The organism is Sinorhizobium alkalisoli (assembly GCF_008932245.1).
GTDB classification, from domain to species: Bacteria; Pseudomonadota; Alphaproteobacteria; order Rhizobiales; family Rhizobiaceae; genus Sinorhizobium; species Sinorhizobium alkalisoli.
Genome location: NZ_CP034909.1, coordinates 2,435,356 through 2,548,038 on the forward strand (window position 1 = coordinate 2,435,356; position 112,683 = coordinate 2,548,038).

112 protein-coding genes, 1 tRNA gene and 2 pseudogenes (2 of these 115 cut by a window edge) are annotated in these 112,683 nt (G+C 62.6%); 49 read left to right on the forward strand and 66 right to left on the reverse strand.

Features of this window, described 5'->3' with window-relative positions:
• From mmsB to chvE, 3 genes are all read right to left on the reverse strand, one after another.
• Positions 1–735: the 5' portion of a multiple monosaccharide ABC transporter permease gene (gene mmsB / locus EKH55_RS11840; RefSeq protein WP_069458095.1), read on the reverse strand. 480 nt of this gene lie to the left of the window's left edge; 735 of the gene's 1,215 nt are visible here — the first part of the coding sequence; its start codon is at positions 733–735; the stop codon falls past the left edge of the window.
• Entirely contained in the window at positions 735–2,270 is a 1,536-nt protein-coding gene (gene mmsA, locus EKH55_RS11845) for a multiple monosaccharide ABC transporter ATP-binding protein (RefSeq protein ID WP_069458096.1), read from the reverse strand. Before mmsA ends, mmsB begins: the two co-directional genes overlap by 1 nt.
• A 187-nt stretch (positions 2,271–2,457) precedes the next feature.
• Positions 2,458–3,525: a multiple monosaccharide ABC transporter substrate-binding protein gene (chvE, locus tag EKH55_RS11850; RefSeq protein ID WP_069458097.1), complete on the reverse strand. Its 1,068-nt coding sequence runs from the start codon at positions 3,523–3,525 to the stop codon at positions 2,458–2,460.
• Between the two features lie 273 nt (positions 3,526–3,798).
• Here chvE and EKH55_RS11855 point away from each other — a divergent pair, with 273 nt between their 5' ends.
• Together EKH55_RS11855 and EKH55_RS11860 are read left to right on the forward strand one after the other, a co-directional pair.
• The gene (locus EKH55_RS11855) at positions 3,799–4,773 is read left to right on the forward strand and encodes a LysR family transcriptional regulator (protein ID WP_069458098.1); all 975 of its coding nucleotides are present in this window, start codon (positions 3,799–3,801) and stop codon (positions 4,771–4,773) included.
• 66 nt (positions 4,774–4,839) lie between these two features.
• Positions 4,840–5,286: a hypothetical protein gene (locus tag EKH55_RS11860; RefSeq protein WP_151611563.1), complete on the forward strand. Its 447-nt coding sequence runs from the start codon at positions 4,840–4,842 to the stop codon at positions 5,284–5,286.
• Between the two features lie 28 nt (positions 5,287–5,314).
• On the opposite strand, the gene EKH55_RS11865 is transcribed toward EKH55_RS11860, so the two are convergent.
• Entirely contained in the window at positions 5,315–5,545 is a 231-nt protein-coding gene (locus tag EKH55_RS11865) for a hypothetical protein (protein ID WP_069458211.1), read from the reverse strand.
• Between the two features lie 347 nt (positions 5,546–5,892).
• On the opposite strand from EKH55_RS11865, the gene iolG reads away from it, so the two are divergent.
• Positions 5,893–6,885, forward strand: coding sequence for an inositol 2-dehydrogenase (iolG, locus tag EKH55_RS11870; protein WP_069458100.1), 993 nt, complete (start codon positions 5,893–5,895; stop codon positions 6,883–6,885).
• 66 nt (positions 6,886–6,951) lie between these two features.
• On the opposite strand, the gene EKH55_RS11875 is transcribed toward iolG, so the two are convergent.
• On the reverse strand, positions 6,952–8,169 hold the full coding sequence (locus EKH55_RS11875; protein WP_069458101.1) for an ROK family transcriptional regulator: 1,218 nt from the start codon (positions 8,167–8,169) through the stop codon (positions 6,952–6,954).
• 277 nt (positions 8,170–8,446) lie between these two features.
• Here EKH55_RS11875 and xylF point away from each other — a divergent pair, with 277 nt between their 5' ends.
• The 4 genes from xylF (at position 8,447) to EKH55_RS11900 (ending at position 12,133) form a co-directional block, all read left to right on the forward strand.
• Entirely contained in the window at positions 8,447–9,487 is a 1,041-nt protein-coding gene (gene xylF, locus EKH55_RS11880; protein ID WP_069458102.1) for a D-xylose ABC transporter substrate-binding protein, read from the forward strand.
• A gap of 250 nt (positions 9,488–9,737) precedes the next feature.
• Positions 9,738–11,051, forward strand: coding sequence for a sugar ABC transporter permease (locus tag EKH55_RS11890; RefSeq protein WP_069458103.1), 1,314 nt, complete (start codon positions 9,738–9,740; stop codon positions 11,049–11,051).
• A gap of 11 nt (positions 11,052–11,062) precedes the next feature.
• Positions 11,063–11,848, forward strand: coding sequence for an ATP-binding cassette domain-containing protein (locus tag EKH55_RS11895; protein WP_034856632.1), 786 nt, complete (start codon positions 11,063–11,065; stop codon positions 11,846–11,848).
• Between the two features lie 208 nt (positions 11,849–12,056).
• Positions 12,057–12,133: transfer RNA gene (locus EKH55_RS11900), tRNA-Arg, on the forward strand.
• 343 nt (positions 12,134–12,476) lie between these two features.
• On the opposite strand, the gene EKH55_RS11905 is transcribed toward EKH55_RS11900, so the two are convergent.
• Positions 12,477–13,178 carry a hypothetical protein gene (locus tag EKH55_RS11905; RefSeq protein WP_151611564.1) on the reverse strand — a complete coding sequence of 234 codons (702 nt, stop codon included), beginning with the start codon at positions 13,176–13,178 and terminating at the stop codon, positions 12,477–12,479.
• A gap of 628 nt (positions 13,179–13,806) precedes the next feature.
• Between EKH55_RS11905 and EKH55_RS11910 the strand changes: the two genes are divergently transcribed.
• Both EKH55_RS11910 and EKH55_RS11915 read left to right on the forward strand, forming a co-directional pair.
• A complete protein-coding gene (locus tag EKH55_RS11910; RefSeq protein WP_069458106.1) occupies positions 13,807–14,907 on the forward strand; it encodes a carboxynorspermidine decarboxylase in 1,101 nt (366 codons plus the stop codon).
• Between the two features lie 34 nt (positions 14,908–14,941).
• Positions 14,942–16,195 (forward strand): saccharopine dehydrogenase family protein, encoded by a 1,254-nt coding sequence (locus tag EKH55_RS11915; RefSeq protein WP_069458107.1) that lies wholly within the window; start codon positions 14,942–14,944, stop codon positions 16,193–16,195.
• Positions 16,196–16,308: 113 nt separating this feature from the next.
• On the opposite strand, the gene EKH55_RS11920 is transcribed toward EKH55_RS11915, so the two are convergent.
• Complete coding sequence (locus tag EKH55_RS11920; RefSeq protein WP_106407811.1) at positions 16,309–16,884, reverse strand: OsmC family protein; 576 nt, start codon at positions 16,882–16,884, stop codon at positions 16,309–16,311.
• Positions 16,885–17,041: 157 nt separating this feature from the next.
• Between EKH55_RS11920 and EKH55_RS11925 the strand changes: the two genes are divergently transcribed.
• The gene (locus tag EKH55_RS11925) at positions 17,042–18,106 is read left to right on the forward strand and encodes a GlxA family transcriptional regulator (protein WP_069458108.1); all 1,065 of its coding nucleotides are present in this window, start codon (positions 17,042–17,044) and stop codon (positions 18,104–18,106) included.
• 5 nt (positions 18,107–18,111) lie between these two features.
• Here EKH55_RS11925 and EKH55_RS11930 read toward each other — a convergent pair whose 3' ends face one another.
• From EKH55_RS11930 to EKH55_RS11970, 9 genes are all read right to left on the reverse strand, one after another.
• On the reverse strand, positions 18,112–18,489 hold the full coding sequence (locus EKH55_RS11930) for a DUF488 domain-containing protein (protein WP_069458109.1): 378 nt from the start codon (positions 18,487–18,489) through the stop codon (positions 18,112–18,114).
• Between the two features lie 87 nt (positions 18,490–18,576).
• Complete coding sequence (locus EKH55_RS11935; RefSeq protein ID WP_069458110.1) at positions 18,577–18,978, reverse strand: EF-hand domain-containing protein; 402 nt, start codon at positions 18,976–18,978, stop codon at positions 18,577–18,579.
• Positions 18,979–19,074: 96 nt separating this feature from the next.
• Positions 19,075–20,514 (reverse strand): FAD-binding oxidoreductase, encoded by a 1,440-nt coding sequence (locus EKH55_RS11940; RefSeq protein ID WP_069458111.1) that lies wholly within the window; start codon positions 20,512–20,514, stop codon positions 19,075–19,077.
• A 163-nt stretch (positions 20,515–20,677) separates the two neighbouring features.
• On the reverse strand, positions 20,678–21,442 hold the full coding sequence (locus EKH55_RS11945; RefSeq protein ID WP_069458112.1) for an ABC transporter ATP-binding protein: 765 nt from the start codon (positions 21,440–21,442) through the stop codon (positions 20,678–20,680).
• Positions 21,439–22,272: an ABC transporter ATP-binding protein gene (locus EKH55_RS11950; RefSeq protein ID WP_069458113.1), complete on the reverse strand. Its 834-nt coding sequence runs from the start codon at positions 22,270–22,272 to the stop codon at positions 21,439–21,441. Before EKH55_RS11950 ends, EKH55_RS11945 begins: the two co-directional genes overlap by 4 nt.
• Complete coding sequence (locus tag EKH55_RS11955) at positions 22,269–23,201, reverse strand: ABC transporter permease (protein WP_151611565.1); 933 nt, start codon at positions 23,199–23,201, stop codon at positions 22,269–22,271. Before EKH55_RS11955 ends, EKH55_RS11950 begins: the two co-directional genes overlap by 4 nt.
• A complete protein-coding gene (locus EKH55_RS11960; protein WP_106407812.1) occupies positions 23,198–24,259 on the reverse strand; it encodes an ABC transporter permease in 1,062 nt (353 codons plus the stop codon). Before EKH55_RS11960 ends, EKH55_RS11955 begins: the two co-directional genes overlap by 4 nt.
• Before the next feature lie 23 nt (positions 24,260–24,282).
• Positions 24,283–25,923, reverse strand: a complete 1,641-nt coding sequence (locus tag EKH55_RS11965; protein ID WP_069458116.1) for an ABC transporter substrate-binding protein — start codon at positions 25,921–25,923, stop codon at positions 24,283–24,285.
• 48 nt (positions 25,924–25,971) lie between these two features.
• Complete coding sequence (locus EKH55_RS11970; RefSeq protein WP_069458117.1) at positions 25,972–27,027, reverse strand: dipeptidase; 1,056 nt, start codon at positions 27,025–27,027, stop codon at positions 25,972–25,974.
• A gap of 367 nt (positions 27,028–27,394) precedes the next feature.
• Here EKH55_RS11970 and EKH55_RS11975 point away from each other — a divergent pair, with 367 nt between their 5' ends.
• Positions 27,395–28,624: an alpha/beta hydrolase gene (locus EKH55_RS11975; protein ID WP_069458213.1), complete on the forward strand. Its 1,230-nt coding sequence runs from the start codon at positions 27,395–27,397 to the stop codon at positions 28,622–28,624.
• A gap of 12 nt (positions 28,625–28,636) precedes the next feature.
• Here the strand turns inward: EKH55_RS11975 and EKH55_RS11980 are convergent, their stop codons facing one another.
• A complete protein-coding gene (locus tag EKH55_RS11980) occupies positions 28,637–28,978 on the reverse strand; it encodes a DMT family transporter (RefSeq protein ID WP_069458118.1) in 342 nt (113 codons plus the stop codon).
• Between the two features lie 94 nt (positions 28,979–29,072).
• Entirely contained in the window at positions 29,073–29,633 is a 561-nt protein-coding gene (locus tag EKH55_RS11985) for a TetR/AcrR family transcriptional regulator (protein WP_069458119.1), read from the reverse strand.
• A gap of 143 nt (positions 29,634–29,776) precedes the next feature.
• On the opposite strand from EKH55_RS11985, the gene EKH55_RS11990 reads away from it, so the two are divergent.
• A complete protein-coding gene (locus EKH55_RS11990) occupies positions 29,777–30,163 on the forward strand; it encodes a globin domain-containing protein (protein ID WP_069458120.1) in 387 nt (128 codons plus the stop codon).
• A gap of 6 nt (positions 30,164–30,169) precedes the next feature.
• Positions 30,170–30,532 carry a DUF423 domain-containing protein gene (locus EKH55_RS11995; RefSeq protein ID WP_069458121.1) on the forward strand — a complete coding sequence of 121 codons (363 nt, stop codon included), beginning with the start codon at positions 30,170–30,172 and terminating at the stop codon, positions 30,530–30,532.
• A 237-nt stretch (positions 30,533–30,769) separates the two neighbouring features.
• Here the strand turns inward: EKH55_RS11995 and hmuQ are convergent, their stop codons facing one another.
• The 5 genes from hmuQ to EKH55_RS12020 all read right to left on the reverse strand — a co-directional run bounded on the left by hmuQ (position 30,770) and on the right by EKH55_RS12020 (position 33,414).
• Positions 30,770–31,084 (reverse strand): heme-degrading protein HmuQ, encoded by a 315-nt coding sequence (gene hmuQ, locus EKH55_RS12000; protein ID WP_069458122.1) that lies wholly within the window; start codon positions 31,082–31,084, stop codon positions 30,770–30,772.
• 3 nt (positions 31,085–31,087) lie between these two features.
• On the reverse strand, positions 31,088–31,354 hold the full coding sequence (locus EKH55_RS12005; protein WP_069458123.1) for a hypothetical protein: 267 nt from the start codon (positions 31,352–31,354) through the stop codon (positions 31,088–31,090).
• Positions 31,355–31,404: 50 nt separating this feature from the next.
• Complete coding sequence (locus tag EKH55_RS12010; RefSeq protein ID WP_069458124.1) at positions 31,405–31,812, reverse strand: DUF2325 domain-containing protein; 408 nt, start codon at positions 31,810–31,812, stop codon at positions 31,405–31,407.
• Between the two features lie 212 nt (positions 31,813–32,024).
• Entirely contained in the window at positions 32,025–32,939 is a 915-nt protein-coding gene (locus EKH55_RS12015) for a TonB family protein (protein WP_151611566.1), read from the reverse strand.
• A 40-nt stretch (positions 32,940–32,979) separates the two neighbouring features.
• Positions 32,980–33,414, reverse strand: a complete 435-nt coding sequence (locus EKH55_RS12020; protein WP_069458126.1) for a hypothetical protein — start codon at positions 33,412–33,414, stop codon at positions 32,980–32,982.
• Positions 33,415–33,818: 404 nt separating this feature from the next.
• Between EKH55_RS12020 and EKH55_RS12025 the strand changes: the two are divergent.
• From EKH55_RS12025 to EKH55_RS12035, 3 genes and pseudogenes are all read left to right on the forward strand, one after another.
• A pseudogene (locus tag EKH55_RS12025) lies at positions 33,819–34,022 on the forward strand (heme ABC transporter ATP-binding protein); the annotation flags it as partial.
• Positions 34,023–34,185: 163 nt separating this feature from the next.
• Positions 34,186–34,548, forward strand: coding sequence for a hypothetical protein (locus EKH55_RS12030; RefSeq protein ID WP_151611567.1), 363 nt, complete (start codon positions 34,186–34,188; stop codon positions 34,546–34,548).
• A gap of 103 nt (positions 34,549–34,651) precedes the next feature.
• The gene (locus tag EKH55_RS12035) at positions 34,652–35,086 is read left to right on the forward strand and encodes a hypothetical protein (protein ID WP_069458129.1); all 435 of its coding nucleotides are present in this window, start codon (positions 34,652–34,654) and stop codon (positions 35,084–35,086) included.
• Positions 35,087–35,210: 124 nt separating this feature from the next.
• Here EKH55_RS12035 and EKH55_RS12040 read toward each other — a convergent pair whose 3' ends face one another.
• The 3 genes from EKH55_RS12040 to EKH55_RS12050 form a co-directional block, all read right to left on the reverse strand.
• Positions 35,211–36,713, reverse strand: a complete 1,503-nt coding sequence (locus tag EKH55_RS12040) for a sensor histidine kinase (protein ID WP_069458130.1) — start codon at positions 36,711–36,713, stop codon at positions 35,211–35,213.
• Positions 36,714–37,009: 296 nt separating this feature from the next.
• Complete coding sequence (locus tag EKH55_RS12045) at positions 37,010–37,564, reverse strand: RNA polymerase sigma factor (protein WP_069458131.1); 555 nt, start codon at positions 37,562–37,564, stop codon at positions 37,010–37,012.
• Positions 37,565–37,571: 7 nt separating this feature from the next.
• Positions 37,572–37,766 carry a NepR family anti-sigma factor gene (locus EKH55_RS12050; protein ID WP_069458214.1) on the reverse strand — a complete coding sequence of 65 codons (195 nt, stop codon included), beginning with the start codon at positions 37,764–37,766 and terminating at the stop codon, positions 37,572–37,574.
• 183 nt (positions 37,767–37,949) lie between these two features.
• Here EKH55_RS12050 and EKH55_RS12055 point away from each other — a divergent pair, with 183 nt between their 5' ends.
• Positions 37,950–38,744: a response regulator gene (locus EKH55_RS12055; RefSeq protein ID WP_069458132.1), complete on the forward strand. Its 795-nt coding sequence runs from the start codon at positions 37,950–37,952 to the stop codon at positions 38,742–38,744.
• A gap of 299 nt (positions 38,745–39,043) precedes the next feature.
• Here the strand turns inward: EKH55_RS12055 and EKH55_RS12060 are convergent, their stop codons facing one another.
• From EKH55_RS12060 to EKH55_RS12100, 9 genes are all read right to left on the reverse strand, one after another.
• Positions 39,044–40,627 carry an FGGY-family carbohydrate kinase gene (locus EKH55_RS12060; RefSeq protein ID WP_151611568.1) on the reverse strand — a complete coding sequence of 528 codons (1,584 nt, stop codon included), beginning with the start codon at positions 40,625–40,627 and terminating at the stop codon, positions 39,044–39,046.
• 167 nt (positions 40,628–40,794) lie between these two features.
• Positions 40,795–41,463, reverse strand: coding sequence for an HAD family hydrolase (locus EKH55_RS12065; protein WP_151611569.1), 669 nt, complete (start codon positions 41,461–41,463; stop codon positions 40,795–40,797).
• 3 nt (positions 41,464–41,466) lie between these two features.
• On the reverse strand, positions 41,467–42,951 hold the full coding sequence (locus EKH55_RS12070) for a mannitol dehydrogenase family protein (RefSeq protein WP_069458135.1): 1,485 nt from the start codon (positions 42,949–42,951) through the stop codon (positions 41,467–41,469).
• 27 nt (positions 42,952–42,978) lie between these two features.
• Entirely contained in the window at positions 42,979–43,752 is a 774-nt protein-coding gene (locus tag EKH55_RS12075; protein ID WP_069458136.1) for an L-iditol 2-dehydrogenase, read from the reverse strand.
• Complete coding sequence (locus tag EKH55_RS12080; RefSeq protein WP_151611570.1) at positions 43,749–44,750, reverse strand: ABC transporter ATP-binding protein; 1,002 nt, start codon at positions 44,748–44,750, stop codon at positions 43,749–43,751. The genes EKH55_RS12075 and EKH55_RS12080 overlap by 4 nt, the downstream gene beginning before the upstream one ends.
• 10 nt (positions 44,751–44,760) lie before the next feature.
• Positions 44,761–45,591, reverse strand: coding sequence for a carbohydrate ABC transporter permease (locus tag EKH55_RS12085; protein WP_069458138.1), 831 nt, complete (start codon positions 45,589–45,591; stop codon positions 44,761–44,763).
• A 4-nt stretch (positions 45,592–45,595) separates the two neighbouring features.
• A complete protein-coding gene (locus EKH55_RS12090) occupies positions 45,596–46,468 on the reverse strand; it encodes a carbohydrate ABC transporter permease (RefSeq protein ID WP_069458139.1) in 873 nt (290 codons plus the stop codon).
• Positions 46,469–46,650: 182 nt separating this feature from the next.
• The gene (locus tag EKH55_RS12095) at positions 46,651–47,961 is read right to left on the reverse strand and encodes an ABC transporter substrate-binding protein (RefSeq protein ID WP_151611571.1); all 1,311 of its coding nucleotides are present in this window, start codon (positions 47,959–47,961) and stop codon (positions 46,651–46,653) included.
• Between the two features lie 207 nt (positions 47,962–48,168).
• On the reverse strand, positions 48,169–49,122 hold the full coding sequence (locus EKH55_RS12100; protein ID WP_069458141.1) for a sugar-binding transcriptional regulator: 954 nt from the start codon (positions 49,120–49,122) through the stop codon (positions 48,169–48,171).
• A gap of 197 nt (positions 49,123–49,319) precedes the next feature.
• Between EKH55_RS12100 and EKH55_RS12105 the strand changes: the two genes are divergently transcribed.
• Positions 49,320–50,681 carry an NAD(P)-dependent oxidoreductase gene (locus EKH55_RS12105; protein ID WP_151611572.1) on the forward strand — a complete coding sequence of 454 codons (1,362 nt, stop codon included), beginning with the start codon at positions 49,320–49,322 and terminating at the stop codon, positions 50,679–50,681.
• Between the two features lie 31 nt (positions 50,682–50,712).
• A complete protein-coding gene (preA, locus tag EKH55_RS12110; RefSeq protein WP_151611573.1) occupies positions 50,713–52,026 on the forward strand; it encodes an NAD-dependent dihydropyrimidine dehydrogenase subunit PreA in 1,314 nt (437 codons plus the stop codon).
• A 58-nt stretch (positions 52,027–52,084) separates the two neighbouring features.
• Here the strand turns inward: preA and EKH55_RS12115 are convergent, their stop codons facing one another.
• Positions 52,085–53,107 carry a zinc-dependent alcohol dehydrogenase family protein gene (locus tag EKH55_RS12115; RefSeq protein ID WP_192803716.1) on the reverse strand — a complete coding sequence of 341 codons (1,023 nt, stop codon included), beginning with the start codon at positions 53,105–53,107 and terminating at the stop codon, positions 52,085–52,087.
• 105 nt (positions 53,108–53,212) lie between these two features.
• On the opposite strand from EKH55_RS12115, the gene EKH55_RS12120 reads away from it, so the two are divergent.
• Both EKH55_RS12120 and EKH55_RS12125 read left to right on the forward strand, forming a co-directional pair.
• The gene (locus EKH55_RS12120; protein ID WP_069458145.1) at positions 53,213–54,112 is read left to right on the forward strand and encodes a LysR family transcriptional regulator; all 900 of its coding nucleotides are present in this window, start codon (positions 53,213–53,215) and stop codon (positions 54,110–54,112) included.
• A gap of 178 nt (positions 54,113–54,290) precedes the next feature.
• Positions 54,291–55,964, forward strand: coding sequence for an adenylate/guanylate cyclase domain-containing protein (locus tag EKH55_RS12125; RefSeq protein ID WP_151611575.1), 1,674 nt, complete (start codon positions 54,291–54,293; stop codon positions 55,962–55,964).
• 76 nt (positions 55,965–56,040) lie between these two features.
• On the opposite strand, the gene rutR is transcribed toward EKH55_RS12125, so the two are convergent.
• Complete coding sequence (rutR, locus tag EKH55_RS12130; protein ID WP_069458215.1) at positions 56,041–56,682, reverse strand: HTH-type transcriptional regulator RutR; 642 nt, start codon at positions 56,680–56,682, stop codon at positions 56,041–56,043.
• Between the two features lie 277 nt (positions 56,683–56,959).
• Between rutR and EKH55_RS12135 the strand changes: the two genes are divergently transcribed.
• On the forward strand, positions 56,960–58,210 hold the full coding sequence (locus EKH55_RS12135) for a Zn-dependent hydrolase (RefSeq protein WP_069458147.1): 1,251 nt from the start codon (positions 56,960–56,962) through the stop codon (positions 58,208–58,210).
• A gap of 82 nt (positions 58,211–58,292) precedes the next feature.
• Positions 58,293–59,747 (forward strand): dihydropyrimidinase, encoded by a 1,455-nt coding sequence (hydA, locus tag EKH55_RS12140; RefSeq protein ID WP_069458148.1) that lies wholly within the window; start codon positions 58,293–58,295, stop codon positions 59,745–59,747.
• Positions 59,748–59,763: 16 nt separating this feature from the next.
• Here the strand turns inward: hydA and EKH55_RS12145 are convergent, their stop codons facing one another.
• Positions 59,764–60,198, reverse strand: a complete 435-nt coding sequence (locus EKH55_RS12145; protein ID WP_069458149.1) for a cupin domain-containing protein — start codon at positions 60,196–60,198, stop codon at positions 59,764–59,766.
• Between the two features lie 121 nt (positions 60,199–60,319).
• Between EKH55_RS12145 and EKH55_RS12150 the strand changes: the two genes are divergently transcribed.
• The 8 genes from EKH55_RS12150 to EKH55_RS12185 all read left to right on the forward strand — a co-directional run bounded on the left by EKH55_RS12150 (position 60,320) and on the right by EKH55_RS12185 (position 70,328).
• A complete protein-coding gene (locus EKH55_RS12150; protein ID WP_151611576.1) occupies positions 60,320–61,111 on the forward strand; it encodes an ABC transporter ATP-binding protein in 792 nt (263 codons plus the stop codon).
• 94 nt (positions 61,112–61,205) lie between these two features.
• Positions 61,206–61,595, forward strand: a complete 390-nt coding sequence (locus EKH55_RS12155) for a GNAT family N-acetyltransferase (protein ID WP_225192753.1) — start codon at positions 61,206–61,208, stop codon at positions 61,593–61,595.
• Positions 61,588–62,472, forward strand: coding sequence for an ABC transporter permease (locus EKH55_RS12160; RefSeq protein WP_069458151.1), 885 nt, complete (start codon positions 61,588–61,590; stop codon positions 62,470–62,472). Before EKH55_RS12155 ends, EKH55_RS12160 begins: the two co-directional genes overlap by 8 nt.
• Positions 62,469–63,338 carry an ABC transporter permease gene (locus EKH55_RS12165; protein ID WP_069458152.1) on the forward strand — a complete coding sequence of 290 codons (870 nt, stop codon included), beginning with the start codon at positions 62,469–62,471 and terminating at the stop codon, positions 63,336–63,338. The genes EKH55_RS12160 and EKH55_RS12165 overlap by 4 nt, the downstream gene beginning before the upstream one ends.
• Before the next feature lie 139 nt (positions 63,339–63,477).
• Entirely contained in the window at positions 63,478–64,470 is a 993-nt protein-coding gene (locus EKH55_RS12170) for an ABC transporter substrate-binding protein (protein WP_069458153.1), read from the forward strand.
• A gap of 522 nt (positions 64,471–64,992) precedes the next feature.
• Positions 64,993–66,174: an efflux RND transporter periplasmic adaptor subunit gene (locus EKH55_RS12175; RefSeq protein ID WP_069458154.1), complete on the forward strand. Its 1,182-nt coding sequence runs from the start codon at positions 64,993–64,995 to the stop codon at positions 66,172–66,174.
• Positions 66,175–66,189: 15 nt separating this feature from the next.
• Positions 66,190–69,501: an efflux RND transporter permease subunit gene (locus EKH55_RS12180; RefSeq protein ID WP_151611577.1), complete on the forward strand. Its 3,312-nt coding sequence runs from the start codon at positions 66,190–66,192 to the stop codon at positions 69,499–69,501.
• A 146-nt stretch (positions 69,502–69,647) separates the two neighbouring features.
• Positions 69,648–70,328: a Crp/Fnr family transcriptional regulator gene (locus tag EKH55_RS12185; RefSeq protein WP_069458156.1), complete on the forward strand. Its 681-nt coding sequence runs from the start codon at positions 69,648–69,650 to the stop codon at positions 70,326–70,328.
• Between the two features lie 12 nt (positions 70,329–70,340).
• Here the strand turns inward: EKH55_RS12185 and ureG are convergent, their stop codons facing one another.
• The 11 genes and pseudogenes from ureG to EKH55_RS12240 all read right to left on the reverse strand — a co-directional run bounded on the left by ureG (position 70,341) and on the right by EKH55_RS12240 (position 78,864).
• A complete protein-coding gene (ureG, locus tag EKH55_RS12190; RefSeq protein ID WP_069458157.1) occupies positions 70,341–70,952 on the reverse strand; it encodes an urease accessory protein UreG in 612 nt (203 codons plus the stop codon).
• Between the two features lie 48 nt (positions 70,953–71,000).
• Complete coding sequence (locus EKH55_RS12195) at positions 71,001–71,672, reverse strand: urease accessory protein UreF (protein WP_069458217.1); 672 nt, start codon at positions 71,670–71,672, stop codon at positions 71,001–71,003.
• The gene (gene ureE / locus EKH55_RS12200; protein ID WP_069458158.1) at positions 71,665–72,153 is read right to left on the reverse strand and encodes an urease accessory protein UreE; all 489 of its coding nucleotides are present in this window, start codon (positions 72,151–72,153) and stop codon (positions 71,665–71,667) included. Before ureE ends, EKH55_RS12195 begins: the two co-directional genes overlap by 8 nt.
• A gap of 334 nt (positions 72,154–72,487) precedes the next feature.
• Entirely contained in the window at positions 72,488–73,027 is a 540-nt protein-coding gene (locus EKH55_RS12205) for a peroxiredoxin (protein ID WP_069458159.1), read from the reverse strand.
• Positions 73,028–73,253: 226 nt separating this feature from the next.
• Positions 73,254–74,966 (reverse strand): urease subunit alpha, encoded by a 1,713-nt coding sequence (gene ureC / locus EKH55_RS12210; protein ID WP_069458160.1) that lies wholly within the window; start codon positions 74,964–74,966, stop codon positions 73,254–73,256.
• A gap of 3 nt (positions 74,967–74,969) precedes the next feature.
• Positions 74,970–75,620, reverse strand: coding sequence for a Urease operon accessory protein (locus EKH55_RS12215; RefSeq protein WP_151611578.1), 651 nt, complete (start codon positions 75,618–75,620; stop codon positions 74,970–74,972).
• Between the two features lie 2 nt (positions 75,621–75,622).
• Positions 75,623–76,048, reverse strand: a complete 426-nt coding sequence (locus EKH55_RS12220; protein ID WP_069458162.1) for a lysozyme inhibitor LprI family protein — start codon at positions 76,046–76,048, stop codon at positions 75,623–75,625.
• Positions 76,045–76,350 carry an urease subunit beta gene (locus tag EKH55_RS12225; protein WP_069458163.1) on the reverse strand — a complete coding sequence of 102 codons (306 nt, stop codon included), beginning with the start codon at positions 76,348–76,350 and terminating at the stop codon, positions 76,045–76,047. Before EKH55_RS12225 ends, EKH55_RS12220 begins: the two co-directional genes overlap by 4 nt.
• Before the next feature lie 125 nt (positions 76,351–76,475).
• Complete coding sequence (locus EKH55_RS12230; protein WP_069458164.1) at positions 76,476–76,778, reverse strand: urease subunit gamma; 303 nt, start codon at positions 76,776–76,778, stop codon at positions 76,476–76,478.
• Between the two features lie 26 nt (positions 76,779–76,804).
• Positions 76,805–77,638 (reverse strand): urease accessory protein UreD, encoded by an 834-nt coding sequence (locus tag EKH55_RS12235; protein ID WP_151611579.1) that lies wholly within the window; start codon positions 77,636–77,638, stop codon positions 76,805–76,807.
• A gap of 231 nt (positions 77,639–77,869) precedes the next feature.
• Positions 77,870–78,864: pseudogene (locus EKH55_RS12240) on the reverse strand (alpha/beta fold hydrolase).
• 178 nt (positions 78,865–79,042) lie between these two features.
• Between EKH55_RS12240 and EKH55_RS12245 the strand changes: the two are divergent.
• Positions 79,043–79,495 (forward strand): MarR family winged helix-turn-helix transcriptional regulator, encoded by a 453-nt coding sequence (locus EKH55_RS12245; protein WP_069458167.1) that lies wholly within the window; start codon positions 79,043–79,045, stop codon positions 79,493–79,495.
• 299 nt (positions 79,496–79,794) lie between these two features.
• Here EKH55_RS12245 and EKH55_RS12250 read toward each other — a convergent pair whose 3' ends face one another.
• From EKH55_RS12250 to EKH55_RS12275, 6 genes are all read right to left on the reverse strand, one after another.
• On the reverse strand, positions 79,795–80,913 hold the full coding sequence (locus EKH55_RS12250; RefSeq protein ID WP_069458168.1) for a branched-chain amino acid ABC transporter substrate-binding protein: 1,119 nt from the start codon (positions 80,911–80,913) through the stop codon (positions 79,795–79,797).
• 114 nt (positions 80,914–81,027) lie between these two features.
• A complete protein-coding gene (locus tag EKH55_RS12255; RefSeq protein ID WP_069458169.1) occupies positions 81,028–81,372 on the reverse strand; it encodes a DUF6867 family protein in 345 nt (114 codons plus the stop codon).
• Positions 81,373–81,396: 24 nt separating this feature from the next.
• Positions 81,397–82,122, reverse strand: coding sequence for an ABC transporter ATP-binding protein (locus tag EKH55_RS12260; protein WP_069458170.1), 726 nt, complete (start codon positions 82,120–82,122; stop codon positions 81,397–81,399).
• On the reverse strand, positions 82,119–83,006 hold the full coding sequence (locus tag EKH55_RS12265; RefSeq protein ID WP_069458171.1) for an ABC transporter ATP-binding protein: 888 nt from the start codon (positions 83,004–83,006) through the stop codon (positions 82,119–82,121). The genes EKH55_RS12260 and EKH55_RS12265 overlap by 4 nt, the downstream gene beginning before the upstream one ends.
• Complete coding sequence (gene livM / locus EKH55_RS12270; protein WP_069458172.1) at positions 83,006–84,391, reverse strand: high-affinity branched-chain amino acid ABC transporter permease LivM; 1,386 nt, start codon at positions 84,389–84,391, stop codon at positions 83,006–83,008. Before livM ends, EKH55_RS12265 begins: the two co-directional genes overlap by 1 nt.
• Positions 84,392–84,395: 4 nt before the next feature.
• Positions 84,396–85,298, reverse strand: a complete 903-nt coding sequence (locus tag EKH55_RS12275) for a branched-chain amino acid ABC transporter permease (protein WP_069458173.1) — start codon at positions 85,296–85,298, stop codon at positions 84,396–84,398.
• Between the two features lie 57 nt (positions 85,299–85,355).
• On the opposite strand from EKH55_RS12275, the gene EKH55_RS12280 reads away from it, so the two are divergent.
• Both EKH55_RS12280 and cysQ read left to right on the forward strand, forming a co-directional pair.
• A complete protein-coding gene (locus EKH55_RS12280) occupies positions 85,356–85,646 on the forward strand; it encodes a hypothetical protein (protein WP_069458174.1) in 291 nt (96 codons plus the stop codon).
• 30 nt (positions 85,647–85,676) lie between these two features.
• Complete coding sequence (gene cysQ / locus EKH55_RS12285; protein ID WP_069458175.1) at positions 85,677–86,456, forward strand: 3'(2'),5'-bisphosphate nucleotidase CysQ; 780 nt, start codon at positions 85,677–85,679, stop codon at positions 86,454–86,456.
• Positions 86,457–86,599: 143 nt separating this feature from the next.
• Here cysQ and EKH55_RS12290 read toward each other — a convergent pair whose 3' ends face one another.
• Together EKH55_RS12290 and EKH55_RS12295 are read right to left on the reverse strand one after the other, a co-directional pair.
• Positions 86,600–86,986, reverse strand: coding sequence for a response regulator (locus EKH55_RS12290; RefSeq protein ID WP_069458176.1), 387 nt, complete (start codon positions 86,984–86,986; stop codon positions 86,600–86,602).
• A gap of 101 nt (positions 86,987–87,087) precedes the next feature.
• Positions 87,088–87,840 (reverse strand): Crp/Fnr family transcriptional regulator, encoded by a 753-nt coding sequence (locus EKH55_RS12295; protein ID WP_069458177.1) that lies wholly within the window; start codon positions 87,838–87,840, stop codon positions 87,088–87,090.
• 140 nt (positions 87,841–87,980) lie between these two features.
• On the opposite strand from EKH55_RS12295, the gene EKH55_RS12300 reads away from it, so the two are divergent.
• Together EKH55_RS12300 and EKH55_RS12305 are read left to right on the forward strand one after the other, a co-directional pair.
• The gene (locus tag EKH55_RS12300) at positions 87,981–88,841 is read left to right on the forward strand and encodes an SDR family NAD(P)-dependent oxidoreductase (protein ID WP_069458178.1); all 861 of its coding nucleotides are present in this window, start codon (positions 87,981–87,983) and stop codon (positions 88,839–88,841) included.
• A gap of 127 nt (positions 88,842–88,968) precedes the next feature.
• Positions 88,969–90,528 carry a VOC family protein gene (locus EKH55_RS12305; RefSeq protein WP_069458218.1) on the forward strand — a complete coding sequence of 520 codons (1,560 nt, stop codon included), beginning with the start codon at positions 88,969–88,971 and terminating at the stop codon, positions 90,526–90,528.
• A 160-nt stretch (positions 90,529–90,688) separates the two neighbouring features.
• Here EKH55_RS12305 and EKH55_RS12310 read toward each other — a convergent pair whose 3' ends face one another.
• The 7 genes from EKH55_RS12310 to speB all read right to left on the reverse strand — a co-directional run bounded on the left by EKH55_RS12310 (position 90,689) and on the right by speB (position 97,294).
• Positions 90,689–91,249 (reverse strand): NADPH-dependent FMN reductase, encoded by a 561-nt coding sequence (locus EKH55_RS12310; RefSeq protein ID WP_069458179.1) that lies wholly within the window; start codon positions 91,247–91,249, stop codon positions 90,689–90,691.
• A 141-nt stretch (positions 91,250–91,390) separates the two neighbouring features.
• Positions 91,391–92,170, reverse strand: coding sequence for a carbon-nitrogen hydrolase family protein (locus tag EKH55_RS12315; RefSeq protein ID WP_069458180.1), 780 nt, complete (start codon positions 92,168–92,170; stop codon positions 91,391–91,393).
• Positions 92,167–92,967, reverse strand: a complete 801-nt coding sequence (locus EKH55_RS12320; protein WP_069458181.1) for an ABC transporter permease — start codon at positions 92,965–92,967, stop codon at positions 92,167–92,169. The genes EKH55_RS12315 and EKH55_RS12320 overlap by 4 nt, the downstream gene beginning before the upstream one ends.
• A complete protein-coding gene (locus EKH55_RS12325; RefSeq protein WP_069458182.1) occupies positions 92,964–93,818 on the reverse strand; it encodes an ABC transporter permease in 855 nt (284 codons plus the stop codon). The genes EKH55_RS12320 and EKH55_RS12325 overlap by 4 nt, the downstream gene beginning before the upstream one ends.
• Positions 93,815–94,852: an ABC transporter ATP-binding protein gene (locus EKH55_RS12330; RefSeq protein WP_069458183.1), complete on the reverse strand. Its 1,038-nt coding sequence runs from the start codon at positions 94,850–94,852 to the stop codon at positions 93,815–93,817. The genes EKH55_RS12325 and EKH55_RS12330 overlap by 4 nt, the downstream gene beginning before the upstream one ends.
• A 162-nt stretch (positions 94,853–95,014) precedes the next feature.
• Complete coding sequence (locus EKH55_RS12335; RefSeq protein WP_069458184.1) at positions 95,015–96,094, reverse strand: ABC transporter substrate-binding protein; 1,080 nt, start codon at positions 96,092–96,094, stop codon at positions 95,015–95,017.
• A gap of 141 nt (positions 96,095–96,235) precedes the next feature.
• On the reverse strand, positions 96,236–97,294 hold the full coding sequence (gene speB, locus EKH55_RS12340; protein WP_069458219.1) for an agmatinase: 1,059 nt from the start codon (positions 97,292–97,294) through the stop codon (positions 96,236–96,238).
• Between the two features lie 204 nt (positions 97,295–97,498).
• On the opposite strand from speB, the gene EKH55_RS12345 reads away from it, so the two are divergent.
• Both EKH55_RS12345 and EKH55_RS12350 read left to right on the forward strand, forming a co-directional pair.
• Positions 97,499–98,530 (forward strand): LysR substrate-binding domain-containing protein, encoded by a 1,032-nt coding sequence (locus EKH55_RS12345; protein WP_069458185.1) that lies wholly within the window; start codon positions 97,499–97,501, stop codon positions 98,528–98,530.
• Between the two features lie 48 nt (positions 98,531–98,578).
• On the forward strand, positions 98,579–99,757 hold the full coding sequence (locus EKH55_RS12350) for an aminotransferase (RefSeq protein ID WP_069458186.1): 1,179 nt from the start codon (positions 98,579–98,581) through the stop codon (positions 99,755–99,757).
• A gap of 110 nt (positions 99,758–99,867) precedes the next feature.
• Here the strand turns inward: EKH55_RS12350 and EKH55_RS29440 are convergent, their stop codons facing one another.
• On the reverse strand, positions 99,868–100,011 hold the full coding sequence (locus EKH55_RS29440) for a hypothetical protein (RefSeq protein WP_165614710.1): 144 nt from the start codon (positions 100,009–100,011) through the stop codon (positions 99,868–99,870).
• Between the two features lie 280 nt (positions 100,012–100,291).
• A complete protein-coding gene (locus tag EKH55_RS12355) occupies positions 100,292–101,602 on the reverse strand; it encodes an NAD(P)/FAD-dependent oxidoreductase (protein ID WP_069458187.1) in 1,311 nt (436 codons plus the stop codon).
• 141 nt (positions 101,603–101,743) lie between these two features.
• Here EKH55_RS12355 and EKH55_RS12360 point away from each other — a divergent pair, with 141 nt between their 5' ends.
• The 11 genes from EKH55_RS12360 to EKH55_RS12410 form a co-directional block, all read left to right on the forward strand.
• The gene (locus tag EKH55_RS12360) at positions 101,744–102,460 is read left to right on the forward strand and encodes a FadR/GntR family transcriptional regulator (RefSeq protein WP_069458188.1); all 717 of its coding nucleotides are present in this window, start codon (positions 101,744–101,746) and stop codon (positions 102,458–102,460) included.
• The gene (locus EKH55_RS12365; RefSeq protein WP_069458189.1) at positions 102,457–103,626 is read left to right on the forward strand and encodes a PLP-dependent transferase; all 1,170 of its coding nucleotides are present in this window, start codon (positions 102,457–102,459) and stop codon (positions 103,624–103,626) included. The genes EKH55_RS12360 and EKH55_RS12365 overlap by 4 nt, the downstream gene beginning before the upstream one ends.
• A gap of 92 nt (positions 103,627–103,718) precedes the next feature.
• The gene (locus EKH55_RS12370; protein ID WP_069458190.1) at positions 103,719–104,981 is read left to right on the forward strand and encodes an ABC transporter substrate-binding protein; all 1,263 of its coding nucleotides are present in this window, start codon (positions 103,719–103,721) and stop codon (positions 104,979–104,981) included.
• Positions 104,982–105,171: 190 nt separating this feature from the next.
• Complete coding sequence (locus tag EKH55_RS12375; RefSeq protein WP_069458191.1) at positions 105,172–106,107, forward strand: carbohydrate ABC transporter permease; 936 nt, start codon at positions 105,172–105,174, stop codon at positions 106,105–106,107.
• A gap of 4 nt (positions 106,108–106,111) precedes the next feature.
• Positions 106,112–106,945 carry a carbohydrate ABC transporter permease gene (locus tag EKH55_RS12380; RefSeq protein WP_069458192.1) on the forward strand — a complete coding sequence of 278 codons (834 nt, stop codon included), beginning with the start codon at positions 106,112–106,114 and terminating at the stop codon, positions 106,943–106,945.
• A 13-nt stretch (positions 106,946–106,958) separates the two neighbouring features.
• Positions 106,959–108,026 carry an ABC transporter ATP-binding protein gene (locus tag EKH55_RS12385; protein WP_069458193.1) on the forward strand — a complete coding sequence of 356 codons (1,068 nt, stop codon included), beginning with the start codon at positions 106,959–106,961 and terminating at the stop codon, positions 108,024–108,026.
• Positions 108,027–108,278: 252 nt separating this feature from the next.
• Positions 108,279–108,665 (forward strand): c-type cytochrome, encoded by a 387-nt coding sequence (locus EKH55_RS12390; protein WP_069458220.1) that lies wholly within the window; start codon positions 108,279–108,281, stop codon positions 108,663–108,665.
• Positions 108,666–108,800: 135 nt separating this feature from the next.
• Positions 108,801–109,655, forward strand: coding sequence for a cytochrome c oxidase subunit II (locus EKH55_RS12395; protein WP_069458194.1), 855 nt, complete (start codon positions 108,801–108,803; stop codon positions 109,653–109,655).
• A 23-nt stretch (positions 109,656–109,678) separates the two neighbouring features.
• Complete coding sequence (gene ctaD, locus EKH55_RS12400) at positions 109,679–111,457, forward strand: cytochrome c oxidase subunit I (RefSeq protein WP_069458195.1); 1,779 nt, start codon at positions 109,679–109,681, stop codon at positions 111,455–111,457.
• Positions 111,454–112,152 carry a cytochrome c oxidase subunit 3 gene (locus EKH55_RS12405; RefSeq protein WP_069458196.1) on the forward strand — a complete coding sequence of 233 codons (699 nt, stop codon included), beginning with the start codon at positions 111,454–111,456 and terminating at the stop codon, positions 112,150–112,152. The genes ctaD and EKH55_RS12405 overlap by 4 nt, the downstream gene beginning before the upstream one ends.
• An 11-nt stretch (positions 112,153–112,163) precedes the next feature.
• Positions 112,164–112,683, forward strand: partial view of a heme-copper oxidase subunit III family protein gene (locus EKH55_RS12410; protein ID WP_069458197.1) — the 5' portion only. The gene runs 203 nt beyond the window's last position; 520 of the gene's 723 nt are visible here — the first part of the coding sequence; it begins with the start codon at positions 112,164–112,166; its stop codon lies off the right edge, out of view.

Here is a 112,683-nt window from a genome sequence, read left to right on the forward strand (position 1 = left end):
CGCGAGCTGGAAGCCGATGAACAGCGCGACGACGGCGATCACCGCCATCTGCGTGGCGAAGAAGATGAAGGGCTCGTTGTCGGTGCCGTGCTGCTCGTTGATCCGACGGTCGCGCAGGCCCGCATAGATCGCATAGCCGACGAGCAGCAGCACCGCCACGAGCGCCACCATGTTCTTGATGACATCCGGGCTCGGGTTCAGGAAATAGAGGAAATCCGGAACGAAACCCGTCGAAAGAATCTGGAATTCCTTCGGGAACGGGCCGATCGGACGGCCGCCGAGCACCACATAGGTGAGGCCGCGGAAGACCAGCATGCCCGCCAGCGTCACGATGAAGGCCGGGATCTTCTGATAGGCAACCCAATATCCCTGGGCCGCCCCCATGATGCCGCCGACGACGAGACAGGCGGGAATGACGACGAAAGCCGGCAGTCCCCATTTGACCAGCATGATGGCCGAGGCGGCACCGATGAAGGCGACGATCGAGCCGACCGAGAGGTCGATATGGCCCGCCACGATGATCAGCAGCATGCCGAGCGCCATGATGACGATGAACGAGTTCTGCAGCACCAGGTTGGTGATGTTGACCGGCTTGAAGAGAACGCCGTTGGTCACGAACTGGAAGAACAGCATGATGATCACGAGCGCGACCAGCAGGCCGTATTCGCGGATGTTGTTCTTGAGGTAGTCCCCGATCGACGGTTTGGTGGTGTGGGTGCTCGTATCGGCGACCATTAGTGTTTCTCCCCTGAACGCATGATGGCACGCATGATGGTTTCCTGGCTGGCTTCTTCCTTGGAAAGCTCGGCCACGATGCGTCCCTCGTTCATGACATAGATGCGATCGCAAGTTCCGAGCAGCTCTGGCATTTCCGACGAGATCATCAGAATGCCTTTGCCCTCGGCCGCGAGTTGGTTGATGATGGTGTAGATTTCATATTTCGCGCCGATGTCGATGCCGCGCGTCGGCTCGTCGAGGATGAGGACCTCCGGATTGGTGAACAGCCACTTCGACAGCACGACCTTCTGCTGGTTGCCGCCCGACAGGTTCACCGCCTCCTGATAGATCGAGTGCGAACGGATGCGGAGCTTGGAACGATAATCGGACGCGACCTTCGCCTCCCTGCGCTCGTCGATGACGCCGTTTGCGGAAACCGCGCCGAGGTTCGAGAGCGTGGTGTTGTGCATGATGTTGTTGATCAGCACGAGACCGAGTTGCTTTCGGTCTTCCGTCACATAGGCAAGCCCCGCCTTGATCGCCCGCGGGATGGTGCTCACATCCACGGGCTGGCCGCGCATGGTCACCTCGCCGGTGATCTTGTGGCCCCAGGAGCGGCCGAAAATGCTCATCGCCGTTTCGGTGCGTCCGGCTCCCATCAGCCCCGCAATGCCGACGACCTCGCCGGCGCGGACCTTGAAGCTGACGTCGTGCAGGAACTGCCGGTCACGGTGCTGCTGGTGGAAGACGTTCCAGTTCTTCACCTCGAGCAGCGTATCGCCGATTTTCGGCTCGCGCGGCGGATAGCGATCCTCGAGCGCGCGCCCGACCATCCCCTTGATGATCCGATCCTCGCTGACGTCTTCCTTGTGACAGTCGAGCGTTTCCACGGTGCCGCCATCGCGCAGGATGGTGATCTGGTCCGCGACCTTCTTGATCTCGTTCAGCTTATGCGAAATGATGATCGAGGTCATGCCCTGGTTGCGGAACTCCATGAGGAGCTTCAGGAGCGCGTCCGAGTCGTTTTCGTTGAGCGATGCGGTGGGCTCGTCGAGGATCAGAAGCCTGACCTTTTTGGAGAGCGCCTTGGCGATCTCCACCAGTTGCTGCTTGCCGACGCCGATATCGGTGATGAGCGTCGCCGGCGACTCGTTCAGCCCGACCTTCTTCAAGAGCTCCTGCGTCCGCGCGAAAGTCTGCGGCCAGTGAATGACGCCCTTGTTGGCGACTTCGTTGCCGAGGAAAATGTTCTCGGCGATCGAAAGCAGCGGCACCAGCGCCAGTTCCTGGTGGATGATGATGATGCCGAGTTCTTCACTGTCGGCGATCGTGCTGAAGCGGCGGACTTCGCCGTCGTAGTGGATTTCGCCCTCATAGGTGCCGGCGGGATAGACGCCGCTCAGGACCTTCATCAAGGTCGACTTGCCGGCGCCATTCTCCCCGACGAGGGCATGAATTTCGCCTTCGCGGACCTTGAACGAGACATTGTCCAGCGCCTTGACGCCGGGAAACGTCTTCGTGATGCCCCGCATTTCGAGAATGATATTGTCCATAATCAGCCATTCCAGCGGCAGTCTCTCGCGAGAGACTACAGGCTTCCTCCCGCTGCGCCAATTCCGGATTCACCACCCGGCGAACGTGCAGCAGTTCAAAGTTTTGGAGCGACCGACGTGCATCCGCTAGAGGCCGGTCGGCTCAGACAAAAGGGGCCCGCGGTCACCGCGGACCCCTTCGACTGGATCAGTTGTCGATCTGCTCTTCGGTGTAGTAGCCGGAGCCGACGAGGATTTCCTTGGCGTTCGTCTTGTCGACCGAAACAGGCTTCAAGAGGTAGGACGGAACGACCTTGACACCGTTTTCATAGGTCTTGGTGTCGTTCACTTCCGGCTCCTTGCCGTCCATGATTGCGTTGACCATGTTCACCGTGACCTTGGCGAGTTCGCGGGTGTCCTTGAACACCGTCGAATACTGCTCGCCGGCGAGGATCGACTTGACCGACGGCAGTTCGGCGTCCTGGCCGGTGACGATCGGCATCGGCAGGTCGCCGGAACCGTAGCCGACACCCTTCAGGGCCGAGATGATGCCGATGGAGAGACCGTCATAGGGCGAAAGAACGCCATCGACCTTGGCATCCGTGTAGGTGGAGGACAGCAGGTTTTCCATGCGGGACTGGGCGACGGAACCGTCCCAGCGCAGCGTGCCGACCTGGTCCATGCCCATCTGGCCGGACTTGACGACGATCTTGCCGCTGTCGATCAGCGGCTGCAGGACCGACATCGCGCCGTCATAGAAGAAGAAGGCGTTGTTGTCGTCCGGAGAGCCGCCGAAGAGTTCGATGTTTTTCGGTTCGGTGGCTTCGTCGAGCTTCAGCCCTTCGACGAGCGAGGTTGCCTGCAGCACGCCGACCTGGAAGTTGTCGAAGGTGGCGTAATAGTCGACATTGCCCGAATCGCGGATGAGCCGGTCGTAAGCGATGACCTTGACGCCCGAATCGGCAGCCTTCTGCAGGATGTCGGAGAGCGTGGTGCCGTCGATGGCGGCGATGACGAGAACCTTCGCACCCTTCGTCACCATGTTTTCGATCTGCGACAGCTGGTTCGGAATATCGTCGTCGGCAAATTGCAGATCCGGCGTGTAGCCGGCTTCCTTGAACAGCTTCTCCATGGTTTCGCCGTCGGAGATCCAGCGGGTGGACGTCTTCGTCGGCATGGAGACGCCGACCATGCCCTTGTCCTGGGCGAATGCCGGCGCAGCGAAAGACGCGACGGTCACGGCCGCGGCTGCGAGAAGCGAAGTAACAAATTTCATCAGATCTCTCCCTGAGTGTTGAAGCGGCGGGCCAGAGCCCCCCGCCTATGCACAGCGAACCCGCCTGCCGAGACTCCGGTCTCCGGCGGCGTTTCAAGATGAAGGAAGCCCTCCCCTCTTACATACTCCCGCATGCGCTGTCGCACAGGCTGCGAAACTGGAATCAATTGCCATAACTGTCAAATACAATATCGCTTTGCATGCATACCAAAATTGGTATACCACTAACAAAGAGTGTGATTTTTGAATCTCTTGATAAACGAGTTCGAAAGAATGGTCCCCGACAGCACGATTGCACCCGCGGGCGAACCGCTCGATGCCGGCCTTTTCCGGTCGGGATTGAAGATCAATCACCTGCGCCTCGTGCTGGCGCTCGACGACCATCGCCGCATCAGCGCCGCCGCCGAATCGCTCGGCATTTCGCAACCGGCCGCCTCGCGCATGCTCGCGGAAATCGAAGCCATCGTAAAGGCGCCGATCTGCGCGCGCGTCGCCCGCGGCGTCGAACTCACCCGCTACGGCGAGGCGCTTGCCCGGCGGGCCCGCACCATCTTTCTTGAATTACGCGAGGCCGCCCGCGAAATCAATGAATTGAAAAGCGGCAGCGGCGGGTCGGTTTCGCTCGGCTCCGTTACCGGCCCGGCGCTCGCTCTTGCCGTCCCTGCGATCCGCCAGGTTTCCACCGCCTATCCCGGCATCGAGATCAACGTGCAGATCGACAACAGCAATGTGCTGACGCGGGAATTGCTCGCCGCCCGCCACGATTTCGTCATCGGCCGCATTCCGGACGACCTAAATCCGCGCCTGTTTAACGTCGTCGAGGTCGGCTTCGAGGAGGTCTGTCTGATCGTACGGGAAGGTCATCCGCTGATCGGGAAAGCCTCGGTGAGCGCCGACGACCTGCCGGGTTACGACTGGGTGTTCCAGCCGCCGGGCACGCTCCTGCGCCGCGCCGTCGAAGACAGCTTCCTCTCCGCAGGCGTCCGGCTGCCCGCGACCGTCATCAACACCTCCTCCATCATCCTGACGCTGTCGATCGTGCGCAATACCAACGCCATTGCCCCGGTCGCGCTCGACGTCGCCCGGCTGGTGGCCGGCAACGGCACCCAGGCCGGCGAGATCCGCATCCTCAAGACCGAGTTCCCGGTCCGCATCAAACCCTACGGCTTGATCACCGCCGAGGGCCGGGCGCTTCCCCCGAGCGCCAAGCTGCTCTACGACCTGATCCTGAAGCAAAGCCGCATGTGATCAGGCCCGCATAACCTTCGCCCGGCAGGATGGCCCGATGGTCGAAAAGGGATTTGCGGAGGCTTCATGTTCGGCATGTCGGTGTTCCAGTCGGTGGTCGAGCGCCTCAAGGCCGAGCGAGACATGGAAGGGGACGGGGACGCAGCCGGCGACGTCCAGGCGTGGCGTTCGCCGATCGATCGATCACCCGCCTTCGTCATGGCGACGCCCGCCTGCGCCACGCCAGCCCTCAACGCCGTCGCCCGGGCCTATCGAGAGCTGGCACCCGCCGAGAGGACGGAGCCGCCGGTCATGCCCGCCCATCTGAAGCGCACGAGCCTCGCCGATGTCGCCGAAGAGCTGGCGATCGCGGAAGACGAAACCACCCTGACGCTTGCGGCCAAGCGCAGGCACTTTGCCGCGGCGAACCATCCGGACAGGCTGACGGCAGAATTCCGGGCGAATGCGACCGTTCGCATGAAACTCGCCAACATGCTGATCGACGAAGCGACGAGACGGCTTGTCCGGCCTTGAACGGTTGATTCGATCCGCGCTACCCCCATCACTTCGGCTCGTCAGGCGCACCCGCCTCTTTTTCCTCCGGCTCCTTCGGCCGGTAGAAGACGAGGAGAGCAGAACCGGCATAGGCGGTGACGACGAGAAAGATCGTCGCCCACATCATCTGCCCGCCATAGAACTCGACGCCCGTCCACACCGCGCAGAGGCCGACGATCAGCAGCCGGATCCACAAGGGCCGATAGAAAGGGTGGTCCGGATCGATGAATTTGATCATGCTCATGCCTCTGAAGTTAACGGCCAACAGACATTTCCTTAGCCCGTAACCGAGCCTGGGTAAAATCCTGTCGCAGCCGTAGCCCGCCATCTTGACGTCACTCGGACAAAATGGAATAAACGTTCTGAAAATTTGGCGGATGGCCATTTCGTTCCGATATGCGCAAAGATGTGCAGGCGGAGTCAGGGTGAAGGGCATGGGAGAGGAACCGGGGCGGGAAGCGCCACTATATTTCCCCCATTGATCTGCTATTCGCGGGGCCGGTCGTCCCGTGACGCCTTTGCGCGATGAGCGGCATATCATCGCGCCCCAACCCGGTTGCGGACCGGAATTCGAGAGAAACGAAGATGACAGTAAGATTTGGTCTTCTGGGCGCCGGACGTATCGGCAAGGTTCACGCGAAAGCCGTCAGCGGCAATCCGGACGCCGTTCTCGTCGCCGTCGCCGATGCCTTCCCGGCCGCCGCCGAGGCGATTGCCAAGGCCTATGGCTGCGAGGTCCGCACCATCGAGGCGATCGAGGCGGCCGGCGATATCGACGCCGTCGTCATCTGCACGCCGACGGACACGCATGCCGATCTGATCGAGCGCTTCGCCCGCGCCGGCAAGGCGATCTTCTGCGAGAAGCCGATCGATCTCGACGTCGACCGCGTCAAGGCCTGCATGAAGGTGGTTTCCGAGACCGGCGCGAAACTGATGGTCGGCTTCAACCGCCGCTTCGACCCGCATTTCATGGCCGTGCGCAAGGCGATCGACGAGGGCAGGATCGGCGACGTCGAGATGGTGACGATCACGTCGCGCGATCCGGGCGCCCCGCCGGTCGACTATATCAAGCGCTCCGGCGGCATCTTCCGCGACATGACCATCCATGACTTCGACATGGCGCGCTTCCTGCTCGGCGAGGAGCCCGTTTCGGTGACGGCAACAGCCGCCGTCCTCGTCGACGAGGCGATCGGCGAAGCAGGCGACTACGACAGCGTCTCCGTCATCCTGCAGACGGCGTCCGGCAAGCAGGCGATCATCTCCAACTCGCGCCGCGCCACCTACGGCTACGACCAGCGCATCGAGGTGCACGGTTCGAAGGGTGCCGTTTCGGCCGAGAACCAGCGCCCCGTCTCCATCGAAATCGCCAATGGCGAAGGCTATACGCGCCCGCCGCTGCATGATTTCTTCATGACCCGCTATACCGAGGCCTACGCCAACGAGATCGAGAGCTTCATCGCCGCGATCGAAAAGGGCGCGGAAATCAGCCCCTCCGGCAAGGACGGCCTCGCCGCCCTGGCGCTCGCCGATGCGGCCGTGAAGTCGGTCGCCGAAAAGCGCCAGATCAGCCTCGACTGACGCAGATCGTAAACCTGATCGAGACGGCCGGGCGCGATGCCCGGCCTTTTCCTGTCCGGCAGCGCGTCACGCGGCCTGCTGCCCGGCCGCCGCGATGTCGCCGTCGACCGCGGTGAGAGCACGGTTCAGATGCCCGTCGAAGGCAAGCTGCTGCTCATCGGTGGCGACGGCGATTTCCGGCATGCCCTGCAGCCGCACCTGCAGCGATTGCTGCAGCCCCTCCTCCACGCCTTTCTGAAGCAGATCGAAATAGCGCAAGCCCGGACCGGTGACGAAGATCGGCATCGGCTCGTAAAGGCTGATGAGCCGGGAAATGCCGATGCCGAGCGCAAGACCCGCCTGACGGAAGGCATAGCCGGCCATGCGCTGGCCCTGGCGCGCGCCGGCAGCGATCTTGTCCATCTCCACGAGCGGCACGAATTTCGCGGGTATCGTGTCGGACGGCACCTCGAAGGCGGTGCGCAGGATGCCGTAGAAGCCCGCCGCCGCCTCGATGCAGCCATGGGCGCCGCAGCGACAGAGCCCGGCCGTGGCCGCATGCAGCATATGACCGAAATTCGGTGCGGAGACGTCGAACTCGCCTGAGCGGCTCCGTCTCGCCAATCCCAGGCCGATGCTGTGGCCGAGCGAGATGGCGGCCAGCGCTCTCGGCGCTCCACCCTTGTTCTCCGCCTGCACCGCAAGCGCCTGGGCGACGAGCAGGGTCTCGTTGCTGAGCATGATCCGCCCGCGCCACCCGTCGCCGAGCAGGTCCGCGAAATCGAGTTCCTCATTGCCGAAGACCGGCGACCAGATGAGCCGCGCTCCATCGGCGGCGACAAGCCCCTTGCTGCTGATGGACACGGCCAGCACCTGCGCCTTGGCGATCCCGGAGCGCGCCAGCAGGCGCTCGAGCGCCGCCGCAAAACGGCGCCCGAAGGCGGCCGCACCGGCATGATCCTCGCCGCGCGCCTCGTCGAAACGGTCGAGCAGCACGCCGCCATAATCGGCGAGGGAATATTGCACGAGATCGGAGGAAATCCGCACGACGATCACGTAGCCGCAGTCGCGTTTCGGCGCGAAGAGCACGCGCGGCCGGCCCCTGCCCCCCTGGACGTGATGCTCGCTCTTGGCGATCGCGCCGATGCGCTCCAGTTCGGCGGTGATCGCGGAAACCGTCGCCGAGGCAAGGCCGGTCTGCTCGGCGATTTCCGTGTGGGCGAGCGCGCCCCTGCGGCGGAGCGCCGAAAGCACGAGGGCCGAGTTCTGCTGACGCACCAGTTCGGTGCTGGACTTGGTCAGCATTCCTCGCCCCCGCCGGTAGCGCCCGCTTGAAACACATACTCCTCCAAAGCAGCGGCGACCGCCTGAACAAGAACCCCATGCCCGGGAGACATGCAGTTTCGAAGTCCTGAAGTGCCCTTGTTGACAGCCTTTCAAAACTCTGACATTTATTTTCTCGACTGTCGAGAAAAAAGGCCTGCCAGTCGTGGCAGCGATCTTCGAGACAGCATCAAACGGCTCGTCGGGTGCGCGCGGGAGGGTTCGTGCGCATCAACTCAAAGCCATTGGGAGGTAAATAATGAAATCCGTTTTGAAGCTGATGGCGGGTGCCGCCATCATCGCATCCATGCATTCCGCAGCGCTCGCCAAGGACCTCGTCATCGGCGTCTCCTGGTCGAACTTCCAGGAAGAGCGCTGGAAAACCGACGAGGCCGCAATCAAGGCCGCGCTTGAAGCCTCCGGCGACAAGTATATCTCGGCCGACGCGCAGTCCTCCGCCGCCAAGCAGCTGACCGACATCGAGTCGCTGATCGCCCAGGGCGCCAATGCGCTGATTGTGCTGGCGCAGGACTCCGACGCGATTGCGCCGGCGATCGAAAAGGCGACCGCTGAGGGCATCCCGGTCGTCGGCTATGACCGCCTGATCGAAAACCCGGACGCCTTCTACATCACCTTCGACAACAAGGAAGTGGGCCGCATGCAGGCGCGCGAGGTGTTCAAGGTGAAGCCGGAAGGCAATTACGTCTTCATCAAGGGCTCCTCCTCCGATCCGAACGCCGATTTCCTCTTCGCCGGCCAGATGGAAGTGCTGCAGGAAGCGGTTGACGCCGGCAAGATCAAGAATGTCGGCGAAGCCTATACCGATGGCTGGAAGCCGGAAAACGCCCAGAAGAACATGGAACAGTTCTTGACCGCCAACGACAACAAGGTCGATGCGGTCGTCGCCTCCAATGACGGCACCGCCGGCGGCGCGATCGCGGCGCTTTCCGCCCAGGGTCTTGCCGGCTCCGTTCCGGTCTCCGGCCAGGACGGCGACCACGCCGCGCTCAACCGTGTCGCCCTCGGCACGCAGACGGTCTCCGTCTGGAAGGATGCCCGCGAACTCGGCAAGAAGGCGGCCGAGATCGCCGCAACACTCGCCGGCGGCAAGACCATGGACGAGATCGAAGGCGTACAGACCTTCAACGGCGGTCCGAAGGGCGTCGAGATGAAGTCGGTCTTCCTGGCGCCGATGCCGATCACCAAGGACAATCTGAACGTCGTCATCGACGCCGGCTGGATTTCCAAGGACGCCGCCTGCCAGGGCGTTCCTGGCGGCTCGGTTGCAGCCTGCAACTGACGGCCCTTGCATTGACCTCATCGACGCCGCAACGGCAGACCGTTGCGGCGTTTGCTTACAGCGCCGCGCGTCTTATCAGACGCGCAAAGGTAGCTGCAGCACTTTGAGTTGCTGCATGTCTTTCTCCTTAAATCGAGGACGATTTAAGGAGACATGCAGTGAGGTCCGATCGCTCTTGTCTTGCGGGTGCTAAGATGGCGACGCCCAAGGGCGACCCGCGTGAAAGCAGAACAAGTGGGGGACGGCGGCCATGGCCGACACGACGAATACCGCACATTTCAATCGCGCCCGCAGCGCCACCGAAAGCCCGGTGAAGCGCTTCTTCCGCGCCACCGAAATCGACACCCGCCTGCTCGGCATGGTCGGCGCGATGCTGATCATCTGGCTCGGCTTCGACATGCTCTCCGGCGGCCTCTTCCTGACGCCGCGCAACCTCTGGAACCTTTCCGTCCAGACCGCCTCGATCGCCGTGATGGCGACCGGCATGGTGCTCGTCATCGTCACGCGCAACATCGATCTTTCGGTCGGCTCCATCCTCGGCTTCGTCGGCATGATCATGGGCGTGCTGCAGGCGGAACTCCTGCCGCAGCTCCTCGGCTTCAATCATCCTGCCACCTGGGTCATCACGCTTCTGGCCGGCCTCGCCCTCGGTGCGTCGATCGGCGCGCTGCACGGCATGATCATCGCCTTTCTGAACGTGCCGTCCTTCATCGTCACGCTCGGCGGCCTGCTCGTCTGGCGCGGCGCCACCTGGTTCGTCACCAGCGGCCGCACCGTCGCGCCGATGGACGCGACCTTCCGCCTGATGGGCGGCGGCACCGCCGGCTCGATTGGCGCGACCGCGAGCTGGATCGTCGGCGTCATCGCCTGCGTGGCGATCGTCGCCAGCATCCTGCACTCGCGCCGGCAGCGCAAACGCTTCGGCTTCCCGCTCCGCCCGGTCTGGGCCGAGTATTTCCTCTCCGTGGTCGGCTGTGCCCTCGTGCTCGGCGCGGTGGCGATCGTCAACAGCTACCCCTGGCCGGTCAACATCGCACGCCGCTACGCGGAGGCAAACAGCATCGCCTGGCCCGATGGCGGCCTCTTCATCGCCCACGGCATCGCCGTTCCGGTGCTGATCGCGATCGTCATCGGCATAATCATGACCTTCATCTCGACGCGCCTGCGCTTCGGCCGCTACGTCTTCGCGATCGGCGGCAATCCGGAGGCGGCCGAACTCGCCGGCATCAAGACCCGCTGGGTCACCGTCCGCATCTTCGCGCTGATGGGCATGCTCTGCGCCGTCGCCGCCGCGATATCGACGGCCCGTCTCAACGCCGCCACCAATGCGCAAGGCGAGCTCGACGAGCTCTACACGATCGCCGCGGCCGTCATCGGCGGCACCTCGCTTGCCGGCGGCATGGGCACGATCGCCGGCGCCATGCTCGGTGCGCTCGTCATGCAGTCGCTGCAGTCGGGCATGGTGCTGGTCGGCATCGACAGCCCGCTGCAGCGCATCGTCGTCGGCGTCGTGCTCGTCACCGCCGTCTGGCTCGACACCGTTTACCGCGCCCGCGCCAAGTAAGGAGTTCGAACATGACCGAACAACGCACTCCGCTCGTGGAAATGAAGAACATTTCCATCTCCTTCGGCGGCATCCATGCGGTGGACAACGCCTCCGTCGATCTCTACCCCGGCGAGGTCGTGGCCCTTCTCGGCCACAACGGCGCCGGCAAATCGACGCTGATCAAGATCCTTTCGGGCGCCTACCGGCGCGATGCCGGGGAGATCCTGATCAATGGCGAGCCGGCCGAGATCAGCAATCCGCGCGACGCCAAGAAATACGGCATCGAGACGATCTACCAGACGCTCGCCGTCGCCGACAATGTCGACGCCGCCGCCAACCTCTATCTCGGCCGCGAACTGCGCACCCCCTGGGGCACGCTCGACGACGTGGCGATGGAGGCGAAGGCCCGCGAGGTGATGGGGCGATTGAACCCCAACTTCCAGCGCTTCAAGGAGCCGGTGAAGGCGCTTTCCGGCGGCCAGCGGCAATCAGTGGCAATCGCCCGCGCCATCCTCTTCGACGCCCGCATCCTGATCATGGACGAGCCGACGGCGGCGCTCGGCCCCCAGGAGACGGCGCAGGTCGGCGAGCTCATCAAGCAATTGAAGCGCGAGGGCATCGGCATCTTCCTGATCAGCCACGACATCCACGACGTCTTCGACCTCGCCGACCGCGTCTCGGTGATGAAAAACGGCCAGGTCGTCGGCCACGCCCGCACCGAGGACGTGACCAAGGACGAAGTGCTCGGCATGATCATCATGGGCAAGGTGCCGCCCAAGGCCATCCCCGGCCCCGGCGCGATGCAGATGGCCTGAGCCGCCTCGCCTCCCAATGCCGCATCCCTCGAGGATGCGGCATTTTCCTTGGGGTGATACCTCGCCGCGAGCGATGCATGGGGAACACAGGCCGGCAGGCGAAATCAAATTTCCCCCACGATCTCCTGCAATTGACCATTGAAGCGCGGCGCAAGCTAGGCTAAGAACCGCTCACAGCCTGCTTCGGCGGCCTTGGCCGCCAACGGATGCACCCGTAGCTCAGCTGGATAGAGTGTTGGATTCCGATTCCAAAGGTCACAGGTTCGAATCCTGTCGGGTGCGCCATTTCTTGGCTATGTCTTCGGTTTGTTATGGGCAATCGTCGCTATTATAATGTTTGCGCGCCGCTGTCTTTGGTGTGACACGGCGCTGCCTTTGGCACAGATCAGCATCAATCTCGTACCCATGGTTATGCGCGGAAAGCCCCATTGCCGCTGACTACACAATTGATCGAGCACGACAAGCTCAACTTCAATATCATAGCTGAAGCCACCGCGGGCTGCGCGCCAAGGAGCGCGATGCGCCTTGCCCTCGGTCGCCCTCTCGAACGCCATCAAGTGGGCCGCGAACACGGTCGCGTCCCCCGGTGCCATGCGTTACCAGCTAACGTCAGAAGCCAACCTACGGCTCATTTTATCTTCATACAGATATCGCCTTGGTGACCATAACCAAGAACATAGACGTCTGAAAAGGAAAGTCGCTTCACTTCTTCGCTCTGGAGAAGCAGAGCTTCCAGATCACGAACCCGATCATCGGTCAAGGCATACATATCCGGCAGTATTTCAATAAGCAGCGTGTCTCCTTTGTGACGAGCCTTTCTCTTGGCGCGTGTCTCCACAGCATCGACGATAAGGCTGAAAAGCTGCTCGGTCGAATATGCTCCCACCTTGTCCGGATCGCCGGCGTGCTCCGCAGGGCGCCTAAAGACGACCAGCTCTTCGTGATCCTGAACATTGATGATCCCGCGTACTTCGCCGCCCTTGATCGCCCGCTCCATCAGTGCAAGCCGTTCCTGGGCCCGTGCGACGGTGACCTCAATCTCTCGCTTGCAGCCGTGCCGATTGCGGACGACACAATCAGGATAAGTACCATCTAAGGCGAATTGAATTTCGTCATCAGGCCGGGCATGTCCCCTGACGAATCGGGCAGCGGGGGTGACCTCATCGCGCAGCTTGGCCATCCGTCTGCGCCCGAGCACGTAGTCGTCAATAAGGCCGATTGACTTAACGAACTGAAAGATTTGTTTGCGCCGCCGCAAGAAGTCGTCCACCGCAAGCCCCTCTTTTAGCGCCGCATAGAAATCGTCGAGTGCGTCGCTATCTGGTTTCACTACGATCTGTCTCCTTGGTCTGCGGCTCTTTCGTTCCAACCTAGTCCGTTGACAGCAATCCTCAAAGCGCTCGCTGCGGGGCCACCGCTTTAGGCGTGTTGTCGAAGAGGCCTTGGCGAACCTGCTAGAAATCGCAAGCTGGCAAAAGCTGAGCCCGGATGTGACGGCTGCCTTCCATGGCAAGCTGAGAGGAAGTTGGCGCTCCTAGGAATGCTGACAGAGCTATGAACATCCTCGACGTGCTTACCCTGACGCCGCCTCAATCAAGCACCCACCCATGTTGCCCTCCCCCACCCCCTATGCTACAGACCCGCCCAATTTGCAGGTTTCATCTGCTGGTTGGAGAGGACGCCATGGCTGACGACGCCCTCTTCCAATCGGGGATGGGCTCGGTCGATGCCCCCCGAACGGAAGAACGCTTTTTGATGCGCGCTGATGTAGCGCTCCCGGGGAAATCTTGTGAGGAGCCGGCCTGTCGCCGGGCCGCGGCGACGATTCCGACGTAACGTCGCCTCCAATTCCATCGATCCCGATCCTCAACCGGAGGCGCCGCCCGCGCACCCCGCGTTCAGGGTTACCGCTCGCCGAGGCCGTCCCGGCGATCCAAGGCAAATTGCAAGAAAACATCATGCATCTGACGACACCCTATTACCTGATCGACAAGTCCAGGCTCCTCCGCAATATGGAGAAGATCGCGCGGCTGCGAGAGGCATCCGGCGCCAAGGCGCTGCTCGCGCTGAAATGCTTCGCCACCTGGTCGGTCTTCGACCTGATGCGCGACTACATGGACGGCACCACCTCCTCTTCGCTCAACGAGGTTCGTCTTGGGCATGAGCGCTTCGGCGGTGAGACGCATGCCTATTCGGTCGCCTATGCGGATTACGAGATCGACGAGGTCGTCAGCCACGCCGACAAGATCATCTTCAACTCGATCGGCCAACTGGAGCGTTTCGCCGACAGGGCTTCCGGCATCGCCCGGGGCCTGCGCCTCAACCCGCAGGTGAGCTCCTCGAGCTTCGATCTCGCCGATCCCGCCCGGCCCTTCTCCCGCCTCGGCGAGTGGGATGTCGCCAAGGTCGAGCGGGTGATGGAGCGGATCTCCGGCTTCATGATCCACAACAATTGCGAGAATGCCGATTTCGACCTCTTCGACCGCATGCTCGGCGTCATCGAGGAGCGGTTCGCGCCGCTCTTGAAGAAGGCCGAATGGGTGAGCCTCGGCGGCGGCATCCATTTCACCGGCGAGGACTATCCGGTCGAGTGCTTCGCCGAACGGCTGAAGCGCTTTTCCGGCGACTATGGGGTTCAGGTCTATCTGGAGCCGGGCGAGGCATCGATCACCAAATCGACGACGCTCGAGGTGACGGTGCTCGATACGCTCTATAACGGCAAACACCTCGCCATCGTCGACTCCTCGATCGAGGCGCACATGCTCGACCTGCTCATCTTCCGCGAAAGTGCCAAGCTTCGGCCGAATAAGGGCCCACACCGCTACATGGTCTGCGGCAAGTCCTGCCTTGCCGGCGATATCTTCGGCGAGTTCGATTTCGAGAAGGAACTGAAGGTCGGCGACCGCATCTCGATCGAGGATGCGGCCGGTTACACCATGGTCAAGAAGAACTGGTTCAACGGCGTGAAGATGCCGGCGATCGCCATCAGGGAACTCGATGGCAGCATCACAACGGTCCGCGAATTCACCTACGCGGATTACGAACAGAGCCTCTCCTGAGGCCTTATCCGGATAGAAGGAGATATCCCGCAAAATGAAGAAGAACGTGCTCATCATCGGCGCCGGCGGCGTCGCACAGGTGGCGGCGCATAAATGCGCCCAGAACAACGACGTGCTCGGCGACATCCATATCGCTTCGCGCACCAGGGCGAAGTGCGACAGGATCATCGAGTCGGTCCATGAGAAGAAGGCGTTGAAACAGCCGGGCGTGCTCGAGGCCCATGCACTCGACGCGCTCGACATCGAAGCGACGAAGGCACTGATCCGGAAGACCGGCGCGGAGATCGTCATCAATGTCGGCACCGCCTTCCTCAACATGTCGGTTCTTCGCGCCTGCATGGACACGGGCGCCGCCTATGTCGACACCGCCATCCATGAAGAGCCCGGCAAGATCTGCGAGACGCCGCCGTGGTACGGCAATTACGAGTGGAAGCGCGCCGCCGAATGCGAGGAAAAGGGCATCACCGCCATCCTCGGCGCCGGCTTCGATCCGGGCGTCGTCAACGCCTATGCGCGGCTTGCCAAGGACGAGTATCTCGACAAGGTGACGGATGTCGACATCGTCGACATCAATGCCGGCAGCCACGGCAAGTACTTCGCCACCAATTTCGATCCGGAAATCAATTTCCGCGAGTTCACCGGCGTCGTCTATTCCTGGCAGAACAATGAGTGGCAGGTGAACCGGATGTTCGAGATCGGCAAGGAATACGACCTGCCGGTGGTCGGCAAGCGCAAGGCCTATCTCTGCGGCCATGACGAGGTGCACTCGCTCGCCAAGAACATGGACGGCGCGGACGTGCGCTTCTGGATGGGTTTCTCCGACCATTACATCAACGTCTTCACCGTCCTCAAGAACATCGGCCTGCTCTCCGAGCAGCCGGTCACGACGGCGGAGGGGCTGGAGGTCATCCCGCTCAAACTCGTGAAGGCCTGCCTGCCGGATCCGGCGTCGCTCGCGCCGGAATATGAAGGCAAGACCTGCATCGGCGACTTCGTGAAGGGGATCAAGGACGGCAAGGAGCGAACGGTCTTCATCTACAATGTCGCCGATCACAAGGAAGCCTACAACGAGGTCGGCTCCCAGGGCATCTCCTACACCGCCGGCGTGCCGCCGGTGGCCGCGGCCATGCTGATCGCCACCGGAGAGTGGGACGTGAAGAAGATGGCGAATGTCGAGGAACTGCCGCCGAAGCCCTTTATCGACATCCTCAACCGCATCGGCCTGCCGACCCGCATCAAGGATGAGAACGGCGACCGGGCGGTGAGCTTCGAAATGGCCGCGGCCTAAAGCGCGTGGAGGCCGCACCGATCGAGGAATCGGTGCGGTCTCGCTGTACGAAACGCCGTCCTGTGTCACTTTGACTTGCAGCGCGTCTCCGGCGACATCCGGCGGCGGCTTTGCTAATCCATCGCGCGCTCGATGATGACCGGCACGGGCCGACAGACCGTATTGCAGACGGGCGAATGCTGCTGGGTGTAGGCCAGCAGATCGTCAAGATCCTTCTCCGGGCAGTCCGCCTTGACATGCATGCGGATGCGGATCTGCTCATATCCGGGCGAAACGGCGTCGTCGAGACCGAGCAGCCCCTGCAGGTCGATGTCTCCTTCGAGCTCTGTCCGGAGCTCACGGACGGTGATCCCGCGCGCCATCGCATGCAAGATGAAGGTCGTCGTGACGCAACCCGCCAGGGCATGCAGAAGAAATTCGACAGGATTGGCGCCTTCATTGTTTCCGAGCAGCACCGGCGGCTCGCCATTGGTGAACTCGAATGCCGACATGCGCGAGCAGTCTTCACGCCCGGCCCCGTAGAAATCCTTGATGGTCGAGCGGTTCTCCCCGCCGTCGATCCACCGGTTGCGCGCCCGGAATTCGAAACGGGCGAGGCTTTTGTCCGCCTTGATCGCGGCGATCGTCTCAAGCGCTGCCTGCACATTGAGACCGTTTACGCGGACGCTGTTCACGACGTGCTCATTCATGGCTCATCTCCATTCCTTTGATCTGCTTTGGCTCGCATCGCCGAGCGGTCTGCAATCGGGCAATGCCAACGAAGATCAGACTAGGGCTTGAGGCGCGTTGGCTTTAGGACGATTCTGGCCGAAAGCGATCCTTTCGTGCCAATATGGAGCGGTTAGCGTGAAACCAGCCGTCAAAGCCTTCATCGTGGCCCTGCCGGAAACCGCAGGCTCCGCGCTCTACGGAATTGTCGACGTCCTCGCCGCGACAGGCACGCTCTGGCGGGAACTGGTGGGCGCGGAACCCGGCGTCGGGCTCATACGTCCAATGATCGTCTCCCCGTCACGGCAATCGTTCCGCTGCGGAAACGGCATTCCGGTCTCCCCCGATCTCGCAATGGAAGAGGCGCGCGACGCGGACATCGTGATCGTGCCTGAACTCTGGCTCGCCCCCGACGACGACATGCGCACACGCTATCCGCAAGTGAAGCAATGGATAATCGATCGCTATCGGGAGGGAAGCACCATCTATTCCGCTTGCTCCGGTTCGGTGCTACTTGCGGCAACCGGTTTGCTCGATGGTCGCGAGGCGACATCGCATTGGGGATATCAGGATCTCTTCCGTCGGCGCTTTCCCGACGTGCGCTTCAATCCAACCCCCAACCTGGTCTTCGGCGATCCCGCCGGCCGCATCGTCACGGCCGGCGGCACGACCTCCTGGCACGATCTGGTGATCCACATCGTCGCGCGTCATTGCAGTCCCGGCGAAGCTCTGAGGATCGCCAAGGTCTATCTCTTGAAATGGCACGGGGAGGGTCAGCTTCCCTATACGAGCCTGGTGCGGCACCAGCCGCATGCGGATGCGGCGGTCCGACGGGCCGAGGAATGGCTCGCCGCCAACTTCCGGCTGCCAAATCCGGTCGCGGGCGCCGTGGCCGCTTGTGGCATCGCCGAACGAAGCCTGAAGCGACGGTTCAAGGCGGCGACCGGGTCGACCCCGATGGAGCGCGTACAGAACCTGCGTATCGAAGAGGCCAAACGACTCCTGGAAGCCGGCGGCGGGGCTTCGTCGGAAGATATCGCGCCAGAAGTCGGTTACGAGAACCCGGCCTTCTTCCGGCGGCTGTTCAAGCGCCATACCGGGCTGACAACCGCAGAATACCGGCGAATGTTTCGCTCTATCTCCCTGGCGGCCGACAGCCGGGATGAGCGGGAAGCTGCCGAGGGGCATGCCCGCGCCAGCTGAGACCGCTACCCCGGCGACCCCTCCCCCCGTCGCTCCAGCCAATCCTTCAGCGCGACCGCATTGTTGCGGCTCTCGTCGCGCGCCGCATAAAGCAGCGTCACCGGTCCTTGCGCCAGCCGGTCGAGAAGCTCGCCTGCCGCCGCCGCCTGTGCAGCCCCGCCTTCCAGTTCGCCGGCATAGGCTTCGCAGAACGCCTCCCAGTCGTCCGGCTTGCCATGGAAGCGCTTGCGCAGCGCGTCGCTCGGCGCGATCTCCTTCAGCCAGAGGTCGATCCGCGCCTTCTCTTTGGCGATGCCGCGCGGCCACAGCCGGTCGACGAGAATGCGCGTTCCGTCGTCCGGCCCCGGCGCTTCATAGACACGTTTCAGTCGCAGTTCCCCCATCCGTCCCCCGGAAGCACTTTACGTGAAGTGACCACCCATCCCGCCCGAATGCAAGAGTCCGGGCGAGATGCGGCGCCTCAGCGGACGCTATTCGCGCATGAAGGCCTCGACCTCCTCCTGCGTCACCTCGCCATTGCCGTCGGCGTCGATCGCGTCAAAAATGCGCTTGTGAATGGTGCTGATCTCCTCGAAGGAGAGCGCATCGTTGCCGTCGGCATCGGCGATCGCGAACATCATCTTCATCATGTGCCCGCGTCCCCCCATCATCCGGCCGTGATATCCCATACGGCCCTGCCGCATCATGTCGCGCGGCATCGCGCGCTGCTGCCCCGCCTGGGGCGCCTGATCCGGCGTTTCCGCCTGCGGCGCCTCCGGCGCGGCCTCCGGTTCCTGAGGCGCATCGGCCGCCTGGGCGGCGGCGATGTTCGTCGAGCCCAGGGTCATGATGACAGCGAGGGCGGCCACCGCTGGCAATCGCATCGATAACATGAGATTCCTCCTTTGGTTGGACAGAACAGGGTGGGCGGGAAAGCGCGCCTTGCGCTTGACCCCCCCCCGCGCTTGCGTCGCGGCCTCCTCTCCGGTTCATGCCGCTCCGCGGGCGTCTACCGGCTGCACATTCTGGTTCATGCGGAACAGATTGCCAGGATCGTAGCGGCGCTTGACCTCGACGAGCCGGTGATAATTGCCGCCATAGGCCGCCTCCACCCGGTTGACCTCATCGGCCGGCATGAAATTGACATAGACGGTGCCGGCGGCATGCGGCCTCATCGCCTCGTAAACCTGGCGCGCCCACCCGATACAGGTCTCGTCCATGGCCGGTTCGCGCCAACGGGCATGCACATTCATGACGAAATGCGAATGGCGCTGCGGAAATGCCGTCTCCTCCGCCGCGATCCGGCCAGCCAGGCCGCCCACATGGCCGATGAAAACCTCGCATTCCGGCCCCGGCAGCTTCCGGATCGCCTCGATCAGAACATCGATCGCTGCGTCGGAAAGCTCGAGGAGATCATGGCTCTTCCAGTAGTTGCGGGCCCCCGGCGTCAGCAGCGGATCGAAAGCCTGCTCCCAGGCGAGGAAGGGATGGGGCGAGACCACGTCCACGATCGGATTGCCGATCGCGCGCAGGGCGGCCGTTGCTTTCTCGCCCGCCGCGATGTCACCGCAATAGCAGATGGCGAGCACCACGACTTCCTTGCCGTGCCACTCCTCAGGAATGAACGTCAACGGTGGTGCCTGACGCAGGACGACCCAGCAGGTGAGTTCGTCCGGCGCCGCCTCCAGCGCCTGCCGGTATTGCGCAAGGACTTGGCGCGCATCGTCGAAGGGGTGCACGACCAGCCCCGAAAGCACCTCTGGGCCGAGCTCGTGCAGGGCGAATTCGAAAGCCGTGACGACGCCGAAATTGCCGCCGCCGCCCTTCAAGGCCCAGAAAAGGTCGCGATGCTCCGTGGGATTCGCGCGCAGCAGCTCGCCGTTCGCCGTCACCACGTCCGCGGAGAGCAGGTTGTCGCAGGTCAGGCCGAATTTGCGCGCGGTCCAGCCGAACCCGCCGCCAAGCGCCAGTCCCGCAATGCCGGTGGTGGAGTTGATGCCGACGGGCAGCGCCAGTCCGAAGGCCTGGGTTTCCTTGTCGACATCGGCGAGCGTCGCGCCGGGTTCCACCCAGGCCCGTTTCGTCGTCGCATCGACGCGCACGGATTTCATGGGCGAGAGGTCGATCATCAGCCCGCCGTCGCACACGGCATTGCCGGCGATGTTGTGGCCGCCGCCCCGCACCGCCACCAGCAACTGGCTCTCCGCCGCGAAGCGAACGGCATTGATGACGTCGGACGCGCCGGCGCATTGCACGATCAAGCCGGGCCTGCGGTCGGTCATCGCATTCCAGATCGAGCGCGCCTCCTCGTAACCCGGATCACCTTGCTTCAGCACCCGCCCGCGCAATCGGCCTTGAAGCGCTTCGACAGCCGCGGCGCCGACGGTTGTTTTTCCTGCTTGCAGATTGGTGAGGCTCATATCGTTCATGATCCGCTCCTCCCGCGGTGGACCTCTGCCCCAGCAGTCGAGCATTCTGCGCCCTTGTAGGTCGGCCCGCAAGCAAGGCCGGCCCCGGCCGTCTACACATCTGTGGGAGCGGCCCCGCTCATGACAAACTCAGCGGTTCTGCCCGCATCAAGGAAGGATGGGATCAACCCGGCGCCGGCGCGGCCTCTCGGCGGAAGCCCTTGCTCGCCACCATCAGGTTCAGCGTGTAATTCTCGGCAATGCGGCCGGCTACGAGATCGGCCGAGGTGAGCCGCTCGACGACGCGCCCGCCCTGCATCACCGCCAGGCGATCGCACATATGGGTGACGACGCCGAGATCGTGGCTGACCAGGAGAAATGTCAGCTTGCGCCGCTGGCGCACCTCTTCGAGTAGGTTCAGCACCTCCGCCTGAACGGAGGCATCGAGCGCCGATGTCGGTTCGTCGAGGAGCAGGATCGAAGGCTCGAGGATCAGGGCCCGCGCGATCGCCACGCGCTGCCTCTGGCCGCCGGAAAGCTGATGCGGATAGCGGAAGCGGAAGCCGGAGCCGAGGCCCACCTCGTCGAGCGCCGTCAGGATGCGCCGCTCACTATCGCCGAACCCGTGGACCGCGAGCGGCTCCGCCAACTGCCGGTCGATCGTCTGGCGTGGATGCAGCGATCCGTAAGGATCCTGGAACACCATCTGCACCGCGCGGTAAAAGGTCTTGTCGCGCGCGCCTTCAAGCGCCCGCCCCTGGACCCGAATGATGCCTGCGCTTGTCGGCGCAAGCCCGGCGATCGCGCGCAGGAGCGTCGATTTTCCCGAGCCGGACTCGCCGACGAGGCCGAAGGATTCTCCCGCCGCGATCTCGACGCCGACGTCGTCCACCGCCTTGAAGCCGTCGAAGAGGACGCTGAGATTTTCAACCGATACGGCCGCGGTCATAGCGCCCACTCCGGCTTGCGGTCGAGCACCGGCAGGGGGTGGCGGTCGGCGCCGATCACCGGCATGCAGTTCAGGAGACCCTGCGTATAGGGGTGTTTCGCATTGGCGAGATCCAAGGCGGCGATCTCCTCGACGATCCGCCCCGCATACATGACGAGCACCCGGTCGCAGAAGGAGGACACGAGCCGCAGATCGTGTGAAACGAAGATCAGCCCCATGCCGCGCTCCGACACAAGTTTGTCGAGGATCGACAGCACCTCGAGCTGCACGGTCACGTCGAGGGCCGAGGTCGGCTCGTCGGCGATCAACAGTTCCGGCCCGGCAATCAGCATCATCGCGATCATCGCCCTTTGACCCATGCCGCCCGAGACCTCATACGGATAGAGGTCGAACACACGCTTCGGGTCGCGGATCTGCACCGCGGCCAGCATGTCGAGCGTCCGTTCGCGCGCCTCCGCGCGACTGACCTTCTCATGTTGCCGCAGCGTCTCGACGATCTGCCGGCCAATGCTCATAACCGGGTTCAGCGAATATTTCGGGTCCTGCAGGATCATGGCGATCCGCTTGCCGCGCAGATCCCTGCGCCGCTTCGGCGGGGCGTTCAAGAGATCGATGCCGTCGAAGGACAGCGTCTTCGCCGTCACCTCTGCCTGCGGCGGCGTCAGCCCCATGATCGCCCGGCCCGTCTGCGACTTGCCGGAGCCGCTCTCGCCGACGATGCCGAGGCGTTCGCGCCCCAGCGTGAAGGACACGCCGCGGACCGCCTCGACCACGCCGGTGCGGGTCGGGAAGCGGACCTTCAGGTCCTCGACCGTCAGAAGGACACTCACTGGCCGCTCTCCCGCGGGTCGAGCGCGTCGCGCAGACCGTCGCCCAGCAGGTTGAAGCCGAGGCTGACGATGAGGATGGCGATGCCCGGCATGGTGGCGACCCACCATTGATCGAGAATGAAGCGCCGCCCCGAGGCGATCATCGCACCCCATTCGGGCAGCGGCGGCTGCGCCCCGAGGCCGAGGAAACCGAGGCCCGCCGCCGTCAGAATAATGCCGGCCATGTCGAGGGTGACGCGCACGATCAGCGATGACAGGCACATCGGCATCACATGGCGGAAGACGATGCGCGCCGGCGACGCCCCCATCAGCCGTACCGCGGCGATGTAGTCGGAGTGGCGCACAGTCAGCGTCTCGGCGCGGGCGATACGCGCATAGGGCGGCCAGGAAGTGATGGCGATGGCGATGACCGCATTCTCGATGCCCGGCCCGAGGGCTGCGACGAAGGCGAGCGCCAGCACAAGCTTCGGAAAGGCGAGGAAGATATCGGTGATGCGCATGAGGACCGCGTCGATCCAGCCGCCGGCATAGCCGGCGACGGCGCCGACGATCAGGCCAACGGGGGCGGCGATGATCGCGACGAGCCCGACGACCACGAGCGTCAGACGCGAACCATGGATCAGCCGCGACAGGATATCGCGTCCCTGATCGTCGGTGCCGAGCAGATAGCCCTCGCTGCCCGGCGGCTGCAGCCGCGCGCCGGCGAGATTGCCGACGAAGGGCGAATGCGGTGCAAGGAAGTCGGCAAAAGCGGCGACGAGCACGAGTGCCATGAGGATCAGAAGTCCGGCAACGGCGAGGTGGTTTGCCGAAAACCGACGCCAGGTCATATAGGCGCGGCCAAACCGCGCCTGCATCCGCGATTGCGGCCGGTCGGAAAGAAGCCATTCGCGCCGCGTCATCGGGCGGCTTTGGGATGCAAGGCTCATCGCGCGCGCGTCCTCGGGTCAAGCGTCCGATAAAGGAGATCGGACAGGAGATTGATGCCGATGAACACCGAGCCTATAACGATGGTGCCGCCGAGCACGGCGTTCATGTCGGCATTCTGCAGCGAATTGGTGATGTAGAGCCCAAGCCCCGGCCAGGCGAAGACCGTTTCGGTCAGCACCGAGCCCTCGAGCAGCCCCGCATAGGAAAGCGCGATCACGGTCACCAGCGGCACCGCCGCATTGCGCAGTGCGTGGCCCCAGATGATCCGCACCTCGGAAAGTCCCTTAGCGCGCGCGGCGACGATATATTCCTGCTGCAACTCGTTCAGCATGAAGCTGCGGGTCATGCGGCTGATATAGGCAAGCGAGAAATAGCCGAGCAGCGAGGCCGGCAGGATGATATGCCGGAAGACGTCGCGGAAGACGTCCCACTGACCCTGCCAGAGCGCATCGAGAAGATAGAAGCCGGTAATCGGCGTGAAGCTATATTCGTAGACGATGTCGATGCGGCCGGGATAGGCGACCCATCGCAGCCGCGCATAGAAGACGAGGAGGGCGAGCAGAGCCAGCCAGAAGATCGGCACGGAATAGCCGACGAGACCGATGATGCGGACGATCTGATCGGCAAGACTGCCGCGTTTGACGGCAGCGAGCACCCCGAGCGGCACGCCGATCAGCGCGCCGATCAAGGTCCCGAGCGTCGCAAGCTCGATCGTCGCCGGGAAGACGCGGCGGATATCGGTCATCACCGGATTGGTCGTCAGCACGGAGGTGCCGAAGTCGCCGGAAAGCGCCTGCCGGACATAGATGAAGAACTGCTGGTAGAGGGGCAGGTTGAGCCCCATCGCCTCGCGCGTCCGTTCGACGACATGCGCCGGCGCGCGGTCGCCGAGCACCGCCAGCACCGGATCGATCGGAATCACCCGGCCGATGAAGAAGGTGACGGCGAGCAGGCCGAGATAGGTGGTCGCCACCACGACGAGGAATTGCAGCGCCGCGGCAATGATCTTGCGGGGACGGGCGCGCCGTTGCCCGTTCTCCCGCTCTGTTGCACTCAAGCTCAAGGACACGGTCCTTCCGGCTATTCCTTGGAGACGTTCCAGACGAAGTTCGTATCGAAGCTCGGCCCGAGCTTGTAGTCCTTGACGTTGCCGCGCAGGCCCGCGACCTCCGTCTTCTGGTAGATAATCGCGAAGGGGCTATCCTCGAGAACGGCCTTCTGGAGCTCCTTGTAGATCTCGGCACGCTTGGCGCTGTCGCGCTCGAGAAGCGCCTCCCTGGTCTTCTTGCTCAATTCCGGAATATCCCAGGCGTTTCGCCAGGCAAGCGTCTTCACCTTGCCTTCGTCGGAATTGTCCGGATTGCTGGCGAATGTCTCGGCATTCGAATGCGGGTCGAAATAGTCCATCCCCCACTCGCCGATATACATGTCATGGTTGCGGGCGCGATATTTCGTGAGCGTCTGCTTGCCGTCGCCAGGAATGATTTCGAGCTTCACGCCGGCTTGCCCCAGCGTCTGCTGGAAGGACTCCGCAATGCCGGTGACGGGCTGGGTGTTGCGCACGTCCATCGTCACGGAAAACCCGTCCGGATAACCGGCCTTGGCCAGGAGGTCCTTGGCCTTGGCGACGTCGAGCTTATAGGGGTTTTCGTCGAGCGCGCCGAGCACGCCCTTCGGCAGGAACGTCTGGTGGATTTCACCGATCCCCTTGATCAAGGTCGCGCCGATCGCGTCATAGTCGACGAGATATTTGAAGGCCTCGCGCACCTCGGGTTTCGCGAGGTCTTCGTTCTTCTGGTTGAGACTGATGTAATAGATGGTGCCCTTCGCCGCGTCGGTCGTCCAGAGGTCTGCATTTTTCGAAACCGCCTCGTAGTCGCCCGGCTCGAGATTGCGCGCGACGTCGACATCGCCGGCTTCGAGCGCGAGGCGTTGGCCGGAGCTTTCCTTCATATGCCGGTAGATGACCCGGGCGAGCTTCGCCTGTTCGCCGTAGTAATTGTCGTTGCGCTCCAGCACGACAACCTCGTTGGCTCGCCATTCGCGCAGCTTGAAGGCCCCGGAGCCGGCATAGCCGGTCTTCAGCCACTCATTGCCGAAGTCGTTGTCGTATTTGTAGGTGTCGCTCGGCTCGACGGATTTCACATGCTCGAGCACCAGCTTCTTGTCGACCACCGAAGCAACGGTGGCGGTCAGGCAGTTGAGCACAAAACTCGGCGCGTAGGGCTGGTCAACCGTGAACACAAAAGTCCCTTCGTCAACGGCCTTGGCCTTTTCGGTGACGTTGTCTCCCGTCAGACCGAATTGCGTGAGAATGAAAGCCGGGCTCTTGTCGAGCTTGACGGCGCGTTCGAAGGAATAGGCAACGTCCTCGGCGGTGATCGGATTGCCGGACGCGAATTTCATGCCGGGCTTCAGCTTGAACGTATAGGTGAGGCCGTCGTCGGACACCTCCCAGCTTTCGGCGAGATCGCCGATCACCTTGCTCGTGTCGTTGAGATCGAGGCGGACGAGCAGGCTGTAGGTGTTGCTGGTCATCTCGGCGGTCGAAATCTCGAAGGCCTCACCCGGATCCATGGTGATGATGTCATCAATCGCCCAGGCCTGGACGAGCGTGTCTTTCGGCGTCTCGGCAAATGTCGGCTGAGCCACGCCCATGGCAAGTGCCATGGCCGCAGATGCAGCCAGAAGTCGAAAACGTCCATGGAGCTTGTGCATCATTTTACGCTTCCCTCTTTTTTTGCCCTTTGCGGGCTCTTCTTCACGAATTCAGGCATCCTCGTGCCAGGCTTTTGCGAGAACTCTCAACCAGTTCTCGCCGCATATCTTCTTGAGCTCGCGATCGCCATAGCCGGCCTCCCTCAGCGCTGCGACGAGCCGCTGATTGCCCGCCGCGTCGCCGATTGCCTCCGGGATCGTCGCGCCGTCGAAATCCGAGCCGAGCGCGATGCAGTCGATGCCGAGGCGCTCGACCATGTAGTCGACATGACGGACCATGTCGGCAAGCGGCGTCGCGGCGTTTTCCTGTCCATCCGCGCGGAGCATCGTCGTCGCATAATTGAGGCCGACGAGCCCCTGGCTTTCCCCGATCGCATCGAGCTGCCGGTCGGTGAGATTGCGGGCGACGGGCGTCAGTGCATGCGCATTGGAATGGCTGGCGACGAGCGGCTGGTCGGTGGTCTTCGCGACGTCCCAGAAGCCCTTTTCGGTGAGGTGGGCGAGATCGACCAGGATGCCGAGCCGGTTGCAGGCGCGCACGAGTTCGAAGCCGGCTTCCGTCAGGCCGCCGCCGCTATCCGGCGACATCGGATAGGCGAAGGGCACGCCGTGGCCGAAGACATTGTGGCGGCTCCACACGGGACCGAGCGAGCGAAGCCCGGCCGCATGGAAGGTCTCGAGCCCAGCCAGGTCCGGCCCGATCGCCTCGCAGCCTTCCATGTGGAGCACTGCCGCGAAGACCCCGTCGTCGATCGCTCTCCGGATTGCGTCGGTCGAGCGGCAGAGCCGCCAGGCGCCGGCCCGGTCGAGCCTGAAGGCGATGTCTGCGATCTCAAGCGCAGTTGCGAGCGACGGCAGGTGGTCGAGCGGAGCGGAGAGCGGCGTCGCATAATGGCCATTGGTGTCCGGCACCCTCAGGACAAGATCGCCGGACGGGATGTATATGGCGCAGAGCCCGCCGATGAGGCCGCCCTCCCTCGCCCGCGGCGCATCGATATGCCCCTTGTCGGTTCCGTCGATAAACTCCGCCACCGGATCGCTGCCGCCGCGTTCGCGCTGCCAAAGCCGCAGGAGCACGTCGTTATGGCCGTCGAATACCGCCTGCATGCGCAGAATTCCTCGTTATATCAGGGAGATCGGATGGATCATCCGCCATGCCGCGCCCGTGGGTGGACCGGTCGATGCTATTGAAAGGCACCGGCCATTTCAATGAATTTCCAGGGGCCCGCCCGCGGGCACCTGTAGCGAAATGTTGCAGGAAAGCCGCAATCGCATGGCGAGGACCTGTCGAACGAGACGCGCAGGACGATCGAATTGGTGTCAGGCGAGCGAAAATCTGCGATAGCTATGCGCAAAGAGCCGATGACCGCCGGTCATGACGACCGTCTGCCGCATGTCTCCTCGAGAGGCAAGGCGCTGAAGAACAGGCCGAGGGGAATTTGACGTGTCGTCGATCGCTGTTCTCAACCTCGCAATGCGGCTGGCGCGCACCTTCATCTGCCTGGCGCTGATGTTCGGCATTGCCGGCTGCGGCGGGCGACCCGTCGGGGTTCTCGTTCCCTCCGGTTCCGCCGACGGCGCCTCCAAGGTCGATCTCCTGGTCGCCACCACCCGCAAACCCTCCGAGGATCCCGGCATCCTTTTCACCGGCGAGCGCGCCCGGCAATTGTCGCTGACGGAAATCGTCGTCTCGATACCGCCCGAGAAGAACCGAACGGTCGGCCAGGTGCAATGGCCGAAGAAGCTTCCGCCCGACCCGAGCCGCGCTTTCTCGACCGTCAGCGTCGAGCCGATCGAGGCGGGCCCGCAAACGCGCGCCTGGCTCGAGGGGCATCTGCCCCGGAGCCGGCGGGTGCTGATCTTCGTCCACGGCTTCAACAATCGCTTCGAGGATGCGGTTTATCGCTACGCCCAGATCGTCCACGATTCCGGCGCCGACGTCGCTCCAGTGATCTTCACCTGGCCGTCGCGCGCGAGCATCTTCGACTATAATTACGACAAGGAAAGCACCAACTACTCGCGCGATGCGCTGGAGGAACTGCTGCAGCGCGCATCCAAGGATCCCGCAGTCGGCGAGATCACGCTAATGGCCCATTCCATGGGCTCGTGGCTCACCGTCGAAGCACTCAGGCAGATGGCGATCCGCGACGGCCGCGTTGCGCCCAAGATCACCGACGTGATCCTCGCGTCGCCTGACCTCGACGTCGACGTCTTCTCGCAGCAGATGCGGGCGATGGGCAAGGATCGGCCGAAATTCACGCTTTTCGTCTCCCGCGACGACCGGGCGCTGACCGTCTCTCGGCGCATCTCCGGCAATATCGACCGGCTCGGCCAGATCGATCCCACCGTCGAACCCTATCGCAGCCAGCTCGAAAACGCCGGCATCACCGTGCTCGACCTGACGGCACTCAAGGGCGGGGATCGGCTCAACCACGGCAAGTTCGCCGAAAGCCCGGAAGTGGTGCGGCTCCTCGGCAACCGGCTCATTGCCGGCCAGACCGTGACGGATTCGGATGTCGGACTTGGGGAGCGTGTCGGCGCCGTCGCGCTTGGAACCGCGCAAACCGTCGGCAGCGCGGCCAGCGTCGCCGTCTCGACCCCGATCATGATCTTCGACCCGCGTACCCGGCAGACCTATGACGACCAGCTGCGCCGCCTGGGCCAGTCGATGGAAAACACCGTCGGCTCCGCGGTCGCGCCGTAAACGCCTACCGCCTCAATGGAAAGTCGATTTCGAAAAGAGATTGAGAACCAGAACTCCGGCAATGATGAGCGCCAGGCCGAGGATGGCGGCAAAGTCCAGCTTCTGCCCGAAGGTCATGTAACCGACGAGCGAAATCAGCACAATGCCGAGGCCGCTCCAGAGCGCGTAGGCGATGCCAACCGGAATGTAGCGCAGCGTATAGGATAGGAAGAAGAAGGCAACGGCATAGCAGACGACCATGAGCAGCGTCGGCGCAAGCCGGGTGAAATGCTGTGCCGCTTGCATGGCCGAAGTGCCGAGCACTTCGAAGACGATGGCGATCACCAGGACAGTATAGAGCATGGCGGGGTTCATGGGCGACGTCTCCGGTCGGTTAGAGCATGGGATTACAGCGCTGCGCGTCTCTTCAGTCGCGCAAAGGTCGCCGTAGCACCTCGAAATTCGCGCCTCACTGCAACGACAGCGCCTTCAGCCTTTCAAGCAGCTCGGCGCGCATCGCCGTGTGGAGCTCGTGACTCCGCATCAGGTCTGCGAGCCAGACGCCGTCGGCGGCAAACCGGGCGATCAGGCAGTTGGGCGAGCCGTCGGTCTTGGCGAACTCGACCGAACGCCGCGCCACCCAGTCTCGCCAGCGCGCCTTGAGCTGCGGTTCGGCAAGCAGCGCGATCGCCAGCACCTGCCAATCCTGTCCTTCCGCTTCTCCGTCGAGGGCGAAGCAGACGGCGAGATAGGCGCGAGTGAAACGTCCCCGTTCGATATCGTCTTCGGCCATCGCCGCCGCGATCGCCCGGTCGAAGCGGGCGACGAGTTCGTCGAACAGGCCGTCGAGCAGGGCCAGCTTGTTGGGAAAATGGTGCAACAGCCCGCCTTTGCTGACCCCGGCCGCCTGCGACACCCGATCGAGCGTCACCGCGGCGATGCCCTGTTCGAGCGACAGCCGCGCGGCAACCTCCAGCAATTGCTGGCGCACGCGCTCCGGCTGCTTCTTCCTCTGATGGGCACTGATCATCGCATATTAAACATACCGTCTGGACGGTTTGTCAAGAGGCGCATTTCAAATGCGCCGCCGCCGCGATGAAACGCCGCAAGCGGCGAGCAGGCATTGTCCGCGGGTCGGGCCCGCGATACGACATCCGTTCGAAGGAAACGGCGATGACGGAAACGACGACGCTTTACGAGGCGATCGGCGGCGACGCGACGGTGCGGACGCTGACGCGGCGCTTCTATGAACTCATGGACAGCCTGCCGGAGGCGACTCGCTGCCGCGCCGTGCATCCGCCGGACCTCGCGGGCAGCGAGGAAAAGCTCTACGAGTACCTGACCGGCTGGCTCGGCGGCCCACCGATCTATGTGGAGAAGCGCGGCCATCCGATGCTGCGCCGCCGCCATTTCATCGCCGGGATCGGACCGGCCGAACGCGATGAGTGGCTGCTCTGCTTCACCCGCGCCCTGGAGGAAACCGTCTCCTATCCGAAGCTTAGGGAAATCATTCTCGCGCCGATCACGCGGCTCGCCTTTCACATGCAGAACAAGGAATAGTGTCGAATGCCGAACGGGGCGCTGCGCTCGACCATGCTTTTCGTCGCCGGGCTGATGGGCCTCTTCGGCGTCGCCGCGGCCGCCGCCGCTTCGCACGGGGCCGATCCGCGGCTCCTCGGCGGCGCATCCGCCATGTGCCTCGCCCATGCGCCGGCGGTCGTCGCGCTCCATGCCGGATGGGCGCATTTTCGCACGGCGGCTATCGCGGCCCTGCTGCTCGCCGCAGGAACGGCCGTCTTCGCCGGTGACCTGACGCTCCGTCATTTCGCCGGCCACGGCCTCTTCCCGATGTCGGCACCCCTCGGCGGGCTGACGATGATGGCGGGGTGGCTCGCCGTGGCGCTCGGGGCGTTTTTTCCGCGTCGATAGTTTTGCTGGGTCGGAGGCGTTATTCGCGCTGGTGCCCTGGATACCCCCTCTGGCCTGCCGGCCATCTCCCCCACAAGGGGGAGAAAATGTGCGGTGCGCTTTGCGCCTCAAGGGGAGCTTTCCGCTGCAGAAGCCTTCGGTCGGAGCGAGGAGCTAGCCGCGTGTATTCTCCCCCCTTGTGGGGGAGATGGCCGGCAGGCCAGAGGGGGTAAGAACGGGCGCGCCTGAAGCCTTCCCCTACGCCCCCTCGACGACCGTATAGCCCTCGAACTTCGGCGGCCCCAGATACATGGCGCGATTGTCGCCGGCATTGCGGTGGGCCGCCCGGAAGTTTTCCGATTTCGTCCAGGTGAGGAACGCGTCCTTGCTTTCCCAGGTCGACTTGGAAATGAACGGCGTATAGCCCTCTTCCGGCACGCTCTCGCCACGCAGCAGATGAAAATCGATGAAGCCGGGCATTTCGGCAAGACCCGAATCGCGCCCCTTCCAGACGGCCTCAAAGGCCCCCTCCTGTCCGAGGGCGACACGGAAACGGTTCATCGCGAAATACATGGGCTACCTCCCAAGCGCCTTCTTCTGCGTAGCGCACCTCGCCTCCGCATCCGGGAATGGCAGGATAACGCCCTCGGGCGAAGGCACAAGACCGTGCGGCGCCCTGCCCGGCTGCCGCGCCGGGAACTCCGCCAAGCCGGGGTTGTCCTCCAGCATCCGCGCGCGGCGCGTCAGCAATTCGTAGAGTTCCGGCACCAGCCCATCCCCGAACTGGGAGGCCAGCTTATGAAGACCGATCATCATCATCTGATCGGGACGCTCGTCATTCATCGTCACTTCTCCATGCGCTGACGCCCGCTCGACGTCGATGTTGCCGGGGCTCAATCCTCGCTGCCGGCGGTGAGGTCGTTCAGTGCCCGCTCCAGGCTCGATTTCGAGCCGTTGCGCAGCGGCACGAAGGCCTTGCCCCACTTCTTGCAGCCGGTCTTCACGCGAAGACATGCATCATGGCTGATGCAGTCGATCGGGCAGAAGACACAGTCGACCGACGGCAAGACCCGGTCGATGCGCGAAACCGCCTCCCGTAAACCGCCATCGTGGTGGATGAGTTCCGCTCCGAAGGAACTGGCGATCTCGCGCAGATGCGCCACCTGGCAGTCGCGGCCGCCGACATAAAGGAAGCTGCGGCCTTCGAGCGTTGCCTTGCCGCTACCGGTGCTCGCCTCTGGCTTCGGCTTGCCCCTGCCGCCCGTGGCTGAATTCTGGCCTTGCTGCCGTTTGCCGCGCATCCATTTTTCTCCGTCTTTTTCTCGCGGGCGCGTTTTCTGCCGCCGACCGCCATCAGATATCTTCCGGCGCCCACAGCGCCCGGTTGCATGGTGGGCGGCAACTTATTAAACTTGATTATTCGAGTAAAGTATAAACATGACTTTATAACTCATATTATTTCTGAAGAGAGCCCTGGCCACGCCGGGCGGCGTGGCTGGTCCATGGCGCTTCGTCAGCGTTTGAATTCAAGCGGTATGGTAAAAGCCCAGTTGTCGCGCCCGGCGCCGGCCGGGATTGCCGGAAAGGGCGCTGCGCCACGCACGGCCCCGAGCGCGGCCTCGTCGAGAAGCGCCGAGCCGGCGCTCTTGGCGATGCCAACGCCGGCAAGCCCCCCATCGGAAGTGACGGTGAAACGTACATGCGCGACGCCGCGCAGGCCCTGACGCTTTGCCTCCGCGGGATAACGGAAGGCGCGGTTCAGCCTCCGCCGCACTTTGCCGGGATAATTCGAGACGGCCGCGTTACCCGCCTGTGATGCGCTGCCTTTGGCGCCCGTGGCCGCACTCGCAGCCGCATTTTCCACGCCGTCCGCCTGACCTTTGACCTGCGTCTTCGCCTGGCTTCCGGCTTCGCCCGCCTTCTTCCGCGCGACCTTCTTTCTTTTCACCGGCTCCTTCTTCGGTTCCGGCTTTTCGACGTTTTCCACGGTCTCCGGCGGCTCCGGCCTCGGATGCGGAACGACGGTCTCGACCGGGGCGACACTTGTCACCACTGCCGGCTCCGCGATTTCGGCGATCGGCACCTGCTCGGCCGGGAGGATCACGTCCGCTTCCGCGGGCGCAACCTCGGACGGCGGTTCGGAAACGAGATCGGGGATCGTCGGCTCGACCTCTTCGACCGCCTCTTCTACCGGCGGGATCTCTCTCGGCGCCAGTTCCGCCGGCGTCTCCTCGGTCGGCTCGACCACGTCGGACAGATCGCCGGCCTGTACTGTCTCTTCGAACGCGTTGCCGAGCAGCGCAACCTCCATGGCGGCGCCCCCGGCCATCTGAATGTCGTCTTCGTCGGGCTCGAACAGCATGGCGCCGCCGGCATGCGCGAGCAGCGACAGGGCGATCGCCCCGGTCCATTTGACGATTTGCTTCATCCGAACTCGCCTTCCGTTGGCCTGCGAGAGCCGGGCTTTATCAGCCCTTGAGTTCCACCGCCGATTTGGAACCGGTCTTCAGACCCCTCATGCAGGCGCCCTTCTCGATCCCCTCGCCGACGCACGCCGGGGCATCGTTGATGAGCAAGCTTTTGACCGCCTCGCATTTCGTGCCCGGCAGATCGAATTGCCGGACCTTCGTCTTGCCGGCAGGCAGGTCCCGAAAATCGAGCACGGCCATTCGCTCGACCAAACCTTTCTGGTCGAAGAGGATGAATTCGAACGAAGCCTTGGAAAGCGACTGCTGGAGACTGTTGTCGGCAACAAACGTGAGCTTGCAGCCTTTCTCCGACGGGGCAATCTCGTTGAGCTCGATCGAGAGTCCGCCGGATCGAACGTCCTCTGCGGCAACGGTTCCTGCCATGCCGAGAACCACGATTGCGGCCGAAAAGGCCGAAAATGAAAGATGGGCCATCGTTTCGTCACCCCTGGTCCGCGACCCCGCCCACCAACTCTTCGCCGACGGCGCGATCAAATAACTTGACTTGAATTATCCCGTATTGCGTAAAAAAATATGAGTAAAGAAGTCAAGATAGCAAATGGAAGACGCGGGGATAAAAGGGGGGATTTTGCCTGAAGTTCTCGCCTTCGCGAGCGGGCCGAAGCCGTGAATGACCCCGAAACCGAACACTCCCTGCAGCCGACCGCGATCATGAACGGGGCGGCCGATGCGTCGCTCGGCAATGTGCTCGGCTGACTCCCGGCGATGCACCCGCCGATTGGGCGCTGAGCACGCGCGATCGCATCATCATCCTCGACATCCGCCTGACGCGGGCCGTGCTCGGCATGCTGGTCGGTGCGGCCCTTGCGGTCTCCGGCGCCATCATGCACGACCTCAATCTTACCGCCATGTTCGCCGATCAGATGATGATGATGAAATCCGGCCGCATCCGCGCCCGCGGCGCGCCGGGCGACGTCCTCACCGACGAGCCCATGGAAGCCGTGTTCGGCTGCCGGCTGCAGGGGGGCGTCGCGCCGGCGCGCGACGTCCCCTTCGTGTTGCCGCAGTCGGCCGCCCGCTGAGCTTCAGCAGCAAACCGTAGCAACGCCAAGATTTATCGAAACAAATCTCTCCCTCATGCGTTGATCGGGCATGCCCGCGGCGCGGCCGGTTTCGCCGGCAGCATCGTGTGTCTTGCAGGTCACACGCCGGCTCCTGCCGGCGTTTTTAGCGGAGGGAGCGAAAATGGCGACTGGTCTCTTCTCAAGTTCGAGCACGAGGAAGCACAACGGCGGATCCGGCGAGACGTCGATCCAGGACCAACTCGACGAAATCCGCAACGACGTCGGAAAACTCGTGGCCTTGCTGGCGGATCGCGGCCTCGCCGCATCCGAGGAGGCGAAGGCGAGGGCGCAAGGCGCCCGTGCCAGAGCGGCAACAGACCTCGAGGACCTGCTGGCAAGCGGAGAACAGATGCTCTCCGAACTGCGCGGCCGCTATGCGGATACCGAAAGACAGCTTCGCACGGTCGTGCGCGAACACCCGGTCGCAACGCTCGGCACCGCGGCGGTAATCGGACTGATCGCGGCCGCTGTCCTGCGCAGGTAACCAGGCGATCACGATATATCCAGGCGAAATCTCGAAGAGGCGCCCGGAATCCGGACCGGAAAGGATGCCTTTCCGGTCCCCATTGCGATGAGGAGCAATTTACATGGGGACACTGGGGGCCGTCTTGTCCGCCCTGCTCGCGGCCGATCTGAGTGCCACCGTAGCACGCTACAGGCGCAACGCGATCCTGTGGGCGATCATCGCCGTTCTGCTCGGCAGCACCTATGTCTTCGTTCTCGTTGCCATTGCCCTGGCACTTGCCGAACACTATTCTCCGGTCATCGCCGCTGCAATGGTCGCGGCCGTGCTCTTTTTAAGTGCCCTGATCCTCATCCTTGTGCTGGTCGTTCTTCACGCTCGCGATCGCCGGCTGGCCGAGGAACGCCGGCGCCGCGCGTTGCTCCAGGCCAATGTCGGTCTGATTGCCGCCACAAGCGTCGCGCGCAGCCAGCCCTTGCTCGCACTGGCCGCCGCGATCGCAGTCGGCACCCTGCTCGGCCTTCGCACGGGCAGGCGGCGCGGAAAGCCTGAGCGCTAGCGCATCGGCCCGAAAATCGTATCCGATTTTCGGAAAGCTCGATGCGCAAACTCAAAGAATTGCAGCGACCTTTGCACGCCTGAAAGACGCGCGGAGTGTAGGTCGACAGGCCTAAGAAACATCGTCAAAGCGGCAGATGTATCAGCGCCGTGACGCCGGCCGACATGTATTCGACCTTCACCGAGCTGCCGATGATCTTGTCCAGGCTGCGCTCGATCAGGAGCGAGCCGAAGCCGCGCCGCCGCGGCTCCCGGACAGGCGGCCCGCCGACCTCGGTCCAGGTCAGGTGCAGAACGGCACTATCCTCCTCGACGACGCTGCGCGCGGTGAGCACGATTTTGCCCTTCGGTGCCGAGAGCGAACCGTACTTCACCGCATTGGTCGCCAACTCGTGCAGCACAAGACCGAGCCCCACGGCCTGGTCCGGTCCGAGGAGGATCTCGTCCTTGTGCAGTTCGACCTGTTCCGCATAGTCGCTGACATAGGGCCGCAACTGCTTCGAGATCAGCTCAGAAAGTCGGATCGTGCCCCATTCATGATCCGACAGAAGCCCATGCGCTTCGGAGATCGCCTGCAGCCTGCCGGCAAAGGCCATCATGAATTCGGCCGGGTCGCTGGTCTGGCGCAGTGTCTGACGCGCCAGCGATTGCAGCATCGCAAGCGTATTCTTGACCCGATGGTTCAATTCCTTGAGCAGAAGCCTGGTCCGCTGGACGGCCACCTGCTGCTCGGAGACATCGATCGTCATGCCTAGAAAGGTGAGCGGTGCGCCCTTGTAGTCGCGGTCGTGCACGCGGCCGCGGCCGAGCAGCCAGCGCTCGTTTGCCCGGATCCGAAACATGCCGTCATATTCCTCGTCTGCGGCCATTGCCGCGCGAAGCTTCGAGAAGGTTGCGGCACGGTCATCCGGATGTATGGCGGAAAAGACCACCTTGGCGCTCAGCGACCGCTCCGACGGCAGCCCGAACATGCGCGTCATGGCACCATCGCCCGCGACCGTCCCCGCACGAATATCCCAGAGCCAGCTGCCGACATTCGCGGCTTCGAGCGCCATGGCGAGACGCTGCTCCTGACGCAGAAGCGCCGCTTCATTGAGCGAATGCCGATGCGCCTTGTCCTTGACCTTCAACAACGTCGCCGCGACTTCGGCAATCCGCCGCAACTCCTCGACCTGTTTTGCCGAGACGCCGTTGTGCGGGACGACGTCGAGGACGCACACGGTCCCGACGGCCTGCCCCTCGAGCATGATTGGAACGCCGGCATAGAACCGCAGGGAGGGCGCCTCGGCGACCCTGCGCCAGTGGCGGAAAACCGCATGCTTCGAGGCATCGAGCACGAGGAAAACCTCGCGTGTTTCCTGCGCAATCGTGTGCACACAGAACGATTCCTCCACGCGCACACGCGTGTCCGGCGTTCCGACGGCGGCTTTGGACCATTGCCAATCCTGACCAATGAGCGTGACGTGAGCGATCGGTGCCTCGAAGATGCCGGACGCCAGCCTCGCCAGCGCGTCGAAGTCACCGTCCGGCTGGGCCATGTCCGGCACGGCGGCATATAACGCGCCGAGTCGATCCTGCGAGCCGAGCACTCGAGCAAGCGTCGGAAGCATCGCTGTTACCTCATGCACTCGATCCGAGCTCCCATAGGCCTCCTCCAGCAGGGCGAGGCGCCATCGCGAAAATGACTGCAGCGCCGCGGATCTTAACAGACCTGCAAAGGTCGCTGCAGCATTTTGAGTTGCTGCATGTCTTTGAACCGAGATTGATTTAACGAGACATGCAGTAGGGTGTATCGACTGAAATCACAGCGCCTGCTCTTCGAATTCAATATTCCGTGAGGACAAGAGATTGCAGGTTCCCGTCCACGGCGGCAAGCTTTGCCTCGACCATGCTGCCGAGAGCGAACCGGCAAAGCGCGTGGCTGTCACGAAACGAAGGCACGGGACGTTATGGGAGCCGAAGTCTCATCCGGCCCGTAGTCGTTTTCACCCTGAACCTGAAGGATCTCCTGAAGGCGCTGGCGGGCGCGGTTGACGCGGCTCTTGATGGTGCCGAGCGCGCAGCCGCAGATCGTCGCTGCCTCCTCGTAGGAAAACCCGGAAGCCCCGACAAGGATGATCGCTTCCCGTTGATCCGGCGGCAATTGGTCGAGCGCCCTGCGGAAATCCTGCAGGTCGAGGGAGCCATATTGTTCCGGATGATGTGCCAGCGTCTCGGTCAAATGGCCGTCGCTGTCCTGAACCTCGCGCCCACGCTTGCGCATCTGGCTGTAGAGCTCGTTGCGCAGGATCGTGAAGAGCCACGCCTTCATGTTGGTGCCGATCTGGAAATGGTCCTGCTTGGCCCACGCCTTCATGATCGTGTCCTGCACCAGATCGTCGGCCCGGTCGTGGCGTCCGATCAAAGACATGGCGAAAGCCCGCAAGCTCGGCAGGGCAGCAAGCATCTCGCGCTTGAACTCTTGGTTTTCGGATGGCATCCGGCGCCTACTCCTTGCCTTGCCGCACGGTTCTTTGCTCGGCAGCTTCCAGCCTCTCCAAAAGCTCGAGAAAGCGCGCCGGTATCGCCTCCTCCTGCACGGACTGGTAGAGCGCCTTCAGCTTCGTCGCGATCTGCGCGTTCGGATCGTCGCTTTTAGGGTTCGCCCCCATCGGCCTCCCTGCCCCTGAAGTATATCTCATTTTTAACGGTCGCCCTTGTTTGAACGCGCATTCTTGCCCGCGCATGTCGCCGCGGAGAAAAATGCCTGCTCATTAACGCCACAAAAATTTGAAATGTTCCCGTACGGAACCTTTTTTTCGACGGCACGTTTCCGCAGCGGAACAAATCAAAAATGAATAATGAATGGATCGAGGGAGTCCTGCATGACACTGTCCACCCGCATCGCTCCGTTTCTTCCCTATCTGCGTCGCTATTCCCGCGCTCTCACCGGATCTCAGACCTCGGGCGACGCCTATGTCGCAGCCGTTCTCGAGGCGCTGATCGCGGACCAGGCGATTTTCCCCGACTCGAGCAATGACAAGGTAGGGCTGTTTCGCCTCTTCACGTCCTTGTTCGGCTCGTCCTCGATGCTGGTCCCGGAACCGGCATCGCCGTTTGCCTGGGAACAGCAGGCATCCGTCAATCTCGCCGCCGTCACCCCGCTCGCACGCCAGGCCTTCCTGCTCGTTTCGGTCGAAGGTTTCAACGCGCGCGAGGCCGCGGAGGTGCTCGATATCGGCGCCGAAAAGCTCGCCTCTCTGCTGGAACGCGCCTCGGCGGAAATATCCCGCCAGGTTGCGACCGATATCATGATCATCGAGGACGAGCCGCTGATCGCGATCGATATCGAGCAGATGATGGAAAGCCTCGGTCACCGTGTCACCGGAATCGCAAGGACCAGGGACGAGGCTGTCGCCCTCTTCCATTCGACGAAACCCAGCATGGTGCTCGCCGATATCCAGCTTGCCGATGGCAGCTCGGGCATCGATGCCGTCAACGAGATCCTGAAGACGAACGCCGTCCCGGTGATCTTCATCACCGCTTTCCCGGAACGACTGCTGACCGGCGAGAGACCCGAGCCAACCTTCCTGGTTACCAAGCCCTTCAATCCGGAAATGGTCAAGGCGCTGATCAGCCAGGCACTGTTCTTCAACGAATCGACGAAAGCTGCGGCCTGATCCGCACCCATACCCGTCATTCCTGCGCATCGCGGGAATGGCCTGTCGCCGCATCGCGCTACAGCGGCCTCCCAGGGGGCCAGAAATCGTCAGGTCTCCACATGCAAAACAGCCAGTGCCGAGGGAAGGCACTGGCTGAGCTAATGCAACTCACTGAGGGGGATCGTGAGTTGGCAACCGGCGGTATGCCTCCGACGTCACATTGGGGGCCATGTGCGTCACCGCTCGGCTATGGCCAAAAACGCGCCAAGAAAAAAAAGGTTCCGCCGGGGCAGAAAATCTTTGAGCCGCGCGTGCGGCTAGCGGATCGCTTCCAGTTCGGCGCGATGGCGGTGGAGGGCAAGAAGGCGCCTATAGTCCCGGTCGTAGAAGCTGCGCAGCGTCGAATCCGGAAGCCGCTCCTTGCCCGCCGAGGCCATGGCGCCCCCCGCGGCAGGCAAGTCCGTATAGAGCTCCCCCGCGACGGCTGCCGCCATCGCCGTGCCGAGCAGCACGGCGTCAGGCGTTTCCGGCGCGACTACCCGGCATCCGGTGACGTCGCAATAGAGTTCCATCAACAGCGGGTTGCGTACATGGCCGCCGGTGACGTGCAGCGTGTCGAGATCGTAACCGGCCTTTTTCATCATTTCGAGGATGTGGCGGATCCCGAGTGCGATCGCGACGCAGGTCCGCCAATAGAGACGGCACAGCGCGTCGAAGGACGAATCGAGCGCCAGCCCGCTGATGACGCCGAGCGCGTGCGGGTTGGCCAGCGGGGAGCGGTTGCCGTGAAAATCCGGCAGCACATGGAGACGATCGGCGAAATCGGCGCCGTGCAGCTCGCGCAATTGCTGCACGCGCTCGATGATGCTGCTGTGCGTGTCGGGCGAAGGCTGGCGCCCGCCACCATGCAGGCGAACAACATGGTCGAGCAGCGCTCCCGTTGCCGACTGCCCGCCCTCAATCAGCCAGAAGCCCGGCAGCACTGCCTCGAAATAGGGTCCCCACATGCCGAAGCCGGGCTTCATTTCCTTGGAGAAGGCAACGATGCAGCTCGACGTGCCGGCGATCAGCGCCAGCTGCCTTTCGAGTTTTGCCGGATCGCCGGCAAAGCCTCCGAGCACGCCGAGGGCGCCGGCATAGGCATCGATCAGCCCCGGCGCCACCCGGCATTCGGTGTCGAGTCCAAGCGCCGCCGCCGCGCTCGCCGTCAGCTTTCCGACGGCGCCTCCGACCGGCAATGTCTCTTCCGGCAGTCCACCGCGCTCGAGCAGGTCGGCAAGGCCGATCCGCTCGAGATAGTCCTGCTGCCAGCCGCGTTTCCGATGCGCAAGATAGTTCCATTTCGCCGTCAGCGTGCAACGCGAGCGAGCGGTGCTTCCGCTCGCCCGCCAGGACATGAAATCGGCCAGGTCAAAGAAATAGCCCGCCTTCGCCCACTGCCGCGGCAGGTTACGCTTCAGCCACATCAGCTTCGGCATTTCCATCTCCGGCGAAAGGACGCCGCCGGAATGATCGAGCACCGGATGCTTGGTGGCGGTGCAAAGATCGGCCTCGTCCAAGGCCCGGTGGTCGAGCCAGACGATGGTGTCCCAGCGCCCCTCGCCTTCGCGATTGACCGACAGCGGCGCGCCCTCGCGATCGCGCACCACCAGCGAACAGGTCGCGTCGAAACCGATCGCCGCGACGCTTTCGGCGCTGACACCCGCTTCCTCACGGGCCGAACGCACCGCCGCGCACGCGGCCGCCCAGATGTCTTCGGAATCATGCTCGGCGTGGTTCTCCGCCGGCTGGTTCATGGCGATTGGCCGGTCGGAGCGCGCCAGAAGCTTTCCCCTCCGGTCGAATAGGCCGGCACGGGCGCTGCTGGTTCCGATATCGACCGCAACGACGTATTCCCGCATCGATGGATTCCCCGTCCCGAGATATGCAAGTGCCGCCGGTCTCTACAGCGCCGCGCGTCTTATCGGACGCGCAAAGATCGCTGTAGCACTTTCAGTGACCGCATGTGTGTTAATCGAGGTCGATTTAACGGCACATGCAGTTGGTGTAGGCGTTCGGTTCGTTCCGATCATTGTCGGACAAACTGTATCAATTCGCCCATGTCGTCAAACAACACATCGGGATCGAGACTGGCGAGCGCCCGCCGGTGTCGCTCGTTGCGCGCGTGGCTGGCGCCCGCAAAGGCGAAGACGCGCATTCCCGCGGCCTTTGCCGCCTCAATTCCGGCTGGGCTGTCCTCGATGACGATGCAGTCGGCCGACCTGTAACTCATCTCGGCGCTCGCATGCAGGAAGAGGTCGGGAGCCGGCTTGCCGTGTGTCACCATGCTCGCACTGAAAATATGCGGCTCGAAGAGATCGATGAGCCCGGTCACCGTCAGTGAAAGGCGGATGCGTTCCGGTTGGCTCGACGAGGCGACGCAGCATGCGCCGCCGAGCTGCGCAGCGGCTTCGCGGACGCCGCGGATCGGTTTCAGTTCCTGACGAAAGCGGGCGTAAAGCCGCATCCGCATTCCTTCGAGGAAGACGTCGTCCGCTGCAAGCCCGTACTCCGCGTGCAGGATCGCCGACATGCTCTTGAGGCTGCGTCCGAGGAAGCGTTCGCTCGCCTCTTCGATCGTCATGGAAACTCCCGCGGCCTGGAGCGACTCGACCAGGACAGCGAGCGAGATCGGCTCGCTGTCCACAAGCACGCCGTCACAGTCGAAAATGACCAGTCCGGACGCGTGCACCGCCATTGCCTATTCCCTAAGTTCGCCATCCAGATAGAGCTGGAGTGTGGCGCGGGTACCCTTTTCCGAGAGTGTTTTCAAGGCATGTGCGAAGCGGCGGCGGAAGAGATCGGACTGCGCGACTTCGCCGAATATGTCGGAAAGGGCGAGGAACGCCGCAGGCTCGTCCTTTGCCGCGAGCGCTGCGGCATGCAGCCGGTCGGCGTTTGCGTCGTTGAAGACGATGTCCTTGCCGCTCTCGGATTTGCCTGCGAAATAGTGGCACCAGAGCGCGGAGACCAGCGACAGCCCGACCACATCCTCGCCGCGGCTCAGCCGGTCGGCTGTCGATGGCAGGATGAATTTCGGCTGGCGGTTGGAGCCGTCCTGAGCCAGGCGGGCAATCGTATCGCCGATCTTCGGGTTTGAGAACCGCTTCTCGATGAGTCTGTAGTAGTCCTTCAGGTCCGTGTCCGGAACCGGTGGGATCACCGGGATGATCTCCTCATGCTCGAGCTTTGCCAGGAAGCCGCGGATCAGCGGCTCCTCCATGGCCTCGTGAACGAAATGAATGTCGAGCAATGCCGCCGGATAGGCGATCGCCGCATGACCGCCATTGAGGATGCGGATCTTCATATGCTCGTAGGGCGCCACGTCGGAAACGAATTGCACACCGACCTCTTCCAGCGCCGGACGGCCCTGGGGAAAGTTATCTTCGAGCACCCACTGTTTGAACTCCTCGCAGAAGACCGGCCAGGCATCGTCGATACCGTAATCCGATGCGACGATGCCGATCTCGCGAGCGCCGGTCGCCGGCGTAATACGGTCTACCATGCCGTTCGGAAAGGCGACATTCGCGTCGATCCAGTCGGCGAAGCCCGGGTCGGAGAGGCGCGCGAGACCGGAAACGGCGGCATGCGTCACCTCGCCATTGCCCGGGATATTGTCGCAGGACATGATGGTGAACGGCGGCATTCCCTTTGCCCGCCGCTCGGCAAGGCCCGCCAGAATGAGACCGAAGACAGTCTTCGGTGACGACGGATTGCGTGCATCCTCGACCATCGCCGGATGCTCAGGATTGAAGACCCCGGACGCCGGATCGATGAAATAGCCCCCCTCGGTGATCGTCAGCGACACGATATGGATGAAGGGGCTTGCCAGTTGGGCGACGATGGCCGGCGTATCGCCGGGCTTCAGATAGGCGATCATCGCGCCGGTCACCCGAGCCGCCGTGCGGTTGTTGTCCTGCTCGACGACGGTCGTCAGGAAATCCTGCGCTTCGAGCTTGGCGCGGATGATCTCGTCCGAGGGCAAGACGCCCGCCCCGATGATCGCCCAATCGCGGTCGCGCCCCAGATTGAAGAGATCGTCGAGGTAGACGGCCTGGTGAGCGCGATGGAAATTGCCTACGCCGAAATGCAAGATTCCGGCCCTGAGATCATGCCGGCCATACCCAGGCACGCCGGCTTTGGCCTTGATCGCGTCGAGCGTGGCAAGCGAGAGTTTGGTCGTCATCCTGTCGTTCCTTTCGAGAACCCGGCCTCAGCTCATCCAGTTGCCGCCGTCGACGTTATAGGTTTGGGCCACGACATAGTCGCTTTCCGATGAAGCGAGGAAGATCGCCATTCCGCTCAAATCCTCGGCAGTGCCCATGCGGCCATAAGGCACGGCCTCACCGACGAGCCGCTTCTTCTCACCGAGAGGCCGGTTCTCATATTTGGCAAACAGCGCATCGACCCCGTCCCAGTGCTCGCCCTCGACCACGCCGGGGGCGATCGCGTTCACATTGATCCGATGCTTGATGAGATCGAGGCCTGCGGACTGGGTGAGGCTGATGACGGCCGCCTTGGTGGCACAGTAGACAGCGACCAACGCTTCGCCGCGCCGGCCGGCCTGGCTCGCCATGTTGATGATCTTGCCGCCCCGCCCCTGCGCGATCATCTGTCTTGCCGCCGCCTGCAGTGTAAAGAGCGTGCCCGCGACGTTGATCGAAAACAGTCTCTCATAGCTTTCGCGCGTGATCTCGACGATTGGAGCGAGGTCGAAGAGAGCGGCGTTGTTCACGAGGATGTCGAGCCCGCCGGCCTGCTGCACGGTCGCGGCGATAGCCGCATCGATCGACCCCTGTCGGGTGACGTCCATTTCGACTGCGTAGGCCGCCGACCCGATTTCCGCGGCGGTCTCCCTCGCACGTTCCATATCGATGTCGGCGATCGCGACCGTCGCGCCCTCGCGTATATAGGCTTCCGCGAACGAGCGGCCGATGCCCCGCGCCGAGCCGGTGATGAGCGCATTCTTGCCGTCGAGACGTTTCATCGGATTGCCATTCCCTTCTCGTCGAACCTGTGCACGCGCTGGGTATCCGGCGTCAGGAACACCTGATCGCCATGAGTCACGGGGAAGTCGCCGCTGACGCGCGCCGTCATCGTGTCGATGCCGTCGGCTTTCACATGCAGGAAGGTGTCGGAGCCGAGATGTTCGGCGACGCCGACGGTGCCGCGCCATGTCCCGTGGTCCTTCGAGAGCACGAGATGTTCGGGGCGGATGCCGATCGTGTGGGCCTGGTAGGCCGCAGCCGGCGCTCCCGAGACGAAGTTCATCTTCGGCGAGCCGATAAACCCCGCGACGAAGAGATTGTCCGGCCGGTGATAGAGCTCCAGCGGCGAGCCCACCTGCTCGACACGGCCGCGATTGAGCACGACGATCTTGTCGGCCATCGTCATCGCTTCGACCTGGTCATGGGTGACATAGATCATCGTCGTCTTCAGCTGCTGGTGGAGCTGGCTGATCTCGAGCCGCATATTGACCCGCAGTGCCGCGTCGAGGTTCGACAGCGGTTCGTCGAAGAGGAAGGCGTCCGGCTGGCGGACGATCGCCCGTCCGATTGCAACGCGCTGGCGCTGACCGCCGGAAAGCTGGCGGGGCTTGCGCTCGAGATAGTCGGTCAGGTTCAGGACACGTGCCGCATCCTGAACCTTCCTGTCGATCACCGACTTGTCCTCGCCCGCCATCTTCAGCGGGAAGGCGATGTTGCCGCGCACGCTCATATGCGGGTAGAGCGCATAGGACTGGAACACCATCGACAAACCGCGTTTGGCCGGCGGCAGCTCGGTCGCGTTCTTGCCATCGATGACGACTTCGCCGCCGCTGACGTCTTCCAGCCCGGCAATCAGCCTCAGAAGCGTGGACTTGCCGCAACCGGAGGGGCCGACGAAGACGACGAACTCGCCGTCATTGATATCCAGATCGATCGACGGGATCACGGCGTGGGCGCCGAAGACCTTCGAAACGTTCTTCAGTGTAATGCTTCCCATTGTCGTTTCCTTATTTGACCGCGCCGAAGGTGAGGCCCCGCACCAGTTGCTTCTGCGAGAACCAGCCGAGGATGAGGATGGGGGCGATCGCCATCGTCGAGGCCGCCGACAGCTTCGCGTAGAAGAGGCCCTCGGGGCTCGAATAGGAGGCGATGAAGGCGGTCAGCGGCGCGGCACGTGCCGCGCTGAGATTGAGCGTCCAAAACGCCTCGTTCCAGGCGAGAATGATGTTGAGCAGGAAGGTCGAGGCGATGCCGGGGATCGCCATCGGCGTCAGGACATAGATAATCTCCTTGGCAAGCGATGCGCCGTCCATACGCGCCGCCTCGAGGATCTCGCCGGGGATTTCCTTGAAATAGGTGTAGAGCATCCAGATGATGATCGGCAGGTTGATCAGCATCAGCACCAGGACCAGACCGACGCGGGTATCAAGCAACCCCGTATTGCGGAACATGAGATAGAGCGGCACCAGCACGCCGACCGGCGGCATCATCTTGGTGGAGAGCATCCACATCAGCACGTCCTTCGTGCGTTTCGTCGGCGCAAAGGCCATCGCCCAAGCGGACGGAACGGCAATCACCAGGCCGAGCAGCGTCGATCCGAAGGAAATGACGACCGAATTCATGAAGTGCTTGAAGTAGTCGGACCGGCTCTGCACCTCGAAATAGTTTTCCACCGTCCAATCGAAGAACAGAAAGGCGGGCGGCGAGGCGATCGCCTGGGCTTCCGTCTTGAAACTCGTGAGGAACGTCCAGAGGATCGGGAAGAAGATGAGGATGCCGATGGTCCAGGCCGCGGCGGTCGTCAGCAGCTTGCGCCGGGTCGAAACATTGCGTGCCATTTGATCAAGCCTCCAGCGTCTTGCCGATCATGCGCATCAGGAAGATTGCGACGATATTCGCGAGGATGACGGCGATGATGCCGCCGGCGGATGCACCACCGACATCGAACTGCAGCAACGCCTGCGCGTAGACCAGGAAGGTGAGATTGGTGCTCTGCGTGCCGGGGCCGCCATTGGTGGTGACGAGGATCTCCGCAAAAACGGACAAGAGAAAGATCGTCTGGATCAGGATCACCACGGTGATCGCGCGCGAAAGGTGCGGCAGCACGAGATAGATGAAGCGGCTCCAGGCGCCGGCGCCGTCCATTTGGGCTGCCTCCTTCTGCTCCTCGTCGAGCGACTGCAGCGCCGTCAGGAGGATGAGCGTCGCAAACGGCAGCCATTGCCAGGCGACGATGAGGATAATGGAGAAAAGCGGCGCATTGGCGAGGAAGTCGAAGGGCTGCAGGCCGACGAGCTTGGCGAGCCAGGCAAAAAGCCCGTTCACCGGATTCATGAACATGTTCTTCCAGACGAGCGCCGCAACGGTCGGCATGATCAAGAAGGGGGCGATGACCAGGATGCGCACGATGCCCTGCCCGAACATCGGCTGGTCGAGCAAAAGCGCGAGCGCGATGCCTCCGGCGACAGTAATGAACAGCACGCCGAGGACGATGGCGAGCGTGTTGAAGATTGCCTGGAAAAAGGCGGGATCCGTGAGGAAGTAGGTATAGTTGGAAAGGCCCGCAAACTCCTCCATTCCCGGCATCAGCAGATTGTAGCGGAGCAGCGAGAAATAGATCGTCATCGACAGCGGAATGATCATCCAGGCCAGAAGCAGGAGCACCGAAGGTGCGATCATCAGCCGCGCGGCAGAGCGGGTGTGCAAGGTCGCCATCGCATTCCCCATGAGGTGTCGGCGCTGTTGCGGAGCATGCGGGTCGCATGTGGAACGCGCCTGTCGCCGTTTTGAAAAGGCAGAGCGGAACGCGGATCGGGAAGGTTCGCCTTTTCCTCGTTCCGCTCCGGAGTTTGCCGGGGCGCCGGCCGGTTCCGGCCAGCACCCCGACCCTTGGGAGCTTACTTGATGTAGCCGGCGCGAGTCATTTCGCGCGTCGTCAGTTGCTGCGCATTGGCAAGCGCCTGGTCGACGCTGACCTGCCCGGCGAGGGCTGCGGAGAACTGCTGGCCGACTGCCGTGCCGATGCCCTGGAATTCCGGGATGGCCACGAATTGAACGCCGACATAGGGCACGGGCTTCACTGTCGGGTTTTTCGGATCCGCCGAATTGATGGATTCCAGCGTCATAGCCGCAAATGGCGCAGCCTTCTGGTATTCCGGATTCTCATACAGAGACTTGCGGGTACCCGGAGGGACGTTGGCCCAGCCTTCCTTCTCCGCCACGAGTTTCAGGTAGTCCTTGCCGGTCGCCCAGGCGATGAACTTCTGGGCGGCGTCCGCCTTCTGCGAACCTGCCGGAATGGCAAGGCTCCAGGCCCACAGCCAGTTGCCGCGCTTGCCGAGCCCGGTATCCGGGGCCAGTGCAAAGCCCACCTTGTCGGCAACCGTGGACTCGTCGGGATTGGTCACGAAGGAGGCGGCGACGGTCGCGTCGATCCACATGCCACATTTCCCCGTCTGGAACAGCGACAGACTTTCGTTGAAGCCGTTGGACGAGGCGCCGGGCGGGCCGGCATCGTTCATCAGCTTGACGTAGAAGTCGAGAGCGTTCTTCCATTCCGGCTGATCGAACTGCGGCTGCCAGTTCTCGTCGAACCAGCGCGCGCCGAAGGAATTGGCGGTGGCCGTGAGGAAAGCCATGTTCTCGCCCCAGCCGGCCTTGCCACGCAGGCAGATGCCGTAGATCTCATTGCCCTTGTCGGTGATCTTTCGGGCCGCATCGGCGATGAACTCCCAGGTCGGCGCATCGGGCATGGTGAGCCCCGCCTTCTCGAACAGGTCCTTGCGGTACATGACCATCGAGCTCTCGCCGTAGAACGGTGCGGCGTAGAGCTTGCCGTCGACCGTCAGGCCGCTGCGGATCGCCGGCAAAACGTCGTCGACATCATAGTCGGAGCCGAGATTGTCGAGCGGCAGAAGCCAGTCCTGCTTGGCCCAGATCGGCACTTCATAGGTCCCGATCGTCATGACGTCGTACTGACCGCCCTTCGTCGCGATGTCCGTGGTAACGCGCTGACGCAGCACGTTCTCCTCGAGCGTCACCCACTCGAGATCGATGTCCGGATTTTTCGACGTGAAATCGTCTGCCAGCTTCTGCATCCGAATCATGTCGCCATTGTTCACCGTCGCAATAGTCAGGGTCTCGGCCTGGGCCAAACCCGCCATAACGACCGCCGAGCACGTGCCCAGCAGGAATGTTCTCAAATTCATCGATTTCCTCCCAGAAGAACTGAGCATTTGCCTTGCTCGTGAGCAATTACTCACTTTTCGGGAAAAAATGTCAATGCGGATTCCATGCTGCAGTGCAGAATGAAGCGCTAAATGGCTGTTTTCGCTGTAGTGTTCTTGGAGAAGTTCCGTTCGGGAGCGGCCGATCCGCAACCGCGGCGGCCTGGCCAAGTTCCGACTTGGGCGTTTTCAGGCCTTGAGCAGATATTCGGCCGTGTCTTCATCGGTGATGAGACCGTTGATGATTCCACCCCTCAAGGCAGCCCGCAGGGCCTCGTACTTGCGTGTTCCCTTGGCGATGCCGATCACCGCGGCGCGGTCGCGCGGCGGCAGCGGAATCGAGGCGACGCGCTCGTTGATGCTGCCCGTGAGCAAGGCGCCGTCATGGTCGAACATCCATCCACAGATCTCGCCGACGGCCCCCGCCGCCATCAATCCCGCCATTTCCTCCCGGGCGAGGAAGCCGTCCTCGCAGAGCGGTGCCTCGGCGCCGAGTTCGCCGACGCCGACGAAAACGGCATCGGCGCGGGCGCCGAGTTCCAGCGCCATCTTCACCAGGCTTTGCTTGTGCAGCACTTCGCGCTCTTCCGGCGACGAGACGAGAACCGGCAGCGGCATGGGGAAATGGCGCGCATTGATCACGTCCGCCATGCTGAAGATCACGTTGTAATAGGCAGCCGAACCATCGAGCCGAATATTGCCGGTGAGCGAGACGATGCGGTGCTGCGGACAGTCCATCGGCGGCAACTGGTCGATCGTCGCCTTCAGCGTCCTACCCGTGCCGACCGCGAGCACCACCGGCTCGGCGGATTTCAGCCAGCGCTCGATTTCCGTCGCCCCGGCCTCGGCGATGCCGACCGTCGTCGACGCCGAGCCCGGGTCGCTCGGCACCACGTCCGCATATTTCAGCTCGTATCTGTCCTTGAGCCGGGCGGCCGCTTCCAGGCAGGCGGCGATCGGATGGTCGAGCCGCACCTTGACAAGCCGCTCGGCCATGGCAAGCGACACGAGGCGCTGCGCCGACTGGCGCGAAATGCCCATGATCGACGCAATCTCGTCCTGCGTGCGACCGGCAACATAATAGAGCCATCCGGCACGGGCAGCATCGTCCAGCCTGTTGTTGTTCTCCGGCTTGCGCGCCATGGTTCGCCTCCTTCCTTTTGATTTGCTGCCACTATTTGGCATGCCCTGTCAAACCAGGGCGTAAATCGACCGGGCCTCGAGGAAAAAAGACCGCAAACTCTCCGGATTCGCGGAAGGCGCGTCCAAAATTTTACCGTTTGATAAAAAAATAAAGCGTGATACCGTTACCCATCCTGAGAAGACATTGGGAGCCAAAAATGGGAACGACACAATCTGGGATTCTCGGCGGGCGCCTGCCGCTCGCGGAGTACGAAAAGAACTTTTCCGACCTACATCCGCCGCTCGACAGACACGAAGCGCTCGTGGCCGCGGACCGCTGTTACTTCTGCCACGACGCGCCCTGCATGACGGCCTGTCCCACCTCCATCGACATTCCGCTGTTTATCCGACAAATCGCGACAGGCAACCCGATCGGCTCCGCCAAGACCATCTTCGACCAGAACATCCTGGGCGGCATGTGCGCCCGCGTCTGTCCCACCGAGACGCTCTGCGAACAGGCCTGCGTGCGCAACACCGCCGAGGAGCGGCCGGTCGAGATCGGGCGACTGCAGCGCTATGCGACCGACATCGCGATGAAGGAGAACAAGCAGTATTATGCGCGGGCGGCGTCTTCCGGCCGCAGGGTTGCGGTTGTCGGCGCAGGGCCTGCCGGCCTTGCCTGCGCCCATCGCCTCGCCGTCAACGGTCATGACGTGGTGATCTATGACGCGCGTGAAAAGTCCGGCGGTCTCAACGAATATGGGATTGCCGCTTACAAGTCGGTCGACGATTTCGCCCAGAAGGAGGTCGATTACGTGCTGTCGGTCGGCGGCATCGAGGTACGCCATGGTCAGGCGCTCGGCCGCGACTTCTCGCTCGCGGACCTCGCCGAGCAGCATGACGCCGTTTTCCTGGGTCTCGGCCTTGCGGGCGTCAACGCTCTCAGGACCGAAGGCGAGAATGCCGATGGAGTGGAGGACGCCGTGGATTTCATCGCGGCGCTACGCCAATCGAATACCAGGGCCGACATTCCGGTGGGTCGGCGGGTCGTCGTCCTCGGCGGCGGCATGACCGCCATCGACGCGGCCGTACAGGCAAAGCTGCTCGGGGCCGAAGAAGTGACGATCTGCTACCGCCGCGGCAAGGAGCACATGAACGCCTCCGAATTCGAGCAGGATCTGGCCACCTCCAAGGGTGTCACCATTCGCCACTGGCTGCAGCCAAAGCGTATAGCCGCGAAGGACGGCAAGGTCGCCGGCATCGAGCTCGAATACACCACCCTCGAAGACGGCAAGCTGACGCCGACCGGGGAGACCGGCATCATTGCCGCCGACCAGATCTTCAAGGCGATCGGCCAGACCTTCGAAGCCTCCGGTCTCGGCGCGCTGCAGATGGAGGGCGGGCGCATTGCCGTCGATCAGGAGGGCCGCACCTCGCTGGCAAAAGTATGGGCGGGCGGCGACTGCGTGCACGGCGGCGAAGACCTGACCGTCTCGGCCGTCGCCATGGGACGCGACGCAGCCGAATCGATCAACCGGGCTCTCGCCGCGGAAGCGCCGCTGGCGAGCGCCGTTGCTTGAAAAGCGGAACAGGATCGAGAGGACGAGAACAATGGCTGATCTTCGCAACAATTTTGTCGGGATCAAATCCCCGAACCCGTTCTGGTTGGCCTCGGCGCCGCCGACGGATAAGGCCTACAATGTCGAGCGGGCCTTCAAGGCCGGCTGGGGCGGCGTCGTCTGGAAGACGCTTGGCGAGGAAGGACCGCCGGTCGTCAACGTCAACGGCCCGCGCTACGGTGCCATCTGGGGCGCGGACAGGCGGCTTCTGGGCTTGAACAATATCGAACTCATCACCGACCGCGACCTCTATGTGAACCTGCGCGAGATGAAGCAGGTGAAGATGAACTGGCCCGACCGGGCGCTGATCGCATCGATCATGGTGCCTTGCGTCGAGGAGGCGTGGAAGGCGATCCTGCCGCTCGTCGAGGAAACCGGTGCCGACGGCATCGAACTCAATTTCGGCTGTCCCCACGGCATGTCGGAGCGCGGCATGGGCTCCGCGGTCGGCCAGGTGCCGGAATATATCGAGATGGTCGTGCGCTGGTGCAAGCAGTATACCCGCATGCCGGTGATCACCAAGCTGACGCCGAACATCACCGACGTTCGCAAGCCCGCCCGCGCCGCCAAGGTCGGCGGCACCGACGCGGTCTCGCTGATCAACACGATCAACTCGATCACCTCGGTCAACCTCGACACCTTCTCGCCGGAACCGTCGATCGACGGCCGCGGCAGCCATGGCGGCTATTGCGGACCGGCGGTCAAGCCGATCGCGCTCAACATGGTCGCCGAGATCGCGCGCGACCCCGAGACCCGCGGCCTGCCGATCTCCGGCATCGGCGGCATCACCACTTGGCGCGATGCTGCCGAGTTCCTGGCGCTCGGCGCCGGCAACGTGCAGGTCTGCACGGCGGCGATGACCTACGGCTTCAAGATCGTCCAGGAAATGATCTCGGGCCTCTCCGAGTGGATGGACGCCAAGGGCCACAGATCGCTCGACGACATATGCGGTCGCGCCGTGCCGAATGTCACCGACTGGCAGTATCTCAACCTCAACTACGTCTCCAAGGCGAAGATCGACCAGGACGCCTGCATCAAGTGCGGCCGCTGTCACATCGCCTGCGAGGACACCTCGCACCAGGCGATCACCCAGTTCGTCAACGGCGTGCGCCATTTCGAGGTGATCGAGGAAGAGTGCGTCGGCTGCAACCTCTGCGTCAACGTCTGTCCCGTCGAGAACTGCATCACCATGGAGCCGCTCGCCGCCGGCACTCTCGACAGGCGCACCGGCAAGCCGGTCGATCCGAACTACGCCAACTGGACGACCCACCCCAACAACCCGATGGCCCGCCAGGCCGCCGAGTAAGGGATGGAGCAACAAAGCCGCCGGGGAGCGCCGGCGGCCTTCTGCATTTGCACTGGCGTCAGAACTCGATCACGACCTTGCCGAAAGGCCCGCGGTCGAGATGCGCGAGCGCCTCATTGAACTCCGTGAACTTGTAGCGCTTGTCGATCACCGGCTTCAGGCGCAAGCGATCGACCGCGCCGACCAAGTCTTCCAGCGCCCGGCGATGTCCGACGCTGATGCCCTGCAGCACCGGCGACTTGAGAAGCAGCGGTGCTACGGGACCGGAAACCTCGAAGCCTTCGAGCACTCCGATCACCGAGATGCGCCCGTCCGGGGCGACCGCCTTCAGCGATTGGCCGAGAGCGGCGCCGCCGGCGATCTCAAGAATATGGTCGGCGCCATGGTCGCCGGTGAGCGCATAGACGCGCTCTACCCAGTCTTCGCTGAGGCGGTTGATGCCGTGGTCGGCGCCAAGCGCAAGCGCCTTCTCGAGCTTTTCCCGGCTGCTCGATGTGACGATCACTTCGGCGCCGACAGCCTTGGCGATCTGCAGGCCAAAGAGTGCGACGCCGCCCGTGCCCTGCACGACGACACGGTCGCCGGGCTTCAGATGACCCTTTTCGATCAGGGCGAACCAGGCAGTCAGGCCAGCGCAGGGCAGCGTGCTCGCCTCAGCGGCATCGAGACTTTTCGGCGCGGCGACGAACCAGTCCTCCGGAAAGGCGACATATTCCGACATCACGCCTGGATGGACGCCACCAAGCGTGTCATATGCAGGCGTCCTGCCGTTTCCGGGCCGCAGGCCGTCGAGCCAAACGGGCGCGAAGGTCGAGATCACGCGGTCGCCGGCCTTGAAGCGAGTCACACCCTTGCCGACCGCTTCGACGACGCCGCTCATGTCCGAGGCCGGAACGAAGGGAAAAGTGAGAGCCAGGCCCATGCCGGATTCCAGTATCAGCTTGTCGCGATAGTTGAGCGACACCGCCGTCGTGCGAACAAGTACATCAAACTCGCCGATTTCGGGCACCCTGCGCTCCGCGATCTTCAGCTTATGCGGGCCAACAGCCTCGGTGCTCCATTCCTGCATCCATTTCGACATGTTCGTTCCTTTCCAGTTGTTGTGCTGGGACGAACATAATGTTGAAATGAGATCGCCAGTTGCGATAAGAATTCCCCTCATTGGTTCTTCAACGGACACAATCGCATGGAACATCTCAACGGCATCCCGGTGTTTGTCGAGGCGGCGGAGGCCGGCGGCTTCTCCGCTGCGGCGGAGCGGCTGAACCTTTCACGCTCAGCCGTCGGCAAGACGATCGCCCGGCTCGAGCAGAAGTTCGGCGTCCGCCTCTTCCATCGCACCACCCGGGCGCAGAGCCTGACCGAGGAGGGCCAGCTCTTCTATGAGAGCTGCCAGAGAGCGCTCGGCGAAATCCGCAGCGCCGAAGCCCTTCTCGAATCCGGGAGACAGGAAATCCGTGGCCGATTGCGGATCTCCATGCCGGTGCTCTTCGGCCGCCAATGCGTGGCACCGCTCTTTCGGGACCTGTTGCGCAGCCACCCGCATCTCGAGCTCGATCTGTCCTTCAGCGATCGCGTCATCGACCTTCTCGACGAAGGCTTCGATCTTGCCATCCGCAACGGTTCATTGGGCAACGATTCCGGGCTGATGACGCGTGCCGTCGCCGAGCAGCGCATGACAGTCTGTGCCTCTCCCGCCTATCTCGCGGCGCGCGGTGCGCCGCATACCGTGGCAGACCTCGCATCCCACGATGCGGTGGTCTACTGCCGCGGCGGCCAACAGCGACCATGGTCCTTTCCTGTCGAAGGCAGGACCGCCGAGACGATCTTGCCGAAGACCCGGTTGCGGCTCGACGATCTCGCGGCGATCGCTGATGCGGCAGCCGAGGGCATCGGCCTTGCCTGGCTGCCCTGCTGGCTGGTGCGCGAGCGCGTGCAACGCGGTGAACTCGTCCGCGTCCTGAGCGATCGGCCCGGTCTCGTTTTCAAGGTGCATGCCGTATGGCCGCGAACGCGGCTGCTGTTGCCGAAATTGCGGGTGGCGATCGACGCCCTCGCCGCGGGTCTGCCGCGCATCATGGAATAGATGCGCTGGCCACGCCTAGGCGTTCGAATCTCAGCATATTCCTTAGATTGAGGGGATTTTCGCGCGAACACGAACGCTAAACAGATTGTGTAGAAAACGTAAGTTGTCGCCACCCGCAATCTGGTCGATAAGGGGAAAAACCAGCAGCGGCCGGCCGCCGCAGACCCGGGCAAACTGTTTGACTATCATTTCCGCCAGCACGCGCAAGAAGACACACCTGATCTCCGGTGCCGTTCTCGGCATCTTCGTGCTCTCGCATTTCACCAATCACTCGCTTGGCCTGATCTCCATCGGTGCGATGGAAGCCGGTCGGCGTGTCTTCACATTCTTCTGGCAAAGCATACCAGGAACCGTTCTGCTCTACGGCGCCTTGCTCCTGCACTTCGTGATGGCCCTCGACAGTCTCTATCGCCGCCAGACTCTCAGGATGCCCATCGGCGAGGCCCTGAAGATCGCCTTTGGCCTGAGCCTGCCCTTCTTGCTGATACCCCATGTGGTCGCCACACGGGTGGAGCCGTTCCTGACCGGGATCGGTGCCGATTATCCCGGCATTCTGCGCGCACAGTGGTCGAGTTCGGTCGGCACAACCCGCCAGACGATCGCGCTGCTGTTCGTATGGAGCCACGCTTGTCTTGGTGCCTGGTTCTGGACGCGCGGCCGAGACTGGTTTCCGCGATACGAGATCCTGCTCTATACCGTTGCCCTGCTCGTACCCATCTTCGCGCTGCTTGGCTTCGTCAACGGCGCCCGTTCCCTCGTCCGCGACTATGCCGAACATGGCGCCTATGGCGACACGGCCTATGTCAATGAGCGGCAGCGCCTCGATCCCGCCCTTGCCGAAAACATCCGGCTCGCCTTCTATGCCGGCTTTGCCGGCCTGATCGGCGGCACCCTGGCGCTGCGCGCCATGCCCGCGCGCGGCCGCATCCGCGTTCGCTATCCGGATGGGCGCGTGGCGGCGGTCAGCCTCGGCTTCAGCGTGCTCGAGGCGAGCCGCGCCGCCGGTTTCCCCCATGTCTCGGTCTGCGGCGGCCGCGGCCGGTGCTCGACCTGCCGCGTACGCGTCATTGAGGGCCTCGAGGGCCACCCGGCGCCGGAGGCCGCGGAATTTGCGACCCTCAGCCGGATCGGCGCCCCCGACAATGTCCGCCTGGCCTGCCAGTTCCGGCCCACCCACAATGTCACGGTCGTGCCCATTCTCGATACCGACAGCCTCGGGATCAAGACGCAGATTGCCCGCCAGAACGGCGGCGGGCGCGAGCGGCGCGTCGCCGTGCTCTTCTGCGACCTGCGCGATTTCACCCGCATCGCCGAGCACCGGTTGCCCTACGACACTGTGTTCCTGCTCAACCGCTATTTCGCAATGATCGGCGAGGCGGTCGAGGGGTCGGGCGGCGTTGTCGACAAATTCATCGGTGACGGCGCATTGGCGATTTTCGGATTGAAGAGCTCTTACAAAGACGCCTGCCTGCAATCGCTGACCGCCGCCATGCGGTTGTCGGAAGGCGTGGAGGCGCTTAACCAGACGTTCGAAGCTGAACTCCAGCAGCCGCTGCGGCTCGCAATCGGCCTGCATGCCGGGCGGGCGATCATCGGCGAGATGGGTTACGGCCAGGCGACATCGCTGACTGCAGTCGGCGACACGATCAACACCGCAAGCCGGCTGGAGGGCCTGGCGAAGGAGCATGACGCGGAGCTTGCCGTCTCCGTCGAGCTCGTTAACCGCGCCGGCGTCAGCCTCGAGGGCAATCGCCGTCTGGATATCGGCCTGCGCGGCCGCCAAGCACGGCTCGAAATCTGGATCCTCGAAAACGCCGGGGCAATATCAAACGCGCTCCCGGCAGAGGATTGAGCCATCATCGGTTGCCCCCTCACCCTCTCGCGGCAGCGGGATGAGGGACGAAGATGACCCGCAAACGCCGACGTACCTACTCCCGCACCTGCAGGCCATCGATGAACAGCCGTTCGAGGAACCGCGCCGCATCCTCGAAGCGCCCGTCACCGGCATGCTCCTGGCCGAGGACGGCGCGCACCTGCACGTCGAAGTCGGCGTAATGCTGCGTCGTCGACCAAATCGCGAAGATCAGGTGATAGGGATCGCATTTGGCGATCTTGCCCGCCTTCGCCCAGGCCCTGATCACCTCGGCCTTATCGTCGACCAGTTGCTTCAGAGGTCCTTTCAGTTCGTCCTCGATATGCGGTGCTCCCTGAAGCACCTCATTGGCGAAGAGGCGGCTTTCACGTGGGTAATCCCGCGCAAGTTCGAGCTTGCGCCGGATATAGCTTCGGATCTCGGCAACGGGATTGCCGCCTGCGTCGAGCGCGCGCAGCGGATCGAGCCAGGTGTCGAGCACTCGGTCGATCAGGGCGCGGTGCATCGCCTCCTTGGTGCGGAAATAATAAAGCAGGTTCGGTTTCGACATGCCGGCGACCTCGGCGATCTGATCGATGGTCGAGCCGCGGAAGCCGTGCGCGGAGAAGACCTCCAGCGCCGCTTCCAAGATCTGCTCCTCCTTCTCCTCCTGAATACGCGTGCGCCTTTGGGTCTTGGCCGCTCTTGGAAGTACCATCTCTCCCCCTGTCGATGCCCGCACCGGATCGGAAAGGGACCCGATCTGCCCGAAATTCGGACGCGCCATTTTATGGGCAGCAGTTCCGATTTTTTCTTTTTCCCGCTTGAGTGCCGCCGCGGAAGCTGTAATGTTTACCAACCGGTCAAATTATCAGCCAGAACGCCAATAAAGGCAACGGCTGTTAGAAGGGCATAAAACAAAGCTCAGATTTGGCCAACGGGAACATGAGGGCTATCCCCGGGGGAGGGCCCAGCCGAAATCAGAGGAGAACGCCATGGCAGCACCTGGCGAGAATAGGCGCGTCAATGCCGACCGCCTGTGGGATTCGTTGATGGAAATGGCGAAGATCGGCCCAGGCGTCGCTGGCGGTAACAATCGCCAGACTTTGACGGATGCCGACGGCGAAGCCCGACGGCTCTTTCAGTCCTGGTGCGCGGCGGCCGGGCTCACCATGGGTGTCGACAAAATGGGCACCATGTTCATGACTCGCCCCGGAACCGATCCCGATGCCCTGCCCGTCCATATCGGCTCCCATCTCGATACCCAGCCGACCGGCGGCAAGTTCGACGGCGTGCTCGGGGTGTTAAGCGGCCTCGAGGTCGTGCGCACGATGAACGATCTCGGGATCAGGACCAGGCGCCCGATCGTCGTTACCAACTGGACCAATGAGGAAGGCGCGCGCTTCGCGCCGGCAATGCTTGCCTCCGGGGTCTTCGCCGGCGTCCACACGCTCGACTATGCCTATGCCCGCAAGGATCCCGAAGGAAAGATCTTCGGCGACGAGTTAAAGCGCATCGGCTGGGTCGGCGACGAAGACGTCGGCGATCGCAAGATGCACGCCTATTTCGAATATCACATCGAACAGGGGCCGATCCTCGAAGCCGAGAACAAAGAGATCGGCGTCGTCACCCACTGTCAGGGTCTCTGGTGGCTCGAGTTCACGCTGACCGGCCGGGAGGCCCATACCGGCTCGACGCCGATGAACATGCGCGTCAATGCCGGGCTCGCCATGGCGCGCATCCTCGAAATGGTGCAGACCGTCGCCATTGAAAATCAGCCGGGAGCCGTCGGCGGCGTCGGCCAGATGTTCTTCTCGCCGAATTCTCGCAACGTGCTGCCGGGCAAGGTCGTTTTCACCGTCGACATCCGCTCGCCCGACCAGGCCAAGCTCGACGGCATGCGCGCGCGCATCGAGGCGGAAGCGCCGAAGATCTGCGAGCCCCTTGGCGTCGGGTGTGCCATCGAGGCGGTCGGCCATTTCGACCCGGTCACCTTCGATCCCAAGCTGGTCTCAACCGTCCGCGGCGCCGCCGAGAAGCTCGGCTACAGCCATATGAACATCATTTCCGGTGCAGGGCACGACGCCTGCTGGGCGGCAAAAGTCGCCCCGACGACGATGATCATGTGCCCCTGCGTCGGAGGGTTGAGCCACAACGAGGCCGAGGACATTTCAAAGGAATGGGCCGTGGCCGGCGCCGACGTCCTATTCCACGCCGTGCTCGAAACGGCGGAAGTCGTCGAGTGAGAATTGCTGCAGCGGGACGGAAATTCCGCCCGTTTGGCTGGTGGCCTACCGCCGCCCAACAGATCATTGCGAGGAAAGAACAATGAGCACCGTCATCAAGGGTGGAACCATCGTCACAGCCGACCTGACCTACAAGGCCGACATCAAGGTCGAAGGCGGCAAGATCGTCGAAATCGGCCCCAATCTCTCGGGCGCCGAAACGCTTGACGCGACCGGCTGCTACGTGATGCCGGGCGGCATCGACCCGCATACCCATCTCGAAATGCCCTTCATGGGCACCTATTCCTCCGACGATTTCGAGAGTGGCACGCGCGCGGCTCTGGCCGGCGGCACAACCATGGTCGTCGATTTCGCCCTCCCCTCGCCCGGCCAGTCGCTGCTCGAAGCCCTCACCATGTGGGACAACAAGTCGACTCGCGCCAATTGCGACTATTCCTTCCACATGGCGATCACCTGGTGGGGCGAACAGGTTTTCAATGAGATGGAGACCATCGTCAAGGATAAGGGCATCAACACCTTCAAGCACTTCATGGCCTATAAGGGCGCGCTGATGGTGGACGACGACGAGATGTTCTCGTCGTTCCAGCGCTGCGCCGCGCTCGGCGCGCTGCCGCTTGTTCACGCCGAAAACGGCGACGTGGTGGCGCAACTGCAAGCGAAACTGCTCGCGGACGGCAACAATGGCCCCGAGGCGCATGCCTATTCGCGGCCGGCCGAGGTCGAGGGCGAAGCCACCAACCGCGCGATCATGATCGCCGACATGGCCGGCTGTCCCGTCTATATCGTCCATACTTCCTGCGAGCAGGCGCACGAGGCGATCCGCCGCGCCCGCGCCAAGGGCATGCGCGTCTTCGGCGAGCCGTTGATCCAGCATCTGACGCTCGACGAGAGCGAATATCTCAACAAGGACTGGGACCACGCCGCCCGCCGGGTGATGTCGCCGCCCTTCCGCAACAAAGCGCATCAGGACAGCCTCTGGGCGGGGCTTGCCTCCGGCTCGCTGCAGGTGGTCGCAACCGACCATTGCGCCTTCACGACGGCGCAGAAGCGCTTCGGCGTCGGCGACTTCACCAAGATCCCGAACGGCACCGGCGGGCTGGAGGATCGCATGCCGATGCTCTGGACCTATGGCGTCGCGACCGGTCGGATCACCATGAACGAATTCGTCGCGGTGACGTCCACCAACATCGCCAAGATCCTCAACATCTATCCGAAAAAGGGCGCAATACTCGTCGGCGCCGATGCCGACCTCGTCGTCTGGGATCCGAAGCGCTCGAAGACGATCTCGGCCAAGACCCAGCAATCGGCGATCGACTACAACGTTTTCGAGGGCAAGACGGTTACCGGTCTGCCGCGCTTCACGCTGACGCGCGGCGTTGTCGCAATCGAGGAAGGCACGGTGAAAACCCACGAAGGCCATGGCGAATTCGTCCGTCGCGATCCCTTCCCGGCCGTCAGCACGGCGCTCACGACCTGGAAGGAAGTGACGGCGCCGCGCGCGGTGCAGCGTACCGGCATCCCGGCAAGCGGCGTCTGACGCGATGCCGCATCCGTCATTGGTCAGGCGCGAAAGGATCGGCCGGCACAAGTCCCTCCAGTTCCGGCAGCAGCACGACGCTCTCCTGCTCCTTCGGATCCGTCCGGGCGATCACTGCGGTGCAGGGGCTGTCGGAGAGGTTCGCCGGCAGATGCGGCACGCCGGCGGGGATGTAGAACATCTCGCCGGCCTTGACGACCACATGCTCCTCGAGCCGGTCGCCGAACCAGGTGTGCGCCTCGCCGGAGAGCACGTAAATCGCTGTCTCGTGGCTCTCATGGAGATGCGCCTTGGCGCGGGCGCCCGGCGGCATGGTCAGGAGATGCATGCAGATGCCCGTCGACCCCACCGTCTCCGCGGCAATGCCTTCGAAATAGTTGAGCCCCTGCTTTCCGGCGTAACCGTTGCCCGGGCGCACCACGCGACAGCCAGGATTGGATGATCGAGACATGAATCTTCTCCAGAATTCGCTGAAAAACCCGCAACCGGAGCCGTCTGCGGCAAATCCGCGATTGCATGTTGCGCGCCCTGATAGCAGTCTGGCACAGACGAATGAGAATGAGAATTCACCGATGACATCCAATCCCGCTTCCGTCGTCTCGGCCCGGAACCTTGGGCTGACGTTCGAGACGAGCGACGGGCCGGTCAACGCGCTCACCGGCGTCAACCTCGACGTCGGCAAGGGCGACTTCGTTTCGTTCATCGGTCCCTCCGGCTGCGGCAAGACGACGTTCCTGCGCGTCATCGCCGACCTGGAAAAGCCGACCTCCGGTTCGATCGCCGTCAACGGCCTGACGCCTGAGGACGCTCGCCGCAAGCGGGCCTATGGCTATGTCTTCCAGGCAGCCGCCCTTTATCCCTGGCGGACGATCGAGAAGAACGTCGCGCTTCCGCTCGAAATCATGGGTTACTCGCGGGAAGAGAAAAAGGCGCGGATCGAACGGACGCTGGAGCTCGTCAACCTTGCAGGCTTCGGCAAGAAATATCCCTGGCAGCTTTCCGGCGGCATGCAGCAGCGCGCCTCGATCGCCCGCGCGCTTGCCTTCGACGCCGATCTCCTGTTGATGGACGAGCCCTTCGGCGCGCTCGACGAAATCGTCCGCGATCACTTGAACGAACAGTTGCTCAAGCTCTGGGCCGCAACCAGCAAGACGATCTGCTTCGTGACGCACTCGATCCCCGAGGCCGTCTACCTCTCGACCAGGATCGTCGTCATGAGCCCCCGCCCCGGCCGCGTTACCGACATCATCGAATCGACGTTGCCGAAGGAACGACCGCTCGGCATCCGCGAAACGCCGGAATTCCTCGAAATCGCCCATCGCGTCCGCGAGGGCTTGAGAGCGGGGCACAGCTATGAGGAATAGCCCCGCCTGTCCGGCGCGCTGCCGCGATGCGGATTTGGCAGATATGGCGGTATGCGCCGGTATCCTCAGCAGCTGGATAGACGCGACGCCGTGGATGCCAAGAGTCCATTCAACAGGCGAAGTGGAGCGGTATTACCGGGAAACTGTCTTTGCCGAGCGCTCGGTTGTCGTCGCAGAACGTGAAGTTGAAATCGCAGGCTTTCTCACTTTTTCCGACGATCACCTCGTAACGGCGCTCTATGTCGATGAACGCCACAGGGGCACTGGAGTTGGAGCCGCGTTGCTCGGCGTAGCCAAGAAGCGGTCGGGAACCGAGCTCAGACTTTGGACCTTCGAACACAATACGCGTGCTCAGCGCTTCTATGTACGCGAGGGCTTCGTGCCGGCAGGCAGAACGGCCGGTGAGAACGAGGAAGGCCTGCCGGATATACTCTATCTTTGGCGTGCCGAACTGCCGCGCGGGAGGGAAGCGTTCCATGCGTGACTATAGCTTCGTCCGCGACAAACTCCTCCCCATCTCCACCGTCGTCCTGATTCTGATCGCCGTCTGGTATGTCGCCGCCGTGTTCCTGAACGCACCCTTCGAGCGCGACACCGCGGCGCGCGGCGGCACCGAGATCGCCCTGTCCGATCTCGTCCGAAACACGATGTTCCAGGAGCGGCCGGTCCTGCCGGGGCCGCACCAGGTCGTGGCCGAGATCTGGGATACGACCGTCAACAAGGCGATCACGTCGAAGCGCAGCCTCGTCTATCACGCCTGGATCACGCTCTCGGCCACCTTGCTCGGCTTCGGAATCGGCGCGGCGCTCGGCATTCTTCTCGCCGTCGGCATCGTCCACAACCGGGCGATGGAACGCTCGCTAATGCCCTGGGTGATCGCCAGCCAGACGATCCCCATCCTGGCGATCGCGCCGATGATCATCGTCGTGCTCAATGCGATCGGCATCGCCGGCCTGCTGCCGAAGGCGCTGATTTCCACCTATCTCTCGTTCTTCCCGGTGGTCGTCGGCATGGTCAAGGGGCTGCGCAGCCCGGAAACGATCCAGCTCGATCTCATGCATACCTATAACGCATCGCCGGCCCAGACCTTCTGGAAGCTGCGCTGGCCCTCCTCGATGCCCTTCCTCTTCACCTCGCTCAAGGTCGCGGTCGCCATCTCGCTCGTCGGCGCCATTGTCGGCGAACTTCCGACGGGCGCGGTGGCTGGGCTGGGTGCCCGCCTGCTTGCCGGTTCCTATTACGGCCAAACGGTGCAGATCTGGGCGGCTCTGTTCATGGCGGCAGCGCTCGCGGCCGTCCTCGTCATGATCGTCGGCTTGGCGCACTCGGCGGTGCTGAGACGCATGGGAGCCAAGCCATGAATACGACCCCTCTCGCCGGCGCGATTGCCTTCTGGCTTGTCGCCTGGGCCGTCAACGAATGGCTGGTCCGGCAGCATTTCGCGAACCGCACGGTTGGCAACCTTGCACGCTTTGCGGTACCGTTCCTGTTTGGCATCACCATCCTCGTCCTCTGGGAGGGCATCGTCCGTGGCTTCGGCATCCCGTCGGTCCTGTTGCCGGCGCCGTCGATGATCTGGCAGAGGCTGGTAAACTCCATACCTACGCTCTCGGCCGATTTCCGGCAGACCTTCCTGAAATCGGTGCTGACAGGCTACGGGCTCGGCTGCGGCCTCGGCTTTCTGGCGGCGATCCTGATCGACCGCTCGCCCTTCCTGCAGAAGGGCCTGCTGCCGCTCGGCAATTTCGTCTCCGCCCTGCCCGTCATCGGCGTCGCGCCGATCATGGTGATGTGGTTCGGCTTCGACTGGCAGTCGAAGGTCGCGGTCGTCGTGATCATGACCTTCTTCCCGATGCTGGTGAACACCGTTTCGGGACTTGCCGCCGCGAGCCATATGGAGCGCGACCTGATGCGCACCTATGCGGCCAGCTGGTGGCAGACGCTTATCAAATTACGGCTGCCGGCCGCTTGGCCCTTCATTTTCAACGCACTCAAGATCAACTCCACCCTGGCGCTGATCGGCGCCATCGTGGCCGAGTTCTTCGGGACGCCCATCGTCGGCATGGGCTTCCGTATCTCCACGGAAGTGGGCCGCATGAACGTCGACATGGTTTGGGCCGAAATCGCCGTCGCGGCGGTGGCTGGCTCCGCCTTCTACGGGACGGTTGCGCTGATCGAACGGGCCGTCACGTTCTGGCATCCGTCCATCCGCAGTGGCCGGGGCTAGATCACCATGAATTGGGGTCGACTGTCCCAAATCAAAGACGTGGTCGACACTGACGATCTGGAGCAGGATGCGGGCGGAAACCCCGCTGATATTTCCTCATCCCGCTCTGACGATGAAGCAACGATAAGAGGGAACTGACATGAAAAAAAGACTTGCATCTCTGCTGACAGCCGGCGTCCTTTCGCTCGCTGCATTCCACGCTAATGCCGCCGACAAGGTCACCCTGCAATTGAAATGGGTGACCCAGGCCCAGTTTGCGGGCTACTATGTCGCCAAGGAGAAGGGTTTCTACGAGGAGGAGGGTCTCGACGTCGAGATCAAGCCCGGCGGTCCGGACATCGCTCCGGCGCAGGTGATCGCCGGCGGGGGCGCCGACGTCATCGTCGACTGGATGCCCTCCGCGCTTGCCTCGCGCGAAAAGGGCGTACCGCTCGTCAACATCGCCCAACCCTTCAAGAAGTCCGGCATGATGCTGACCTGTCTCAAGGAGACCGGCGTGCAGAAACCGGAAGACTTCAAGGGCAAGACGCTCGGCGTCTGGTTCTTCGGCAACGAGTATCCCTTCCTCTCTTGGATGGCGCACCTGAAGATCCCGACCGACGGTGGGCCGGACGGCGTAACGGTGCTGAAGCAGGGCTTCAATGTTGATCCGCTCATCCAGAAACAGGCGGCCTGCATCTCGACAATGACCTACAACGAGTATTGGCAGGTAATCGACGCCGGCATCAAGCCCGAGGATCTCGTCACCTTCAAATACGAGGACCAGGGTGTCGCCACGCTCGAAGACGGTCTCTATGTGCTCGAGGACAAGCTCAAGGATCCGGCCTTCAAGGAGAAGATGGTGAAGTTTGTCCGCGCCTCGATGAAGGGGTGGAAATATGCCGAGGAAAATCCGGATGAAGCGGCCGAGATCGTGCTCGAGAACGACTCGACCGGCGCCCAGACGGAAAAGCACCAGAAGCGCATGATGGGCGAAATCGCCAAGCTGACCGCGGGCTCGAACGGCGCCCTCGACGAGGCCGACTACAAGCGCACCGTGGAATCCCTGCTTGCGGGCGGCTCCGATCCGGTCATCTCGAAGGAGCCGGAAGGCGCCTGGACGCATGAGATCACCGACGAAGCCCTGAACTAAACAGTCCTGTCGAATACGGGAAAGCGAGCGGCGGCTGCCGCTCGCTTTCTTCCTGCCCTGCCTCGGTTGCCAAACCTACATCATAAGTTGTATCGATATAGCCTTGGAGTGGCGGACGGTCAAAAATATTGAGGCACCATCGCTTCGCCAGCCCTTGCAAGCGTTTGCTACGAAGATTACATAGGCCGCAACGTTTGGTTGGAAGGTGGCGCAGGGGGAGCCGTTTATTCTCTCTTCCTGTCCTGTGGGGGAAATTTATCCCTGACGCTTGGTTTCGTTCGATGCGGAAGCCGATCCGACGACAACCACGCGGCAGTTCGAAGTGTCACCGTATCCTGTGCGGGTTTGAAAACGCAGTTAAAATAGCGGGCCGTTTCTGTTTGACCGGATCGGTCGGAAGGAATTCGATGCCGCGGCCGCGACCGGCAATCGGGCGGCATAGCCGGCAAAGCCGCGAGTACAGATAAGCGCCTCGTCTTTCGATTGGCGAGCGGGCATGACTTTCTTTGGGACGACAGGCCGATGGTTCAGATATTTCTTCCTTTTCTCGGCGCCTTCGCAGCGATTGCACTCGGCTTTTCCGCAGCCTCGGCCGAGGAACCGGCACCGCAGCAGGAACAGCTATTGCCGTCGATCGTCGTTACCGAAGCCACGGAGCGATCGATCAGGGATCGTGTCCTCGCAACCGGTTCGATCGAGGCGGTCGAGGAGACCTATGTTTCCCCGCTGGTGGACGGGCTTTCCATTCGGTCGCTGAACGTCGACGTCGGCGACCGGGTCGAAAAAGGTAGCACGCTCGTCGTTCTCAACGACGATGCGCTGCTCCTGCAGAAAAGCGAACTCCAAGCCAATTTGGCCAAGGCGGCGGCCGCGCTTGCCCAATATCGTGCTCAGCTCGCCGAAACGACGGCCAATGCGGAAGAGGCGACGCGCGTTGCCGATCGCGCCGAGCAGCTTTCGGCAAACGGCACCGTCTCGACCGCGGAGGCCGACCGGCTGAAGGCGCTCGCCGCAGCCGCGCGCGCCCGCGTCCGCTCTGCCGAGCAATCCGTAGGTGTTGCGGCCGCCGATATCAAGGTCGTTCAGGCGCAGATCGACGATGTGAACCTGCGTCTTGCCCGCACGGAAGTAAAGGCGCCGGTCAGCGGTGTGATCTCCGCCAAGAATGCCAAGATCGGTGCGATTGCCAGCGGCACCGGCGCGCCGCTTTTCGCGATCATCCGTGACGGCGCCATCGAGATGAAGGCGGACGTTACCGAGGCCGACATTCTCAAGCTTGCCATCGGCCAGGCTGCAACAATGAAGCTTGCCGGGGGCAGCACGACGATTGACGGCAAGATCCGACTGATCGCGCCGACGGTTGATCCGGTGACGCGGCTCGGCACCGTGCACATCACCCTCGCCGATGCGACAGAGGCACGTGCAGGCATGTATGCCAGCGCCGTCATTACCGTCGCGCAGAAACAGGCGGTGGTTTTGCCGCAAACGGCGGTCACCGCGGAGAACGGCAAATCGATCGTCCGCAAGGTCGAGGACGGCGTCGTGCACTTGGTCCCGGTGACGACCGGCATTCAGGACGGGCAGTTCGTCGAGATTGTTTCCGGACTCGAGGCGGGCGAACAAGCGGTGGCAAAGGCCGGCGCCTATGTGCGCGACGGCGACCGCATCAATCCGGTCAAACCGGCGCAGCCGATAACCAATTGACGGGAAACCGAGACCATGAACTTCTCCGCCTGGTCCATTCGTAATCCGGTCGCGCCGATCCTGGCCTTTTTCGTGCTCGTCGTGCTCGGCTGGCAGTCCTTCAATTCGCTGCCGATCACCCGTTTCCCGAACATCGACGTGCCGATCGTCTCGGTCGCGGTGACCCAGAGCGGTGCGGCGCCAGCCGAACTCGAAACCCAGGTCACCAAAGAGATCGAGGACGCGGTCGCCGGCATTTCGGGCGTCGACCATATTCAATCGACCATTACCGATGGCACCTCCACCACCGCCGTGATCTTCCGCATGGAAGTGCCGACAACCCAAGCGGTTCAGGACGTCAAGGACGCGATTGACCGCATCCGTGGCGATCTGCCGACGACGATCGACGAGCCGATCGTCTCGAAGGTTGACGTCGAAGGTCAGGCGATCCAGACCTTTTCCGTCTCCTCGCCGGGCATGACGCTCGAAGAGCTCTCCTGGTTCGTCGACGACACGATCAAGCGCGAGATCCAGGGCAAGAGCGGCATCGGCCGCGTCGACCGCTATGGCGGCTCCGACCGCGAAGTCCGAATCGAACTCGACGAGGACCGGCTGAATTCCTTCGGCATCAGTGCCGCCGACGTCAACGGTCAGCTCCGCCGCATGAACCTCGATCTCGGTTCCGGCCGGGGTCAGGTCGGCGGCAGCGAACAGGCGATCCGCACGCTCGGCGATACGCGCGACGTGGCAGGCCTCGCCAACACGATGATCTCGCTGCCGAACGGCCGCTTCGTCCGCCTCTCGGAACTCGGCACCGTGACCGACACCTATGAGGAACAGAAGTCCTTCTCGCGCTTCAACGGGCATCCCGGCGTTACCTTCGCGGTCTTCCGTGCCAAGGGTGCGAGCGAGGTGACGGTGGCCGAAACGGTCGCCGAGACGCTGGAGGGGATCCGGGCCAAACATCCGGACGTCACGATCGAGATGGTCGATGACTCGGTCTATTTCACCTATGGCAATTACGAGGCGGCCATCCACACGCTGATAGAAGGTGCGCTGCTTGCCGTCATCGTCGTCATGCTGTTCCTGCGCAATTGGCGGGCTACCCTGATCGCCGCGGTCGCGCTGCCGCTTTCGGCCATTCCCACCTTCTGGGTCATGGAACTCCTGGGCTTCTCGCTGAACCTCGTGAGCTTCCTCGCCATGACGCTTGCGACGGGCATCCTTGTCGACGACGCCATCGTCGAGATCGAGAACATCGAGCGGCACATTCAGATGGGCAAGTCGCCCTATCGCGCTGCGATCGAGGCGGCGGACGAGATCGGCCTTGCGGTCATCGCCACGACTTTCACCATCATCGCCGTCTTCGTACCCGTCTCCTTCATGCCGGGCATTCCGGGGCAATATTTCATCCAGTTCGGCCTGACTGTCGCCGTCGCCGTTTTTTTCTCGCTTCTGGTCGCACGCCTGATCACGCCGGTAATGGCGGCCTATCTGATGAAGCCCACGGACGTGGGCGGCCACTACGGCGACGACGGCTTCATAATGCGCCAGTACACGCGCCTCGTGCAATTCACCACGAAGGCCTGGTACACGCGCTATTCGACGCTTCTTGCCGCGATCGTCCTCTCGGTCGGCTCGGTGGTCGCCCTCATCCTCTTCGTCCCCGGCAGCTTCCTGCCGCCGGAGGACAACTCGCGCGTCAGCCTGTCGATCGAACTGCCGCCGGACGCGATGCTCGAGGACACGGATCGGACGACCACCGAGATCTACAACCGGATCAAGGATATCGACGGCGTCGAAGACGTCTTCGTGCTTGGCGGCGCCTCTCCGAAGGGCGATCTCGAGCTCAGGCGCGCGGCCGTGACCATACTTCTCGGGAAACTCGACCATTCACTGGTCAACAGGATCGTCAATGACGTGATCGGCGGCATGCCGTTGATCGGCGAATATCTGCCGAAGCTACCGCCGGCCGGCCGCACCAAGCCGCAATCTCAGATCGAAAAGGAAATCTTCACACGGCTGCAGTCGATCCCGGACGTCCGCGTCATCAAGCTTAACGACCGCGGTGAGCGCGATCTCTCGTTCAACTTGCTCTCCAACGACGAGGCCGATCTGGACAAGGCGGTCGCGACTCTCGAAGCAAAGCTCCGTAGCGACCCGCTGCTTGCCAATGTGAGTCCGGACGGCGCTCTGCCGCGGCCGGAACTGCAAATCCGTCCGCGCGACGAGCAGATGTCCCGTCTCGGCATCACTACGGCGCAGATTTCGGAGGTGATCCGCGTAGCCACGATCGGCGACGTCGACGCGCAGCTGACGAAGATCGCGCTTGATGGGCGCCTCATCCCGGTCCGGGTGCAGCTCGATCGCGATTTCCGCAGTGACCTGGCAGCGATCCGCAATCTCAAGGTTCAGACCGCCTCCGGCGCCATGGTTCCGCTGTCGAGCGTCGCGGATATCAACTACTCTGAGGGCCCGAGCTCGATCAAGCGTTACGACCGCTATCGGGTTGTCGCGCTCGGCGCGGACCTGCCGGCCGGCGTCGCGCTCGACACCGCATCGGCCCGCTTCAAGCAGATCGCCGCCGAGGCTGAGCTCCCCTCCACCGTCCAATTCCTGGAGAGCGGCGATGCCGAGGTTCAGGCGGAGATGCAGCAGAGCTTCGGCAATGCAATGCTGCTCGGCCTGATGATGGTGCTTGTCGTGCTCATCCTGCTGTTCAAGGACGTGATCCAACCCTTCACCATTCTGTTCTCGCTGCCGCTCGCCATCGGCGGCGTGGCGGCAAGCCTGATCCTGACGCAGAATGCGCTGTCCATGCCTGTTCTGATCGGCATATTGATGCTGATGGGTATCGTCACCAAGAATGCGATCCTGCTCGTCGATTTTGGCATCGAGATGATGCACCACGGCATGGACCGGACGCTGTCGATGGTCGAGGCCGGCCGCAAGCGCGCCCGCCCGATCGTCATGACCTCGATCGCCATGTCCGCGGGCATGCTGCCTTCGGCGCTCGGCGTTGGCGAAGGCGGTTCCTTCCGCGCGCCGATGGCAATTGCGGTGATCGGCGGCATCATCGTGTCGACGGTCTTGAGCCTCGTCGTCGTCCCCTCGTTCTTCCTGATCATGGACGACCTGTCGCGGCTGCTCGCCTGGATCTTCGGCCGCTTCGTCGGCAAGAAGGACGAGGAAGTCCTGCCTCTCGACCGCGAGGCCCTGAGCAAGCTCGCCGCCGAGCAGGGCAGCACGATCGAAAGCCTGGACGAGCGCGTCAATGCGCTGGAGGCGGAACGGCGCGGCAAATCCGACCGCAAGGTCATCAGCCATCCGGCCCTTGCAGCCGAATAGTCCTTAAGACGTGTGCACGCCTGCGCGTCTGACAAGACGCGCAGCGCTAGGACGCGGATTCATTCGCGAAGTTGTTTGATCAAGGTCAATTTCCGGCGCGGCCCGAACCGCTAGTTTCGTCCCTGGCTTTTTTGGGAACGAGCGGTATGAAGACATTGCGATTGACCTCGGGCGACAGGGCCATTCTCCTCCACTCGCGCTTTTTCTCGCGGCTGGCACGGGCGACGGTGGAAGCAATTCTCGCGGACACGACAGTCTCCACACATGAGGAGCACGACGTGCTGTTTCGCGAGCAGGAGCGGATCGACGAGGTATTCTTCGTACTCTCCGGTCTCGTGCGTCTCTACCGCCTCGGCAAGGACGGCCGCGAGGCGGATGTCGCCGTCTTCCAGCGAGGCGATATGTTCGGCGTCAACGCCATGTTCCTGAACCACCGCGCGACGGCGAATGCGCAGGCCGCCGAGCCATCGATCGTGGCGCGCGTCGAGAGCCGCCGGCTCAGTCAGCTCGCGGCCGAAGAAACCGACGTCGCCCAGGCGCTCCTCGAGGTCGTCTGTCACCATGGCAAGATGACCGAGGATTGCCTCGCGGATGACCGGCTGCTGACGGCGCCGCAGCGGGTTGCCAATTATATCCTCAGCCATTGCCCGAACGGCTCTGAGACCTTCTCCTTCCGGCTGCCGTTTCAGAAGAACGTGCTCGCCGGCAAGCTCGGTCTCGCGCCGGAGGCGCTTTCGCGCGCCTTCTCGATGCTGCGCCCGTCCGGCGTCGTCGTGAAGGGACGCGTGATCGAAATCCGCAACCGCCAGGCGCTCGAGGAGTTCTGACGCCCAGCCGGCTCAAAGGCCGCCGTTTGCTGTCAGGAATTCGACGATCAGGTCGATCCCCTCCCCCCGTTTCATGTCGGAGAAGACGAAGGGTTTTTGCGCGCGCATTCGCGCCGCGTCGCGCTCCATCACCTCGAGGTCGGCGCCGACATACGGAGCAAGATCCTTCTTGTTGATCACAAGCAGATCGGACTTCGTGATGCCCGGTCCGCCCTTTCGCGGGATTTCCTCGCCTTGGCAGACGGAAATCACGTAGATGGTCAAATCCGCCAGATCGGGCGAAAAGGTGGCCGCAAGATTGTCGCCGCCGGATTCGATGAAGACGACGTCCAGGTCGGGAATGCGGCGGTTGAGTTCGGCGATCGCCTGCAGATTGATCGAGGCGTCCTCCCGGATTGCCGTATGCGGGCAGCCGCCGGTTTCGACGCCGACGATCCGCTCGGAAGACAACGCCTGCATGCGCACCAGCGCCTCCGCGTCTTCCTTGGTGTAGATGTCATTGGTGACGACGGCGACGGAATATTTCTCGCGCATCGCCTTGCAGAGCTTGTCCGTCAGCGCCGTCTTGCCGGACCCGACCGGACCGCCGATCCCGACGCGAAGAGGACCGTTTTTCGATGGCATGTCTTATGTCCTTTCCCGTCACCTGTGGGCATGCATGTGGCACATGCATCAAGAGCGAAACAGGCGCGAATGCAAGGTTTCGTGTCTCAGGCAAGCAATATCGGCCATGATTGCCGCCGACCCAAGATCGTCGAGCGATCCGCGTGCAGCGCGCGCCGAGACGCTCATGACCGACTTCTCCAACCCCGCCAGCACGCCGACGCCGTCGCGTTGGCCGGTCACGCCGCAGCGTATGGCGACCGAGACGGCATTGGAGGCGGTGGCGTGAAGATAGGCGGCGATTGCCGGTTCGAGCCCGGTCCGATGGGCTCCGGCAACCGCACCCACGGCCACCGGATAGGCCGCCTCGGGGCCCAGCGGCTCGAACACCGGATGCGGCCAATGGCGGGCAGCGGCGAGAAAAGCGCCACCGAGAAGCATGGTTTCCAGGTGCCGTTCGCGCGAACCGGCGAGCGCCTCCGCCAATTCGGCGACCGCCCGCAAGCGCTTCGCATCCTCGTGGTTCCTGTAGCTCTCGGCCAGCAGCAGCGCATCGTTCCAGGCCGCTCCCCGATGCATGAGCGTCTTCAGCCAAAGATCGAGGTCTTCGGCGCCTGTCACCAGGCCGTCATGAACCGCCTGCTCCAGCCCCCCAGAATAGGAAAAGGAGCCGACGGGAAACGCAGGAGAAAGCCAGGTGACGAGGCGGATCAACGCCTGTGTATCGGCGCGTTCAGCCATCGTGGTGGTGATCGCCGCCATGCACATGATGATGATGGTGGCCGCCCGTGCCGTGATAGGCGCCGCGCAAGGGATGAAACGGCTCGATCACGTCGCTCACCGCCGCCCCGAGGCCCTCGAGCATCACGCGGATGACTGGGTCGCGGGCGATCAGGATCCGCCCCTCCTCCACCGCCGCCGGCAGGTGCCGGTTGCCGAGGTGCCAGGCGAGTTCGATCAGGTGCAGCCTGTCGCGCGGACGTATTTCATAAAGCTGTTCTTGCGCCGCCTTCACCTCGATATGACCGCCGCCCTCCAGCACCAGGAGGTCGCCATCGGCAAGCATCACCGGCTCCTTCAAATCGAGCATCACCACGTCGTCGTTTTCGAGATGCAGGAGCTTGCGGCGCAGGTGCCGTTGGTCATGCGTCAAGGTCACACGATGGAGAGGCATCCTGTCGGCGGGCCCGGGCGAAAGGACTGCGGTCGAACGATAGGGCACGTTAGATCTCCTCGACCTTTTCCGGATGCGCCTTCAGATGTGCGATCACGTAAACCATTGAGCTCCCACCGTTTTGGCTTGGCACTCTAGGCATTTTGCGGTCAGCTGGAAACGGCTGGCGTCACACACATTCGGAAAAAACAACAAATAGCGCGGTGTAAGAATGCATTTGAGCGCTGATTTCCATAACGTTTATGCTTTCGGTTCGATCAGACCTAAAAATCAACGTGATCCGCCAATAAAAGGCCCCGGCGCCAGCGAGGCGGCGAAAATCCAAAGGACTTTCTAGGACCTACTCGCGGCAACCGGGGCCTTGTTCGGACCGTCTATTCGATCAGGCGGCGATCTTCTGCGACTTCAGTGCCGCAAGGATGTTCTGCGGCGATGAGATGCCGTAGGGATCGCTATCGCAATTGTCGGAATAGCCTTCTTCCTCGAACCATTGCTCGACCACGCCATTGTTGATGACGGCGGCGTAGCGCCAGGAGCGCATACCGAAGCCGAGATTGTCCTTGGCGACCAGCATCCCCATTTTGCGCGTAAATTCACCCGAGCCGTCCGGAATGAGCTTCACGCTTTCGAGGCCTTGCGACTTGCCCCAGGCATTCATGACGAAGGCGTCATTGACCGAAATGCAATAGATCTCATCGATGCCGAGCGCACGAAACTCCGGCGCGAGTTTCTCGAAGTCCGGCAGCTGGTAGGTCGAACAGGTAGGCGTGAAGGCGCCCGGTAGGGAAAAGAGCACAACGCGCTTGCCGGCGAAGTAGTGATCCGAGCCGACATCCTGCCAGCGAAATGGATTGGAGCCGCCGACGGATTCGTCGCGGACACGGGTGCGGAAGGTTACTGCAGGAACTTTTCTGCCGAGCATCAGGGTCTCCTTCGAATTGCTGCCGACCGCGTCAGAGAGGAAAACGCAGGCCCGCGGAAAGCGAGCGCTCTTCCTACAGGAGTTTGCGCTGCAGTGCAGCATCAAAGCTGCGATTTGAGACTGCATGGCAGCGTTGCGGCAGACGCATGGCTGATGTCGAGGAGCAATCGACGAGTTTGCCCATCAGCCCCAAATCCGACCATTTTATTAGACGAATGCGACAGATTCAGAACAGGAAGTAGCGTTGTGCCATCGGCAGCACTGTTGCCGGTTCGCATGTCAGCAGTTCCCCGTCGGCACGGACCTCATAGGTTTCGGGATCGACCTCGATATGCGGCGTCAGCCTGTTGTGGATCATCGACGCCTTGCCGATGCCGCCTCGGGTGTTCTGAACCGCGACGAGTTCCTTGGCGACGCCGAGCCTGCCCGCAAGCCCGGCATCGAGCGAGGCCTGCGAGACGAAAGTGACGGAGGAATTGGTAAGACTCTTGCCATAGGCGCCGAACATCGGTCGATAATGCACCGGCTGCGGCGTGGGGATGGAGGCGTTCGGATCGCCCATCGGCGCCGCGGCGATCGTGCCGCCGATCAGCACCATGTCCGGCTTAACGCCGAAGAAGGCCGGGTTCCAGAGGACGAGATCCGCGCGCTTGCCGACCTCGAGCGAGCCAATCTCGTGGCTCAATCCATGGGCGATCGCCGGGTTGATCGTGTATTTGGCGATGTAGCGCTTGACGCGGAAATTGTCGTTGTCGCCCGCCTCTTCCTTCAACCGTCCGCGCTGCCGCTTCATCTTGTCGGCGGTCTGCCAGGTACGGATCGCCACTTCGCCGACGCGCCCCATGGCCTGGCTGTCGGAGGAGATGATCGAGAAGGCGCCTATGTCGTGCAGGATATCCTCCGCTGCGATCGTCTCCTTGCGGATACGGCTTTCCGCAAAGGCGATGTCCTCCGGGATCGACGGCGACAGGTGATGGCAAACCATCAGCATGTCGAGATGCTCCGCCACGGTGTTGAGCGTGTAGGGCCGCGTCGGGTTGGTCGAGGACGGAATGACATTCGGCTGGCCGCAGATCTTGATGATATCCGGCGCATGGCCGCCGCCCGCCCCTTCAGTGTGGAAAGCGTGGATCGTCCGCCCCTTGATCGCCGCGATCGTATCCTCGACGAAACCGCTCTCGTTCAGCGTGTCGGTGTGGATCATCACCTGCACGTCATACTCGTCGGCAACCGAAAGGCAGCAGTCGATCGCCGCCGGCGTCGTGCCCCAATCCTCGTGCAGCTTGAGCGACGAGGCGCCACCCATCACCATTTCGACCAGCGCGCCCGGCTGCGAGGCGTTGCCCTTGCCGGCAAAGGCGAGGTTCATCGGGAAGGCGTCGGCCGCCTCGATCATGCGGGCGATGTGCCAGGGCCCCGGCGTGCAGGTGGTGGCGAGCGTGCCATGCGCCGGCCCGGTGCCGCCGCCGAGCATGCAGGTCAGCCCGCTCGTCAGCGCCTCTTCGATCTGCTGCGGGCAGATGAAGTGGATATGCGCGTCCATACCCCCTGCGGTGACGATTTTCCCTTCGCCGGCGATCGCCTCGGTACCCGGACCGACGATGATGTTCACGCTCGGTTGCGTGTCCGGATTGCCGGCCTTGCCGATGGCGGCGATGCGCCCGTCCCTGAGGCCGATATCGGCCTTGACGATTCCCCAATGGTCGACGATGAGCGCATTGGTGATGACCGTGTCGACAGCGCCTGCAGCGCGCGTCACCTGGCTCTGGCCCATGCCGTCGCGAATAACCTTGCCGCCGCCGAACTTCACCTCTTCGCCATAGGTGGTGAGATCCTTCTCGACTTCAATGAAAAGCTCGGTATCGGCAAGCCGCACCTTGTCGCCCACGGTCGGACCGAACATGTTGGCATAGGCCGCACGCGACATCTTGTAGGACATGGTTCAGGCTCCTTGAGGCAAGTCTGACGAAATGGATTGATCGAGGCGGCGAAGGCGGCCATCGGCGGCGAGCGCATCGACATAGCGACGCTCGGCCGCGAAGGGGTGCCACGCCCAGCCGCTATGGCCGAAACCGGCAAGCACGATGCGGTCGCCGCTGGAGGCGGCATTCAAGAGAATGTCGGCGACCGCAACGAGGCCGCTCGACGGAACGACGTAAGGAGAGGGCTCGAAGCGGGCGAGGTCACGCTCCAGCCGTTCCTGCGTCTCTGGGGGAACGGCGCGGTGTTTACGCCCGGTCGCACGCGCAAAGCTTTCGAAGCCGGCGGTATAGTCATCGCAGAAATCGTCAAGATCCGGGTGCGTTGCGGCAAGACCAGCCCGCATGGCGGCAAACTTCGCACCGGAGCGTACGCTCCAGATCTCGCGCGCCTGCCTCACCGGGTCGCTTGTCTTCCAGCGGCCGCCGCCGAGCATCGCGAGCGCGGGGCGACCGGTGTTGCAGACCGCGATAATGTCGGTCTTGCTGCCGCCCTTGCCGATCGAGCGGCAGTCGTTGAAACGGATCACCAGATCGGCAGTGTCGATCATCGCGGCGGCACCCTCCGGCACCTCGCCATTGCCCACGATCATGACGACGCGGCCCTCTTGCAACGTCAGTTCCCTGCGGGTTCGAGCAGTTCTTTGAGTTCTGCCGTCCGCTTTCGCGTCAGGTCCGCTAGACAGCCAGAGACGAGCATGGGCTCCATCGAGCCACCGCGCGCCTCGAAACCGGCCAGTTCACACTGGCCGTCGCGATAGCCGATCCAGGCGCGCTGCGCCTTTTTCAGCGCCCCCACGGCTCCGACATGGGCCGCGTTGATATCGCCCAGTTCCTTGTCGGTTGCCTGCATCGCGGCGATCGCCTGTCGGTAGATGCTGTTCAGTTCCATGTCGGCCGCCTCGAAATCCCGATGAGCGCAAAGGTTCAAATCCATCTGCGTCACGGCCTCCTGGCAATTCACTTCCGGCTGCTCCTGGGCGAACGCGGAAGCCGTTGAAACGATGAGGAGTAGAGCGGTGACGGGAGCAATTGGCCTCATAGCTTGCCCATCACCTGCTGGCGGAAGCCGAACACCTCGCGCTTGCCTGATAGCGGGATCAGCGTAACCTGGCGGGTCTGGCCCGGCTCGAAGCGAACGGCCGTGCCGGCAGGAATATCGAGACGCATGCCATAAGCTACCTGGCGATCGAAGTTCAGGCCAGGGTTCGTCTCCGCGAAGTGGTAATGGCTGCCGACCTGCACCGGCCGATCGCCGGAATTGGAGACCTCGATGGTGGCGGTCTCAAGACCGGCATTCAATTCGATGTCGCCGGCGGCTGCGATGATTTCCCCTGGAATCAAGTTTTTGTCCCCTCACGCAGGTCTTAGAGCGGAATGCGCTCACATACGTTCGCGCAACCGCTCTGTCTGTTTGTTTTTGCCGCATTTATGCGACGTCAGGCGATTCCACCTGACTGCAAAATGCTTTAACGGATCGGTTCATGAACGGTGACGAGCTTCGTCCCGTCCGGGAAGGTCGCCTCGATCTGAATGTCGTGGATCATGTCCGGGATGCCCTCCATCACCTGATCGCGGGTCAGCACATGCGCACCCGCCTCCATCAGTTCGGCCACGGACCGGCCGTCGCGCGCGCCTTCGACGACGAAGTCGGTAATCAGCGCGATCGCCTCCGGATGATTGAGCTTGACGCCCCGCTCCAGCCGCCGACGCGCGACCATCGCCGCCATGGAAATCAACAATTTGTCTTTTTCGCGCGGAGTGAGATTCATGAGTCGGCATCCGGGTTATTGCAGGATCAGAGAGTCCAGACTTTCGGCACAGATGCGTCCTTACGCAAGTGCGAAATGAGCGGGACGAGGATTTTTCTGAGTTCGTAACCATCGGCGGCGACCATGCGGGCGACGACCTTGTCGCGCCCGCCGACCCTGTGGTGGCTAACGCCTGCCCATGCCACCGCTGCAAGTGCTGCGCGCAGCTTCGAGAGCATCGCTTCGCTATCCGGCGCCACATAGAGAAGCGTCGCGAACGCGGCCGCGCCGCCAAGGACGGGAGGTCTTGCGGCAAGTCGGGCAATCTCGTCGGCGAGCGTCAGATTTTCGGCGTGAATCAGCTTGCCGCCGCTCGAGACGCGCCAGCGATCGCGAAAGAGGCCGGTATGCACCGTCTCGCCCATTGCCTTGCGACCGAGCAGCACCGCCTCGACGGCGAGCAGCACGGCATCGCTTGCCAGATCGACCTCGAGCACGCGCGACAGCGACGCCCGATCGAAGAGGATCGTTTCCTGCGGCAGCCAGTCGATACGGGCGCCGGCCGAGACCGACAGGCGTGTCTCGATCTCTGCGGTGCCTGCGCTCGCCTTGTAGATTTTCTCGCAGGCCTGCGTCGCCAACGTTAGGCTCGTCCCCTCCCCGGCCTCGAAGGCCCAGTTCAAACGGTCGCCGCCCGTGACGCCCCCTGACGAGTTGATGAGCACTGCTTCCATGGTACCGTCGAAGGTCTTCGGCAGGCGGAGCTTGGCGCAGCCTTCCTGGTAGAGTTCGGCTATGCGCGTGCGTCCCCCTTGAAATTTGGCGATCAGCCGCCCCTTTCCCCACGCCCTTTGCGGAGCGATGATTGCCGACGCGGTCAATGTCTCGGAGTTCCCCTGCCGGCGCGCGACCCTCGCGCAATTCCTGATCCGGCATCGTCGGAAACCGGGCGACCAAAGTCAAGCCACTGTTTCCCAAGCCAAATCGCCATCCACGACAACGGCGCCTCGACCAAGTTCCAGCGCAGCACAACACCCCCTCGGTTCGGCCGCCGCTTTCGCCGACAAGGAGGACCCCTCGTCGGGGCCCTCCTCCAACACGCGCTGCAAAGATCAGGACCGTGCGAATTCCAGAAGATCCCTGTTGAGTTCGTCCTTATGCGTGTCGGTGATGCCATGCGGAGCACCCGGATAGACCTTTAGCACCGCATGCGGAATGAGCTTCTTCGAGGCGCGGCCGGCTGCGTCGATCGGCACGATCTGGTCGTCGTCGCCATGGATGATAAGCGTCGGCACGTCGAACTTCTTCAGATCCTCGGTGAAATCCGTCTGCGAGAAGGCGACGATTGAATCATAGGTGTTCTTGTGGCCGGCCGTCATGCCCTGCAGCCAGAAACTGTCGATCATGCCTTGGGAGGGCTTTGCGCCGGGCCGATTGAAGCCGAAGAACGGACCCGACGCAATGTCCTTGTAGAGCTGCGAGCGATCGGCAAGGCTGGCGGCCTGCAGTCCGTCGAACACATCCTTCGGCAAACCGCCCGGATTGCTCTCAGCCTTCACCATCAACGGAGGAACGGCCGCGATCAGCCCCACCTTGGCTACACGCTCGGTGCCATGCCGGCCGATATAGCGGGCGATTTCGCCGCCACCGGTCGAAAAGCCGGCGAGGAAGATATCCCTCAAATCCAATTGCTCGATCATCTCGGCCAGGTCGTCGGCATAGTGGTCCATGTCGTTGCCGTCCCAGGGCTGGCTGGATCGGCCATGGCCGCGACGATCATGGGTGACGACGCGGAACCCGTTGCTGGCAAGATGGATGGCCTGCGCCTCCCAACTGTCGGACGACAACGGCCAGCCGTGGCTGAGGATCACGACCGGACCGTCCTTGGGACCCCAGTCCTTGTAATAGATTTCGACACCGTCACGCGTGAGAATGCGACTGCCCATAGTCTTTGCTCCTTGGCTTGCGGGTGAGGTTCCGGCGTCCGCCGCCGTTCTGAATTGGCGACAGAGAAAGCTGCGGCCGCGCCCGCGGCACCCAGCGCCCCGGCCAGGATTCTACGCCTGAAAAAGCCATCAGCAATCATCCGTGCTTGACCGTTCATCATACATGTACTCCTTTAGATCTCGCGATTTAATTGTGCACGATATAAAACTCCTTTTTCTTATATATCGCGTACGCTTAGATCGTGTACGATATTTAACGCTCTGGAATTCGGTTGTCAATGCCTTGCGATTATATCGCGAACGATTTACTTTGTGGGTCTCGACGTTTGGAAGAAGCCCATGGCAAACGCAGATACCCGCCCCTCCGAGGAGGTGATGAAGCTCGACGAATTTCTGTGCTTCGCCATCTATTCCGCGAATCACGCGTTCACGCGTGTCTACAAGCCGCTGCTCGATGAGTTGGGGCTCACCTATCCGCAGTACTTGGTCATGGTCGTGCTTTGGGAAAAGGACGACCAGACGGTGGGCAGCCTCGGCGAAAAGCTTTTCCTTGAATCGAGCACGCTCACGCCCATGCTGAAACGGCTGGAAGCAATGGGTTATATTTCCAGGGTTCGCGACAGGACGGACGAGCGGCAGGTACGTGTCCGCCTCACCGAAGCCGGTCGCGCTCTCAGGGAAAAAGCTAGCTCCGTGCCAAACGGAATTGTCGACGCGACTGGAATGGAACCGGCCGAGATGACCCGGCTCAAACGGGAAATCGCGGCGCTTCGCACATCGTTGTTGCGTTAGCGCATCGATCTTTGCGCGTCTGAAAGACGCGCGGCGCTGTAGCCTGTCGGACCCGAACCTTCGGTTAGCCCAGATGCGGACTTGGAGAGTTAAAGCGTCCGTAGCAGGTCTGAACTGACGCTCCACGCCGTCGAACTGCCGTCCGGACCCACGAAGCTCCCCCAGTTGATCTCATCCGCATTGCCGTCGACGCGCCGTTTTTTGGGTACGCACTCATATTGCCGTACGCCCGAGGACGCACAAAAGAGAAAGGCCCGGCTTTGTGACCGGGCCCTTCACTTGACTATTTCAAACGAGGACTACTCGTTCTGGAAGTAGCTGTACTTGCCGTCATCACCCTTCTTCCAGGTGTACATGACGTAGTCCGGACGCGTGATGTCGCCCTTTTCATCGAAGCCGAGTTCGCCGATCGCCGTCTGGAACGGGCCCTTTGCCTTGATGGCTTCGGCAACCGCCTGCGGGTCGTTGCCGCCGGCCGCCTTGGCGCCCTCAGCGATCACCTGAAGCGCCGCATAGGAATAGAGCGTGTACGCTTCCGGCTCGAAGCCGGCTGCGCGGAACTTCTCGACGAGTTCCTTGGCATTCGGGTTCTTGCGCGGATCCGGAGCGAAGGTCATCAGCGTGCCGTCGACCGCATCGCCGGCGATCGAGGCCAGTTCGTTCGAAACGATACCGTCGCCCGACATGAACGTCGCCTGCAGGCCCTGGTCCTTCATCTGACGCATGATGAGGCCGGCTTCCGTGTGCAGACCGCCGTAATACACGACCGAAACGCCGGCTTGTTTCATCTTGGCGATCAGCGCCGAGAAGTCCTTGTCGCCGGTGTTGATGCCTTCATAGAGGGCTTCGGTGACGCCGGCTTCGCCCATGGCCTTCCTGGTTTCATCGGCAAGGCCCTGACCATAAGGCGTCTTGTCGTGAACGACGGCGACCTTTGCATCCTTGAAGTTGGCGGCGATATAAGCGCCGGCAACCGCGCCCTGCTGGTCGTCACGGCCGCAGGTGCGGAACGTGTTCCAGAGACCACGCTCGGTGAACTGCGGGTTGGTCGAAGCCGGGGTGATCTGCAGGATGCCGTTTTCGGCGTAGATGTCCGACGCCGGGATAGAGACACCCGAGTTGAAGTGGCCGATCACGAACTGCACGCCATCGGCAACGAACTTGTTGGCTACCGATACGCCCTGCTTGGCGTCGGAAACGTCGTCGCCGAGTACGATCTTGATCTGTTCCCCGTTGATGCCGCCTGCCGCATTGAGGTCGGCAGCAGCCTGCTCCGCACCTTTCTGGAGCTGAGCGCCGAACGCCGCATTCGGGCCCGTCAGCGGACCAGCGACGCCGACAAGAATATCGGCCCACGCGGTGCCGCTGAAGGCGACCATTGCGGTCAGCGCCACAGCCGACAGAAGAGACTTTTTCATCTTGTTACTCCCAAATTGTCGAGCGGGTCTCATTTCAAAGCCAGCGCAATGCCCACTATTCTTGCGCCGGTGATCCTTTGCACCGGCCGCTTGCGACCGGCACATGCTGTTCCCCTATTTCGCCCTCCAAGAGAAAGGCGAGGCTTTTTCATATAACCAATAATAGTTGTTTGCCATTTGCTTGGTCAGGTAATACCGGAAACCGGCGGTAGCAAACAACAAAAGCACGACCGTGTCTACAATATAGTATTGCAGGCTGAACATCGTTCCTCCGAAAAGGGCGTGATGCACGAAACGGATAGCGAGGCCGAGCAGTGCCACATAGATCAGCAAACGCTGAACCGTCTGCCAGTTTTCGGCGACATTTTTGCCCGTTCTCCAGGCAGTCCAGCCGCCTAGGACACAGGTGACGAACAGAAACTGCCAGATTGACGCTTCTTCGTAGAGAATTCCCTGCATGTCATTAACTCCAGACGCGGCGCATCAGTGACGGCCGCCTTCGAGATAGGCGGCGCGAACTTCCGGGTTGGCGAGCAGGTCCTTGCCCGACCCGCTCATCGTTACCCGGCCATTGACCAGAACATAGGCCCGATCGGACAATTTGAGCGCGCCGAAGGCATTCTGCTCCACCAGGAAGACCGTCAGCCCCTCCTGTTTGTTGAGCTTTTTGATCGCGTCGAAAATGCCTTTGACGATCAGCGGCGCAAGGCCTAGCGACGGCTCGTCGAGCAGCAGCAGCTTCGGCCGCGCCATCAGCGCCCGGCCGATCGACAGCATCTGTTGCTCGCCGCCGGAAAGCGTTCCGCCGCGCTGGGTCTGACGCTCCTTCAGGCGCGGAAAAAGCGCAAAGACCTTCTCGACGTCCTCCTTGAAGTGCTTCAGATTGTCAAGGCTCGCTCCCATCTGGAGGTTCTCCAGAACCGTCATGCGCGGGAAGATCCGCCGCCCTTCCGGAGACTGGGCGATTCGTAGGCGGGCGATCTCGTGCGTCGGCAGACGCGTGATGTCCTGTCCCTCGAAAACGACGGAGCCGGTGCGCGCCTGCGGGCTGCCGCAGATCGTCATCATCAGCGTCGACTTTCCGGCGCCGTTCGCACCGATCAGCGAGACAATTTCCCCGCGGTGAACCTCGACGTCGACGCCGGAAAGCGCCCGGATATTGCCGTAATAGGTTTCGACACTTCTCACATTCAAAAGCGGAGCAGTCATTGCGTCATGCCTCCCTGCTCGCTTTCGATTTCCTCGATCTCTTCGATCACCTCTTCAACCTCTTCGTCCTCGACGCCCAGATAGGCCGCGATGACCTTCGGATCGTTCTTCACGTAATCCGGATTGCCGTCGGAAATCTTCTGCCCGTATTCCAGCACAACCACATGGTCGGATATCTCCATCACCACCGACATGTCGTGCTCGATCAGCAGGATGGACGTCCCTGTTTCGCCGCGAATGGTCTGCAGCAGGTCGTTGAGGGCGAGCGACTCGCGCGGGTTCAGACCGGCAGCCGGCTCGTCGAGGCAAAGCAATTCCGGACCGGTGCACATGGCGCGGGCAATTTCGAGTCGCCGTTGTGCACCATAGGGCAGGTCGCCCGCCGGATCGTCCGCACGGTCGACGAGCGATGCCATCTCGAGCCAATGCTTTGCAACCTCGATCGACTCCTTGGAGGCCTGCCGATAGGCCGGGAAGCCCAAGAGGCCGAGGATGGTAAAACCGGAGGCCAGCATCAGCTTGTTGTGCTGTGCCACCAGCAGATTTTCGAGAACCGTCAGGCCGGAGAACATCCGGATGTTCTGGAAGGTCCGCGCCACTTTGGCACGCTTGGCGATCTCGAAATCCGGCAGGCGCTCCAGGAGGAACTCTCCGCCGGACCTCTGCCTCATGGTGATCATGCCCATGGTCGGCTTGTAGAAGCCGGTGATGCAGTTGAACACCGTCGTCTTGCCGGCCCCGTTCGGGCCAATCAGTGCGGTGATTTCGCCCCGCGCCGCCTCGAAGGAGAAGTCGTTGATGGCCATGAGACCGCCGAAGCGCATCGACAGGTGCTCGACCTTGAGAATGGGGTCATTTGTCATTGTCGTTGTCTCGAGGGCCATCAGCCGTGCCCTTCCTTGGTGAAGCTGCCGGAGATGGCCTTTCGCTCATGGAGGAACGCGGTCGGCTCGCGCGATCCGACGAAGCCGCGCGGCTTCCACACCATGACGACGACCATGGCCAGGCCAAAGATCAACATCCGGTAAAGTTCAGGCGTAAAGGTCGGCCCGAAGACCGCTTTGAGGAAAGTGAGCTCGCGCAGGATTTCCGTGCCGCCGACCATCACCACCGCCGCGATTGCGATACCCGTCAGCGACCCCATGCCGCCGAGAACGACGATGGCGAGGATAACGGCCGATTCCAGGAACACGAAGGATTCCGGCGAGACGAAGCCCTGGCGGACGGCGAAGAAGGAACCCGCAAAGCCGCCGAACATCGCTCCCGTAGCAAAGGCCGTGAGTTTAGTCATCGTCGTGTTGATGCCGAGCGACCGACAGGCGATCTCATCCTCGCGAAGCGCTTCCCAGGCCCTGCCTATCGGCATCCGGCGCAGGCGGATCGTGACGTAGGCGGTCAGCAGCGCCAGTGCGAGGATCAGATAGAAGAGGAAGATCTTGTAGTAGGCCGAAGATAACGGCAGGCCGAACAGGGCTGCAAAGCCATCCTTGGAGGCATCGAACTTGATGCCGAACAGCGTCGCCTTGGCAATGCCGGAGACCCCGAACGTTCCCTTGGTGACCTCGGTCCAGTTGATCAACACGAGGCGGATAATTTCACCGAAAGCAAGCGTCACGATCGCCAGGTAGTCGCCCCTAAGGCGCAGAACCGGAAAACCGAGGATCACGCCCCAGAGAGCCGCGAGAATGCCGGCGATCGGCAGCAGTACCCAGAAGGACAGGCCGAAATAGCTGGAGAGCAGCGCATAGGAATAGGCGCCAACCGCATAGAAGGCGACATAGCCGAGATCGAGCAGGCCGGCGAGACCGACGACGATGTTGAGCCCCCAGGCAAGCATCACGTAGATCAGGATTTGGATGCCGAAATTGTCTACCCACTTCAGGGAACCCTGGACGCCGACAAGGGCCAGGATGACCGGCGGGTAAAGCGCCAGAGCGACAATCGCGATCTTGGAAAAATTGCGGCTAAAGAAGCTTTCCCCCTTCGCAATGTCCGGCGCCGCCGCCCTCGCGGCCTTCCGCTGGGCGAGCCAAGGCTGGACATAGGCGACGATCAGGAACCGGCCGACCGTGGCGACGGCGACAAAGATGGCCAGCAGCCCCCAGCGCTGCCTGAGAACGAGTTCGTTGCGGATGTTCTGGTCGGTTTCGAGGCCGACGAAGAGGACGAACAATCCGAGCGTGATGAGCCCCGCGAAGACGGCCTCGCGGAGGGCCCGCGCCGTCACCTCGGTGCCGGCGCTTGCAGTCGTGGAAGCAACATTTGCCATGGAATTATACCTTCTCGACTTCCGGTCGTCCGAGAATACCGGACGGCTTGAAGATCAGAACGATCGCGAGGATAGAGAAGGTCGCGACGTCCTTGTAGTCGATAGTGAAATAAGCCGACCACAGCGCCTCGATGAGGCCGATCAGCAGTCCGCCCAGAACGGCGCCCGGCAGCGAGCCGATGCCGCCGAGAACAGCTGCCGTGAAGGCCTTTACGCCCGGAACAAAGCCATCCGTGAAGACGACGACGCCATAATACATGAGGTACATCGTACCGGCGACCGCGGCGAGCGCCGCACCCATGATGAACGTCACCGAAATAGTTCGGTCGACGTCGACGCCAAGCAGCGCCGCCATTTTCCGGTCCTGCTCCGTGGCGCGCTGCGCGCGACCGAGAGGGGTGCGGTTGACGATGTACCAGAAGACGGACAGAAGAACCGCGGTGATGATCACGATAATGATCTGCTTCAGCGAAACCGTGATGCCGAACACATTGTAGACCGAAGAGACGAGCGGCGGAATCGGCTTGTTGCGCGGACCCTGCGTCACCTGGATGAAGTTCGACAGGACGATCGACATGCCGATCGCCGTGATCAGCGGCGCCAGCCGGAAGGATCCACGCAGCGGACGATAGGCCACCCGCTCAATGGTCCAGTTCCAAAGCGCCGCCGTAAGCATACCGACGATCATCATCAGCAGCAGCGCCAGGACAACCGGCACACCTGCGAGGAAAGACGTAAGCAGCAGGAAAATAATCAGCGCGGTGAAGCCGCCAAGCATGAATATATCGCCATGAGCGAAGTTAATCATGCCGATGATACCGTAGACCATGGTATAACCAATCGCGATCATACCATAAATAGAACCAAGCGTCAGCCCGTTGACGAGCTGCTGGACGAAGTACTCCATCAATCTTCCCCTGGACCAGATCCCGAAAGTCCGGCCTCTTGTTATTAGTTATCACTCATGAGCGTGCTCTGCGGCGATTTCATACCTCTTTCGATCGAAAATGAAAGCCAAAAATCGCGCGAATTGCGGATTCTTCCGCGAAAAAGTCAGTTCGACGCCCCTTTTGCCAGCCAGAAATCAAAAAAGATGCAGCATTCGCTTGCGAATTCATCATTCTGCCCGCGAAAATGGCGCGTCTGCCTCAAGGACGCCGGCAAACAGCCGTTCTTGATCGCCGATCTTTACACGAACTTCACGTGTCTGAAAGATAGAAGCGGCGGAAAAATGCCGGCCCCGGATCTGACGTAGGACGGCAGGACAAGCAGGAATGGAACGAGAATGCTCGGCATCTTGGAAAGATCAGCGATGGCAGCCGGACAGGCGATCCTGGAAGTCTATGATGCCGGCCCTGCAGTCACCTATAAGGCCGACACCTCACCCGTGACCGACGCAGACCATCGCGCCGAGCGCATGATCCTTGCCGAGCTTGCCGCGGCCTTCCCCGATATCCCGGTGATTGCCGAAGAATCGGTCGCTGCGGGAAATGTTCCCGACATAGCCGGCCAGCGCTTCTTTCTCGTCGATCCGCTGGACGGCACGAAGGAATTCGTCGATCGCGATAACCATTTCACCGTCAATATCGGTCTCATCGAAAACGGTGAGCCGGTCGCCGGCGTCGTCTATGCGCCGGCGCTTGGCGTCATCTATGCGGCAAAGGACGGACAGGCGAAAAAAGCAATGGTCGCGGCTGGTCGAATCGCCGGCGGCTGGAGCCGGATCGGCTGCCGGCAAATCCCGGATCGGCCGGTGGCAGTGGCGAGCCGACGGCACAGCAGTGCCGAGACCATTGCCTATCTCGCGGAGCAGGGCATCACCGACTGCGAGACGATCGGCTCGTCGCTGAAATTTTGCCTGCTGGCCGAGGGCCGGGCCGATCTCTATCCGCGCTTCAGCCGCACGATGGAGTGGGACACCGCCGCGGGCGACGCGGTCCTGAGGGCCGCGGGCGGTGAAACGCTGACCGTGGAAGGCCAGCCGCTCGCCTACGGCAAACGCGACCAGCCAAACGACAGCGACTTCGCCAACCCATGGTTCATCGCGCGCGCGAGGCGGTTTTAGCGCATCGGCCGCGGATCCCACTGCATGCCTCCTTTAATCGACCTCGATTCAAGGACATGCAGCAATTCAAACTGCTACAGCGACCTTGCGCGTTAACAAGACGCGGCGCTGTAAAGGACGCGCGCCGCTGCAGGGCACGAAGGTCAGGGCGAGCGCGGCCGCAGTCCAGCAGCAATGAGGCTGCAGAGGGACCCTTCGGTAAAGGGTTTTTCGATCCGGGGAACGTCACGCAGATGGCTGGGCAAGGGCAATATCTCGCCGCAGCCGCTGGTGAAGCCGATTTTGATCCCCCGCGCCACGAGCGCTTCTGCAACCGTGAAACTCGTCTCGTCACCGAGCCTGATATCGACGATGGCGAAATCGATCGGGTGCTCGGTTGCGATTTCCATCGCTCTTTCTGCTGTCGTCGCGGTGTAAACGTGAGTGACGCCCAACGCAGCGAGCATTTCCTCCATGTCCAAGGCGATCAGAAAATTGTCCTCAAGGACAAGAACCGACTGGATCTTCGTCACATTCTCACCGCCTGTCATCGACGTAAAGTTCCTCGATCTTGGCGTCCGTTCCGGAAGCCGGCCAGCGAAGCTAGTGTGAATACCGGACTTCGGCATTTAAAAAAGACATACCGCCCCCGTCAGATCAGCGGCCGTTTCGATTCGCCGAGCCCTTGCCAACCGGCAAGCCGAAGCAACCCCCGCACATCGCGAACTTCACAGCCCCTGTCCGCCCAACGGATGAGGTCGCGGCCGGAAAGCTTCCGCAGGGTCTTGTTGGTGTGAACGATCGAAAGGCCGAGCGTGTCGGCAACATGCTGCTGCGTCAGCGGAAGGGCGTTGCGGCCGCCTCGGAAGAGCTGCAGCGTCTCCGCGCGCTGGTAAAGAAAAGCGAGGAGATAGGCGGCTCTTTCGAGTGCGGAGCGCCGACCGATGCTCAACAGATTCTCGTCCAGAATGCGCTCTTCCCGGGCGGCGATCCAGGTGATGTCATAGGCGAGATCCGGGTGCTGCCTGTAGAGCTGTTCCAGGCCGCTCCGCTTGAACACGCAGAGCGTGACAGGCGAAAGCGCCTCGATAGAGTGCTGCATTTCACCCATCAGCGTGCCCTGCAACCCGACCATGTCTCCGGGCATGACGTAGTTCAGAATCTGTCGCCGCCCATCTTTTAGCACCTTGTAGCGAAATCCCCAGCCGGAAAGAACCGTGAAGAGATGCTCACTCCGCTGACTTTCCGACAGGATGGTTCCCCCGCCGTCGACCGACCGCTCGCCGATCTTGAAATTCGCCACGAAGGCAAGCTCGTCGTGCTGGAACGGACGAAAAATCTCAAGCGGGCGCAGGGGACAGGCCTCGCACGGCGTTGCCTTGCTGAACTTGTCTTCGTTTGCCATCGGATGCTCGCGGCGGCTTGGCAGGTTGCGCGGGAGCCTCGTGACAGAATTGGCGCGACGCGCGCGGTTCCCGTCATGGACTTGCGCGCCGCCAGGCCCTATCTCTCGTCGATCGCCCGTCGCAAGCAGGATTGTGAACCATGTTGTCCTATTCCGCCATCGCCAAAAACAACGTTGCCGTCGTCACCGGCGCCGCCTCCGGCATCGGGCTTGCTGCCGCCAGGCACTTCGCAAGCATCGGCATGAAGGTTGTTATGGCCGACCTCGCCGGTGATCGTCTGCAGGCGGCGGAGGCCTCGGTGGCGAAGCTTGCCGCGGGTAGCACCGCGGATGTCGCAGCAATCGCCACCGATGTCTCGCGGCCGGACGAGATCGTCGCCTTGGCGCGTGCCACGCAGGAGCGCTTCGGCCATGTCCATGTCCTGATGAACAATGCCGGGATCCAGCCCGGCAGTTCGATGTTCGGTCCGCTGGAGAATTGGGAAGCCGTGATGTCCGTCAATCTCTGGGGCGTGATCAACGGCTCGCGCATTTTCGCGCCCGCCATGATTGCCCACGGAGAACCAGCACTGATCATCAATACCGGCTCGAAACAGGGCATCACCACGCCGCCCGGCGATCCCGCCTATAATGTCGCGAAGGCGGGGGTAAAGGTCTTTACCGAAGCTCTCCAGCACGAGTTGCGCAATACGGAGGGCTGCAAGGTCAACGCGCATCTCCTGATCCCCGGCTTCGTCTATACGGCGCTGACGGCGCATGGCCGCACAGAGAAGCCGGCCGGCGCCTGGACGCCGGAACAGACAGTCGATTTCATGCTCGAAAGCCTCGCCGGCGGCGATTTCTACATTCTCTGCCCCGACAACGAGGTCCAGCGACCGACGGACGAGAAGCGCATCCTGTGGGCGGCCGGCGATGTCGTCGAGAACCGCCCACCCCTTTCGCGGTGGCATCCGAACTACCAGGCATCGTTCCAGGCATTCCTTGCCGGGAAACGGGACTAACGCATCGACCCGAAAATCGCATCCGATTTTCGGAAAGCTCGATGCGCAGATTCAAAGTTACAGCGACCTTTGCGCGTCTGAAAAGACGAGCGGCGCTGTAAATCGCATTCGCGAAAGGGAAGAAATCGTGACCAGCGGCATTCACCATATCACCCTGATCAGCCGCCGCGTTCAGGCGAATATCGATTTCTACTTGAACTTTCTCGGCCTTCACCTCGTCAAGCGGACCGGCGGCTTCGAGGACCCCAATCAATTGCACCTCTTCTATGGTGACGCTTCGGGTTCGCCCGGATCGCTCGTCACCTTCCTGATCTGGGAGGACGGCTCGCCGGGGCGTGTCGGCCATGGGCAGCCGAGCGAGATCGCCTTCGCCATGCCGCCGGAAAGCATCGGCTTCTGGCTTACACGCGCCCTGCAGTTCAACATCCGGACGACCGGCCCGGCACAGGAATTCGGCGAGCCGGTGCTCAGGCTCAAGGATCCGGACGGCATCATCGTCAAACTGGTCGGCACGGACGCGCTGGCGGAACCGGCGCCCTGGGCAAGCCGCGACATTCCCGAAACCGACTCGATCAGGCGATTACGGGGCGCGACCGTGCTCACGGAAAGGCCAAAGGAGACGGCGCATTTCCTCCGCAGCCACTTCGGTTATCGCGAGACAGTCGCAGCGGATGCGATCCGCCGCCTCACCTCGCCCTCCGGCGACGTCATCGATGTGCGCGACGCGACCGGCTTCTGGACGGCCGCGCCCGGCACCGGCACCATCGACCATATCGCCTTCCGCGCGCCGGACGAGGCAACGGTGCTTGCCGTCAGGGCCGATCTCGAACAGGAACACGCCGGCGCCACCAACGCGCATGACCGGAAGTACTTCTTTTCCCTTTATGTGCGCGAACCGGGAGGCTCGCTCTTCGAGCTTGCGACCGACGGACCCGGCTTTGCCGTCGACGAGCCGCCGGACGCGCTCGGTACCGAGCTCTTCCTGCCGCCGCATCTCGCCGGCAGCAATGCCGCCGCCACGCTCGTGCGGCTGCCGCAATTCGCTCTACCGGGCGAACCGCGCCTGACGCGCCGCGACCTGCCCTTCGTCCATCGCTTCTACCACCCGGACGAGACGAGCGACCGTACCTTCGTGCTGCTCCACGGCAGCGGCGGCAACGAGACGGACATGCTCCCCATCGGCCACCAGATCGATCCGCAGGCTACGCTCCTAGGCGTGCGCGGCCGCAGCACCGAAGAGGGCTTTCCCCGCTGGTTCCGGCGCCTCACGATGACAAGTTTCGACCAGCAGGATATCCGCTCGGAGGCCGAGGCCTTCGTCGCCTTCCTGGAAGGGGCGCGCGACGGCTACGGGCTCGACCTTGGCAAGGTGATCTTCATCGGCTATTCCAACGGCGCCAATCTGCTGGCGGCGGTGATGCTGCTTCATCCCGGCGTGATCGCTAACGCCGTGCTGATGCGGGCGATGTCGGCTCTCGAAGTGCCGCCGACAGCCGATCTCTCTTCAACGAATATCCTGATGCTGACCGGCAGGGACGACCCCTATGGCAAGCATGCGCCTACCTTGAAGCGCATTCTCAGCGACACCGGCGCCAATCTCGAAGCGCTGGACATCGACACGCACCACGGTATCGGCGACGGCGATATCGAGGCCATTCGCCGCTGGCTCGCGGAGAATGGTATATAGTCCTTTTAGCCCGTCCGACCCTGGCCTCGCACGATTTGGCTGGAGAATGCCATCTTCTCGGTGCTGACCACCACCGGCGCACCCGGCACCGGTCTTCGACGACTTTCTGGTCGTCTGATCCAGTCGGGCCATGCCGGAAAACGAGGCTTGTAGCAACCGTTCACCTCGCCCCTGCCGCGGCCGCATAGTCCGCAAAAGCCTTGACGAAGCCGCGCAGACGCTCGCTTGTCTGTTCGTCGGTCAATCGGCCCTGCTCGAAGAGCGGTTCTGCCTTGGGCAGCATGAAGCGCTTGCCCGACCAGAGATCGGCACCGAGCGTTCGCATGACCGGGAGCCAGGCGTTTTGGCTAAGGATCGTGCCGAAATTGCCCGGAGACGCGCCGGCAAGTGCGAACGGCCGGCCACCGAACACCTTGCGAATGTCGGCAGGCGGGCGGCTCAGCCAGTCGATGGCGTTCTTGAACACACCGGGGATCGAATTGTTGTATTCCGGCGTGAAAAGGATCACCCCGGCCGCCGCCATGACCTTCCGTTTCAGGTCTTCGGCTGCCGCCGGCACACCGCTTTCGGCCTCGATATCGCCGTCGTAGAGCGGAATGCCGTGCAAGGTTGCCGTCTCGAACTCGACACCGTCGGGCGCTAGGCTCTGGGCGGCGTTCAAGAGCGCCGTATTGAACGATGCCTTCCGCAGGCTGCCCGATATGCCGAGAATCTTCGTCATGGCCTCTCCACTTCCGCAAGACGACAGCGTGCCGCACTTCCGTTAGAACTAGAGGCGCAAAAGCAAAAGGAAAGTCGCAATCCTTTGCCGGCCCTTCCTGGGTTCCGCACGGTCCCGATCTCAGACAGAAAAGAGGAGCGATCAGGCGCCTTTCAGGTCACGGAGATAGGTATTTTCCGCCCGGGAAATGGCAAAGGCCCGCGGATCGATCTCGGCGAATAACAAGGATTCATTGGCGGAATCGGCTCTCGTGAGAATCTGCCCATCCGGCGAAGCGATGCGCGACGAACCGGCAAAGGAGAACATCGCGTCGGAACCGCAATGGTTGACGTATGCGACGAAGACTTGGTTCTCGAAGGCACGGGTTTGGATCATATGTTCGGTGATGAAGTTGCCCGACCAGCCCGCTGGCAGGGCTGTCGGAACAAGCACAGCCTCGGCGCCTGCAAGCGCCAGCCGGCGGACATTTTCCGGAAACTCGACATCGTAGCAGATCAGCATGCCGCAGGTAACGGCCCCATGCTCGAAGAGCCGGGTCGAAGGCTCCGCCGCCGTGAAGAGCGCGCGCTCATAGTCCCCATAGAGATGCGACTTCCGATAGACTATCGGCGCCTCGTCACCGTCGACGCAGGCCGCACTGTTATAGACGGCGTCGCCGTCCCGCTCCGCAAAACCGGCGATAATCGCGATGCCGGTGGCGCGGGAAATCCTTTGCAATTGCACTACGATCGAACCGTCCGCGGGCTGCGCAAGCTCTGCGATGAGGGCGCCGGCACCATAGCCCGTGATGCTGAGTTCGGGTGTCACCATCAAGGTCGCCCCCTTACCCGCGGCCTCTGCCGCCGCGCCCTCGATCCGTGCGAGATTGGCGGCAATGTCGCCGCCGACGCTTCTCATCTGAAGACCCGCAAGCTTCATCACTTTCCATCCGATGCCATGGCGCCGAGCAGCTTCGGCAAATCGCCGAAACGCGCCACGAGACCGAAGATCACCGCCGCCGTCGCGACGAAAAGGACGGTCACCGATGCCATGGTCGGCGTATAGCCATAGCGCAACGCATTGAAGATCTTGATCGGCAGCGTCTCCATCGTAAAGCCGACCGTCATATAGGCAACGATATATTCGTTGAGCGAGAGCACAAAGGCAAAAGCATAGCCCGAAACGATATAGGGCAGGATCAGCGGCAGCACCACGGTGCGGAAAATGGTGCGCTCGTCCGCCCCCATCGTGGCGGCAGCCTCGACCAATGAACGATCGATGGACGTAAAGCCGAGCGAGAGCGTCACGAGCGGCAGGGTAACGAAAAAGATCGCGTGGCTGACGACCGCCGTCCACGGCTGGCCGTAAAAACCCGCGGTCGCCCAGAAGGTGAGCATGCCGAGCGCCGTGATCACCGGCGGCAGCGTGAAGGGCGCAACGCCCAAGAGCTGGAAGATGCTCGCCCAGGGCGCCACCCGCCGCCACAGAAACCAGGCAAGCGGCAGCGCGATCGCGACGGCGAGCGCCGCCGAAAGCAGCGCGAGCGTGACCGAAGCGACGAGCGCATTGCGCCACTCGGGGTTCAGGAAGATTTCCCCGTACCACGACGTCGAAAAGCCTTCCGGGGGAAAAGCGAGCGTCTGCTTCTGGTTGACCGACACGCCAGCGACGACGATCAAGGGAAGCGCGAGGAAGAGCGCTATGACGAAGAAATAGAAGTTGCGGAAGACGGCCGTCATGCTGCCTCTCCTCTTCGTCCGGCGACAACGGTCAACGCCACGAGCCCGAGCGTTACCAACACCAGGAAAACGGCCATGGCCGCGGCAAACGGCATGTTGGATTGGTAGATCGCCTGGTCAGTGATCAACACTGAGAGCGTCCAGTGCTGAGGACGGCCGAGAAGCTGCGGAAGCAGGTAGGAGCCGAGCGCAAAGATGAAGACCATAATCAGCGTTGCGGTAATGGTGTTTCGAAGCGCCGGCACGACAACGGTGAAAAAAGCCTTGAGCGGCGAGGCGCCGAGGGTGCGGGCGGCTTCCGTCAAGGTCGGGTCGAGACGGACCAGCGCCGGGAAGAGCACGAGCACCGTATAGGGAAATGCCTGATAGACCATCCCGGTCAGCACCGCGGCGAAGCTCGGCGTCAATGCCTTGGCCTCGCTCATGACGCCGAGCGCCACGAGGATATTGGTGATGCCAGCCGTTCGCGAGAAGAGCGTCGACCAGGCAAAGCCGATGATGACCTCGGAGAGTGACAGGACCGAGAGGAGGGCGACCAGCCAGAGGACCTGCACGCTGCGCGCCATGCGCGTCAGGAGATAGGTAAAGGGCAACGCCAGCACGACGCAGCAGACGGCGACGGCGATCGCCAGCATCAGCGAAAAGCCAAGCACACCGCCGAAGAAACCCGAGAGGAACCGGGCGTAATTGTCGAACACGAAGGCTGGCGTGTAGAAGCCGCCCTGCTGGCGCTGGAAGAAGCTGACCGCGATCATCGTGCCGAAGGGCACGACGAAGAAGATGGTGAGCATCCCCGCCGGAAAGAGAAGCGGCGCGTAGTCGCCAAAGGTCTTGGGCGGTTCGCGTCTCATTTGCCGAGCACCACGCAGACGTCAGGGGTGAGCGCGACGCCAACCGGCTGGCCGGCGGAGACCTGCGGCCGGGCCCGCGGCGTCGAGACCGCGACGATCTGGTGGCCGGCGACGTCGATGAAGGTCTCGATGGTGCCGCCGAGATCGCGCACGAATGTGACCGTGCCTGAAAGTGCGCCGGCACCGGGCGCGGTCAGGTGCACATCTTCCGGGCGGATGGAAATCGTCGCCTTGCGCGCGCCGGGAGGCAATTGCAGACCCGCGACCGCCTGGCCGAATACCGTCGCGCGGCCCTGGCCGTCCGCTTCCGCTTCGATGAGGTTCGTCTGGCCGATGAAGTCGGCGACGAAACTGTCCGCAGGGCGGCGATATATCTCGATCGGTGAAGCCGCCTGGCGGATTTCGCCGCCATTCATGACGACGACCGTGTCAGCCATCGTCATCGCCTCGCGCTGGTCGTGAGTGACGACGATCGTGGTAATGCCGAGCTTCTGCTGCAATTGCCGAAGCTCCACCTGCATTGCCTCGCGCAGCTTGGCGTCAAGCGCGGAAAGCGGCTCGTCGAGGAGGAACAGCTTGGGCGAGATCGCCAGCGCCCTGGCAATCGCCACGCGTTGGCGCTGTCCGCCGGAGAGCTTGGAGACCGGCCGGTCGGCATAGCCCGGAAGATGGATCATCGACAGAAGTTCGTCGACGCGCCGCCTCTGTTCCTCCTTCTGAGCCTTGCGGATACGCAGCGGATAGGCGATGTTTTCGCCGACCGTCAGATGCGGAAACAGCGCCAGCGACTGGAACACCATGCCGAGATTGCGCTTGTGTGTCGGCACGCGGGTGATGTCGTCGCCGTCGAGCCTGATGGCCCCCGAACTCGGCAGGTCGAGACCGGCGATCATCCGAAGCAGCGTGGTCTTGCCGCACCCCGATGGGCCGAGCATACAGACGAATGTGCCATGCGGCACGGTCAGGTCGACGTCGTTGACGGCCCGGAAGGCACCGAATTCCTTGACGACATTCTGGAGCTCAAGTCCCGACATATATTCTCCGCCCCGCCAGGCCAGGGCCCGGTCGGGCCCATGGTCGCTGCGGCTGTTCTTTCAAGTTCCGTTCCACAAGCTTATCCTAAGCCGCGAACGATTAGAGGACGTCGATCCCCGATCCCGCAATCGGCGCGGGAGACCGGAAAAGACGGATGCACATCAGCCGACGATGAGCTCCGTCCACTTCTGGTTCAGCCAGTCCGACTTCGTCTGGTAAAGGTCGTAGCGCGGAACGATCGGCTCGATATCCGACGAGACGGCCGCGAATTCCTGCTCCGTCAGGTCCATCGACTCGCGCTTGACCGTCGGTGAGGTGCCGACCTTGCGCGACAGCGTCGCCTGGATCGCAGGCTGGCACATATAGTCGATGAAGATATGCGCCTCCTCTACCTTCTGCGAAGCACGCGACAGCGCCCAGCAGCCGGAATCCTGGATGCCGCCCTCCTTCGGGAATGTGGAACGGACGGGATGGCCTTCGGCGGCCGCAAGTCCGGTGACGTCGTGGTAATATTGCCCCATCGGTATTTCGCCTGATTTCAGCGCCTGCTCGAATTGCGCCTCGTCACGGTACCAGAGCCGCACATTCGGCTTCACCTCGGCGAGCTTATCGAAGGCCTTCAGGATGCCCTCTTCCGTGTCTAGCGCATCGGTACCGCCCATGAAGGTCTTGGCGGTGACTTCGAGCAGGAAGGAGTTCGAGACCAGTGCAAGCAAGCCGAGCTTGTCGGCATTGGCCGGATCCCAGAGGGCCTCCCAAGAGGTCGGCGGCTCGTTGTAGACATTGGTGTTGGTGACCAGCGTGATGTACCACGAGACCGCCCCGACGCCGGCGACACGGCCATCCGGATATTTGTTGATGAAGCGGTCGAGCAGGCTGGAACTGTTCTTGATCCTCGCGATGTCGATCGGTGTCCAGAGCTCGGTCGACTGCCCTTTCAGCATCGCCACCTGCGACATCATCGAAACGTCCGCCGGCGCCTGGCCGGCGCGGGCCGCCTGCTCGAGTTGCACCAGCCAGGCCTCTCCCGTCGGCTCGGCCACCGACTCGATGGCAATACCGGTCGCCTTGGTGAAATCCGGGAAGATGTTCTTGTCGAACGAGTCCTTGAAATAGCCACCATAGACGCCGACCTTCAACGACCGGTCCTGGGCTCTCAGCACCGCCGGCATCGCCAGTGCGGTCGCACCGGCAAGCCCCGCCCCCAGCAGCGTGCGGCGCTTGATGGAATTGATCTTCATCGCCTGTCTCCTTATTCTTTGCGGCTGTCGCCGCGTTCCCTATTGTCGTTGTTGTTGTTTTCTGCTCATGCCGCCGAGGCGACATCATACGCCTTGCAATGCCCGCTGGCGCATCTCCATTGGAGTAGCGCCGTACCAAGGTCAGCCTTCGCCGGCAATCGACGGGCTGAACGCCATCAGGCTCAGGATTTCAAAGAGCACCTGGGCCCCGGCATGGGCGGTGTTCGTCGTCGCGTCGTATTGCGGCGCCACCTCGACGACGTCGCCGCCGACGAGATTGATGCCCTTGAGGCCGCGGATCAGTTCCAGCACTTCGCGGGTCGTGAGGCCGCCCACCTCCGGCGTCCCGGTTCCCGGCGCGAAGGCGGGGTCGAGGCTATCGATGTCGAAGGAAAGATAGGTCGGACCATCGCCGACGATCTCTTTCGCCTTCTCGACGATCGCCGCAATGCCAAGTCCACTGACTTCTTCGGCATGGACCACCGTCATGCCGGACTCGTGGGAAAACTCCCAGAGATATTCGGCCGAGCCGCGGATGCCGATCTGGATCACGCGGGTCGGGTCGAGCACGCCGTCGAGCACCGCGTTGCGGAAAGGGCCGCCGTGATGGAATTTGGTGAGGTCAAAGGCGCCGCCGGTGTCGCAATGTGCGTCGATATGGATCATGCCGACCGGCTGCTGGCTGCCGACGGCCTTGAGAATCGGATGAGTGATCGAATGATCGCCGCCGACCGAAAGCGGCGCGGCACCGCCTTCGACGATCTGGTTGAGGCGCGTCTCGATGTCTTCATGGCTGAGTTCCAGCCGGTAGCGGCTGCGAAAGGGCACGTCGCCGACATCGGCCACCCGAAGGTCGTGCACCGGCGCACAGCCGAGCACATGATTATAGGGGCCGATCCGCTCGATCGCCCGCAGCGCCCGCGGTCCGAAGCGGGAGCCCGGGCGGTTGGTGACGCCGAGATCCATGGGGATACCGAGGATCGCGACCTGAAGGTTGCCGAAATCGGGTTGCTCGGCATCGACCGGCATATAGGGTGCGCTGAGAAAGGTCGGTATGCCGGAATAGGGCGCAAGCCGCGTGCCGCCCTTGGTGAAGATCTTGTCGGCGACCTTGCGGAAGGTCGGATCGAAGAGCTCGCCGCCATGGCTCTCGCCATACTTCGCCTTCAATGCGCTGAGTCTCTTTTCATCCCAGACCATGCGGGCCATCTCCGTATCTCCCGGCTGGGGTACGAGGGATCGCGCGGCATTTCCGCGGTTTCGCCGTTCGGAATCGGCGCGATCATGTTCCCCAGGCTTTTGCCCTTGTTTCAGCCCATTACGGGGCAAAACCTCTGGAAAATCAATTGACATTGTTATAGCATTTCCTGTGAGAAAATCTCACACATTGTCCGGAGCCTCCGCTTGTCGAGCCGCCTGCCCCCGCTGAACCCGCTGCGCGCCTTTGAGGCGACTGCCCGGCGCGGCTCCGTTTCCGCCGCGGCCCGCGAGCTCAACGTCACTCACGGCGCGATCAGTCACCAGATCCGTGCGCTCGAACTGTCCTTCAACACCACTCTTTTCGAACGCGGCGGCAAGCGGCTGAGATTGACGCCGCAAGGCGCGCTCCTGCTCCCTGCCGTCACCCATGCCTTTGCCGAGATCGCCGCCGCGACGGCGGCGATGACGCGCCCCGCGACCAGCGGCGAGCTCCGCATCACCTGCGTGCCGGCGCTCCTGTCCTTTTGGATGATCCCGCGACTGCATCGCTTCACCGAGCAATTTCCCGACGTGGAACTGACATTGATCGCTTCGAACGACGCGGCGAACCTCCACTCCCGCGATGTGGATGTCTGCCTGCTCTACGGCGACGGCAATTGGGGCGACTGCTGGGCCCGGCTCTGGAGCCGACTGGAGCTTTTCCCCGTTGCGAGCCCGACGCTCCTCAACATGCGGCCGCTACGCTCGATCAGGGATCTTCGCGACCATGTGATGCTGCACGGCGACGATGGCCGTGAATGGAACACCTGGCTTGCCGCCGCCGATGCGGCCGACCTTCAACGGGGTCGCCAGCATTTCATGAGCGACGCCCGGCTCTCGACGGAAGGTGCCCTGCACAGCCAGGGCGTGGCGCTCGGCGATACGATCACTGCCGGCAGCCTGATCGCACGGGGCGAACTGATAGCGCCCTTCGACCTGACCGTACCGGCCAATGATGCGTTCTTCGTCGCCTGTCGTAGCGAGGTCCGGGCGGCCCCGATCGTGCGCGTCTTCATCGACTGGCTGTTCGCGGCGCTCGAGAGCGATCCCATGCCGGAACTCCAGATGTCCGCCCGAACCATCATTCGTTCGCGCATCCAAAAGGCGGGCGAGTCCGAAGAGCCGGGAGCGGGTGCAGTTCAACCTGCGCCCTCACGGCGTGCAACCCTCCCGCAGAAGCACAAGGCCCAACCGTAGAGACGGGACGACGAAACCGCCGGCCCGTCCAGCAACAGGAAACGCTCCATGCCGCATTTCAATCCGCTCGTCGAAAGGCTTACGCCGCCGCCGGTTCCATCCGTGCTCGCCTGGGCGAAAGCCTATGACGGGGCAAAGGGTCCCCTGATCGATCTCTCCCAGGCGGTGCCCGGCTATCCCGCCCATTCGGACATGCTGAAATGGCTTGGCGAGGCTGCCGCCTCGCCGGCCTATGCGGGCTATGGCGCGATCGAAGGCGAAGCGGAACTGCGCAAGGCCTATGCCGAGCACGTTGCGGCGCTTTATGGCGCTCCAATCACGGCCGCCAATATTCACATCACATCCGGCTGCAACCAGGCTTTCACCGCGACAGCGATGGCGATTGCCGGCGCCGGCGATACGGTGGTGATGACCAACCCCTATTATTTCAACCAGGAGACGACATTGGCGATGCTCGGCATCAATGTCGAGCTCGTGCCATGCGATGCGGGCGCCGGCTTCCTGCCGGAGATCGAGACCATAGCCTCGGCACTTCGTCCGGGTGTCCGCGCCATGGCGCTCGTGTCGCCCAACAATCCGACCGGTGCCGTCTATCCGCCGGAACTGATTCACCGCATCCACGAAATCTGCCGCGGAAACGGCACCTGGCTAGTCCTCGACGAGACCTACCGCGATTTCCTGCCCGATGCTGCCGCGGCGCCGCATGAGCTCCTCCGGGCGAAAGGTTGGGAGGAGGGTATCATCGGCCTCTACAGCTTCTCGAAGTCCTTCTGCATCCCCGGCCACCGCCTTGGCGCGATCACGGCTGGACCGGCGCTGATCGCGCAGGTCACGAAGGTCATGGACAACCTGCAGATCTGCGCCCCACGCGCCGCCCAGGCCGCGGTCGCCCAGGCGCTTCCGGCTCTCGCCGACTGGCGGCTTGGCAATCGCGCGGAGATCGCCGCCCGCGCAAGAGCGCTCGAAACGGTCTTGAGCCGCCTGCCGCAATGGAAGCTGAAGGCCATCGGCGCCTATTTCGCCTATATCCGTCACCCTTTCCCGGACATCGACTCGCGATTCGTCGCCGAGAAGCTGGCCAAGCTTGCCGGCATCCTCTGCCTGCCAGGCGACTATTTCGGCGAAGGTCAGGAAGATTACCTGCGCTTCGCCTTCGCCAACGCGGATGTGCCGACGATCCAGAAGCTCGAAGAACGGCTCTCCGGCTTCGCTCTACCGGGCATCTGAGAACGTGGGGATCTCCGGAACAGGCCGCGTGTCTGGTCAGAGGCCTCAGACGCGTGCAGCCCCTTTGTGCGTCCGAAAGCGGGCGCAGGACAGAGGCTTCCCGCAGGTGGTCAGATCAGGCCGATGATGAGGGCGCAGACGAACGCGAAAGCTGCCAGGACGGCAAGACTGTGAGGCATGACGGCGACCGGCCGGTGCCTGGCCGGGGCGGCGACCTGATAGCGGGATCGGATCATCGCCTTGGTCGCGTTCATTTTCATCCTCTCCGCTGTTTCGAGACAGCAGTTCTCCTATATTCTCGATTGAATTTATAGAGATCAATTTCCCCCGATGGCGCGGAACGTGAAAATTCGTTTCGGCATTCGGCATCGGCAACGTCTTGCTGCAGCGGCGCGCCTCTTTTCAGACGCGCAAAGCGTCGCTGCAACTCTTTCAATCTGCGCATTCGAACGTTCCGAAAACGGGGCACGAACTTCCGTCCGATGCACTCGTCCCGCCCCCCGGGACATCCAGCGGCGGGCGCAAGATCAGGCATTACCAACCGATGGCGTCCCGGAATGAATACCACCACGAGCCAATCGTCGAATATTGCGCGCGGAACATCCGCCCGCCCGGGAAGGGGTACCAGGGCAGCTTTTCGAAGGCGGCGAAACGGGCGGCGTCGCCATCGATCGCCTCCGCAAGTGTGCGGCCGAAAAGATGGGAGCCGGTAACGCCGTGCCCGCTGTAGCCATGGGCGAAATAGGTGTTGGGGCCGATCCGCCCCATCTGCGGCACGCGGGTGAAGGAAAGCGCGAAATTGCCGCTCCAGGCATAGTCGATCTTCACACCCTTGAGCTGCGGGAAGACCTTTTCGAGATTTGGTTTCAGTTTCGCCGCCACATCGGGCGGATCGGTGCCGCCATAGACCGTGCCCCCGCCGAAAATCATGCGCTTGTCGGCGGAAAGCCGGAAGTAATCGAGGATATAGCGCACGTCCTCCACGCACATGTCACTCGGAATGAGCGATTGGGCCAGCTCTTCCCCGAGGGGCGCGGTCGCCAGCATCTGCGTCGAGACCGGCATGACGCGGGCGGCAAGCTCCGGCACCGCGTCGCCGAGATAGGCATTGCCGCAGAGGACGACAGCGCGGGCGGAGACTTCCCCCTCCTGCGTATAGACGTTCGGCCGGGCCGCCGCGTGGTCGACACGGATCACCGGCGACATTTCGTAGATCGTGCCGCCGAGGCTCTCGAAGGCGCGCGCCTCGCCGAGCACCAGATTGAGCGGGTGCATATGGCCGCCGGTGGTGTCCAGCATGCCGCCGCAATAGGCCTCGGCATTGACGAGCTTCCTGAGCGCCTCGCGGTCGAGCAACTCATGCTCGTCCATGCCGTATTTGCGCCAGAGCGCATGCTTGGCCTCGAGCTCCTTCATATGTGCACTGGTGTAGGCGGCGTAGATGTTGCCAGACTTCAGGTCGCAGTCGATCTGATACGCGTTGACGAGCCGGCGGATGATCCGCCCGCCCTCCTGCACGAGGCCGCCGATGAACCGAGCGGCGCCCTCACCATAACGGCGCCCGATTGTCGACAGGCTGGCATTGAGACCGTTGACGATCTGACCGCCATTGCGTCCCGAGGCGCCCCAGCCGACTTGCGCCCCCTCGACCACTGTCACCTTGTAGCCCTTTTCGGCCAGATGAATGGCCGTCGACAAACCGGTGTACCCGGCACCGACCACGCAGACGTCGGTCTCGATCCGCCCTTCAATCTTGAGGGGCGTGCGGACGACGTTGCGCGAGGCGGCATAGTAGCTCGTCGGATAGGAGCCGTCGCCGGAATAAGAGTTTCTGACCCTCGCCATCGTTGCAGCGTTCCACTTTTGGCAAGACCTGGATACGGCCGGGACTTCGGCGGCAGGAGAAATAACGCAAATCTTGCCTCTTGACCATGCCGCGCTCCGCACTCATAGTGATCAGATGTCAGACCAATTTCAGGAACTGCAATGCCCGAACCGGCCAAAGCGACACTGCTGCCCCTGCCCGCGGTGGACCGGGCGCAGCAGGTGATCGCCGCTCTCGCCGATTACATCCAGCTATCGGGCCTGAAACCGGGCGACCGACTGCCGGCAGAGCGCGAGCTGATGGCCGCACTGGCCGTCGGCCGCTCGACGGTTCGCGAGGTCATCAGCCATTTCCAGGCGCTCGGCGTTGTCGAGGCGCGCAAGGGCAGCGGGACCTATCTGCTGCGGGCAATTTCGGGTGCCACCATTCACATGCCGCTGGCGCTCGACACCGGACACTTGCGCGATGCGCTGCTGCAGACGCTCGAGGTCCGGCGCGGTATCGAGATCGAGGCCGGCATGGTGGCCGCGCGCCGTCGCACAGAGGCGGATCTCGCCAATATCGAAGCGAAGCTCGAAGAGATGGAGCGCGCGCATCTCGCCCAGGGCACCTCCGGCCCAGAAGACTTGGCCTTTCACCTCGCGATCTACGACGCCACCCACAACCCCCTGTTCCGGCAATTGCTCGAGCAGATGCGTGAGGCTTTCGAGCGCTTCTGGGAAAAACCCTTCGACCGGCCAGATTTCGCCCGCCGGTCCTTCCCCTTTCACCGCACCCTCTTCAACGCGATCGCGGCGCGGGATCCGGATGCCGCCCGGGAAGAGACGTTGAAAATCCTCGCCATCGTCGAGGAAGACATCAGGGAAATGTCCAAATGAGCGATGGCCTCGATCTCTTCGACAAAGCCTCGCTGATCGCAGCACATGACGAGGGCCATGCTTTCGACGCCGTCGTGCCGCCGATCGTCCAGACCTCGCTCTTCACCTTCAAGGACTATGACGAAATGATCGCCTGCTATCTGGGCGAGCATGTGCGCCCCGTATACTCGCGCGGCCTCAATCCGACGGTGCGGATGTTCGAGGAGATGCTGGCGAAGCTCGAAGGCGCCGAAGATGCGATCGGCTTTGCCAGCGGCATGTCGGCCATCTCCTCCACCGTCCTTTCCTTCGTCGAGCCCGGAGACCGCATCGTCGCGGTCAGGCATGTTTATCCGGATGCGTTCCGCCTGTTCGGCACGCATCTCAGGCGCATGCGGATCGAGGTCACCTATGTCGACGGTCGCGATGAGGAGGCGGTCGCTAGAGCGCTTCCCGGAGCCAAGCTCTTCTACATGGAGAGCCCGACGAGCTGGGTCATGGACACCCACGACGTCGCCGTGCTCGCGGCGCTCGCCAGGGCAAAGGGGATCGTCACCGTCATCGACAACAGCTGGGCGAGCCCGATCTTCCAGCAGCCGATCGCTCTCGGCGTCGATCTCGTCATCCACTCGGCCTCGAAGTACCTAGGCGGCCACAGCGATGTGGTCGCCGGCGTCGTCGCCGGATCGAGCGACCTGGTCGGCCGCATCCGCTCGGAGGCCTATCCCTATCTCGGCGCCAAGCTTTCGCCCTTCGAGGCCTGGCTTCTGATCCGCGGCCTGCGGACGCTGCCGATCCGGATGAAAGCGCATGAGCGCTCGGCGCTCGGCATCGCCCGGCGGCTGCAGGAGCATCCATCGGTCGAGACCGTTTGCCATCCCGGCCTCGGCAATCACCTGCCGCCGGGGCTTTCGGGCACGTCCGGCCTCTTCTCCTTCATCTTTCGTGAGGGCGTCGACCTGCGCCGCTTCGCCGACCATCTGCAGCTCTTCAAGCTCGGCGTATCCTGGGGCGGCCACGAAAGCCTCATCGTGCCGGGAGAAATCGTTCTTGCACAGAAAGCGCAACCCAATTCCGCGGTCGCCTTCGGCATTTCTCCGCGGTCGGTAAGGCTCCATGTCGGCCTGGAGGGAACGGAGGCCCTCTGGAGCGATCTCGAAGCAGCAATCGCCGCTTCGTCAGGTTGACGAGAAACGGATCAGGAAAGGCGCAAGCGGTTTGGCGTCGCCACCTGCTCGCGGAAAATCAGGTCAGCACCTAAGAAAAGGGGAACTGAGGAATGAGGAAACTGATCACAGCCACCCTGCTCGCCACGCTGATGGCCGGCAGCGCCCTTGCCCAGACCAGGCTGAAGCTCGTCGAGGTCATCACCAGCCCCGAGCGCACCGAAACGCTGAAATCGATCGTCGCGAAATTCGAGGCGGCCAACCCCGGCACGACCGTGGAAATCATCTCCCTGCCCTGGGGCGAGGCCTTCCAGAAATTCGCGACCATGGTTTCGGCCGGCGAAGTCCCGGACGTGATGGAAATGCCGGACACTTGGCTGTCGCTCTATGCCAATAACGGAATGCTCGAAAGTCTCGAGCCCTATCTCGCCAAATGGGAACACACTTCAGGGCTCACCGAGCGCGCGTTGGAGCTCGGCCGTGACGTCAACGATACCGCCTACATGCTGCCTTACGGCTTCTATCTCCGGGCGATGTTCTACAACAGGAATCTTCTTGAGGAAGCCGGCGTTGCCGAGCCGCCGAAGACGATGGACGATTTCGTCAAGGCGTCGGAAGCGATCTCCAACCTGCCCGGCAAATCCGGCTACTGCCTGCGCGGCGGCCCAGGCGGGCTCAATGGCTGGGTCATGTTCGGCGCCACCATGGCCGGAGACAACAAGTTCTTCAACGAGGACGGCACTTCGACTATGAACAGCGAGGGCTGGATAAAAGGGCTGACCTGGGTCGTCGATCTCTACAAGAACGGTCTTGCACCGAAAGACAGCGTCAACTGGGGCTTCAACGAGATCGTCGCCGGCTTCTATAGCGGCACCTGCGCCTTCCTCGACCAGGATCCAGATGCGCTGATCGCAATCGCCCAGCGCATGAAGCCCGAAGACTTCGGCGTCACCACGATGCCGAAGGGGCCAAGCGGCAAGGCCTTCACCACCATCGGCTTTGCCGGCTGGTCGATGATGTCGGCGAGCCAGAACAAGGAGCTTGCCTGGAAGCTGATCGAAACACTCGAAGGTCCGGAAGGCAACATCGAGTGGAACAAGCGCACCGGCGCGCTGCCGGTCCATAAATCGGCCGAGAAGGATCCCTTCTACGCAGGCCCGCAGTTCAAGGGCTGGTTCGACGAACTCGCCGACAAGGACGTCGTCCTGACCGTGATGCCGACCTATCTCGAGGAGTTCGCCTATTTCAAGGATTCGCTTGCGATCAAGACCACCCAGGAAGCACTGCTCGGCGACATCACGCCGGAACAGCTCGCCAATCAGTGGGCGGAGTATCTGACCAAGGCGCAGCAGAAATACCTGGAAAGCAAGAAGTAGCGCCGGCGCGGGCGGCGGCTCTGCCGCCGCCCCCCCGCACGACAGCAAAGACAGGCGCCGCGAGGCTGCTGCATGCCTTCGTAAATCGTGCGTGTTTTAAAGACAAAGGCATGCAGCGATCCAAAGTGCTACTGCGACCTTCGCCCGCCTTGAAGGACACGCGGTGCTGTAGGAAAGGGAACTCTGACCGATGGTCTATGCCGCACGCCAAGACGGCCTGCCCGCGATCCGACCACCGCTGATGAAACGCATCGCGGATGCCTCGGCGCCCTATCTCTACAGCGCCCCGGCGCTCATCCTGATCGCCACCGTGATGCTGGTTCCGTTGGCGCTCGGCATCTCCTACGCCTTTCGCGACGTCCAGCTCCTCAATCCCTTTTCAGGCGCCTTTATCGGCCTCGATCACTTCCGCGCGCTCTCTCATGACGAAGCCTTCTTCCGCTCGCTGCGCAACACGTTCTGGTGGACTGGCGCCTCCGTGCTTCTGCAATTCACGTTCGGGCTCATCCTGGCACTGCTGCTCGATAAGCCGTTCCGCGGCCGTGCCCTCGCCCAGGCGCTCGTGTTCCTGCCTTGGGCGGTGCCGAGCTTTCTTGCCGGTCTCAACTGGGCCTGGCTCTTCAACCCAGTCGTCGGCCCGCTGCCACACTGGCTCTACGCGGCCGGGCTCATGAGCGAGCCGGGCAATATCCTCTCCGATCCCCACCTTGCCCTGTGGGGCCCGATCATCGCCAACATCTGGTGGGGCATTCCTTTCTTCGCGATCACCCTTTTGGCGGCGCTGCAGGCGATCCCGCGCGATCTCTACGAGGCGGCAAGCATCGACGGGGCCGGCGCCGCCCAGCGCTTCCTTTCGATCACGCTCCCCTTCCTCGCTCCGACCATCGCGATCACCATACTGCTGCGCACCGTCTGGATCTCCAACTTCGCCGATCTCATCATCGTGATGACCAATGGCGGGCCAGCCGATCGGACGCAGATCGTCGCCAGCTACATCTTCACCCAGGCCTTCAAGCGGCTCGATTTCGGCTATGCCTCGGCCGTGGCGCTGGTGCTCCTGGCGCTGCTCCTCGCCTATTCGCTGCTGATCGTGATGCTTAGGCAGTGGCTTCTGAGCAAGGATTGAAACGATGGGCGCCAAGCCTGCCCTCCTCACCATCGCGCACCGCCTCGCGATCCTCGCCTATATCGCCTTCGCGCTCTTTCCGCTGTTTTGGCTGCTCAAGGTCGCGGTTACGCCCAACGACCTGCTCTATTCGGAAGGCATCCGGCTCTGGCCGTCGCGCGCGAGCCTCGAACATTTCGAATTCGTACTCCGGCATAGCGCTTTTCCGGTTTTTTTCCGCAATAGCCTGATCGTCTCCGGCTCGACCGCCGTCGTCGTGACGATCCTGGCCTCGCTCTCCGGCTACGCACTCTCGCGGTTCCGTTTCCGTGGCAAATACTGGCTGGTGACGTTGATGCTCCTGACCCAGATGTTCCCCTTGGTGATGCTGGTCGCGCCGATCTTCAAGATCCTGTCGCCGATTGGGCTCACCAACAGCCTGACCGGTCTCGTCATCGTCTACTCGGCCTTCAATGTGCCCTTTGCAACATTCCTGATGCAGTCCTTCTTCGACGGCATTCCCAAGGACCTGGAGGAGGCGGCGATGATCGATGGCGCGACGCAATTCGTCGCATTCCGCCAGATCATCCTGCCGCTGACGCTGCCGGGGATTGCCGCCACCCTCGGCTTCGTCTTCACGGCCGCCTGGAGCGAGCTGCTCTTCTCGCTGATGCTGATCTCCGGCAACGAACAGGCGACGTTTCCGGTCGGGCTCCTCTCTTTCGTCTCGAAGTTCTCGGTCGACTTTGGACAGATGATGGCCGCCGGCGTGCTGGCGCTGATCCCGGCCGGGCTCTTCTTCCTGCTCATTCAACGCTACCTCGTGCAGGGCCTGACGGCCGGCGCGGTCAAAGGCTGAGGGCTAATCCACCATGGCTTCCATCGATATCGCCAGTATCCGGAAATCCTACGGCGCCCATCCGGTGTTGCACGACGTCGACCTGAAAATCCGCGACGGCGAATTTGTCGTGCTCGTCGGCCCCTCCGGTTGCGGCAAGTCCACGCTGCTCAGGATGATCGCCGGGCTTGAAAGCGTCACCGCCGGCGAGATCCGCATCGCCGGCAAACGGGTCAACGAGCTCGCGCCGAAGGATCGCGACATCGCCATGGTGTTCCAGTCCTATGCGCTCTACCCGCACATGTCGGTCGAGAAGAACATGAGCTACAGCCTCAGGCTCCGAAAGACCGCCCGCGAAAGGATTGCGGGGGTCGTTGCGGGCGCCGCCGCGAAGCTCGGGCTCGAGCCGCTGATGGAGCGGCGGCCGCGGGCGCTTTCGGGCGGCCAGCGCCAGCGGGTGGCCATGGGGCGCGCCATCGTACGCCAGCCGAAGGCCTTCCTCTTCGACGAGCCGCTTTCGAATCTCGATGCGCGGCTGCGCGAGCAGATGCGTGCCGAAATCAAGAAGCTGCACAAGGACCTTGGCGCCACTTCGATCTATGTGACGCATGACCAGATCGAGGCGATGACGCTCGCCGACCGCATCGTCGCGATGAATTCCGGCATCGTCCAGCAGGTCGGAACCCCGCTCGCACTCTACGATCGCCCCGCCAATCTCTTCGTCGCCGGTTTCATGGGGTCGCCCGGCATGAATTTCTTCGAGGGTACCTGCCACGCCAGCGAGACGCCGCGTTTCGAGACGGTCGACAATGTCGCCATTCCGCTTGGAGCGCCGGCACCGGTCGCGGAAGGCGCCAGCGTCACGCTCGGCATCCGACCGGAGCATGTCGTTCTTGCCGGGCACGGACCGGATGCGCTCTTTGCCCAGGTCGACCTCGTCGAGCCGACCGGCTTCGGTATCATCCTGCATCTATCGCTCGGCCCATCGAGCTTCAAGGCTTTCACCAGCGACCGCTCCTTCCTCACGGCGTCCGGAACGATTCCGGTGCGCTTCCCGGCGCTGGGCCTGCACTTCTTCGATCGCGAAGGACGGCGTGTCTGACCCGCGCCGCCACCCTCCAACAGCGCCGCCCTTCCGGTCGGACGCGCAGAGGCAGCCGTCGCTGAGGTCGACGTGAGGATACATGCGGTCGCTCAAAGTGACGATTGACTTATTCGGGAGGAAGACTAGCTTTTCTTCTATCGCCAGTATCGACCGCCCGGCGCAACGTTTCCGAGAGACTATCGCACGGCCAAAGCCATGAATTGACCGCACTCTTCCTTGGCCCGGCGCCCTGCGAAATGAGGACTCATGATGCGACATCCGATTGCTGCCCTGTCTGTTTCGGTACTCCTGCTCTGCCCGGCCGCCGCCCTTGCGCAAGAGGGCGATGCCGAGGCCGGCGCCACCGTCTTCAAGAAATGCGCGGCTTGCCACGTCGTGGACAAGGACCAGAACAGGGTCGGGCCTTCGCTTCAGCACATCATCGGCAGGACCGCAGGGACGCATGCGAATTTCCGTTACTCGCCGGCCATGGTGAAGGCGGGTGAAGAGGGTCTCGTCTGGGATGATGCGACGTTGCACGAATATCTTCGCGATCCCAAGGCCATGATCAAGGGAACCAAGATGGTGTTCCCCGGTCTCAAGGAAGAGGAAGACGTGAACAACGTGATCGCCTATCTGAAGCAACATTCCGAGTAGGACAACCCCCGGGAGGAGGGAGCACACTTCTAACGGGCGATTTGCCAGTATTTTCCGTTCGTGCAATAATTCCGATCGGAACGCTGCGGATTAAGTATTCGTCTCACGGCCGATCGTGGCGGGGAGGGACAGGAAATGGCCGTGGTAGTAATTCTGGTACTCTTGGCCCTCGGGTCGGTCTTGTTCCATGTGCTGAGTCCTTGGTGGTGGACACCAATCGCCTCTAACTGGAATTACATCGACAATACCATCATCATAACCTTCTGGATCACCGGAATCGCCTTCGTCGCCGTCGTGCTATTCATGGCGTACTGCGTGTTTCGCTTTCGCCACCGGCCCGGCAACACCGCGGACTACGAGCCGGAAAACCGGAGGTTGGAAAGCTGGCTCGCAACGGGCACGACGCTCGGCGTCGCGGCGATGCTGGCGCCGGGCCTGTTCGTCTGGAACCAGTTCGTCACCGTGCCGGAAGGGGCGGCCGAAGTGGAAGTGGTTGGGCAGCAATGGCTTTGGAACTTCCGCCTGCCAGGGGCCGATGGAAAGCTCGGCACGACGGACGCACGCGACGTGACGCCGGAAAACCCGCTCGGTCTCAATCGGAATGACGCCGCAAGCCTCGACGACGTCATCGTCGAAGCCGGCGAGTTGCATCTGCCCATCGGCAAGCCGGTCAAGGTCCTGCTCCGGTCCGTCGACGTGCTGCATGATTTCTACGTTCCGGAGTTCCGCGCCAAGATGGACATGGTCCCGGGTATGATCACCTATTTCTGGTTCACCCCGACGCGGACCGGCACATTCGAGGTCCTCTGCGCCGAGCTCTGCGGCGTTGGTCATCCGCAGATGCGCGGCACCGTCGTCGTCGACACGGAGGACGACTATCAGGCCTGGCTTGCCGAGCAGCAGACCTTTTCGCAATTGACGGCATCGTCCGATGGGGACCCGACGGCAACGGCTGTTGCCGCGGCAGCGGCGCAATCGGAGGCGCCGTGAGGTAACAATTGGGAGGAGATAAGATGGTCGACGTCCGGTCCGGTATTGGCGAGGCGCTGCCGCCTCCCGAAGTCGAGGATGTTGAGCTTTACCATCCGCACAGCTGGTGGACGCGCTACGTGTTCAGCCAGGATGCGAAGATCATCGCCATCCAATATGCGACCACCGCGATCGCCATCGGGATGGTGGCGCTGGTGCTCTCCTGGCTGATGCGCCTGCAGCTCGGTTTTCCCGACACATTCCAGTTGGTGGATGCGGAGGCCTATTATCAGTTCATCACCATGCACGGCATGATCATGGTGATCTATCTGTTGACCGCCCTCTTCCTCGGCGGCTTCGGCAATTATCTCATTCCGCTGATGGTCGGCGCGCGCGACATGGTGTTCCCTTACGCCAACATGCTGAGCTACTGGATCTATCTGCTCGCCGTGCTCGTCCTCGTCGCGAGCTTTTTCGCGCCCGGCGGGCCGACCGGCGCCGGCTGGACGCTGTATCCGCCGCAGGCAGTGCTTTCCGGCACACCGGGCGGCAGGGACTGGGGCATCATCCTGATGCTCTCCTCGCTGATCATCTTCATCATCGGCTTCACCATGGGCGGCCTCAACTATGTCGTGACCGTACTTCAGGGGCGCGCACGCGGCATGACGCTGATGCGGATGCCGCTCACCGTCTGGGGCATCTTCACGGCGACGGTGATGGCGCTCCTCGCCTTCCCTGCCCTTTTCGTCGCCTGCGTCATGATGCTCTTCGACCGCCTGCTCGGCACCAGCTTCTTCATGCCGGCGATCGTCGAAATGGGCGAACAGTTGCAATATGGCGGCGGCAGCCCAATCCTGTTCCAGCACCTCTTCTGGTTTTTCGGCCATCCCGAGGTCTATATCGTCGCCCTGCCGGCCTTCGGCATCGTTTCCGATCTCATCAGCACGCACGCGCGCAAGAACATCTTCGGCTACCGCATGATGGTCTGGGCGATCGTCATCATCGGCGGCCTCTCCTTCGTCGTCTGGGCGCATCACATGTATGTCAGCGGGATGAACCCCTATTTCGGCTTCTTCTTCGCCACCACAACGCTGATCATCGCGGTGCCGACCGCGATTAAGGTCTACAACTGGGTGCTGACGCTTTGGCGCGGCAATATTCACCTGACCCTGCCGATGCTGTTTGCACTCGCGTTCATCGTCACCTTCGTCAATGGCGGGCTGACCGGCCTATTCCTTGGCAACGTGGTCGTCGACGTTCCGCTCTCGGACACGATGTTCGTCGTCGCGCATTTCCACATGGTCATGGGGGTGGCGCCGATCCTCGTCATTTTCGGCGCTATCTACCATTGGTACCCGAAGATGACCGGGCGCATGCTCGATGAGACGCTCGGTCAGATCCACTTCTGGATCACCTTCATCGGCGCCTATGGAATTTTCTTCCCGATGCATTATCTGGGTCTCATCGGCGTGCCGCGGCGCTATCATGAGCTTGGCGAGACCGCTTTCGTGCCGGACTCCGTTCATAATCTCAATGCCTTCATCAGCATCATGGCGCTGATCGTCGGCGCTGCGCAGATCGTCTTCCTTTTCAACCTCGTCTGGAGCCTGCGCCACGGCCGGGAGGCGGGTGGCAATCCCTGGCGGGCGACGACGCTCGAATGGCAGACACCCGAGACGCCGCCGTCCCACGGCAACTGGGGCAAGGAACTGCCGGTTGTGTATCGCTGGGCCTATGACTACAGCGTCCCCGGCGCGCCGGAGGATTTCATCCCGCAGAACCATCCGGCCCCCGGCCGCGTCAGCCATGAGGCCGTTTCATGAGCATCATGCTGATATTCCTGACGGCAATCGCCGCTATCGTCGTCTGGTGGCTCGCCCAGCAGCGATTGGCGTCGAAACCCTGGCTCGAGGTCGGGCACGCTCACGACCCTCGCCGCGCTGCCCCCCTGCCGGCGGCCAAGGTCGGATTGGGCGTCTTCCTCGCCGTCGTCGGTTCCTTATTTGCCCTCTCCTTCAGCGCCTATTTCATGCGCATGGCCTCGTCCGACTGGGGTGCACTGCCGCTGCCGGGCTTCCTCTGGGTCAATACTGCAATCCTGGCGCTCGCCAGCGTCGCCTTGCACTGGACGAAGCTCAGGGCGGAGAGCCGGCATGGCGAGAAGGCACGAACCGGACTGCTCGTCGCGTTGGCGGCGGGACTTGCCTTTCTCGTCGGTCAGCTCTTCGCCTGGCGGGCACTGTCCAATGCCGGCTATCTCCTTGCCGGTAACCCCGCCAACAGCTTCTTCTATATGCTGACCGGCCTGCACGGCTTGCATATTCTTGGCGGGCTCGCCGCGCTCGGGCGCGTCACAATGCATGCCTCGGATGCCGGATTTGACCGCAGGACGCGGCTCTCGATCGAGCTCTGCGCCATCTACTGGCATTTCATGCTGGCGGTCTGGCTGGTTCTTTTCGCCCTGCTCTCCGGCTGGGCGACCGAGGTCGTCGTATTCTGCCGACAATTGCTGACCTAGGAGCCGCACAAATGTCCGCCCCGTTGAAGCCTCCCGCAGCAGAAACGTACCAACACCCGGCCGGTCTGGCGGGCTTCGCCGCCGATTGGGCGTCGGATCAGCGCGCGTTCAAGAACGTCTCCTGGGGAAAGGCCATGATGTGGATCTTTCTCCTGAGCGACACCTTCATCTTCGGTTGTTTCTTGCTCGCCTACATGGCAGCGCGGATGTCGACCACCGTTTCCTGGCCGAATCCGAGCGAGGTTTTCGCTCTCGAGATCGCTGGAACTCACATGCCGCTGATCCTGATCGCCATCATGACCTTCGTGCTGATCTCCTCGAGCGGCACCATGGCGATGGCGGTCAATTACGGCTATCGCCGCGACCGGCGCAAGACCGCGGCGCTGATGCTGGTCACCGCCCTCTTCGGCGCCACCTTCGTGGGCATGCAAGCCTTCGAGTGGTCGAAGCTGATCGCCGAGGGCGTGCGGCCCTGGGGCAATCCATGGGGCGCCGCACAATTCGGCTCGTCCTTCTTCATGATCACCGGCT

Bases quoted from the DNA above. Each gene is read 5' to 3' on its own strand.
- EKH55_RS29440 (WP_165614710.1), bottom strand. From the start codon at position 100,011: ATGAACGCGACCAAGGCGATGATCCGATCCCGCTATCAGGTCGCCGCC.
- hydA (WP_069458148.1), top strand. From the start codon at position 58,293: ATGAGCACCGTCATCAAGGGTGGAACCATCGTCACAGCCGACCTGACC.
- iolG (WP_069458100.1), top strand. From the start codon at position 5,893: ATGACAGTAAGATTTGGTCTTCTGGGCGCCGGACGTATCGGCAAGGTT.
- EKH55_RS12095 (WP_151611571.1), bottom strand. From the start codon at position 47,961: ATGAATTTGAGAACATTCCTGCTGGGCACGTGCTCGGCGGTCGTTATG.
- cysQ (WP_069458175.1), top strand. From the start codon at position 85,677: ATGCTCGGCATCTTGGAAAGATCAGCGATGGCAGCCGGACAGGCGATC.
- EKH55_RS12325 (WP_069458182.1), bottom strand. From the start codon at position 93,818: ATGAGACGCGAACCGCCCAAGACCTTTGGCGACTACGCGCCGCTTCTC.
- EKH55_RS12010 (WP_069458124.1), bottom strand. From the start codon at position 31,812: ATGCGCGGCAAACGGCAGCAAGGCCAGAATTCAGCCACGGGCGGCAGG.
- EKH55_RS12365 (WP_069458189.1), top strand. From the start codon at position 102,457: ATGAGCGATGGCCTCGATCTCTTCGACAAAGCCTCGCTGATCGCAGCA.
- EKH55_RS12050 (WP_069458214.1), bottom strand. From the start codon at position 37,766: ATGAGATATACTTCAGGGGCAGGGAGGCCGATGGGGGCGAACCCTAAA.
- EKH55_RS12165 (WP_069458152.1), top strand. From the start codon at position 62,469: ATGAATACGACCCCTCTCGCCGGCGCGATTGCCTTCTGGCTTGTCGCC.
- EKH55_RS11875 (WP_069458101.1), bottom strand. From the start codon at position 8,169: ATGCTGACCAAGTCCAGCACCGAACTGGTGCGTCAGCAGAACTCGGCC.
- EKH55_RS12080 (WP_151611570.1), bottom strand. From the start codon at position 44,750: ATGGGAAGCATTACACTGAAGAACGTTTCGAAGGTCTTCGGCGCCCAC.
- EKH55_RS11995 (WP_069458121.1), top strand. From the start codon at position 30,170: ATGCCGAACGGGGCGCTGCGCTCGACCATGCTTTTCGTCGCCGGGCTG.
- EKH55_RS12145 (WP_069458149.1), bottom strand. From the start codon at position 60,198: ATGTCTCGATCATCCAATCCTGGCTGTCGCGTGGTGCGCCCGGGCAAC.
- EKH55_RS12055 (WP_069458132.1), top strand. From the start codon at position 37,950: ATGACACTGTCCACCCGCATCGCTCCGTTTCTTCCCTATCTGCGTCGC.
- EKH55_RS12395 (WP_069458194.1), top strand. From the start codon at position 108,801: ATGGCCGTGGTAGTAATTCTGGTACTCTTGGCCCTCGGGTCGGTCTTG.
- EKH55_RS12230 (WP_069458164.1), bottom strand. From the start codon at position 76,778: ATGAATCTCACTCCGCGCGAAAAAGACAAATTGTTGATTTCCATGGCG.
- EKH55_RS12290 (WP_069458176.1), bottom strand. From the start codon at position 86,986: ATGACAGGCGGTGAGAATGTGACGAAGATCCAGTCGGTTCTTGTCCTT.
- EKH55_RS12060 (WP_151611568.1), bottom strand. From the start codon at position 40,627: ATGCGGGAATACGTCGTTGCGGTCGATATCGGAACCAGCAGCGCCCGT.
- EKH55_RS12385 (WP_069458193.1), top strand. From the start codon at position 106,959: ATGGCTTCCATCGATATCGCCAGTATCCGGAAATCCTACGGCGCCCAT.
- EKH55_RS12070 (WP_069458135.1), bottom strand. From the start codon at position 42,951: ATGACGACCAAACTCTCGCTTGCCACGCTCGACGCGATCAAGGCCAAA.
- EKH55_RS11855 (WP_069458098.1), top strand. From the start codon at position 3,799: ATGGTCCCCGACAGCACGATTGCACCCGCGGGCGAACCGCTCGATGCC.
- preA (WP_151611573.1), top strand. From the start codon at position 50,713: ATGGCTGATCTTCGCAACAATTTTGTCGGGATCAAATCCCCGAACCCG.
- EKH55_RS12045 (WP_069458131.1), bottom strand. From the start codon at position 37,564: ATGCCATCCGAAAACCAAGAGTTCAAGCGCGAGATGCTTGCTGCCCTG.
- EKH55_RS12255 (WP_069458169.1), bottom strand. From the start codon at position 81,372: ATGCAGGGAATTCTCTACGAAGAAGCGTCAATCTGGCAGTTTCTGTTC.
- EKH55_RS12150 (WP_151611576.1), top strand. From the start codon at position 60,320: ATGACATCCAATCCCGCTTCCGTCGTCTCGGCCCGGAACCTTGGGCTG.
- EKH55_RS12020 (WP_069458126.1), bottom strand. From the start codon at position 33,414: ATGGCCCATCTTTCATTTTCGGCCTTTTCGGCCGCAATCGTGGTTCTC.
- EKH55_RS11980 (WP_069458118.1), bottom strand. From the start codon at position 28,978: ATGAACCCCGCCATGCTCTATACTGTCCTGGTGATCGCCATCGTCTTC.
- EKH55_RS12085 (WP_069458138.1), bottom strand. From the start codon at position 45,591: ATGGCACGCAATGTTTCGACCCGGCGCAAGCTGCTGACGACCGCCGCG.
- EKH55_RS11920 (WP_106407811.1), bottom strand. From the start codon at position 16,884: ATGAATGAGCACGTCGTGAACAGCGTCCGCGTAAACGGTCTCAATGTG.
- ctaD (WP_069458195.1), top strand. From the start codon at position 109,679: ATGGTCGACGTCCGGTCCGGTATTGGCGAGGCGCTGCCGCCTCCCGAA.
- EKH55_RS12310 (WP_069458179.1), bottom strand. From the start codon at position 91,249: ATGACGAAGATTCTCGGCATATCGGGCAGCCTGCGGAAGGCATCGTTC.
- EKH55_RS12330 (WP_069458183.1), bottom strand. From the start codon at position 94,852: ATGTCGGGACTTGAGCTCCAGAATGTCGTCAAGGAATTCGGTGCCTTC.
- EKH55_RS12115 (WP_192803716.1), bottom strand. From the start codon at position 53,107: ATGTCGAAATGGATGCAGGAATGGAGCACCGAGGCTGTTGGCCCGCAT.
- EKH55_RS11940 (WP_069458111.1), bottom strand. From the start codon at position 20,514: ATGAACGATATGAGCCTCACCAATCTGCAAGCAGGAAAAACAACCGTC.
- EKH55_RS12360 (WP_069458188.1), top strand. From the start codon at position 101,744: ATGCCCGAACCGGCCAAAGCGACACTGCTGCCCCTGCCCGCGGTGGAC.
- EKH55_RS11865 (WP_069458211.1), bottom strand. From the start codon at position 5,545: ATGATCAAATTCATCGATCCGGACCACCCTTTCTATCGGCCCTTGTGG.
- EKH55_RS11955 (WP_151611565.1), bottom strand. From the start codon at position 23,201: ATGAGCCTTGCATCCCAAAGCCGCCCGATGACGCGGCGCGAATGGCTT.
- EKH55_RS12375 (WP_069458191.1), top strand. From the start codon at position 105,172: ATGGTCTATGCCGCACGCCAAGACGGCCTGCCCGCGATCCGACCACCG.
- chvE (WP_069458097.1), bottom strand. From the start codon at position 3,525: ATGAAATTTGTTACTTCGCTTCTCGCAGCCGCGGCCGTGACCGTCGCG.
- EKH55_RS12005 (WP_069458123.1), bottom strand. From the start codon at position 31,354: ATGAATGACGAGCGTCCCGATCAGATGATGATGATCGGTCTTCATAAG.
- EKH55_RS11890 (WP_069458103.1), top strand. From the start codon at position 9,738: ATGGCCGACACGACGAATACCGCACATTTCAATCGCGCCCGCAGCGCC.
- EKH55_RS12100 (WP_069458141.1), bottom strand. From the start codon at position 49,122: ATGGCGCGCAAGCCGGAGAACAACAACAGGCTGGACGATGCTGCCCGT.
- EKH55_RS12105 (WP_151611572.1), top strand. From the start codon at position 49,320: ATGGGAACGACACAATCTGGGATTCTCGGCGGGCGCCTGCCGCTCGCG.
- EKH55_RS12265 (WP_069458171.1), bottom strand. From the start codon at position 83,006: ATGGCCCTCGAGACAACGACAATGACAAATGACCCCATTCTCAAGGTC.
- EKH55_RS11910 (WP_069458106.1), top strand. From the start codon at position 13,807: ATGCATCTGACGACACCCTATTACCTGATCGACAAGTCCAGGCTCCTC.
- EKH55_RS12135 (WP_069458147.1), top strand. From the start codon at position 56,960: ATGGCAGCACCTGGCGAGAATAGGCGCGTCAATGCCGACCGCCTGTGG.
- EKH55_RS11965 (WP_069458116.1), bottom strand. From the start codon at position 25,923: ATGATGCACAAGCTCCATGGACGTTTTCGACTTCTGGCTGCATCTGCG.
- rutR (WP_069458215.1), bottom strand. From the start codon at position 56,682: ATGGTACTTCCAAGAGCGGCCAAGACCCAAAGGCGCACGCGTATTCAG.
- EKH55_RS12405 (WP_069458196.1), top strand. From the start codon at position 111,454: ATGAGCATCATGCTGATATTCCTGACGGCAATCGCCGCTATCGTCGTC.
- EKH55_RS12370 (WP_069458190.1), top strand. From the start codon at position 103,719: ATGAGGAAACTGATCACAGCCACCCTGCTCGCCACGCTGATGGCCGGC.
- EKH55_RS11895 (WP_034856632.1), top strand. From the start codon at position 11,063: ATGACCGAACAACGCACTCCGCTCGTGGAAATGAAGAACATTTCCATC.
- EKH55_RS12260 (WP_069458170.1), bottom strand. From the start codon at position 82,122: ATGACTGCTCCGCTTTTGAATGTGAGAAGTGTCGAAACCTATTACGGC.
- EKH55_RS12390 (WP_069458220.1), top strand. From the start codon at position 108,279: ATGCGACATCCGATTGCTGCCCTGTCTGTTTCGGTACTCCTGCTCTGC.
- EKH55_RS12320 (WP_069458181.1), bottom strand. From the start codon at position 92,967: ATGACGGCCGTCTTCCGCAACTTCTATTTCTTCGTCATAGCGCTCTTC.
- EKH55_RS11945 (WP_069458112.1), bottom strand. From the start codon at position 21,442: ATGACCGCGGCCGTATCGGTTGAAAATCTCAGCGTCCTCTTCGACGGC.
- EKH55_RS12175 (WP_069458154.1), top strand. From the start codon at position 64,993: ATGGTTCAGATATTTCTTCCTTTTCTCGGCGCCTTCGCAGCGATTGCA.
- EKH55_RS12220 (WP_069458162.1), bottom strand. From the start codon at position 76,048: ATGAGGCCAATTGCTCCCGTCACCGCTCTACTCCTCATCGTTTCAACG.
- EKH55_RS12015 (WP_151611566.1), bottom strand. From the start codon at position 32,939: ATGAAGCAAATCGTCAAATGGACCGGGGCGATCGCCCTGTCGCTGCTC.
- EKH55_RS12350 (WP_069458186.1), top strand. From the start codon at position 98,579: ATGCCGCATTTCAATCCGCTCGTCGAAAGGCTTACGCCGCCGCCGGTT.
- EKH55_RS12380 (WP_069458192.1), top strand. From the start codon at position 106,112: ATGGGCGCCAAGCCTGCCCTCCTCACCATCGCGCACCGCCTCGCGATC.
- EKH55_RS12180 (WP_151611577.1), top strand. From the start codon at position 66,190: ATGAACTTCTCCGCCTGGTCCATTCGTAATCCGGTCGCGCCGATCCTG.
- EKH55_RS12250 (WP_069458168.1), bottom strand. From the start codon at position 80,913: ATGAAAAAGTCTCTTCTGTCGGCTGTGGCGCTGACCGCAATGGTCGCC.
- ureG (WP_069458157.1), bottom strand. From the start codon at position 70,952: ATGCCATCGAAAAACGGTCCTCTTCGCGTCGGGATCGGCGGTCCGGTC.
- EKH55_RS11860 (WP_151611563.1), top strand. From the start codon at position 4,840: ATGTTCGGCATGTCGGTGTTCCAGTCGGTGGTCGAGCGCCTCAAGGCC.
- EKH55_RS12065 (WP_151611569.1), bottom strand. From the start codon at position 41,463: ATGGCGGTGCACGCGTCCGGACTGGTCATTTTCGACTGTGACGGCGTG.
- EKH55_RS12035 (WP_069458129.1), top strand. From the start codon at position 34,652: ATGGGGACACTGGGGGCCGTCTTGTCCGCCCTGCTCGCGGCCGATCTG.
- EKH55_RS12155 (WP_225192753.1), top strand. From the start codon at position 61,206: ATGCCAAGAGTCCATTCAACAGGCGAAGTGGAGCGGTATTACCGGGAA.
- EKH55_RS11975 (WP_069458213.1), top strand. From the start codon at position 27,395: ATGCGGCTGGCGCGCACCTTCATCTGCCTGGCGCTGATGTTCGGCATT.
- mmsA (WP_069458096.1), bottom strand. From the start codon at position 2,270: ATGGACAATATCATTCTCGAAATGCGGGGCATCACGAAGACGTTTCCC.
- EKH55_RS12335 (WP_069458184.1), bottom strand. From the start codon at position 96,094: ATGAAGATCAATTCCATCAAGCGCCGCACGCTGCTGGGGGCGGGGCTT.
- EKH55_RS12090 (WP_069458139.1), bottom strand. From the start codon at position 46,468: ATGGCGACCTTGCACACCCGCTCTGCCGCGCGGCTGATGATCGCACCT.
- EKH55_RS12300 (WP_069458178.1), top strand. From the start codon at position 87,981: ATGTTGTCCTATTCCGCCATCGCCAAAAACAACGTTGCCGTCGTCACC.
- EKH55_RS11930 (WP_069458109.1), bottom strand. From the start codon at position 18,489: ATGGGGGAACTGCGACTGAAACGTGTCTATGAAGCGCCGGGGCCGGAC.
- EKH55_RS11935 (WP_069458110.1), bottom strand. From the start codon at position 18,978: ATGTTATCGATGCGATTGCCAGCGGTGGCCGCCCTCGCTGTCATCATG.
- hmuQ (WP_069458122.1), bottom strand. From the start codon at position 31,084: ATGTATTTCGCGATGAACCGTTTCCGTGTCGCCCTCGGACAGGAGGGG.
- EKH55_RS12160 (WP_069458151.1), top strand. From the start codon at position 61,588: ATGCGTGACTATAGCTTCGTCCGCGACAAACTCCTCCCCATCTCCACC.
- EKH55_RS11990 (WP_069458120.1), top strand. From the start codon at position 29,777: ATGACGGAAACGACGACGCTTTACGAGGCGATCGGCGGCGACGCGACG.
- EKH55_RS12275 (WP_069458173.1), bottom strand. From the start codon at position 85,298: ATGGAGTACTTCGTCCAGCAGCTCGTCAACGGGCTGACGCTTGGTTCT.
- EKH55_RS12030 (WP_151611567.1), top strand. From the start codon at position 34,186: ATGGCGACTGGTCTCTTCTCAAGTTCGAGCACGAGGAAGCACAACGGC.
- speB (WP_069458219.1), bottom strand. From the start codon at position 97,294: ATGGTCTGGGATGAAAAGAGACTCAGCGCATTGAAGGCGAAGTATGGC.
- EKH55_RS12075 (WP_069458136.1), bottom strand. From the start codon at position 43,752: ATGAAACGTCTCGACGGCAAGAATGCGCTCATCACCGGCTCGGCGCGG.
- EKH55_RS12355 (WP_069458187.1), bottom strand. From the start codon at position 101,602: ATGGCGAGGGTCAGAAACTCTTATTCCGGCGACGGCTCCTATCCGACG.
- xylF (WP_069458102.1), top strand. From the start codon at position 8,447: ATGAAATCCGTTTTGAAGCTGATGGCGGGTGCCGCCATCATCGCATCC.
- EKH55_RS12185 (WP_069458156.1), top strand. From the start codon at position 69,648: ATGAAGACATTGCGATTGACCTCGGGCGACAGGGCCATTCTCCTCCAC.
- EKH55_RS12205 (WP_069458159.1), bottom strand. From the start codon at position 73,027: ATGCTCGGCAGAAAAGTTCCTGCAGTAACCTTCCGCACCCGTGTCCGC.
- EKH55_RS12195 (WP_069458217.1), bottom strand. From the start codon at position 71,672: ATGGCTGAACGCGCCGATACACAGGCGTTGATCCGCCTCGTCACCTGG.
- EKH55_RS12295 (WP_069458177.1), bottom strand. From the start codon at position 87,840: ATGGCAAACGAAGACAAGTTCAGCAAGGCAACGCCGTGCGAGGCCTGT.
- EKH55_RS11970 (WP_069458117.1), bottom strand. From the start codon at position 27,027: ATGCAGGCGGTATTCGACGGCCATAACGACGTGCTCCTGCGGCTTTGG.
- EKH55_RS12120 (WP_069458145.1), top strand. From the start codon at position 53,213: ATGGAACATCTCAACGGCATCCCGGTGTTTGTCGAGGCGGCGGAGGCC.
- EKH55_RS12245 (WP_069458167.1), top strand. From the start codon at position 79,043: ATGGCAAACGCAGATACCCGCCCCTCCGAGGAGGTGATGAAGCTCGAC.
- EKH55_RS12280 (WP_069458174.1), top strand. From the start codon at position 85,356: ATGAGCGTGCTCTGCGGCGATTTCATACCTCTTTCGATCGAAAATGAA.
- ureC (WP_069458160.1), bottom strand. From the start codon at position 74,966: ATGTCCTACAAGATGTCGCGTGCGGCCTATGCCAACATGTTCGGTCCG.
- EKH55_RS11915 (WP_069458107.1), top strand. From the start codon at position 14,942: ATGAAGAAGAACGTGCTCATCATCGGCGCCGGCGGCGTCGCACAGGTG.
- EKH55_RS11985 (WP_069458119.1), bottom strand. From the start codon at position 29,633: ATGATCAGTGCCCATCAGAGGAAGAAGCAGCCGGAGCGCGTGCGCCAG.
- EKH55_RS12170 (WP_069458153.1), top strand. From the start codon at position 63,478: ATGAAAAAAAGACTTGCATCTCTGCTGACAGCCGGCGTCCTTTCGCTC.
- livM (WP_069458172.1), bottom strand. From the start codon at position 84,391: ATGGCAAATGTTGCTTCCACGACTGCAAGCGCCGGCACCGAGGTGACG.